The 111541-nt window shown below is 67.7% G+C and carries 107 protein-coding genes (1 of these 107 running past the window's edge); 60 read left to right on the top strand and 47 right to left on the bottom strand.

Features of this window, described 5'->3' with window-relative positions:
- From AC3A5N_RS01145 to AC3A5N_RS01160, 4 genes are all read right to left on the bottom strand, one after another.
- Positions 1-3183, bottom strand: a 3183-nt coding sequence (locus tag AC3A5N_RS01145; RefSeq protein WP_487735473.1) for an Ig-like domain-containing protein, incomplete at its 3' end; no start/stop codon positions are given.
- A gap of 53 nt (positions 3184-3236) precedes the next feature.
- Complete coding sequence (locus tag AC3A5N_RS01150) at positions 3237-4682, bottom strand: HlyD family type I secretion periplasmic adaptor subunit (RefSeq protein WP_487735474.1); 1446 nt, start codon at positions 4680-4682, stop codon at positions 3237-3239.
- On the bottom strand, positions 4679-6814 hold the full coding sequence (locus tag AC3A5N_RS01155) for a type I secretion system permease/ATPase (protein ID WP_487735475.1): 2136 nt from the start codon (positions 6812-6814) through the stop codon (positions 4679-4681). The genes AC3A5N_RS01150 and AC3A5N_RS01155 overlap by 4 nt, the downstream gene beginning before the upstream one ends.
- Before the next feature lie 55 nt (positions 6815-6869).
- Positions 6870-8345: a TolC family outer membrane protein gene (locus AC3A5N_RS01160; RefSeq protein WP_487735476.1), complete on the bottom strand. Its 1476-nt coding sequence runs from the start codon at positions 8343-8345 to the stop codon at positions 6870-6872.
- Between the two features lie 324 nt (positions 8346-8669).
- Here AC3A5N_RS01160 and AC3A5N_RS01165 point away from each other — a divergent pair, with 324 nt between their 5' ends.
- Positions 8670-9155, top strand: coding sequence for a hypothetical protein (locus AC3A5N_RS01165; protein WP_487735477.1), 486 nt, complete (start codon positions 8670-8672; stop codon positions 9153-9155).
- On the opposite strand, the gene AC3A5N_RS01170 is transcribed toward AC3A5N_RS01165, so the two are convergent.
- The 3 genes from AC3A5N_RS01170 to AC3A5N_RS01180 are packed head-to-tail and all read right to left on the bottom strand — an operon-like array spanning position 9127 to position 13436.
- The gene (locus AC3A5N_RS01170) at positions 9127-11421 is read right to left on the bottom strand and encodes a CHASE2 domain-containing protein (RefSeq protein WP_487735478.1); all 2295 of its coding nucleotides are present in this window, start codon (positions 11419-11421) and stop codon (positions 9127-9129) included. The genes AC3A5N_RS01165 and AC3A5N_RS01170 overlap by 29 nt on opposite strands.
- Positions 11418-12737 carry a FecR family protein gene (locus AC3A5N_RS01175; protein WP_487735479.1) on the bottom strand — a complete coding sequence of 440 codons (1320 nt, stop codon included), beginning with the start codon at positions 12735-12737 and terminating at the stop codon, positions 11418-11420. Before AC3A5N_RS01175 ends, AC3A5N_RS01170 begins: the two co-directional genes overlap by 4 nt.
- A gap of 12 nt (positions 12738-12749) precedes the next feature.
- Positions 12750-13436 (bottom strand): response regulator transcription factor, encoded by a 687-nt coding sequence (locus AC3A5N_RS01180; protein ID WP_487735480.1) that lies wholly within the window; start codon positions 13434-13436, stop codon positions 12750-12752.
- 351 nt (positions 13437-13787) lie between these two features.
- On the opposite strand from AC3A5N_RS01180, the gene AC3A5N_RS01185 reads away from it, so the two are divergent.
- From AC3A5N_RS01185 to AC3A5N_RS01200, 4 genes are all read left to right on the top strand, one after another.
- Positions 13788-14363, top strand: a complete 576-nt coding sequence (locus AC3A5N_RS01185; protein WP_487735481.1) for a hypothetical protein — start codon at positions 13788-13790, stop codon at positions 14361-14363.
- Positions 14364-14437: 74 nt separating this feature from the next.
- Positions 14438-15718, top strand: a complete 1281-nt coding sequence (locus tag AC3A5N_RS01190) for an Nramp family divalent metal transporter (protein ID WP_487735482.1) — start codon at positions 14438-14440, stop codon at positions 15716-15718.
- A 64-nt stretch (positions 15719-15782) separates the two neighbouring features.
- Positions 15783-16358 (top strand): uracil-DNA glycosylase family protein, encoded by a 576-nt coding sequence (locus AC3A5N_RS01195; RefSeq protein WP_487735483.1) that lies wholly within the window; start codon positions 15783-15785, stop codon positions 16356-16358.
- 3 nt (positions 16359-16361) lie between these two features.
- On the top strand, positions 16362-16907 hold the full coding sequence (locus tag AC3A5N_RS01200; RefSeq protein ID WP_487735484.1) for a DUF488 domain-containing protein: 546 nt from the start codon (positions 16362-16364) through the stop codon (positions 16905-16907).
- On the opposite strand, the gene AC3A5N_RS01205 is transcribed toward AC3A5N_RS01200, so the two are convergent.
- Genes AC3A5N_RS01205 through AC3A5N_RS01215 form a run of 3 tightly spaced genes read right to left on the bottom strand, consistent with a single transcriptional unit; the run spans position 16908 to position 19926 of the window.
- Positions 16908-18167: an adenosylmethionine--8-amino-7-oxononanoate transaminase gene (locus AC3A5N_RS01205; protein ID WP_487735485.1), complete on the bottom strand. Its 1260-nt coding sequence runs from the start codon at positions 18165-18167 to the stop codon at positions 16908-16910.
- Positions 18164-18790, bottom strand: a complete 627-nt coding sequence (bioD, locus tag AC3A5N_RS01210; protein WP_487735486.1) for a dethiobiotin synthase — start codon at positions 18788-18790, stop codon at positions 18164-18166. The genes AC3A5N_RS01205 and bioD overlap by 4 nt, the downstream gene beginning before the upstream one ends.
- A complete protein-coding gene (locus tag AC3A5N_RS01215; protein WP_487735487.1) occupies positions 18787-19926 on the bottom strand; it encodes an 8-amino-7-oxononanoate synthase in 1140 nt (379 codons plus the stop codon). The genes bioD and AC3A5N_RS01215 overlap by 4 nt, the downstream gene beginning before the upstream one ends.
- 101 nt (positions 19927-20027) lie before the next feature.
- Here AC3A5N_RS01215 and AC3A5N_RS01220 point away from each other — a divergent pair, with 101 nt between their 5' ends.
- The 11 genes from AC3A5N_RS01220 to AC3A5N_RS01270 all read left to right on the top strand — a co-directional run bounded on the left by AC3A5N_RS01220 (position 20028) and on the right by AC3A5N_RS01270 (position 31952).
- The gene (locus AC3A5N_RS01220) at positions 20028-20492 is read left to right on the top strand and encodes an Rrf2 family transcriptional regulator (RefSeq protein ID WP_487735488.1); all 465 of its coding nucleotides are present in this window, start codon (positions 20028-20030) and stop codon (positions 20490-20492) included.
- Positions 20482-21375, top strand: coding sequence for an NAD(P)/FAD-dependent oxidoreductase (locus AC3A5N_RS01225; protein WP_487735489.1), 894 nt, complete (start codon positions 20482-20484; stop codon positions 21373-21375). Before AC3A5N_RS01220 ends, AC3A5N_RS01225 begins: the two co-directional genes overlap by 11 nt.
- A gap of 3 nt (positions 21376-21378) precedes the next feature.
- Positions 21379-22056 carry a class I SAM-dependent methyltransferase gene (locus AC3A5N_RS01230; protein WP_487735490.1) on the top strand — a complete coding sequence of 226 codons (678 nt, stop codon included), beginning with the start codon at positions 21379-21381 and terminating at the stop codon, positions 22054-22056.
- 49 nt (positions 22057-22105) lie between these two features.
- Positions 22106-22702, top strand: coding sequence for a TetR/AcrR family transcriptional regulator (locus AC3A5N_RS01235; RefSeq protein ID WP_487735491.1), 597 nt, complete (start codon positions 22106-22108; stop codon positions 22700-22702).
- Positions 22703-22995: 293 nt separating this feature from the next.
- On the top strand, positions 22996-24261 hold the full coding sequence (locus AC3A5N_RS01240; RefSeq protein WP_487735492.1) for an efflux RND transporter periplasmic adaptor subunit: 1266 nt from the start codon (positions 22996-22998) through the stop codon (positions 24259-24261).
- 47 nt (positions 24262-24308) lie between these two features.
- Positions 24309-27488, top strand: a complete 3180-nt coding sequence (locus AC3A5N_RS01245; protein ID WP_487735493.1) for an efflux RND transporter permease subunit — start codon at positions 24309-24311, stop codon at positions 27486-27488.
- 8 nt (positions 27489-27496) lie between these two features.
- Positions 27497-28906 (top strand): efflux transporter outer membrane subunit, encoded by a 1410-nt coding sequence (locus AC3A5N_RS01250; protein ID WP_487735494.1) that lies wholly within the window; start codon positions 27497-27499, stop codon positions 28904-28906.
- A gap of 247 nt (positions 28907-29153) precedes the next feature.
- The gene (locus AC3A5N_RS01255) at positions 29154-29609 is read left to right on the top strand and encodes a carboxymuconolactone decarboxylase family protein (protein ID WP_487735495.1); all 456 of its coding nucleotides are present in this window, start codon (positions 29154-29156) and stop codon (positions 29607-29609) included.
- Positions 29576-30466, top strand: coding sequence for a sigma-70 family RNA polymerase sigma factor (locus tag AC3A5N_RS01260; RefSeq protein WP_487735496.1), 891 nt, complete (start codon positions 29576-29578; stop codon positions 30464-30466). Before AC3A5N_RS01255 ends, AC3A5N_RS01260 begins: the two co-directional genes overlap by 34 nt.
- A 104-nt stretch (positions 30467-30570) precedes the next feature.
- Entirely contained in the window at positions 30571-31110 is a 540-nt protein-coding gene (locus tag AC3A5N_RS01265; protein WP_487735497.1) for an NADPH-dependent FMN reductase, read from the top strand.
- Positions 31107-31952 carry an arylamine N-acetyltransferase family protein gene (locus AC3A5N_RS01270; protein WP_487735498.1) on the top strand — a complete coding sequence of 282 codons (846 nt, stop codon included), beginning with the start codon at positions 31107-31109 and terminating at the stop codon, positions 31950-31952. Before AC3A5N_RS01265 ends, AC3A5N_RS01270 begins: the two co-directional genes overlap by 4 nt.
- Before the next feature lie 9 nt (positions 31953-31961).
- Here the strand turns inward: AC3A5N_RS01270 and AC3A5N_RS01275 are convergent, their stop codons facing one another.
- Positions 31962-35255 (bottom strand): glycoside hydrolase family 3 N-terminal domain-containing protein, encoded by a 3294-nt coding sequence (locus AC3A5N_RS01275; protein WP_487735499.1) that lies wholly within the window; start codon positions 35253-35255, stop codon positions 31962-31964.
- A gap of 249 nt (positions 35256-35504) precedes the next feature.
- On the opposite strand from AC3A5N_RS01275, the gene AC3A5N_RS01280 reads away from it, so the two are divergent.
- On the top strand, positions 35505-35642 hold the full coding sequence (locus AC3A5N_RS01280) for a hypothetical protein (RefSeq protein WP_487735500.1): 138 nt from the start codon (positions 35505-35507) through the stop codon (positions 35640-35642).
- A gap of 190 nt (positions 35643-35832) precedes the next feature.
- Positions 35833-37092, top strand: coding sequence for an MFS transporter (locus AC3A5N_RS01285; protein WP_487735501.1), 1260 nt, complete (start codon positions 35833-35835; stop codon positions 37090-37092).
- Positions 37093-37110: 18 nt separating this feature from the next.
- Here AC3A5N_RS01285 and AC3A5N_RS01290 read toward each other — a convergent pair whose 3' ends face one another.
- The 4 genes from AC3A5N_RS01290 to egtB all read right to left on the bottom strand — a co-directional run bounded on the left by AC3A5N_RS01290 (position 37111) and on the right by egtB (position 41749).
- Entirely contained in the window at positions 37111-38658 is a 1548-nt protein-coding gene (locus AC3A5N_RS01290) for an MFS transporter (protein WP_487735502.1), read from the bottom strand.
- A gap of 64 nt (positions 38659-38722) precedes the next feature.
- Positions 38723-39427 (bottom strand): retropepsin-like aspartic protease family protein, encoded by a 705-nt coding sequence (locus tag AC3A5N_RS01295; RefSeq protein WP_487735503.1) that lies wholly within the window; start codon positions 39425-39427, stop codon positions 38723-38725.
- Between the two features lie 43 nt (positions 39428-39470).
- A complete protein-coding gene (gene egtD / locus AC3A5N_RS01300) occupies positions 39471-40457 on the bottom strand; it encodes an L-histidine N(alpha)-methyltransferase (protein ID WP_487735504.1) in 987 nt (328 codons plus the stop codon).
- Positions 40457-41749 (bottom strand): ergothioneine biosynthesis protein EgtB, encoded by a 1293-nt coding sequence (egtB, locus tag AC3A5N_RS01305; protein ID WP_487735505.1) that lies wholly within the window; start codon positions 41747-41749, stop codon positions 40457-40459. Before egtB ends, egtD begins: the two co-directional genes overlap by 1 nt.
- A 213-nt stretch (positions 41750-41962) precedes the next feature.
- On the opposite strand from egtB, the gene AC3A5N_RS01310 reads away from it, so the two are divergent.
- Positions 41963-43531 carry a DUF1570 domain-containing protein gene (locus AC3A5N_RS01310; RefSeq protein WP_487735506.1) on the top strand — a complete coding sequence of 523 codons (1569 nt, stop codon included), beginning with the start codon at positions 41963-41965 and terminating at the stop codon, positions 43529-43531.
- Positions 43532-43599: 68 nt separating this feature from the next.
- On the opposite strand, the gene AC3A5N_RS01315 is transcribed toward AC3A5N_RS01310, so the two are convergent.
- Both AC3A5N_RS01315 and AC3A5N_RS01320 read right to left on the bottom strand, forming a co-directional pair.
- Positions 43600-44973, bottom strand: coding sequence for a class II 3-deoxy-7-phosphoheptulonate synthase (locus AC3A5N_RS01315; protein ID WP_487735507.1), 1374 nt, complete (start codon positions 44971-44973; stop codon positions 43600-43602).
- Positions 44974-45077: 104 nt separating this feature from the next.
- A complete protein-coding gene (locus tag AC3A5N_RS01320; protein WP_487735508.1) occupies positions 45078-48023 on the bottom strand; it encodes a M16 family metallopeptidase in 2946 nt (981 codons plus the stop codon).
- A gap of 88 nt (positions 48024-48111) precedes the next feature.
- Here AC3A5N_RS01320 and AC3A5N_RS01325 point away from each other — a divergent pair, with 88 nt between their 5' ends.
- The 8 genes from AC3A5N_RS01325 (at position 48112) to miaB (ending at position 53860) form a co-directional block, all read left to right on the top strand.
- A complete protein-coding gene (locus AC3A5N_RS01325) occupies positions 48112-48690 on the top strand; it encodes a NifU family protein (protein WP_487735509.1) in 579 nt (192 codons plus the stop codon).
- A gap of 24 nt (positions 48691-48714) precedes the next feature.
- Entirely contained in the window at positions 48715-49323 is a 609-nt protein-coding gene (locus AC3A5N_RS01330; protein ID WP_487735510.1) for a malonic semialdehyde reductase, read from the top strand.
- A gap of 114 nt (positions 49324-49437) precedes the next feature.
- Complete coding sequence (gene tsaB, locus AC3A5N_RS01335) at positions 49438-50049, top strand: tRNA (adenosine(37)-N6)-threonylcarbamoyltransferase complex dimerization subunit type 1 TsaB (RefSeq protein WP_487735511.1); 612 nt, start codon at positions 49438-49440, stop codon at positions 50047-50049.
- Positions 50046-50501: a ribosomal protein S18-alanine N-acetyltransferase gene (gene rimI / locus AC3A5N_RS01340; RefSeq protein WP_487735512.1), complete on the top strand. Its 456-nt coding sequence runs from the start codon at positions 50046-50048 to the stop codon at positions 50499-50501. The genes tsaB and rimI overlap by 4 nt, the downstream gene beginning before the upstream one ends.
- Before the next feature lie 150 nt (positions 50502-50651).
- Complete coding sequence (locus tag AC3A5N_RS01345) at positions 50652-51092, top strand: Ros/MucR family transcriptional regulator (RefSeq protein WP_487736302.1); 441 nt, start codon at positions 50652-50654, stop codon at positions 51090-51092.
- 76 nt (positions 51093-51168) lie between these two features.
- Positions 51169-51600, top strand: coding sequence for a Fur family transcriptional regulator (locus AC3A5N_RS01350; protein WP_487735513.1), 432 nt, complete (start codon positions 51169-51171; stop codon positions 51598-51600).
- Positions 51600-52451, top strand: a complete 852-nt coding sequence (locus tag AC3A5N_RS01355) for a lysophospholipid acyltransferase family protein (protein WP_487735514.1) — start codon at positions 51600-51602, stop codon at positions 52449-52451. Before AC3A5N_RS01350 ends, AC3A5N_RS01355 begins: the two co-directional genes overlap by 1 nt.
- Before the next feature lie 50 nt (positions 52452-52501).
- On the top strand, positions 52502-53860 hold the full coding sequence (gene miaB, locus AC3A5N_RS01360; RefSeq protein WP_487735515.1) for a tRNA (N6-isopentenyl adenosine(37)-C2)-methylthiotransferase MiaB: 1359 nt from the start codon (positions 52502-52504) through the stop codon (positions 53858-53860).
- On the opposite strand, the gene AC3A5N_RS01365 is transcribed toward miaB, so the two are convergent.
- A complete protein-coding gene (locus tag AC3A5N_RS01365) occupies positions 53827-54741 on the bottom strand; it encodes a hypothetical protein (RefSeq protein ID WP_487735516.1) in 915 nt (304 codons plus the stop codon). The genes miaB and AC3A5N_RS01365 overlap by 34 nt on opposite strands.
- A gap of 177 nt (positions 54742-54918) precedes the next feature.
- On the opposite strand from AC3A5N_RS01365, the gene AC3A5N_RS01370 reads away from it, so the two are divergent.
- The 4 genes from AC3A5N_RS01370 to AC3A5N_RS01385 all read left to right on the top strand — a co-directional run bounded on the left by AC3A5N_RS01370 (position 54919) and on the right by AC3A5N_RS01385 (position 58415).
- Positions 54919-55947, top strand: coding sequence for a PhoH family protein (locus tag AC3A5N_RS01370; protein WP_487735517.1), 1029 nt, complete (start codon positions 54919-54921; stop codon positions 55945-55947).
- Positions 55948-56101: 154 nt separating this feature from the next.
- Positions 56102-56599: an rRNA maturation RNase YbeY gene (gene ybeY, locus AC3A5N_RS01375; protein WP_487735518.1), complete on the top strand. Its 498-nt coding sequence runs from the start codon at positions 56102-56104 to the stop codon at positions 56597-56599.
- 11 nt (positions 56600-56610) lie between these two features.
- Complete coding sequence (locus AC3A5N_RS01380; protein ID WP_487735519.1) at positions 56611-57525, top strand: hemolysin family protein; 915 nt, start codon at positions 56611-56613, stop codon at positions 57523-57525.
- Complete coding sequence (locus AC3A5N_RS01385) at positions 57525-58415, top strand: LysR substrate-binding domain-containing protein (RefSeq protein WP_487735520.1); 891 nt, start codon at positions 57525-57527, stop codon at positions 58413-58415. The genes AC3A5N_RS01380 and AC3A5N_RS01385 overlap by 1 nt, the downstream gene beginning before the upstream one ends.
- Before the next feature lie 9 nt (positions 58416-58424).
- Here the strand turns inward: AC3A5N_RS01385 and AC3A5N_RS01390 are convergent, their stop codons facing one another.
- Entirely contained in the window at positions 58425-59333 is a 909-nt protein-coding gene (locus AC3A5N_RS01390; protein WP_487735521.1) for an alpha/beta hydrolase family protein, read from the bottom strand.
- 5 nt (positions 59334-59338) lie between these two features.
- Positions 59339-59803 carry a peptidylprolyl isomerase gene (locus tag AC3A5N_RS01395; RefSeq protein WP_487735522.1) on the bottom strand — a complete coding sequence of 155 codons (465 nt, stop codon included), beginning with the start codon at positions 59801-59803 and terminating at the stop codon, positions 59339-59341.
- Positions 59804-59908: 105 nt separating this feature from the next.
- Between AC3A5N_RS01395 and mgtE the strand changes: the two genes are divergently transcribed.
- The 4 genes from mgtE to AC3A5N_RS01415 all read left to right on the top strand — a co-directional run bounded on the left by mgtE (position 59909) and on the right by AC3A5N_RS01415 (position 63966).
- Entirely contained in the window at positions 59909-61369 is a 1461-nt protein-coding gene (gene mgtE, locus AC3A5N_RS01400; RefSeq protein ID WP_487735523.1) for a magnesium transporter, read from the top strand.
- Positions 61370-61405: 36 nt separating this feature from the next.
- Entirely contained in the window at positions 61406-61801 is a 396-nt protein-coding gene (locus tag AC3A5N_RS01405; protein ID WP_487735524.1) for a DUF1489 family protein, read from the top strand.
- 95 nt (positions 61802-61896) lie between these two features.
- Positions 61897-63663 (top strand): methyl-accepting chemotaxis protein, encoded by a 1767-nt coding sequence (locus tag AC3A5N_RS01410; RefSeq protein ID WP_487735525.1) that lies wholly within the window; start codon positions 61897-61899, stop codon positions 63661-63663.
- Positions 63664-63720: 57 nt separating this feature from the next.
- Entirely contained in the window at positions 63721-63966 is a 246-nt protein-coding gene (locus tag AC3A5N_RS01415; protein ID WP_487735526.1) for a hypothetical protein, read from the top strand.
- A 12-nt stretch (positions 63967-63978) separates the two neighbouring features.
- Here the strand turns inward: AC3A5N_RS01415 and AC3A5N_RS01420 are convergent, their stop codons facing one another.
- From AC3A5N_RS01420 to AC3A5N_RS01430, 3 genes are read right to left on the bottom strand one after another with little or no spacing between them, the layout of a single operon-like run.
- On the bottom strand, positions 63979-64653 hold the full coding sequence (locus AC3A5N_RS01420) for a DsbA family oxidoreductase (RefSeq protein ID WP_487735527.1): 675 nt from the start codon (positions 64651-64653) through the stop codon (positions 63979-63981).
- A complete protein-coding gene (nudC, locus tag AC3A5N_RS01425) occupies positions 64650-65525 on the bottom strand; it encodes an NAD(+) diphosphatase (protein ID WP_487735528.1) in 876 nt (291 codons plus the stop codon). The genes AC3A5N_RS01420 and nudC overlap by 4 nt, the downstream gene beginning before the upstream one ends.
- Positions 65522-66838 carry a serine hydrolase domain-containing protein gene (locus tag AC3A5N_RS01430; RefSeq protein WP_487735529.1) on the bottom strand — a complete coding sequence of 439 codons (1317 nt, stop codon included), beginning with the start codon at positions 66836-66838 and terminating at the stop codon, positions 65522-65524. The genes nudC and AC3A5N_RS01430 overlap by 4 nt, the downstream gene beginning before the upstream one ends.
- 100 nt (positions 66839-66938) lie before the next feature.
- Between AC3A5N_RS01430 and AC3A5N_RS01435 the strand changes: the two genes are divergently transcribed.
- Positions 66939-67160 (top strand): hypothetical protein, encoded by a 222-nt coding sequence (locus tag AC3A5N_RS01435; protein ID WP_203110112.1) that lies wholly within the window; start codon positions 66939-66941, stop codon positions 67158-67160.
- Positions 67161-67240: 80 nt separating this feature from the next.
- Here the strand turns inward: AC3A5N_RS01435 and AC3A5N_RS01440 are convergent, their stop codons facing one another.
- A complete protein-coding gene (locus AC3A5N_RS01440; protein WP_487735530.1) occupies positions 67241-68275 on the bottom strand; it encodes an A/G-specific adenine glycosylase in 1035 nt (344 codons plus the stop codon).
- 29 nt (positions 68276-68304) lie between these two features.
- Here AC3A5N_RS01440 and AC3A5N_RS01445 point away from each other — a divergent pair, with 29 nt between their 5' ends.
- The 5 genes from AC3A5N_RS01445 to AC3A5N_RS01465 all read left to right on the top strand — a co-directional run bounded on the left by AC3A5N_RS01445 (position 68305) and on the right by AC3A5N_RS01465 (position 74391).
- Positions 68305-68853, top strand: coding sequence for a DUF721 domain-containing protein (locus AC3A5N_RS01445; RefSeq protein WP_487735531.1), 549 nt, complete (start codon positions 68305-68307; stop codon positions 68851-68853).
- Entirely contained in the window at positions 68850-69527 is a 678-nt protein-coding gene (locus AC3A5N_RS01450) for a thioredoxin domain-containing protein (RefSeq protein WP_487735532.1), read from the top strand. Before AC3A5N_RS01445 ends, AC3A5N_RS01450 begins: the two co-directional genes overlap by 4 nt.
- A gap of 113 nt (positions 69528-69640) precedes the next feature.
- A complete protein-coding gene (locus AC3A5N_RS01455; protein ID WP_487735533.1) occupies positions 69641-70393 on the top strand; it encodes a thioredoxin domain-containing protein in 753 nt (250 codons plus the stop codon).
- Between the two features lie 34 nt (positions 70394-70427).
- The gene (locus AC3A5N_RS01460; RefSeq protein WP_487735534.1) at positions 70428-73847 is read left to right on the top strand and encodes a chromosome segregation SMC family protein; all 3420 of its coding nucleotides are present in this window, start codon (positions 70428-70430) and stop codon (positions 73845-73847) included.
- 1 nt (position 73848) lies between these two features.
- Positions 73849-74391, top strand: a complete 543-nt coding sequence (locus tag AC3A5N_RS01465) for a demethoxyubiquinone hydroxylase family protein (RefSeq protein ID WP_487735535.1) — start codon at positions 73849-73851, stop codon at positions 74389-74391.
- Positions 74392-74443: 52 nt separating this feature from the next.
- Here AC3A5N_RS01465 and AC3A5N_RS01470 read toward each other — a convergent pair whose 3' ends face one another.
- The 5 genes from AC3A5N_RS01470 to rpmF all read right to left on the bottom strand — a co-directional run bounded on the left by AC3A5N_RS01470 (position 74444) and on the right by rpmF (position 77436).
- A complete protein-coding gene (locus AC3A5N_RS01470; protein WP_487736303.1) occupies positions 74444-74815 on the bottom strand; it encodes a MerR family transcriptional regulator in 372 nt (123 codons plus the stop codon).
- Between the two features lie 7 nt (positions 74816-74822).
- A complete protein-coding gene (locus tag AC3A5N_RS01475) occupies positions 74823-75122 on the bottom strand; it encodes an integration host factor subunit alpha (protein WP_487735536.1) in 300 nt (99 codons plus the stop codon).
- A gap of 85 nt (positions 75123-75207) precedes the next feature.
- Positions 75208-76173: a beta-ketoacyl-ACP synthase III gene (locus tag AC3A5N_RS01480; RefSeq protein WP_487735537.1), complete on the bottom strand. Its 966-nt coding sequence runs from the start codon at positions 76171-76173 to the stop codon at positions 75208-75210.
- Positions 76170-77234, bottom strand: coding sequence for a phosphate acyltransferase PlsX (gene plsX, locus AC3A5N_RS01485; RefSeq protein ID WP_487735538.1), 1065 nt, complete (start codon positions 77232-77234; stop codon positions 76170-76172). Before plsX ends, AC3A5N_RS01480 begins: the two co-directional genes overlap by 4 nt.
- 22 nt (positions 77235-77256) lie before the next feature.
- On the bottom strand, positions 77257-77436 hold the full coding sequence (rpmF, locus tag AC3A5N_RS01490) for a 50S ribosomal protein L32 (RefSeq protein ID WP_487735539.1): 180 nt from the start codon (positions 77434-77436) through the stop codon (positions 77257-77259).
- A gap of 191 nt (positions 77437-77627) precedes the next feature.
- On the opposite strand from rpmF, the gene AC3A5N_RS01495 reads away from it, so the two are divergent.
- Entirely contained in the window at positions 77628-78020 is a 393-nt protein-coding gene (locus tag AC3A5N_RS01495; protein ID WP_487735540.1) for an MAPEG family protein, read from the top strand.
- A gap of 7 nt (positions 78021-78027) precedes the next feature.
- On the opposite strand, the gene AC3A5N_RS01500 is transcribed toward AC3A5N_RS01495, so the two are convergent.
- Positions 78028-78693, bottom strand: a complete 666-nt coding sequence (locus AC3A5N_RS01500; protein ID WP_487735541.1) for an MBL fold metallo-hydrolase — start codon at positions 78691-78693, stop codon at positions 78028-78030.
- Positions 78694-78835: 142 nt separating this feature from the next.
- On the opposite strand from AC3A5N_RS01500, the gene AC3A5N_RS01505 reads away from it, so the two are divergent.
- Positions 78836-79315: an SRPBCC family protein gene (locus AC3A5N_RS01505; protein ID WP_487735542.1), complete on the top strand. Its 480-nt coding sequence runs from the start codon at positions 78836-78838 to the stop codon at positions 79313-79315.
- A 6-nt stretch (positions 79316-79321) separates the two neighbouring features.
- Here AC3A5N_RS01505 and AC3A5N_RS01510 read toward each other — a convergent pair whose 3' ends face one another.
- Positions 79322-79951 carry a S24 family peptidase gene (locus AC3A5N_RS01510; RefSeq protein ID WP_487735543.1) on the bottom strand — a complete coding sequence of 210 codons (630 nt, stop codon included), beginning with the start codon at positions 79949-79951 and terminating at the stop codon, positions 79322-79324.
- A gap of 131 nt (positions 79952-80082) precedes the next feature.
- Between AC3A5N_RS01510 and AC3A5N_RS01515 the strand changes: the two genes are divergently transcribed.
- Together AC3A5N_RS01515 and AC3A5N_RS01520 are read left to right on the top strand one after the other, a co-directional pair.
- Entirely contained in the window at positions 80083-80280 is a 198-nt protein-coding gene (locus AC3A5N_RS01515; protein WP_487735544.1) for a hypothetical protein, read from the top strand.
- A complete protein-coding gene (locus AC3A5N_RS01520) occupies positions 80270-80608 on the top strand; it encodes a hypothetical protein (RefSeq protein ID WP_487735545.1) in 339 nt (112 codons plus the stop codon). Before AC3A5N_RS01515 ends, AC3A5N_RS01520 begins: the two co-directional genes overlap by 11 nt.
- A gap of 65 nt (positions 80609-80673) precedes the next feature.
- Here the strand turns inward: AC3A5N_RS01520 and AC3A5N_RS01525 are convergent, their stop codons facing one another.
- From AC3A5N_RS01525 to fsa, 6 genes are all read right to left on the bottom strand, one after another.
- Positions 80674-82119 carry an aldehyde dehydrogenase family protein gene (locus AC3A5N_RS01525; RefSeq protein ID WP_487735546.1) on the bottom strand — a complete coding sequence of 482 codons (1446 nt, stop codon included), beginning with the start codon at positions 82117-82119 and terminating at the stop codon, positions 80674-80676.
- 48 nt (positions 82120-82167) lie between these two features.
- The gene (locus tag AC3A5N_RS01530) at positions 82168-83106 is read right to left on the bottom strand and encodes a D-2-hydroxyacid dehydrogenase (RefSeq protein WP_487735547.1); all 939 of its coding nucleotides are present in this window, start codon (positions 83104-83106) and stop codon (positions 82168-82170) included.
- Complete coding sequence (gene cysS / locus AC3A5N_RS01535) at positions 83103-84575, bottom strand: cysteine--tRNA ligase (protein ID WP_487735548.1); 1473 nt, start codon at positions 84573-84575, stop codon at positions 83103-83105. The genes AC3A5N_RS01530 and cysS overlap by 4 nt, the downstream gene beginning before the upstream one ends.
- A 34-nt stretch (positions 84576-84609) precedes the next feature.
- Positions 84610-85287, bottom strand: a complete 678-nt coding sequence (locus AC3A5N_RS01540; RefSeq protein ID WP_487735549.1) for a nitroreductase — start codon at positions 85285-85287, stop codon at positions 84610-84612.
- 7 nt (positions 85288-85294) lie between these two features.
- Positions 85295-87109 (bottom strand): cobaltochelatase subunit CobT, encoded by a 1815-nt coding sequence (gene cobT / locus AC3A5N_RS01545; protein ID WP_487735550.1) that lies wholly within the window; start codon positions 87107-87109, stop codon positions 85295-85297.
- Positions 87110-87231: 122 nt separating this feature from the next.
- Positions 87232-87885 carry a fructose-6-phosphate aldolase gene (gene fsa / locus AC3A5N_RS01550; protein WP_487735551.1) on the bottom strand — a complete coding sequence of 218 codons (654 nt, stop codon included), beginning with the start codon at positions 87883-87885 and terminating at the stop codon, positions 87232-87234.
- A gap of 154 nt (positions 87886-88039) precedes the next feature.
- On the opposite strand from fsa, the gene AC3A5N_RS01555 reads away from it, so the two are divergent.
- Both AC3A5N_RS01555 and AC3A5N_RS01560 read left to right on the top strand, forming a co-directional pair.
- The gene (locus AC3A5N_RS01555) at positions 88040-90205 is read left to right on the top strand and encodes a primosomal protein N' (protein ID WP_487735552.1); all 2166 of its coding nucleotides are present in this window, start codon (positions 88040-88042) and stop codon (positions 90203-90205) included.
- 11 nt (positions 90206-90216) lie between these two features.
- Positions 90217-90843: a glutathione S-transferase family protein gene (locus tag AC3A5N_RS01560; protein ID WP_487735553.1), complete on the top strand. Its 627-nt coding sequence runs from the start codon at positions 90217-90219 to the stop codon at positions 90841-90843.
- Here AC3A5N_RS01560 and AC3A5N_RS01565 read toward each other — a convergent pair.
- Genes AC3A5N_RS01565 through AC3A5N_RS01575 form a run of 3 tightly spaced genes read right to left on the bottom strand, consistent with a single transcriptional unit; the run spans position 90840 to position 93114 of the window.
- Positions 90840-91601 (bottom strand): isocitrate lyase/PEP mutase family protein, encoded by a 762-nt coding sequence (locus tag AC3A5N_RS01565; protein WP_487735554.1) that lies wholly within the window; start codon positions 91599-91601, stop codon positions 90840-90842. The two genes, AC3A5N_RS01560 and AC3A5N_RS01565, sit on opposite strands and share 4 nt — an antisense overlap.
- A complete protein-coding gene (gene ada / locus AC3A5N_RS01570; RefSeq protein WP_487735555.1) occupies positions 91602-92636 on the bottom strand; it encodes a bifunctional DNA-binding transcriptional regulator/O6-methylguanine-DNA methyltransferase Ada in 1035 nt (344 codons plus the stop codon).
- A gap of 1 nt (position 92637) precedes the next feature.
- A complete protein-coding gene (locus AC3A5N_RS01575; RefSeq protein WP_487735556.1) occupies positions 92638-93114 on the bottom strand; it encodes a DUF1203 domain-containing protein in 477 nt (158 codons plus the stop codon).
- Positions 93115-93219: 105 nt separating this feature from the next.
- Here AC3A5N_RS01575 and AC3A5N_RS01580 point away from each other — a divergent pair, with 105 nt between their 5' ends.
- From AC3A5N_RS01580 to AC3A5N_RS01615, 8 genes are all read left to right on the top strand, one after another.
- A complete protein-coding gene (locus AC3A5N_RS01580) occupies positions 93220-94761 on the top strand; it encodes a trypsin-like peptidase domain-containing protein (protein WP_487735557.1) in 1542 nt (513 codons plus the stop codon).
- A gap of 145 nt (positions 94762-94906) precedes the next feature.
- Positions 94907-95461, top strand: coding sequence for a F0F1 ATP synthase subunit delta (locus tag AC3A5N_RS01585; RefSeq protein ID WP_487735558.1), 555 nt, complete (start codon positions 94907-94909; stop codon positions 95459-95461).
- 29 nt (positions 95462-95490) lie between these two features.
- Positions 95491-97020, top strand: a complete 1530-nt coding sequence (gene atpA, locus AC3A5N_RS01590) for a F0F1 ATP synthase subunit alpha (protein ID WP_487735559.1) — start codon at positions 95491-95493, stop codon at positions 97018-97020.
- Positions 97021-97119: 99 nt separating this feature from the next.
- A complete protein-coding gene (locus AC3A5N_RS01595; RefSeq protein WP_487735560.1) occupies positions 97120-98001 on the top strand; it encodes a F0F1 ATP synthase subunit gamma in 882 nt (293 codons plus the stop codon).
- Between the two features lie 22 nt (positions 98002-98023).
- On the top strand, positions 98024-98359 hold the full coding sequence (locus AC3A5N_RS01600; protein ID WP_487735561.1) for a hypothetical protein: 336 nt from the start codon (positions 98024-98026) through the stop codon (positions 98357-98359).
- Positions 98360-98381: 22 nt separating this feature from the next.
- Entirely contained in the window at positions 98382-99839 is a 1458-nt protein-coding gene (gene atpD, locus AC3A5N_RS01605) for a F0F1 ATP synthase subunit beta (RefSeq protein ID WP_487735562.1), read from the top strand.
- Between the two features lie 139 nt (positions 99840-99978).
- The gene (locus AC3A5N_RS01610; RefSeq protein ID WP_487735563.1) at positions 99979-100236 is read left to right on the top strand and encodes an ATP synthase F1 subunit epsilon; all 258 of its coding nucleotides are present in this window, start codon (positions 99979-99981) and stop codon (positions 100234-100236) included.
- A 175-nt stretch (positions 100237-100411) separates the two neighbouring features.
- A complete protein-coding gene (locus tag AC3A5N_RS01615; RefSeq protein ID WP_487735564.1) occupies positions 100412-100969 on the top strand; it encodes an SAM-dependent methyltransferase in 558 nt (185 codons plus the stop codon).
- 24 nt (positions 100970-100993) lie between these two features.
- Here the strand turns inward: AC3A5N_RS01615 and glmU are convergent, their stop codons facing one another.
- Positions 100994-102352, bottom strand: coding sequence for a bifunctional UDP-N-acetylglucosamine diphosphorylase/glucosamine-1-phosphate N-acetyltransferase GlmU (gene glmU / locus AC3A5N_RS01620; protein ID WP_487735565.1), 1359 nt, complete (start codon positions 102350-102352; stop codon positions 100994-100996).
- Positions 102353-102412: 60 nt separating this feature from the next.
- Here glmU and AC3A5N_RS01625 point away from each other — a divergent pair, with 60 nt between their 5' ends.
- The 3 genes from AC3A5N_RS01625 to AC3A5N_RS01635 all read left to right on the top strand — a co-directional run bounded on the left by AC3A5N_RS01625 (position 102413) and on the right by AC3A5N_RS01635 (position 105362).
- Positions 102413-103081: an HAD-IA family hydrolase gene (locus AC3A5N_RS01625; protein WP_487735566.1), complete on the top strand. Its 669-nt coding sequence runs from the start codon at positions 102413-102415 to the stop codon at positions 103079-103081.
- 201 nt (positions 103082-103282) lie between these two features.
- Entirely contained in the window at positions 103283-104218 is a 936-nt protein-coding gene (locus AC3A5N_RS01630) for an SDR family NAD(P)-dependent oxidoreductase (RefSeq protein WP_487735567.1), read from the top strand.
- A gap of 70 nt (positions 104219-104288) precedes the next feature.
- Positions 104289-105362: a hypothetical protein gene (locus tag AC3A5N_RS01635; protein WP_487735568.1), complete on the top strand. Its 1074-nt coding sequence runs from the start codon at positions 104289-104291 to the stop codon at positions 105360-105362.
- Between the two features lie 18 nt (positions 105363-105380).
- On the opposite strand, the gene AC3A5N_RS01640 is transcribed toward AC3A5N_RS01635, so the two are convergent.
- From AC3A5N_RS01640 to AC3A5N_RS01655, 4 genes are all read right to left on the bottom strand, one after another.
- Positions 105381-105746: a DUF2794 domain-containing protein gene (locus AC3A5N_RS01640; protein ID WP_487735569.1), complete on the bottom strand. Its 366-nt coding sequence runs from the start codon at positions 105744-105746 to the stop codon at positions 105381-105383.
- Complete coding sequence (epsC, locus tag AC3A5N_RS01645) at positions 105746-106450, bottom strand: serine O-acetyltransferase EpsC (RefSeq protein WP_487735570.1); 705 nt, start codon at positions 106448-106450, stop codon at positions 105746-105748. The genes AC3A5N_RS01640 and epsC overlap by 1 nt, the downstream gene beginning before the upstream one ends.
- An 86-nt stretch (positions 106451-106536) precedes the next feature.
- A complete protein-coding gene (locus AC3A5N_RS01650; protein WP_487735571.1) occupies positions 106537-107121 on the bottom strand; it encodes an HdaA/DnaA family protein in 585 nt (194 codons plus the stop codon).
- A 12-nt stretch (positions 107122-107133) separates the two neighbouring features.
- Positions 107134-108402 carry a heavy-metal-associated domain-containing protein gene (locus AC3A5N_RS01655; RefSeq protein WP_487735572.1) on the bottom strand — a complete coding sequence of 423 codons (1269 nt, stop codon included), beginning with the start codon at positions 108400-108402 and terminating at the stop codon, positions 107134-107136.
- Positions 108403-108473: 71 nt separating this feature from the next.
- Between AC3A5N_RS01655 and purM the strand changes: the two genes are divergently transcribed.
- Together purM and purN are read left to right on the top strand one after the other, a co-directional pair.
- Positions 108474-109580 (top strand): phosphoribosylformylglycinamidine cyclo-ligase, encoded by a 1107-nt coding sequence (gene purM / locus AC3A5N_RS01660; protein ID WP_487735573.1) that lies wholly within the window; start codon positions 108474-108476, stop codon positions 109578-109580.
- Between the two features lie 32 nt (positions 109581-109612).
- On the top strand, positions 109613-110563 hold the full coding sequence (gene purN / locus AC3A5N_RS01665; RefSeq protein ID WP_487735574.1) for a phosphoribosylglycinamide formyltransferase: 951 nt from the start codon (positions 109613-109615) through the stop codon (positions 110561-110563).
- A 23-nt stretch (positions 110564-110586) separates the two neighbouring features.
- Here purN and AC3A5N_RS01670 read toward each other — a convergent pair whose 3' ends face one another.
- Both AC3A5N_RS01670 and ndk read right to left on the bottom strand, forming a co-directional pair.
- The gene (locus AC3A5N_RS01670; RefSeq protein WP_487735575.1) at positions 110587-110997 is read right to left on the bottom strand and encodes a nuclear transport factor 2 family protein; all 411 of its coding nucleotides are present in this window, start codon (positions 110995-110997) and stop codon (positions 110587-110589) included.
- Positions 110998-111144: 147 nt separating this feature from the next.
- Positions 111145-111541 carry the 3' portion of a nucleoside-diphosphate kinase gene (gene ndk / locus AC3A5N_RS01675; RefSeq protein WP_487735576.1) on the bottom strand. Its footprint extends 26 nt past the window's final position, so only the last 397 of its 423 coding nucleotides appear in the window; the start codon falls outside the window, past its right edge — the gene reads right to left on this strand; its stop codon occupies positions 111145-111147.

Below are 111541 nucleotides of genomic sequence, written 5' to 3' on the forward strand. Positions count from 1 at the left end.
GCCGTCGCTTACGGTATAGCTGATGCTCGTCGTCCGGGTCTCGCCCACGGCAAGATCATCGAACTCACCGTTCGGATCAAAGCCATAGCTGCCATCAGGGTTGAGCGTGAAGGCACCCCCGCTGCTGCCCGCAATGACTGCGCCGATATTGGCCGCATCGCCATTCACCGCGCCGACCGTCAGCGCGTCGCCATCGGGATCGCTGTCGTTGCCCAGCACACCGCCAGCAGCGTCTACTGCGAGCGTTGTGTCCTCGTCAGTGGTATCGGCATCGTTGACCGCATCCGGCGCCGGGTTGGCAACCGTCCAGTCGAAGCTCTGCGTCACCGAGGCGCCGCTGCCATCGGTGGCGGTTACGACGACGGTGTAGGTGCCCGCCGGATTGCCGGCAGTCCCGGTCTGACTCGCCGAGTTGTCGATCGTCCCGCTGATGACCCCGGTCGCAGGATCCAGCGTCAGACCTGCCGGCAAGCCGGTCGCCGTGTAGCTGAGCGTATCGCCCTCGACGTCCGAGAAGGCGGTGGTCACGTCGACACCCGCGATCGCGTCGGCGTCCGCATCCGCTCGCGGCGGAAGGATGTCGGCCGTGGGCGCATCGTTTACCGGCGTGACTGTGATATCGAGCGTGCTGGTCTCGATTCCCCCGCCATTACCGTCACTTACCGTATAGGTGACGGTCGGGACGGTTCCGTTCCAGTTCGCATCCGGCGTGAAGGCGTATTCGCCGTCCGGGCCAATGACCAGCGCGCCGATCCCCGGGATGGTGGCCGTCTCGCCGGCAGGATAGACCTGGCCGCCGACCTCGAACCCGGTGACCGTCAGCGGATCACCGTCGGGGTCGCTGTCATTCTCGAGCACGTTACCGCTGACCGGCGTGTCCTCCGGCGTCGTCTCCCTCTCAGGAGCAGGGTCGGGCACCGTGTTGGTTACCTCCACCGTCACCGTAGTCGTCTCAGTCTTGCCGCCGCTGGTGACGGTGTAAGTGTAACTGTCAGGACCGACATAACCGTCGACCGGGGTGTACGTGACGGTCCCGTCGGGGTTGATCACGACGGTGCCATGCTCACCCTGGGTGGCGGCGGTAACTTCGGCGTCGCCGTTCTCGAAGGTGTCGTTGCCGAGCACTTCGGTAGCGACCGGCTCGCCCGCGTGGGTAACGATCGCATCCGGCGTAATGTCGCCGACCGGCGTCACGGATATGTCGAGCGTGCTGCTGGCGGTGCCCCCGTCATTGCCGTCGGTCACGGTGTACATGACGGTCGGCACCGTGCCGTTCCAGTCGGCAACCGGCGTGAACGTGTAGCTGCCGTCACCATTCAGCACGAGCGTACCGGCGCCTGCGATCAGCGCCGTTTCGCCCGCCGCGTAGGTCCGGCCGCCAACCTCGTAATGCGTCACCGTCAACGGATCGCCGTCGTCGTCGCGCTCGTTCGCGAGCACGTTGCCGCTGAGCGGCGTGTCTTCGGGCGTCGCCTCGATCTCCGGCGCCGCCACGGGCACTGCGTTGGTGACCTCGACCGTCACGGTCGTGATCTCGGTCTTGCCGCCGCTGGTGACCGTGTAGGTGTAGCTGTCGGAGCCAACATAGCCATCCGCTGGCGTGTAGGTGACCGTCCCATCGGGGTTGATCACCACCGTCCCGTGTTCGCCCTGCGTGACGGAGGTCACCTCGGCGTCGCCGTTCTCGAAGGTGTCGTTGTCGAGAACGTCGGTGGTGATGGGGTCGCCCGCGTGGGTGGTGATCGTGTCCGGCGTGATGTCGCCGACGGGCGTCACGGTGATGTCGAGCGTGCTGCTGACCGTGCCGCCGTCATTGCCGTCGGTGAGGGTATAGGTGACGGTCGGCACCGTGCCGTTCCAGTCGGCCACGGGCGTGAACGCATAGCTCCCATCGGCATTCAGCACGAGCGAGCCGATCCCGGCGAGCACGGCGGTCTCGCCCGTTACGTAGATCCGGCCGCCGACCTCGTACTGCGTCACCGTCAGCGGATCGCCGTCGGCATCGCGCTCGTTCGCAAGCACGTTGCCGCTGAGCGGCGTGTCCTCGGGCGTCGTCTCCACTTCCGGCGTTGCCACGGGCACTGCGTTGGTGACCTCGATGGTCACCGTCGTGGTCTCAGTCCTGCCGCCGCTGGTGACGGTGTAAGTGTAACTGTCGGGGCCGACATAACCCTCGACCGGCGTGTAGGTGACGGTTCCGTCGCGATTGATCACGACCGTGCCGTATTCACCCTGGGTTACGCCGGTAACTTCGGCATCGTCGTTCGCGAAGCTGTCGTTGGCGAGCACATCGGTGGTGATCGGATCGCCCGCGTGGGTCGTGATCTCGTCGGCCTCGACGTCGACCACCGGCTCGACCGTGATGTCGAGCGTGCTGGTGGCGAGGCCGCCCCGACCATCGTCGGCCGTATACGTGACGGTGGGCACGACGCCGTTCCAGTCGGCGATCGGGGTGAAGGTGTAACTGCCGTCAGCCTCGATCAAGATCGTGCCGACGCCGGGGATCGTCACCGTCTCGCCAGCCGCGTGGATCTCGCCGCCGATCTCGAACTGCGTAACGGTGAGCGTGTTGTTCTCGTTATCGAAATCGTTGTCGAGCACGTTACCCGCGGCGATCTCGTCTTCGCCAATGACGCGAACGTCGGGCGCAGGCTCGGGCACCCGGTTGATGGCCTGCGCGTCGTCCCGGCCGCTGCCGTGCGGCCACTCGACCGGCTGCTGCTCCGGATCGCCCCAGTCGATCGTCATCGGCGGAATCCGTTCCTCGACCCGCGCGAGGTTTAGAGGCGTGATGCCGTCGGCTTCGAGATTCTGATCGATGCGGACGAGTTGCACGAAGCGGTGACCGTCGCCGACGCGGTCGGGCTGATCGCCGTCCGTCCCCTCGTTCGCTTCACGCAGGAGTTCCTCGTCGATGATGCGGACGAGTTCCGGTGACGCGACGACGGCTTCGTCCCGGCCGGCAGCAACGACACTGAAGCCTTCGCCTTCGGGGCCCTCGAAGGTCACCACTTCGGCGTTCGGGCCGGTGCCGTAGCTGATGGTGATCGTCGCGCCGGCGGAGAGGATCAGCGTTTCGCCGGCCAGCAGCTCGTCACCAGGCGACAACTCGCGCATGGAACCATCCGCCGCGACCGCCCAGACAGTGCCCGTTACGGCGACGACAGTTCCGTTCTTGCTCACATTTACCCCCAAAAACTCACTTCACCCACACAGCGCTCCCGCAACGAGATCGGTTAGCGCTCGCTCAAGGCGTTCGCCTTGGCTCTCAGGATGGGCTTCAACAGATAGGACAGGACGGTCTTCTCACCGGTCAGGACATCGAGCTGGACGGTCATGCCCGGGATGACCGGCAGCCCTTCCCTGAACTGGTTGCTCGTGGTCTCCGCCTTGACGACGTAGTAAGTGTTGCCCTTGTCATCGGTGATGCTGTCCGGGCTGATATGGACCAGCTTCGCGCGCATGCCGCCGTAGACAGAGAAATCATAGGCCGTGAACTTCACCACGGCCGGCAAGCCGGGCCGCAGGAAAGCGATGTCGCGCGGCGAGACCTTGGCCTCGACGATCAGCCTCCCGCCAGTGGGGACCACTTCCACCACCGCATGGCCTGGCTGCACCACGCCGCCGATCGTGTTGTAGAGCACGCGCTGCACGACCCCGTCGACGGGCGAACGGATTCGGGAGTACTTCACCCGATCGGCGAGACCCGTGACGTTCTGTCCGAGGCTGTTCAACTCGGCCATGGCCGCGGTAAGCTCGGCCCGCCATTCGTTCTTCGTGGTCAACTCGACGTCCCGAATGCGAGTCTGCGCTTCCTGAATGCTGCCGGCGAGCTGCGCCCGCCGCGCCTGCGCCTGCTGGCGGTCGCCCTGCGCGCGCGAGACTTCGCGTTCGAGCCGCAGGACTTCCATCTCGGAAACCGCGCCAGAGTTCAGCAACGGCCGGGTGATGGCCAATTCCTCCTGCGCCATCCGGTAGGAGCGCTCGGCGCTCCGCAGCGCCGCCTCGACCTCTCCCAGTTCGCTGCGCCGCTGCGCGACTTGCTGCCTGGCCATGAGCAGGCGCTCGTTAAGCTGCTGCCTGCTTTGGTAGAAATACTGTCGCTCCTGCGCCAGGATCAGCGCCGTACTCGCCCCTGCTTGCCCATCGCCTGCCGGTTCCTCCGGCTCGTATGCCGCGCCGTTGACCAGGGCATTCAGCCGCTCGATCTTCGCGCGCAGGGCGAAGGCCCTTGCCTTCTCCTCGCCCAGAGTGGCCGCGAAACGCGTCGGGTCGATACGGACAAGCATCTGCCCTTTTTCGACCTTCTGCCCTTCCTGAACGAATATCTCCTCCACCACGCCGCCGTCGACCGACTGAACGATCTGAAGCTGCTGCGAGGGAATCACCTTGCCTTCACCGCGGGTTACCTCGTCCAGGCTCGCGAACGCGGACCATATCAGCAGGACGACGAAAATCCCGACTACGCCGTAAAGAATGGCGCGCGCCCGTACGATCTGCTGCCGGTCAATCGCATATCGTGCGCTCGACTCCCAATCGCGCAAGTCGCGCGATTGCCCCGACCAGAACGGCTTGAACATCGCATCCAGCCAAGTGCCGGCGCGGACCTTGCCGGTCGCGCCGCCCAGCCAGCTGAAAAGCCGCGCCTCAATCGGGCGGCGCGTGTCTTCGGCGCCGGTCATACCGCCGCCCTCTGGATCTGTCCGCCGTTCAGGCTCTCGAGAACCGCGGCCTTGGGGCCGTCGGCGACGATCGTGCCGCCGTCGACTACGATCAGGCGGTCGACGAGCTCGAGCATGCCCGGCTTGTGGGTGATGAGCAGCATGGTACGGTCCCTGGCGTAATCGGCGAGCGCCTTGGTGACATGCGCCTCGAGCCGCCCGTCCATGGCGCTGGTGGGCTCGTCCAGCACCAGGATGTTCGCGTTCATGGCTACGGCGCGGGCGATCGCGATCGCCTGACGCTGGCCTCCGGACAGTCGGTTGCCGCCTTCGCCGACTGGCATTTCGAGGCCTTCGGCGTTCGGGCCGAGCATCTGTGTCAGCCCTGCGACCTCCATGGCGGTTGCCAAGGTCCGCTCGCGGTCGGCCTGTCCGGCGCCGAGCATGATGTTGTCGAGCACGCTGCCGTACAGCAGCACAGGCTCCTGCGGGATGTAGCCGATGCGCCGCCGCAGCTCGTCGGGATCGATCTGCCCGGTGTGGACGCCGTCGACCATGATCATCCCGTCGCCGGGCTGGTAGAGCCCCAGCAGCAGCTTGCCGATCGTGCTCTTGCCGGAACCGACCCGGCCGATGATGCCGACTTTCTCGCCCGCGCGGACGTGGAAGCTCACGCCCTTGAGCGCGTCAGCCTGGGCACCGGCATAGCTGAAAGTGACATTGCGGAATGCAATATCGCCGTTGATGGCCGGACGGCTGATCCAGGTCTTGCCGCGCGGCCGCTCCTGCGGCTGCCCCACGGTCTCGTCGAGCTGCGCGAGCGAGGTCCGCGCCTGGTAGAACGAGGTCATCAGCGATGCGGTCTGCGCAATCGGCGCCATCGCACGCGAGGAAAGCATGTAGGCGGCGATCATCCCGCCCTGGGTGACGTCACCGTTGATGACCAGATAGACCCCGACGATGATCAAGGCGCAGCCAACGGTCTGCTGGATCAGCGCGGTCACGTTGCCGACCGATCCGCCCAGCAGCCGCTGCCGGGCGACTTGCGCGGAAAGGTACTCGGTGGCCTGCTCCCAGGTCTTCTGGATGCGCCCGGTCGCGCCGAATGCCTTGAGCGTCTCGAGCGCGAAGAGCCCTTCGACGAGCGCCGCGTTGCGCTGCGCGCCAGCCGCGCTGACGTCGTCCGAGATAGCGCTCAGCCGCGAGGCGACGGAGAGGGCGTAAAGCAGAGCGATCGCCGTCCCGACGATCAGCGGCAGCACCATCCAGAAGGAGATCACCCCAATTATGAGGGCGAACAGCAGAAAGAAGGGAAGGTCGATCAGCGTCAGCACGGTCATCGAGCCGATGAAGCTGCGCACGGACTCGAACGACTGGACGCTGGTGGCATAGCTCCCCACCGAGGCCGGCCGCTGCTCGAGCCGCATGCCGAGCACGCGCTCCATGATCCGTCCGGAAAGCTGCGTGTCAGCGCGCGCGGCAGCGGCGTCGACGAACCAGCTCCGCATGTGGCGCAGCACGAGATCGCCGATCAGGACGATCAGGATGCCGGCGGCCAGGACCCACAAGGTGTCGGTCGCCTGGTTCGGAACCACGCGATCGTAGACGTTCATCACAAATAGCGGCATCGCCATCGCGAAGAGATTGACGAACAGCGCCGCCAGCAGAACGTCGCGGTAGAGGCGGCGATTGCCGGCGATCACGCTCCAGAACCAGTGGCCTTCCTCCGCCTCCGGCGTCGTGCCGACGCGGTCGTCCGGGCGGTATGTGGCGCGGCAGTAGATCGCCTGGCCGAGATAGCGCCGCTCGAGATCCGCGAGGGAGAGCCGGATGCGTTCGTCGGCCGAGCCGAGCTCGGGCAGCACGACCGATGCGGTCTCAGCTTCGGTGTCGATCGAATAGACGACGCAGGCCTTCTCGCCGCGAAGCAGCACGATCGCGGGCAGAAGCACTGGATTGAGCTCGCGCAGCGGAACCTCGCTCAGGCGGGCACTCAGGCCCACCCGCTCGGCCGCGCGAGGGAACAGTGCGGGCGTCAGAACACGATCGATCGGCAGCCCGGCAACCAGCGCATCGCGCGTGGTGGCGATACCGTTCTGGCCGGCAATCAGCAGCAGACAGGCCGCCAGATCGTCTCTGCCGCGATACTCCATGACTTACCTCAACTCCCCAATCGGAGCCGCAAGGGGCGGACCCGGCGGCGGCGGGTTAACTCGCGATGTAACCGCCGCAGTCGATCGCCGCCGGCGGCTGCGCATCGTCGTCGAACTCGCTGATCGCTGGCATCCCGTCGCGGGACTGACCCAGGACGTCCAGCAGGGTGCCCATCGAATGAAGCGTACGATAATACGCCTTGTTCAGCTCATACTGCGCCTGGACGTGCGACCGCTCCGACTGGAACGCCTCGTTCTTCGCATCGAGTACGTCGAGCAGTGTGCGGCGGCCGATGTAGAACTGCTGTTCGTAGGCCTCCGCGACCTTGGCGGACCCGGTGCGGTGCGCTTCCAAGGCATCGAGACGGGCATTCAGGTTGGCAATGTCGTTCCAGGCGATGGACGCCGTCTGGCGCAGGTCGACGCAGGCCTTGCGGAGCAGTTCCTCGCTCTGGTTCAGGCGCCGCTCGGCAGCATCGGTCCGCGCCTTGTCCGCGCCGCCGCGGAACAGGTTGTAGGTCAGGTTCAGGCCGACGAAGGCCTCCTGCCCGCGGCCATGCGGATCGAACTGCGAATCGAAGCTGCTGGTGTTGCGGTAGGTCCCGCCGCGCGCGCCCACGGTGACGCGCGGGTAATAGGCTGCCTGGCTCTCGTCGACCGCTGCCTCGGCCGCCTGGATCGTGGCGCTCGCGGCGTAGAGGCTCGGATGGTTCTGCACCGCCTCGCCGATCACTGCGGAGAAGTCCGCCGGCACGCTCGCGGAAGCGACAGGGTAATCCTGCAGCGCCGCAGCCGGCGTGCCGCCGACGATGCGCTGGAAGCGGGCTGTCACGTCGTGAAGATTGGCCTGCTCCGTCAGCATGTTGGCCTGCGCCAGCGCCACGCGCCCGGCCGCCTGCTGCAAGTCCGCCTGGTTGCTGACGCCGGAGTCGGCGCGTTCGCTGATGAGGGCGAGGATCTGCTCGTGCGTCGCGAGATTCTCCTGCGCGAGCGCCAGGGTGGCGCGGTACTGGCGCACGTCCTCGTACGCCTCGATCGCCGCGAGCGCCTTGTCCTGCACCTCACCCAGCAGCTCGTAATAGCGGGCGAGGCGGTTCTGGTCCGCCTCTTCGAGCTGGCTGCGCACGAGGAACCCGTCGAACAGCATCTGGGTGATCGACAGCTCCACGTAGTCGCGTGTGAACCAGTCGCGATCGTCGAACTCGCGCGTGGCAGCGCCAAATTCGCCGTTGACGTCGATCGACGGCAGATAGCCGCCCTTCACCGCCCGGCGATCATCGTTGGAAGCAAGGAACGCCTCCCACCTGGCCTGAACCTCGGGCTGGTTGTTGATGGCGCGCTCGACCGCCTCCTCAACCGACCCGACCGGGGCTGCCGGTGCAATCTGCTGCGCCGCGACGGTGCTGATCGCTGCGACGCCAGAGGCGAGCAGCGCCATCGTGCCCACCGCACTTCTGACGAGCGCCCCGCGGCCCCTCTTCCAGCGTGTCCAGACCGTGCTGGGCTGGCCGCCCTTGTACCCGTCAATCACGAGACGTCTTCCCCCTTCGAGATCCAGTCATGCGCCGGAGCGCGCGTGCCCGAAGTCGGGCATGCGTGCCGGCTCTCCGGAAGCCGCGGCTTCCGGAGATCGCAGTCGATTTCACGAGACCGGCCGCTCCGCGATAGTGCGAAGCAGCCCGATCAGCTTGGTCGGAAAAAATGCCCCCGGCCGTTCCTGAACCCCGATGGCACCCAAATGGTTAACAAAAACTTACCAAACTGTGAACTTTGTTTAAATTTCGAGGGTTATCTGACAAAAATTAAGTTACGTCTAGGATGACGCAGGGCAACAAGCCGGCTATCGACCTTGGCCATGCGCACCTTCTCGAAGATCACCGCCCTGGTCGCGATCGCCGGACTGGCAGGCTGCGCGACATACGAACCGATCGTGACCTCGCAGGGTGCCCTTCCGCAAGGAGGGACTTACCGGATCCTCTCGCAGGACGCACCCCCTCACGTGACGGATCTGGTCTCCGCACAACTGACCGCGCTCGGGTTCGAGCACTCCGACAGGCCCGCTTATCTCGTTCAGATCGGCGCCTCGGAACGCCCCGCGACGGTCGGAGCGCTCGTGCCCGATCCCGAAGAGCCGCAATGGCTCCGCAGGCCGTGGCTCGGCAGCCGGCAGATCGTGCATGGGGTGACGGTAAGTCTGACGGAAAGCGAGAGCGGACGCGAGATCTACCGCTCGGCTGCCGCGGTCAGGAGCGGCGAGGCCGACGCACAGGAACGTCTGGAACCGCTCATTGCGACCATGCTGGCGTCTCGCCCTACGCGGGATTCTCCAGCGGTTCGCTAAACAGCGGTAGGCCGAGCACGAAGGTCGAGCCGGCACCCACCCGGCTTTCGCAGCGGACCCAGCCGCCGTGGCGGACCGCGACAGTATGGACCTGAGCGAGACCCAGGCCGACGCCGTTCCCCTGCCCCTTCCCCGGCGCTTGCCGAAACCGCTCGAACAAGACGGCGAGGTGGTCCGGCGCGATGCCCGGCCCTTCGTCGGCGATCGCGCAGGTCGCCATTGGAATGCCCTCCTCCTCGATCACATCGATAGAGCAGCGCAGATGCGCAGCGATGGGGCTGTGGTAGACCGCGTTGTCGATCAGGTTGACGACCGCCCGCGTCAGCAGCGAACGCTCACCCGCCACGAAGAGCGTGGCATCTTCGCCCGCCAGGTCGACTTTCAGATCCTTGGCGGTGATGCGGGGCCATAGCTGGTCGAGTGCATCGATGAGCATGTCGGCCACATTGACCGGCTCCGGTTCGTAGGGGAGCGATTCCGCGCGGGCGAGCTGAACGAAACCTTCCGCCAGCGCGATCGTACGCCGGGCGTGGCTCTCGATCCGCCCCGCGATCTGCGGATCGATCCGCTTTCCGTCCGTGTCCGTGAGCAGCGCGAGGATCGACGTCTGGGGCGAGCGCATGTCGTGGGAAAGGAATTCCAGCATGTCCTCGCGCTGGCGCTGCGCTTCCCACAAGGTGGTGATGTCCGTCGTCCGCACGACCCAGCCGAGCAGCTCGCCCTGTGCGGACCGGCGCGGCGCGACGCGGATCTCGAAAGAGCGGCCGCTGGCGGAGCGCGCGCGATAGCGGCCCGGCTCTTCCGGCACCGGCCAGGGCGGCAGGTCGCTCCCTTCGGGCTCGAGTCGCCCTTCGGCCACGGGGATACGCTGGAAGCGAGCGTAGAGCGCAGGCAGGCTCCGCTCGCCCGGCGCGAGCTGCAACTCCTCCGCAAGCGCTTCGGCTTCGGCATTGGCGAGAACGATCGCGCCGCTGCGATCGGCAATGAACACGCCGTCGGGCAGCTGGCGCAGGCTTTCGGTCACGAAGCGGCGCAGGCTGCGGCTTTGCCCGATGGCGTCGTTCAGCAGCGCCATCTGCCGCGACACGGGATCGGGAGCGGACGGCAGCGGGCCTGCGGGAGCAAGCACGTCCGGCTCCGCGCGAAAGCGCTCGAGTTCCTCGATCATGTAGCTGTTCGCGGCCGCCAAACGCCGCCAACCCCACAATGGATAGATCACCGCGAGAGCGGCCAGCCCGGGCGCTGGCGTCAGCCACAGGCGGAACTCCAGCAGCGCCCCAACCGCCGCCGCGAACATGAAGACGACCAGCCCCGCGATCAGCGCGACGAGCGCCGAGGGCTGCAGCACGCGCAATGCGATCAGCAGAATCCAGAGGGGCACGAGCGCGAAAATGGCCCGCGGCCAGAAGCCTGCCTCCGCGATCATCCTGCCCGACAGGAGGCCATCGAGCAGGTGGGCCTGGACTTCGATCCCCGGCAGAACGCCGCCGGGATTGCCCCCGCCGGTGGCGTAACGATCGCCCAGCCCCTCCGCCGTGGCGCCAACCAGCACGAGCCGGTCGCGCAGCAGCTCGGCCGGCACTTCCCCGCGTAGAACCGACGAGGCGCCGATCGTCGGAAAGTGCCCGGCGGAGCCGGCGAACGGGATCAGGAGCGGCCCCTCGCCCTCGTCGGGCAGGCGCTCCACGGGATCGGCCGCGCGCTGCATCAGCACCATGAGATGGGGCCAGCGCCCTCGCTCGTCCCCCGCGATCAGCCGCGCGCGCCTGACTTTCCCGTCGCTGTCGAGGAGCAGATTGACGTGCCCGATCGCGGCCGCCGCATCGCGCACGGCGGGAACGGGCGGGATGACGTCGAAGGGCGTGCCATTGGTGCCGGGCGCGCGCATCAGCAGCGGAACGAAGACGCTCGTGGGACCCGCCATGGCACGCCCGAGGGCGGCGTCCCCCGCCTTGGGATTGAGGAGCAGAACGTCGTAGGCGACGGCGGCCGGCCCGGCGTCGGTGAGCTTCTCCACGAGTTCCGCCTGCACCGCCCGCGGCCAGGGCCAAGGGCCCGTTTCGCGTGTGCTGTGATCGTCGATCGCCACGATCAGAATGCGCGGATCGGGATCGCTGCCGTCGAGCTGGAGGAGGAGATCGTAGAGCAGCGTGTCCAGCCGCTGCGTGGTGCGGTCATGGACCAGGAACAGCGCAAGCGCCGAGGACAGCAGCGCGACCAGCCACCACTCGGCGGCCAGGCGCCGCAGCCCGGTCCGCCGGGTCATTGGTCGGCGCTGATGGTCAGTCGTTCGAGCGGCGACCAGTTCTCATGCACTTCGCCGCCCACGAACTGCAGCGCCATGACTCGCCAATAGTAGGTCCCCGGCGGGAGGTCGGTCACCACGAAATGCTGCTCGGTCAGCCCCACTTCGTCCACGATCGGATCGGTCCCGTCTTCCTGTCGCGAGAGCTGGAACCGGTATTGCCGTTCCCCCTCGCCCATAACCCTCCAGCGGAAGAGGTACTGGCGGTAGCCGGCGGCCCGAGACTCGGCGACGGTGCCTGAAATATCGTTCAGTCGCCGCTGGAAGCCGTAAGTCTCGTACATCCCCTCGAGGCCCTGACCGTCTATCGCGGCCACGCGCACGAACCAGGTTCCATCCTCGATCGGCGGCAGGCGAACTTCGGTCGCCTGCGACGTGGCTTCGGCCACCACGTCGAGGAACCCCGCGTCTTGCGCCACCTGCACGTGATAGGCTTCCGCTCCCGCAAGCGGCTCCAGCGCGAACGCGAGCTCGCGATCGTCCTGGATCTCGCCGGGCGAGGCGAGGCGCGGTGGAGGCAGCAGCGAGACCGGCGCGCTCAGCTCCGCGCCCGCCGCGACCGCACCGAAGCCGGCGCGAAGGTCGCGGCTCGTCTCTCCAGCGCCAGACATGGTCACTTCACCCGAGAGCGTCTCGGTCGCCGCCCGCTTGCCCGCCGCGTCGTAACGGACCCGGAACTCGGTCCCCCGCACGGCCGAGACGCTGATCGGCGTCGAAATGCGAAACTCGTCTGCCTCGCCGAGCGGCGAGACGATCGCCTTGGCCCGCCCCTGCTCCACCGAGAAGAGCCGCTCGACGGCGCCTGTCAGCGAGATCTTGCGCAGGCGCCGGACGGTGACCCTGCTCTGTGACGGCAGCGCCACCGCGGAACGGTCCGGAAGACCCATGGAAACGAAGGAGTTCGCCCCCGTCGCCAGTTCGTCTCCTTCGCGCACTGCCATCCCCGGCGCGACGCCCACAAGGCGACCATCGCGGCGGAGCTGCACATTCCCGCGAAACGAGATGATGCGCGCGGCAACCGGCTCGTGTCGCAGCAGGTGCTTCGGAATACGCACGGTCCGCCCGATCGCGATCCGCCGGGGATTGCGGATGCGGTTCAGCCGCTGGACCACGGCATAGTCCTCGATCCGCCGGAAGTGCCGCTCGGCAAGGTCGTAGAGGCTGTCACCTTCGCGCATGTGGTAAAGGACGACCTCCGCCTCCTCCGGCTGCTGGGCACCCACCGGAAGAGACTGCAGCGTAGCCACAAGCAGCAGAAGAAGAAGTCGCCAGCGCATGGTGCCCCCAAGCTAACCCGTCGGTTCGAGCCGGTACCCGTAGCCGTATAGCGGGACAACCCGAAACCCATGATCGGCGCGAAGCTTCAGTTTCGCCCGCACCTTCGAAACGTGCGTATCGACCGTGCGCGTCTGCACGTTGGGATTTCCGCCCCATACGGCCTCGAAGATGTACGACCGCGACAGGCTGCGGTTGAGGTTGCGGAAGAGTAGGAGCGCGAGCGAGAACTCCTTCATCGTGACCGGTATGACCTCGCCGGCGACGCTGACCTCCTTCGACTGGATATCGAAGCGATAGAGGCCGAACTGCTCGAACTTGTCCTTCGGCGGCTCGGGATAGGCGCGGCGCACGACGGCATCGATCCGCGCCAGCAGAACGGCCGGCTGCACCGGCTTGGTCACGTAGTCGTCGACGCCCGCACGAAAAGCCGCCAGGATGTCCTCCTCGACCGAACGGACGGTGATCATCACGATCGGCGGCGACGCCTCGAACGTGTCGTTCACCCAGCGCGCGATCTCGATGCCCGAGGCATCCGGAACGTTCCAGTCGAGCAGGAGCATGTCGATGGTCTCGCTGCGAAGGAACTTCATCAACTGCTTCCCGGTCTCGAAGGCGAAGCAATGATGCCCCGCTGCCGACAGCGTCGTGTTCAACTGGGCCGCAACGGTGGGATCGTCTTCAAGGATCGCTATGCGCATCGCTTTTCATCTGCCCCTGGAGGAAACGCCGAAACAAAGCGTCAGGTGGTCGCACGGGAGCGTTCCGCATTCCCTTGCGTCAGTCCGCGTCCTCAGGACATCGTGACGGTCCGTATTCCAAGCGCCAAGGCGTCGATTTTACATTCCTTTACAGTTTGAAGACGCTGCGCCGGCACTCGCATCCCCTTCGCAGATTCGGCGCTGCCATTCCACCTGTTCCCTGAATTTCTTTGGGCTTGTACGATCCCGGTCCCGCTGCTCTGACTTTGCGGTGGAGGGGGACATCCTATGGCAATATGCAACCGCCGGCGCCGGGCAGCCGTACTGGCGCTGACCGCTTTCGCCGCATCGATGGCGCAGGCGCAGGAGCCGCCGTGCGGCTCCGGTGCGCAATCTGCGATATGCTTCGGTGCGATCGAGGTCCCGGACGATCAGCACGCGACCTTCTCGCTCGCGGCACGGCAAACCGTCGATGCCGTCCATTCCCGGGAGTTCGCCGAGGATCTCAGGGACTTCGCAGCGCGCTATGGAGCGGATGGCGATCACGCAGCGGCCTGGGCTGGGGTAGACCCGGTCGCAACGATTGCGGCTCTCCAAGCCGGCGTGCCGGGACAGAAGGTCGCCACCTACGGCGGCCTGCGCGGCTGGTTTCTCAAGACCTTCTTCGGCAATGTGGCCTATGACGGGTCGGCCGACGGTCCCATCCTGCTGAACAGGGCGGCCTTGCCGCGCTCGGCGCCGTCGATCGCCAACACGTTCGCTCATGAAATCGCGCATCGCGCGGGCTTGCGCCACCCGCACAGCAGCCGGAATCTCGCGACGGCGCGATGCGAGCCGCCCTATGTCATCGGCACGCTCGTGGAGAAGCACGCCGCCGGCCCGGACTGGCGGCCGGACAGCGACGATTGCCATCTGCTTCGCAGCTGACGCTGGTGGCCACGCGGGCACAGGGGCTGTAAAGCCTCAAGCAGGAATGCGGGAGCCAGAGCAGGGAGCGACAGTTGCAGCCAGAGGATCGTGCGGCAAGCGAACCGGAAAGCGGACGCACTTCCCCGCCGCGCACGAGCCGCTGGAAGCTGATCGGCCCCGGCCTCGTCGCGGCGGCGACGGGCGTCGGCGCGGGCGATCTCGTGGCGACGCTCATCGCAGGGTCGCGGTTCGGCTATGCGCTGCTGTGGGCGGCTGTCCTCGGCTGCGTAGTCAAGATCGCCCTGTCGGAAGGCGCGGCGCGCTACCACCTCTCCACCGAATCGACGATCTTCGAAGGCTGGCGTTCGCTGGGTGCGTGGACGAGTTGGTACTTCGGCATCTACATCCTCGTCTGGGGCTTCATCTACGGCGCGACGGCGATGAGCGCGACGGCCCTGCCGCTCGCCGTTCTGTTCCCGGTCCTGCCCCTGCCTGCCTGGGCGATCATCGCGGGCGTCGCCAGCTTCCTGTTCGTCGCACTCAACCGGTACGAGACGTTCGAGCGCGTGATGAAAGTGCTCGTTGCGGTCATGTTCGTGGTCATCACCGGGCTTGCCATCCTGGTCGCACCAGGCCTCGGCGACGTGCTCGGCGGCCTGGTGCCCTCGCTGCCGGAAGGATCGGTGTTCTACACGCTCGGGCTGATCGGCGGGGTCGGCGGGACGATCACGACCGCAGCCTACGGGTACTGGGTGAATACCAAGGGATGGCAGGGGCCGGCATGGATCCCGATGATGCGGCTGGACAACTCGGTCGCCTACGCCGTCACCGGAACCTTCGTGGTCGCGATGTTGATCGTGGGCGCCGAGCTGCTGCACAGCGCACAAATCGCTCTCGCGGCCGGCGACAGGGGCCTGCTCAACCTCAGCGACGTGCTCGAGGAACGGTTCGGGCAGCCGGTGGCGATTGCCTTCCTCGTCGGGTTCGCGGCGACGGCGATGTCGTCGCTATTCGGCGTCTGGCACGGCGTGAGCCTGCTCTTCTCCGACTTCGTCGAGCATATGCGCGGGCAGACCGAACGGAGCGAACGTCCCGAGCGCAAATGGCCGTTCCGCGCCTATCTCGCCTGGCTCACCTTCCCGCCGATGCTGCTGCTGTTTTTCGACGAGCCGTTCATGCTCGTCATCATCTACGGCGTGATCGGCGCCTTCTTCATGCCGTTCCTGGCGGTCACCCTTCTGCTGCTGCTCAATTCGAAGCGTGTTCCGGACCAGGACCGCAACGGCTGGCTGTCAAATGGCGTGCTGGCCGCGTCGTCGCTGCTGTTCCTCGTCCTGTGCGTGCAGCAGATCTGGTCCTTCCTCGCGGCATGAGGGGGCGCGGGATAACGCGGATAGTTTCGCCGGGCCGATCGTTCCCTATCGTGTGACGCTTCCTGTGACCGACTTCGACGAACTTGCCGCATCCGCCCGGGCGTGCCGCGCGTGCGCCGCGGTGCTGCCGGTGGAACCGCGGCCGGTGTTTCAGATCTCGCCGACGGCGCGGTTGCTGATCGCGGGCCAGGCACCGGGGAGCAAAGTGCACGCATCGGGCGTCCCCTTCGCCGATGCGTCGGGCGCCCGGCTTCGCGAATGGATGGGCGTAACCGAGACCGAGTTTTACGACGCGCGCCGCATCGCGATCCTCCCGATCGGCTTCTGCTATCCGGGCCGCGCGAAGAGCGGCGACGCGCCCCCGCGTCCGGAATGCGCGCGGCTCTGGCGCAAGGACCTGCTGACCATGATGCCGCAGATCCGCCTGACTCTGCTGGTCGGCACCTACGCTCAGCGGGACGCGCTCGGCCCCGGCAAGATGCGCGAACGCGTGGGCCGCTTTCGTGATTTCCTGCCCGACAACTTTCCCCTGCCCCACCCTTCGTGGCGCTCGCACATCTGGATGCGAGACAATCCCTGGTTCGAAACCGACGTTCTGCCTGAGCTACGCGCGCAAGTGCGGCGCGCGCTGGGACGCTGAGGCATGAGTTCCGAAGCCAACGTGAGGCCGGTCCATACGATCGGCCATTCGACACGCACGCTGGAGGAGTTTGTCGAGATCTTGCGCGCCGGGGACGTCCGCTGCGTGGTCGACGTGCGGAGCATTCCGCGGTCGCGAACCAATCCGCAGTACAACCTCGACACCTTGCCCGAAGCGCTTGGCCAATGGCAGATCCGGCATCGCTACATCGCCGAGCTGGGCGGCCGGCGCTCACGGCAGCGCGAAGTGGGTCCCGAGGTCAACGCCTTCTGGCAGAACCAGAGCTTCCATAACTACGCCGACTATGCCCTGTCCGAGAGCTTCCGCACCGGACTGAGCGAACTCGAGGCGCTTGCCGACCAAACCTCCTGCGCCATCATGTGCTCCGAAGCCGTCTGGTGGCGCTGCCATCGCCGCATCATCTCGGATTACCTGCTGTCGCGCGGGCGGACCGTGTTCCACCTCATGGGACAGGGACGAATCGAGCCCGCGCGAATGACCGATGGTGCGCGGGTCACCGATGAAGGCGTCGTTTACCCGTCCGAGTGATCAACCAGCGAGCTCGTGCAGCGCGCCGGCTATTCCCGCGTATAGCGCGGCGAGGTCCGCCTCCTCGATGCAATAGGGCGGCATGACATAGACGGTGTTGCCGAGCGGGCGAAGCAGCAGCCCGGCGCCGCGGAAACGGGCGAGCATCTGCGGTCCGATTACCGAGAGATAGCCGGTGTCCCGCACCTCGACATCGAGTGCGGCGATCGTGCCAATGCGGCGCGCACGCGCAACGCCGGGGAGCGATGCCACTTCATCCAGCTGCCGCGCCTGCCGGGCCGCAAGATCGTCGATGCGACCGCGAACGGGTTCCTCCCGCCAGATCGCGAGGTTTGCATTGGCGGCCGCGCAGGCAATCGGGTTCGCAGTGTAGCTCGACGAATGGTAGAGCACGCGGGACCGGTCGGTGGAGTAATGGGCATCGAAGATCGCCGGCGTCGCAATCGTCACCGCGAGCGGGATGGCCCCTCCGGTAAGGCCTTTCGACAAGCACAGGATGTCCGGCACGACATCGGCCTGCTCGCATGCCAGCAGGGTGCCGGTCCGGCCCCAGCCGGTCATGACTTCGTCCGCGATGAAGAGCACGCCGTGGCGGGCACAGATCGCACGCATTTCGGCAAGAATCTGCGGGGGATAGATCAGCATGCCGCCGGCGCCGAGGATCAGGGGCTCCACGATCAGCGCCGCGGGCGCTTCCTCGCGGCAGATGGCATCGAGCCGATCGAGGGTCGCCTGCTCGGCGCCCTCGCGCGGAAACGGGATCTCGGTCACGTCGAACAGGAGCGGCGCGTACGCACGGTTGAACACGCCGCGCGCGCCGATCGACATCGCGCCGATCGTGTCGCCGTGGTAGCTGTGCTCCATCACCACGATCCGGTGGCGCGGCTCGCCCCGGTGAAGCCAGTAGCCGAGCGCCATCTTGAGCGCGACCTCGACGCTGGTCGAACCGCTGTCCGAGAAGAACACGTGCGCCAGCGGATCAGGCATGAGGTCGACGAGACTGCGGGCCAGCGTCTCGGCGGGCTCGTGCGTCCACCCAGCGAAGATAACCTGGTCCAGCTTGCCCGCCTGCTCCGCAATCGCCTGCACGATCCGCGGATGGCCGTGGCCATGCGTGGTGACCCACCATGAGGAAATGCCGTCGATGATCCGCTGCCCGTCTTCGGTCCAGAGGATGGCGCCCTCGCCGTGTGTCACGAGCGGGACGGGTTCGCCCAGTCCGTGCTGGGTGAACGGATGCCAGACGGGGCTACGCGTCATCGGAAGTCCTCGAGATCGAAATTGGCGCTGAAGGCGGCACGCAGCGCGGCGCTGTCGAGATCGGACAGGAGCGGAAGTCGGCCGAGGCGCCTCACGCTGCCGATGCGGCAGATGACCGCCTCGCTGTCCTGATGGGGCTCGCCGACGAACGCAATGCCGTGAATGGCGATCCCGCGCGACCGCAGCGCTTCTATCGTCAGCAGGCTGTGATTGATCGTGCCGAGCGCCGTGCGCGCGACGACGATGACCGGGGCACCCCAATCGGCGAAGAGGTCGAGATAGAGGTAATCGGCTCGGAGCGGAACCGCTGCTCCGCCCGCGCCTTCCACGACAAGCGGTCCGGCCACTTCGGGCATACGCAGATGAGCGGGATCGATCTCGACCCCGTCAAGCTCGGCGGCGCGATGCGGGGAGCAAGGCGTGGTAAGCCGGTAGGCGTCCGGCAGAATGCGGTCTGCCGGCAAGCCCGAAAGGCTCGCTATCGTTTCGGTATCGCTACCCTCGCCCAGCCCTGCCTGGACCGGCTTCCAGTAGTAAGCCCCGAGGCTCCCCGCGAGCGCTGCGGAGAACACGGTCTTGCCCACGCCGGTGTCGGTGCCGGTCACGACGAAAGTCCGGCTCATGCCAGCACCTCCCCGAGCGCGGCCGAGAGGCCCGCGATATCGTCGAAGCTCGCGTTCAGCGTGACCGAGATGCGCAGCCGCGCAGTCCCCGCCGGCACCGTCGGCGGCCGGATGCCGCGCACGTCGTAGCCGGCAGCCTGGATCGCCGCGGCGGCCGCCATCGCCCGCGCATCGCCACCCACGATGAGCGGCAGGATCTGCGCCCCCCGGCAGACAGCGCCGAGCGGCGCAAGAAGGCGCTCCGCCTCGTCGATCCGCGCAACGAGCGCCTGGCGGCGTTCGGGCTCGCCGGCGAGAATACGCAGCGCCTCGCGCACGGCGCTTGCCATCAGCGGCGACGGGGCGGTCGAGAAGATGAACCCGCGCCCCCGGTTGACAAGGAAATCGCGCATGAAGGCGGGACCGGTCAGCAGCGCGCCCTCGCAACCAAGCGCTTTGCCGCACGTCCTCAGCACGATCACGTTATCCAGCCCTTCCAGATGCGCCGCGAGCCCGCGGCCCTCCGGTCCGAACACGCCGGTTGCGTGCGCCTCGTCGACGAGCAGAAAGGCCTCGTGCTCGTCTGCGAGGTCGCGGAAGGTATCGAGCGGCGCCCTGTCGCCGTCCATGCTGTAAAGGCTCTCGACCGCTATCCAGACGCGGCCTTTCCCGCCGCCGCTGCGCCAGGCGCGGATCACATTCCCGAACGCCTCCGGGTCGTTATGCGCGGCGGCGACGCACTCGGCGCGGCCCAGACGCATGCCCTCATGTGCGCTGGCATGCACGAGGGCGTCGTGGACCACGAGATCACCGCGCTGCGGCAGCGTCGCGAACAGCGCAGCGTTCGCCGCAAAGCCGCTCGCGAAGAACAGCGCAGCCTCGCTTCCGAAGAAGCTTGCCGCCTCCTCCTCCAGCAGCTCATGCTCCGGGTGGTTGCCCCGCAGAAGCCGCGATCCGCCCGATCCCGTCGGCACCCCGCGGTCGAGCGCCTCGCGAATGGCGCGCGCGATCCGCGGCGATCCGGCGAGCCCGAGATAGTCGTTCGACGAAAAGTCCACGCCGCGGCGTGGTATCAGCCGGCGCAGGCGTTGCCGCTCTCCAAGGTCGGCAAGCATGCGCCGGTGGTCTGCCGCGAAGTCAGTTGCTTCCGAAATCATCCGAGCGCCGTAGCGTCATGGTCCCCGATAGCCAGCCAATTTCTTGGCTCGGGAGCGGTGAGGAATTGACAAAAGGCGACTCACGTATCATTTGAAGTTACATGAAACGCGATAGCCGCCTTTCCGGAGTCCTTCACATCCTGCTGCACATGGCGCGGCAGCCGGGGCCTCAAACGTCCGAGACCCTGGCCCGCGCCATGGAAACGAATCCAGTCGTGGTTCGGCGCCTGATGGCTGGGCTGCGCGAGCAAGGCCTCGTCCGCTCCGAGAAAGGGCACGGCGGCGGCTGGGTCATCGCCCGCGATCCCGACCGGATCACGCTGCGCGACATCTACGAGGCGCTGGGCGAGCCGGAGATCCTCGCCATGGGCAACCGCACCGAGGCGCCAGGGTGCCTGGTCGAGCAGGCAGTCAACGCTGCGCTCGGCAGCGCCTTCGACGAAGCCGAGGCGCTTCTGCTGCGCCGCTTCGGCGAAGTCACCCTGGCGCAGTTGAGCGCCGACGTGGTCGACAGGATGCCCAGTGCGGCCGACACCACTACCCTGGAGAATGCACATGAAGCATGATGCCGTCATCATCGGTGGGGGCTTTGCGGGGCTCGCCGCAGCGACGTATCTGGCGCGCGCCCGGCGCAGCGTCTGCGTGATCGACACGGGCCAGCCGCGCAACCGCTTCGCCGATGCGTCGCACGGCTTTCTGGGGCAGGACGGCACCGATCCGCGCCATATCCTCGGCACAGCGCGCGCGCAGCTTGCCGCTTACCCGAGCGTGGAGATCCTCCACGGCGAGGCGGTTCAGGCGCGTGCCGACAGCGACGGCTTCCGTGTCGCGCTGGCTGGCGGCGCCGAGCTTGCCGCGAGCAAGCTGATCCTCTCCTTCGGTCTCCGCGACGTCCTGCCCGAGATCCCCGGCCTTCAGGAGCGCTGGGGCAAGACCGTGCTGCACTGCCCCTATTGCCACGGGTTCGAGTTCAGCGACCGCGCCCTGGGGGTTCTCTACCGCACGCCCATGTCAGTTCATCAGGCACTTCTGATCGCCGAATGGGGCCCGACGACGCTGTATCTCAACGGCGCCGATCTCGATCCCGCGGATGCCGAAACGCTCGCCCGGCGCGGTATCGCCGTCGAACCGGGCGCCGTGATGCGGCTGGAGGGCGACGGCACATCCCTTTCGTCGATCGCGCTGGAGGGCGACCGCCACCGGCAGGTCGAAGCGCTCTACATCGCCCCGCAATCCTGCCGCTCCAGCCCGCTTGCGGAGCAACTGAGGGTGGCGATCGAGGACAGCCCGTTCGGGCCGCTGATCGGGACCGACGAGAGCAAGATGACCTCGGTGCCAGGCGTCTATGCCGCCGGTGATATCGCGCGCGCGCCGCACAGCGTGAGTTGGGCGGTCGCGGACGGCGTGACGGCGGGCACCTCGGCGCACCGGGCGCTCGTGTTCGGCTGATAGATGGATCTGCTGTCTCCCTTCACCGATCCTGCCATGGTCGCGCACTATGCGGAGAGCACGCCGCGGAGGGTGCCCGGCTTCGCCGACCTCCAGCGCATGGCGATGCTGCTGCTTGCCGAGCACGCACCCGAGGCGGCCGACATTCTCGTGCTCGGGGCGGGCGGCGGGCTGGAGCTGAAGGCCTTCGCAGAGGCGCAGCCGCGCTGGCGGTTCGTGGGCGTCGATCCCGCGGCGGCCATGCTCGATCTCGCCCGCGACGTTCTCGGCGCGCGCGTGGCACAAGTGCAGCTGGTGCAGGGCCTGATCGACGACGCGCCGCCCGGCCCGTACGACGGCGCGGCCTGCCTGCTGACGCTGCACTTCCTGCCCAAGGCTGAGCGGCTGCGGACGTTGCAGGAGTTGCGGCGGCGCATGGCGCCGGGCGCGCCGCTCGTGGTTGCACATCATAGCAGTCCGCAGAACGGCGAGGTCCGGCGCTGGCTGGCACGGTCGATCGTCTTCGCAAACCGCGAGGGGATCGACTTCGTGCAAGCCTCCGCGTCCGCCGCTGCCATGGCGCAGCACCTGCCCATCCTTCCGGCGGAAGAGGACGAAGCGCTGCTGGCCGAAGCGGGCTTTTCCGACATCGCCCTGTTTTATGCCGGCTTCTCCTTCCGCGGATGGGTCGCCGCGGCATGAGGGCCATTCGCTGGACTCTTGTTTGCAGCGGTATTACATACCGTTCGATATGGAACAGGTTGCTCAGAGAGGGCGTCCGCGGGAATTCGATACCGACGAGGCGCTTGCCAGCGCGCTACGCGTGTTCTGGGCGAAGGGGTATGAGGGCGCGTCCCTCACCGACCTGACCGACGCCATGGGCATTACCCGACCCAGCCTCTACGCCGCGTTCGGCAACAAGGAAGCCCTCTTCAAGCGCGCGCTCGACCTCTACCAGGAGGAGAAGCTCGCCTATGTCGAGAGCGCGCTGGCCGCGCCGACCGCACGCGGTGTTGCGGAGCGCATGCTCGCCGGCACGATCGAGAACATCACCAGCGAATGCCCTGGTTGTCTGGGCGTGATCGCGACGGTCAGCTGCAGCAATCAGGACTCGCCCATCCGCGATGACGTCCACGCACGCGTCCAGTCTGCCCGTTGCGCGGTCATCGAGCGGATGCAGCGCGCGATCGATGAGGGTGATTTCACCATCCCGGTCGAGGCGGAAGCGATGACGCGCTACCTTCTCGCCCTGCTGCAAGGAATCTCCGTCCAGGCGGGCTCGGGCGCGAGTCGGGACGAACTGGAGCGCGTTGCGGAGGCGGCTTTGGCCATCTGGCCCGGGCGCTAAACGGCTGAAAATGCTGCGCTGCAGAAAAAACTATCGGTCGGTACAGAACTAGCCCTTGACCTGAACGCCAGATTACATACTTATCAGTATAGAACGTTGCGGAGCGGTTCTGCGGGAGGCTTGTCGTGTCTCCACGCGGCTGTTCCTCAGCATCTTTGCCCGACATCCATGCCCGGACCTCCGGGCCTCTGATTGCTCGAACAGTTTTACTCCTCCGGGTGCCTCGCTCCCCGGAACGGCTGCGTGCGCCCTTCGAAAAGGGGCGGCAGGCGTGCAGAATTGAGGACCGCCAGATGAATGACCTGACGCCCATTGAGATGACGCAACTGGAGGACGCCGAGGACGCGGACCTCGGCTCACAATCGCGGTCGCGCCGGCGGCTGATGTGGATCGTTCCGCTTGTCGTCGCCGTAGCGCTCGCATGGTACCTGCTGCGCGGCGACAGCGCCCCGGCGGCTGTTCCGCCCCCACCAGTCGTGACGGTTGCCACTCCGCTGCAACAGGAAGTGACCGAGTGGGACGACTACATCGGCCGCTTCGAGGCGAGCCGCAGCGTCGAGTTGCGCCCGCGCGTGTCCGGCGAGATCACCGCCGTGCATTTCCGCGACGGTGAGATCGTGCGCAAGGGGCAGCCGCTGTTCACTATAGACCCCCGCCCCTACCGCGCGGCCCTGGCCGAAGCGCAGGCCGGCGTTGCCACCGCACGCAGCGACCTTGCGCTCGCCCGCACCGAGCTGGAGCGCGCCCGGCGTCTGATCGACGACAACGCCGTGGCCCAGAGCGAAATCGACGCGCTGGAAGCGCAGGTGACAGCCTCCCAGGCTGCGCTCGCGGCGGCCCAGGCGCGGGTGCGTTCGCGCAGCCTCGATGTCGAGTTCACCACCGTCCGCGCGCCGATCACAGGGCGCATTTCCGACCGCCGCGTCGATCCCGGCAACCTCGTCGCCGCGGGTGACGGGCCCTCCGCCACCCTGCTGACCACGATCAACGCGACCGATCCGCTCTACTTCACCTTCAACGGATCCGAAGGCCTGTTCCTCGAAGCGCGCCGTGAAGGGCGCGAGCGCGGAGCGCAGATCGATATCCGGCTGCAGGACGAAGCCGACTACGCCTGGCACGGCACGCTCGATTTCACCGACAACGGGCTCGACCCCGACTCCGGTACGATCCGCGCGCGCGCCGTGGTGCGCAATCCCGACAACTTCCTCGCTCCGGGGATGTTCGGCAACATGCGAATGGCAAGCGGCGGCACGGTCAAGGCCCTGCTCGTGCCTGACACCGCGATCCAGACCGACCAGACGCGCAAGTTGGTGCTGGTCGTCGGGAAGGACGGCGCGGTTGCGGCCAAGGAGGTCGAACTCGGCCCGGTAATCAACGGCTTACGTGTGGTTCGCGGCGGTCTGGCGCCGAGCGACCAGGTCGTCATCAAGGGCACACAAATGGCCTTTCCCGGCACCAAGGTGACCGCGAAGCGCGGGCGGATCGACCAGCCCGCGACCGGCAAGCCGGACGCCGCCGTTGCCGGGGCACCTCCCGGCGAGGCGACGATCGCCGGCTGACGGTTCCCGCCTCTCTCTGACCTGATCGATTCCACCAGGAGGCCGTAATGCGCCTGTCCCGCTTCTTCATCGACCGGCCGATCTTCGCCGGGGTGATCGCCGTCATCATCACGCTGATCGGTGCGATCTCGTACTTCTTCCTGCCGGTCTCCCAATATCCCGAGGTCGTGCCGCCCACCGTCACGGTGGCGGCAACCTACCCCGGCGCCTCGGCCGAGACGGTGGCGGAAACCGTCGCCAACCCGATCGAGCAGGAGATCAACGGGGTCGACGGCATGCTCTACCTCTCGAGCCAGTCGACCGGCGACGGGCGGGTGACGATCACCGTCACTTTCGAGCAGGGCACCGACCTCGACGAGGCGCAGGTGCTGGTGCAGAACCGCGTCGCCATCGCGGAACCCCGCCTGCCGGAGGAAGTCCAGCGCCTGGGCATCGTCACTCGCAAGACGACGCCGGACTTCCTGCTGATCGTCAACCTGATCTCGCCCGACGGCTCGCTCAGCCGCGAGTACATGTCCAACTATGCGCAGACGCGGATCAAGGATCGGCTCGCGCGGATCGAAGGCGTGGGCGACGTGCAATTGTTCGGCAGCCGCGAGCTTGCCATGCGGATCTGGATCGATCCCGGTCGCGCGGCGGCGCTCAACCTGACGGCGGGCGACATCGTCTCCGCCCTGCGCGCGCAGAACGTGCAGGTCGCCGCCGGCGTCCTCGGCCAGCAGCCGAGCCCCGACAGCGCCTTCCAGCTCAACGTCGAGACGCAGGGACGCTTCACCGACCCCGCACAGTTCGGGAATGTCGTGATCCGCACCGATGCCGATGGGCGTCAGGTGCGCGTGAGCGATGTCGCCCGGGTGGAGATCGGCGCGCAGGACTACAGCACCTCGGCCTATCTGAACGACAGCGAATCCGTGATCATTCCGGTCCTGCAGGAGCCGGGCTCCAACGCCCTCGCCTCGGCCGAAGTGGTCAAGGAAACGATGGACGAGCTCGCCGCGGAATTCCCTGCCGGCCTCGAGTACCGCATCGTCTACAACCCGACCGAGTTTATCCAGCAGTCGGTAGATGCGGTGGTGACCACGCTGCTCGAAGCGGTCGTGCTGGTCGTGCTGGTGATCGTCGTCTTCCTGCAGAAGTGGCGCGCCTCGCTGATCCCGGTGCTGGCGATCCCCGTCTCGCTGATCGGCACGTTCGCAGTGCTGGCCGCGCTCGGATACTCGCTCAACAATCTCTCGCTCTTCGGGCTGGTCCTGGCGATCGGCATCGTGGTCGACGACGCGATCGTCGTGGTCGAGAACGTCGAGCGCAACCTGGAGACGGGGATGTCCCCGCTGCAGGCCGCGCGCACCTCGATGGATGAAGTCGGGGCGGCGCTGGTCGCGATCGTGCTGGTGCTCTGCGCCGTGTTCGTGCCGACACTGTTCATCGGCGGCCTGTCGGGCGCGTTCTACCAGCAGTTCGCGGTGACGATCTCGGCGGCGACGGTGATCTCGCTGATCGTTTCGCTGACGCTCTCGCCGGCCCTGTCGGCCGTGCTGCTTCGCCCGCACCAGCACGCCCCCGAGGGCGCCCGCTGGCGCCGGGGGATCGAGCGCGCCGGCGATGCCTTCAACCGCGCCTTCGACCGGTTCAGCGAAAGCTACGGCCGGTGGACGGCGAAGGTGGTCGCCATGCCGCGGCGCATGATGGCCGCCTATGCCGGATTGATCGCACTGACAGGCGCCGCACTGTGGATGACGCCGACCGGCTTCGTACCGCAGCAGGACCAGGCCTACTTCCTGACCGTGGTGCAGCTCCCGGCGGGATCGGCGACCTCGCGCACCGACGCGGTGATGAAGCAGGTCGCCGACCGGGTGCTGCCGATCGACGGGATCGACGGCGTGGTCATGCTATCGGGCTTCGACGGCACGTCCGAGACGCAGTCCGCGAGTTCCGCGGCCGCCTACTGGGTGCTCGACGACTTCGACGAACGCGCGGACAAGGGGCAGACGGTCGACGCGCTGATCGCCGAGGCACAGAAGGCGACCGCCGACATCAGCGAGGCGCGCCTGATGATCGTCAAGCCCCCGGTGATCCGCGGCATCGGCTCGGCCGGCGGCTTCCGCATGATGGTGGAGGACAAGAACGGCCAGGGTTACCGCGAGCTTGAGAAGGTTGCCCAGGAGGTGATCGCACAGGCGAACCAGCAGGAGGGGCTGGCCGGCGTCTACACCTTCTTCGAGACCGGCACGCCGCGCGTGCGCGCCGACATCGATCGCGACAAGGCACAGATCCTCGGCGTTTCCCCGTCCGATATCTTCAACACGTTGCAGATATATCTGGGTTCGGCGTTCATCAACGACTTCAACCTGCTGGGCCGCACCTACCGGGTGACGGCGCAGGCCGACGCGCCATTCCGCGACAATCCGGCGGACATCGCCAATCTCCACATGCGATCCGCCAACGGATCGATGGTGCCGCTTGGCTCGGTCGCGACGCTGACCGACACGACCGGGCCTTATCGGGTGACGCGCTACAACCTTGCCCCCGCGGTCGCCATCGACGGCGACACGGCGCCCGGGTTCTCCACCGGCCAGTCGCTCGAGACGATGGAGGCGGTCGCCGCCGAGGCGCTGTCGCGCGGGTACGACTTCGAATGGACGGGCATAGCCTACCAGCAGAAGTTCGCCGGCAACACCGCCGCGCTGGTCTTCGCGCTCGCCGTGCTGCTCGTCTTCCTCGTGCTCGCGGCGCAGTATGAGAGCCTGGTCATGCCGCTTGCGATCATCCTGATCGTGCCGATGTGCCTGCTCGCCGCGATGATCGGGGTGAACTTGCGCGGGATGGACAACAACGTGCTGACGCAGATCGGCCTGGTCGTGCTGATCGCACTGGCGGCGAAGAACGCGATCCTGATCGTGGAATTCGCTCGCCAGGGCGAGGAGCAGCACGGCCTCTCCCCCGCCCAGGCCGCGGTCGAAGCGGCCAAGACCCGCCTGCGCCCGATCCTGATGACAAGCTTCGCGTTCATCCTCGGCTCGGTGCCGCTGGTGATCGCGACCGGGGCCGGTGCCGAGCTGCGGCAGGCGCTGGGAACGGCAGTGTGCTTCGGTATGCTGGGCGTGACCGGCTTCGGCCTGATCTTCACTCCGACCTTCTACGTCGTCTGCCGCGCCCTGGGCGATCGCATCGCCCGCCTGCGCGGCGACCGCAGCAGCGGCGACTTCGCCCTGCAGCCTGCCGAATAGGTGCCCTGATGAAGTTCCGTTCCCTCGCTCTCTCGACCCTTTCCGCGCTCGCCCTTTCGGGGTGCGCGGTGGGGCCGGACTACGCCCCTACTCCCCCCCGCCCCGCGTCGTCCGGCCCCTTCCTTTCCGCCGGCGACCCGGCGTTCACGCCGGCACCGCTGCCCGCCGACTGGTGGCGTCTCTACGACGACCCCGTGCTCGACTCGCTGGTGCAGGATGCGCTTCGGGCGAACACCGACGTCCGCCAGGCCCTCGCCCGCATCGAGCGGGCACGCGCGGGCCTGCGCGGTGCGCGCGGCGACCGCCTGCCGCAGAGCTCGATCGGCGCCGGCGCGACCTACGGCCAGGTGCCGGAGGGCCAGGTGCCCCCCGGTGCTGACCGGGAGGACTGGTCCTATGACGCCGGGATCGACGTTTCCTACGAAGTCGATCTGTTCGGCCGGGTGAGCCGCGAGATCGAAGCCGCGCAGGCGGACCTCGCGGCGAGCGAGGCCAACGCAGACGCAGTTCGGGTCATGGTCGTCGCCGACACCACCCGCGCCTATGCGGACGCGGCTTCGGGCGCCGAGCGGCTGCGCGTCGCGCGCGAGATCGTGGAGCTGATGAACCAGTCGCTCACGCTCACCCGCAAGCGCTACGAGGCGGGGCTCGAGAGCGGCCTCGCCGTCGCGCGCATCGCCACGCTGCGCGACCAGCGCGCAGCCGAGATCCCCTTGCTCGAAGCCGCGCGTGCCTCCGCCCTGTTCCGTCTCGCCACCCTGACCGGGCGAGCGCCGGCGGAACTGCCGCCGATCGCGGGGGAGCGCAGCATCGTGCTGGAGATCGAGCAGCCGCTGCCGGTCGGCGACGGGGCACAGCTCCTCGCGCGGCGGCCCGACGTGCGCGCGGCCGAGCGGCGCCTCGCCGCGTCGACGGCGCGGATCGGCGTCGCGACCGCCGATCTCTATCCGCGGATCACCTTCGGTGGCTCGGTCGGCTCGACCGGGCCCGACATCGGCGACATCTTCACCGGCGGGCCGCTGCGCTGGCTGCTCGGCCCGCTGCTGAGCTGGACTTTCCCCAACCAGGAACCGGTGCGCGCGCGGATCGACGCAGCCGAGGCTGACACCAAGGGTGCACTGGCTGCCTTCGACGGCGCCGTTCTCATCGCGCTGGAAGAAACCGAGACGGCACTGTCCAACTATGCCCGCGCGATCGAACGCCGCCGCGCGCTGCAATCGGCCAGCGAGGCGGCGGAAAGCGCGTTCCGCATCGTCCGCGCGCAGCAGAACGAGGGACAGATCAACTCGCTCGATCGGCTCGATGCCGAACGCACCCTGGCGGAAACGCGGGCGCAACTCGCCGCGCAGGACGCGGAGGTCTCGCGCGCGCAGATCGACGTCTTCCGTGCGCTCGGCGGCGGATGGTCTGCCGGTTGAGGGGCTGACCGGCGTGATGCAGGGAAGACTTCGGCGATCATAATCGCCTGCCGCACCTCACCCACCCCCAACCCCTCCCGCAAGCGGGAGGGGAGCGAGACTTGCTGAGCCGCAGGCGAAGCTAGTCGCAGCGGGGTGGGCGCGATGCGCCTTTGCAAGCGATAACCACCGAACTTTTTTCGGCGCGATGTCACATCCGGCGGGGGCCATCTCGTCATGGTTGCGGAACCCACAAGGAGAACCGACCATGACTGCCAAGCTTGACCCTTTCGCCGCCGCTCCCGCGCTGATGAAGAACTGGATGGATACGTCCAACCGGATCGCGGGCAGCCTCGAGCCGACGCTGATCGAACTTGTGAAGATCCGCGCGTCGCAGATCAACGGCTGCGCCAACTGCATCAACATGCACACCGCCGAGGCGCGCGCCCAGGGCGAGACCGAGCAGCGGATCTATCTGCTCTCGGCCTGGCAGGAAGCGCCGTGCTATTCCGACCGGGAGCGGGCCGCCCTCGCCTGGACCGAGGCATTGACGCGGCTGTCCGAAGGGCACAGGCATCACGATGCCCTTGAGGCCCTGCAGGCGCAGTTCACCGAGGAGGAGCAGGTGAAGCTCACGCTGATGATCAACGTGATCAACGGTTGGAACCGGCTCGCGGTCGGCTTCGGCCTGTGGCACGAGCCCGCGGCACGGGCGGCAGCGTGACCGGCACGGCACGAGCCAACGAGGCCGCAGCGGGTTTCGACCCGCTGCGGCCGATGCTGCTCCGCCTCGGCTATCGCATGCTCGGCTCGGTCGCCGATGCCGAGGACGTTGTGCAGGAAGCCTTCATCCGCTGGATGCGCGCCGACCGCGCAGACGTGCGCGAGCCCGAGGCCTTCCTGCGCCGGACCGTGACCCGGCTCTGCCTCGACCAGCTCAAGTCCGCCCGGCATCGGCGCGAGACTTACGTCGGGCCGTGGCTGCCCGAACCGATCGTCGAGGAGGAGGCCGATGACGACGTCACTCTGCCGCTGATGCTGGCGCTCGAACGGCTCTCGCCTCTGGAGCGGGCGGCGTTCCTGCTGCACGACGTGTTCGGCCTGTCCTTCGACGAAGTGGCGGCGACGGTGGAGCGCGATACGGCGGCGTGCCGGCAGCTTGCCTCGCGGGCCCGCGCGCACGTCCGCGATGCCCGGCCCCGTTACAAGCTGGAGAAGAAGCGCGGGCTGGAACTGGCCGAAGCTTTCTATGCCGCGTCGCGGAGCGGCGACATGAGCGCGCTCGGCACGCTGCTCGCGGCGGATGTCAGCCTGCACGCCGACGGCGGCGGGAAGCGCCCGGCCGCCCTGGAGACGATCTTCGGGTTCGCCAATGTGATGAAGGTTCACAAGGCACTGGCCGCGTTCTTCACCAAGCGCGGATCGGAGCTCGTGCGGACCGGCTTCATCAGCGGCCTGCCCGGTTTCGTCACGCGCGAGGCCGACGGCGAACTGCAGACGACCGCGTTCGACATCGAGGCCGACCGGATCGTTGCGATCTACGTGATGCGCAACCCGGACAAGCTGAAGCACCTCCACTAGGCTGATCTCTGTGAACGGAATTTCCGTTTATCGCTGTGCTTGACCTAAACCTTACTTGAAGTTTCATAAGCATGTCCTCTGCTCATTTCCGAAGGAGGAACACGATGCATCATCCGCTACGGCTTGGCCTGATCTATGGGAGCGCGCGGCCTGGCCGATTCTGCGATACGATTGCGGCCTGGATCGCCGAGCGCGTGAACGCCGACGGCGGCTTCGAACTCGACCCGATCGATCCCCAGGCCGCCAACATTCCGGCGCTGGTGGAGAAGATCGGGCTGGCCGATGCCTTCATCGTCGCCACGCCCGAATACAACCACAGCTTCCCCGCCCCGCTGAAGGAACTGATCGACGCGGCCCGCGCCGAATGGGAGGCGAAGCCGGTGGCATTCGTCTCCTACGGTGGCCTCTCCGGCGGCTTGCGCGCGGTCGAGCATCTGCGCGGCGTCTTCGCGGAGCTGCACGCAGCCGGCATGAGGGACACGGTGAGCTTCGCGAACGCATGGGAGCAGTTCGATGCGGAAGGACGGCTGCGGCATCCGGAGAGAGCCGAAGCATCGATGCGCCTGATGCTCCGCCGGCTGGTCTGGTGGAGCCTGGCGTTGCAGGAAGCCCGTGCCGCGCGGCCCTATGGAGAGGCAGCATGAGCGAGCTTATGCTTTCGGAACGCCGTTCACCGGCCGTGGACCTTCGCGCCTATTGCGCCCGGATCGGCTATGCAGGGCCGCTCACGCCCACCCTGGGAACCCTTGCTGCCCTGCAGGAACTCCACCCTGCGGCGATCCCGTTCGAGGCGATCGACGTGCTGCTGGACCGAGGCGTCGATCTCGCCCCGGCCGCGGTCGATGCCAAGCTGCTCGGCGCACGGCGCGGCGGGTACTGCTACGAGCACAACGGGCTGTTCAAGCGCGTGCTGGAAGCGATCGGTTTCGAGGTCGAGGGCCTGATCGCGCGGGTCAACTGGATGGCGCCGCCCGATGCGCCGCTGCGCCCGCCGTCGCACATGACGCTCCGCGTCACGATCGGCGGCGAGCCGTGGATGGCGGACGTCGGCTTCGGAAGCTGCGTGCCGACGGCGCCTCTGCGCCTCGACAGCTTCGAGCCGCAGCAGACCGGGCACGAGGCCTTCCGTTTCGTGCCCCTTGCGGGCGAATTGCAACTCGAGGCGCTGATCGAGGACGAATGGCGGTCGAGCTACCGGATCACCGGCGGGCCGCAGATGGACGTCGATTACGAGCTTCCCAACTGGTACACGGCGACCCATCCGAGCTCGCATTTCCGCCATCGGCTGATCGTCACCCGCACCACCCAGGAGGCCCGTCACGTTCTCGCCGGGCGGCGGCTGACGGTGCGCGCGCCCGACGGCACGACCGAGCGCCGCATGCTCACCGCCGACGAGATCGAGCGGGAACTGGCGGAGCGCTTTACCCTGCCGGTGGCGCCGGAATGGAGGCCGGTAATCGAGCGCGCGGCGGCGACTGAGGACTAGCTGCGGCCGTCACTCGCCCGCGTGGACGCGGACCCAGTCGACCTCCATCGTGATCTCGCCCGCCTTGATCCGCTCGACGGTGTCCGCGGGAAGGCCGTTGTACGGTTCCTCGATCCCGTTGGTCTTGAACGGGTAGGCCCCGCCGAGCGCGAAGTTGAGGATCACGAACTTGGGGGTGTCGAAGACCCACTGCCCGTAGTGCTCCACCATGGGCCGCGTGACCCGATAGATGGTGCGGCCGTCGACCGTGAACACGATCTCGCTATCGGACCATTCGACGGCGTAGACGTGCCACTGGGTGACGTCCGTACCATCTTCGAAGAAGTACTTGTTCACCAGCGGGGTCTCACCCGAGTAGCCGGGACCGTGCAGCGCAACGCCGATCCAGTCCTTCTCGCCGACGTATTCTAGGATGTCGATCTCGCCCGTCTCCGGCCAGTTGCCGTTGCCGAGCAACCAGAACGCCGGCCACACCCCTTCGGCATCGGGCATGCGGATTCGGGCGGCGGCGCGGCCGTGAGTGAAGTCGAACTTGCCGCGCGTGTTGATGCGCCCGGAGACGAAGTCGGCCACGCGGCCGGTCGGCGTCTTGAAGCCCTCGCTGAAGCGGGGCTGCAGGACCAGTACGCCGTCTTCCGCGCCGGGCACCGCGCCTGCGGGGAGAAAGCGGATCGTCTCCGGCGAGTCGACGTAGGCCTGCTGCTCGTTGTTGACCCAGAAGTCGGGGCCGACGACGTTCCACTTGTTGCGATCGAGCGAGCCTGCGTTGAACTCGTCGGAGAAGATCAGCGCACCCCCAACCTGCGTTTCCGCGCCTGACCAGCGGGTGCAGTCGGCGTCGCCCTGCCCATCTTCCAGTCGTGCTTCGAGCAGCGTCAGCGCAAGCCCGCGGTCACCGTCTATCCGGACGACGTTGCCGACCGCCTCCAGCGCCTCGCCCTCGGCGAATAGGCAGCGCAGCGGCACGCGCAGCGTGGAAACTTCACCGCGCGGCGCGGTCTCGAGCCAGGACGCCAGCGGGACCGATTGGCCGTGCATCATCAGCCGTGCATCGCCGTTGCCCGGATCGTCCACGCGCATATCGATCCGCAGGACGTCGCCCGCCTCGTGCTGCGCCGATAGATTGGCCGGTGGGCCCTCGATCAGGATCTGGCCAGGCCCGGTCCAGGTGAAGGCCTTGCCGTCTTCCTGCGCGGTCACGTCGACCGAGCGAACCGCGACGGCGCCGCCTGGACTGGCTGCAGCGCCCGGGCCGACCGGGCGCTTGCCGCCAGCGTCGGCCACCGCCAGCATCCAGGGATCCTGCGCCCGCCCGTCGGCGAAGAAGGTCTCCAGATTGAGCGCCTCCGCCAGATCGATGCCGAGGTCCTCCGACAACGGCGGAACGGGTTGCGGCGCCGCGTAGGTCAGGCCGTAGCCGCGCTCGAACAGCGGCTCCGTGACCGGAGAACGCGCGTCGGCGGGCCAGGCGAAGGGCAGCGTGCCGCTAAAGTCCTGCACCGGCTCGCCCGAGCGGCGCGCCACGAGAACGTCGGCAATGCCGTTCGCCTGCGTGCCCGGCAGCCAGGCCGCAACGAAGGCGTCCGACGCGTTGATCTCCGGGCTGGTGAACATCGGGCGGCCCGAAAGGAATATCGAGACCACCGGAATGCCCTGCCCCTTCAAGCGCCGGAGCAGCGCGAGGTCTTCGGCCCCGACGGGTTGGTAATCGAGGGTGGGAACGTCGCCCTGCATCTCCGCATAGGGAGCCTCGCCGAACACGACCACGGCAACGTCCGGGCGGCTCTCGAACGATCCGTCTGCGGACAGCGTGGCCGTTCCGCCGGCGTCGTCTATCGCGCTCGACAGCGCCTGCCATATCGTCTGGCCGTTGGGGAAGTCGGCCTTGGTCACATCTGTGCCCTGCCAACTTATGGTCCAGCCCCCGTTCTGCATGGCCATGTCGTCGGCGCCCGGCCCCGCCACCAGCACCTTCGCGCCGGGGCGGATCGGCAGGACCGATCCGTTGTTCTTCAGCAGGACGAGCGACTTGGCGACCGCCTCGCGCGCCAGGGCCAGATGTTCGGCCGAGCCGATCGCCGAATAGTCCGCGCGCTCGCGCAGCGGATCGTCGAGCAGGCCCAGCTTCGCCTTGACCCGCAGGATGCGGCGCACTGCGTCGTCGATGCGCGCCGCCGGGATCGTGCCGTCGCGCGCCTGGGCAAGCGTGCTGGCGTAGAGCGCCTTCCAGCTATCGGGCGCCATGAACATGTCGAGCCCGGCGTTGATCGCGGCGGCGCACGAGGTGACGGTGCAGCCGGCGACCTGCCCGTGACCGTTCCAGTCGCCCACCACGAAGCCCTCGAAGCCCATGCGCTCCTTCAGCACGTCGGTCAGCAAGCTATGGTTCCCGTGATGCTTGACGCCGTTCCAGCTGGAAAAGCTGGCCATCACCGTCAGCGCTCCCGCCTCGATCGCAACCGGATAGCCCGGGGCGTGAATGCGGACGAGTTCCTCTTCCGAAATCGTGGCATCGCCCTGATCGATCCCGTTGTCGGTACCGCCATCGGCCAGGTAGTGCTTCGCGGTGGCGGCAACCTTGCCGGCCGCCAGATGGCGGCCCGAGGTCAGGTCGCCCTGCAACCCCTGCACCATCGCCTCTGCATAGGCCGCGACCAGTGCCGGGTCGGAGGAATAGCCCTCGTAGGTCCGCCCCCAGCGCGGGTCCTGCGGGACCGCGAGCGTCGGGGCGAAGGTCCACTCGATCCCGCTCGCGGAGATCTCGCGCGCGGTCGCAGCGCCGATGCGGCGGATCAGGTCGACATCATGCGCCGCGCCGAGCCCGATATTGTGCGGAAAGACGGTCGCACCGGGAACGTTGTTGTGGCCGTGAACCGCATCGACGCCGAAGATGATCGGGATCGCCACACCGTTTCCGGAATTGGCGAGCGATGCCGCGCGGAACTCGCGCACGAGCCGATTCCAGTCCGCGGCGCTCGCGCGTTCGTTGCCATAGGGCCCGCTGTTGCCGCCCGCGAGGATCGAACCGACCGGGTACTCGGCAAGATCGGCCGGCTGGATCGCGCTGATGTCGGCCTGAATGAGCTGCCCGACTTTCTGCTCCAGCGTCATCCGCCTGAGCAAATCGTCGATCCGCTCCTCGGTCGAAGGATCGGTCAGCGCATCGGGCGACGAAGCGGCCGGCCACAGCCGTGGATCGGCCTGGGCCCGCGCCGTGGAGTCCGATACTGCGTCCTGCGCCATGGCGCCCGCACAGGCCGTAACCAGCAGGCCCAATGCCGCCATTCCAATGCGCCAGTTCATCCCGATCCTCTCCCGATGCGAATGTCTTTTGAAGTTGGCGCGCGTCAGACCGGCGGCGGAGCGGTCGAGCTCCGTTCGATCAGCGCGCCCGATACGGTCACGAAGTCTGCGAAATGCAGGCTGAAGCCGGCCAGCGTAACCTCCCCTATACCTATCGGCGGAGTGGCCCCGCTCGCTTACGAACTGTCCCTACACGCAGTTGTGATCGTTCTCAAGAACAAATGAACGTTCACAGGAATTGAGCGCAACGTGATAGCCGACGCGCTGCCGATGGCCAGGCTGAGCGGAGAAATCGGCGGGATCGAGAAATCGATTCGCTACCTCGCCGGTGTGATGCCCACGCACGGCGATTATCTGAAAAGCTATTGTCCCGTCCCGGACGCATGATGCCGCCTCTCCCACAGCGACGTTGACCGCGGAGGGAAAAGCGTTTCGAACGAGACGTGCGACGTCGCAAACGGAACCCGAATCGCGGGTCCGCGATCTCGCACATGGGAGAACGCCGTCATGATCCGAAATGCCCGCGGTCCGTCGATCGCAATGGAACGGGCCTGACAGGCCGCACGATCGTTCGTCGATGACCTCCGGACATACGAACAGCATGCCCCTGGCGGCGCCATCCCTTCCAGCGAATGATGGGAAGGATGCCGTTCGGCCCACGCTGCAGTCCGCTCGCTTCCTCTACCTCTACGCGCTTGCCGCCGCGGGCGGCGCGGTCGCCTACGTTCCCTTCCTGACGATTCTTCTCCCGGTCAGGGTGTCCTCGCTCGCCGGCGACGATGCGGTTTCCGTGCTCGCCTACGCCGCCTTCGCCGGGGCGACCGCGGCGAGCCTGGCGAACATCGCCTTCGGCTGGCTCAGCGACCGGACCGGCGATCGCCGACCGTGGATCGTCGCGGGGCTCGTCCTGTCCTGCCTGCTGCTGCTGTCGGTGAGGACGGCGACCAGCGTGCCGGTGCTGGTCGCGGTCATCGTAGTCTGGCAGATCTGCCTCAACATGATGCTGGCGCCGCTCGCGGCATGGGCGGGAGACCTGGTGCCCGACAGCCAGAAAGGCTTGCTGGGCGGCCTCCTCTCCTTCGCGCCGGCGCTCGGCGCGTTGTCGGGCGCACTGGTCACTTTGCCGGCGATGGCCTCGCCGGACGAGAGGCTCGGCCTCGTCGCGGCCATGGTCGTAGGCCTGGTCCTGCCCGCGCTTCTGTTCGGCGCCCCCCGCCCCATGCCGCAGCTCATGGCGCGGCGGGAACCCGAGGACGCCGGCGAGAGCAAGGCCGCAGCCGGCGGAACGGCGGTTGCGCGGATGTGGCTGGCGCGCCTGCTCGTCCAGATCGCCGAGGCCATGCTGTTCGCATATCTGCTGCTCTGGTTCCGCAGCATCGAACCCGGCTACAGCGACAACGACACCGCCACGCTGCTTTTCATCGTGCTCGGCGTCGGCGTGCCCCTGGCGCTGCTGACCGGCCGCTGGTCCGATCGGGCCGACCGGCCGATCGCCCCTTTGGCGCTTGGCGCCGGCATTGCGGCTGTCGGACTGCTGATCATGGCGCTTGCACCCTCGCTGACCCTGGCGATCGCCGGCTATGTGATCTTCGGCCTCGCCAGCACGGTGTTCCTCGCGCTCCATTCCAGCCAGACCCTGCGTGTCCTGACCAGGCCCCGGACGCGGGGGCGCGATCTCGGGCTGTTCAACCTGACGAACACCGTACCCTCGCTCATCATGCCGTGGTTTGCGCTGGCGCTGGTGCCGGCCTTCGGCTTTGCCGCGCTCTTCCTGCTGCTCTCCGGACTGGCGCTGCTCGCGTGCATTCTGCTGCTGAGCATATCGCGGCGGACCTGACGCGGCTCCCCGCGGGGTTCAGGCCTCGAGATCGCGCAAGCTGCGGCCGCGCGTCTCGCGCCCCGCCCAGGCGACGAGCCCGCCCGAGGCAGCCATTGGGACCAGCAGCGCCAATGCCGCCCCGCCCAAGGTCGGGATGAGGCCCACCAGCGCGAAGACCTGAACGGCGACGCCGCCGAACTTGCTGCTCCCGGCGATGAGCCCCGTCGCCCGGCCCCGCATGCCGAGCGGGTAGTTCTCGGCGGTATAGGGCAGGAGCACCGCGATCATCCCGTTGGTGCCCATGATCAGCATGGCGATCACCGCGAGCAACAGCGGCTCCCACGAAAGCAGCTCCGGCGGAAGCAACGCCCCGACCAGCCCGATCAGCGTGAGCGCGATCGTCCCCACCAGAGTCCACTTGCTGCTCCAGCGGCTGTAGAGCCAGGCGGCCAGCATCACGGTCGGCAGCGCGACCAGCGCCGAACTCGCGATCGTCCCGCTCGCCAGTTCGGCCGAATAACCGCGCGCCTGCAGGTCGCTCGGCAGCCACAACAGCAGGCCGAAGTTCACGAAGCTCCACGACAGCGCCGCGATCGCGAGCGCGAGCATCAGGCGCCCATGCCGCTGATGCGCGATTGGCGCGTCCGCGGGCGGCGGTGCGCGGTCGCGAGGCACGATTCCGAATTTCCGCTGCATCCGCGCAAGCTCGGCGTGGCGTCCCTGCTCCGCCAGGAACCGGGGGGATTCGGGAATGAGCCGTGCCAGCGCCAGCAGGAGAATGCCGGTCGGGAATCCCTGGAGCCACAGCGCCCGCCAGCCGAACACGGGCTCGAAGACGTGGGCCGCGGCGCTCGCGGCGAGATAGCCGCCCACGAGACCGGTCCCGCCCACCAGGACCAGCACCCAGCTCCTGTGCCGGGGCGGCATGACTTCAGCGAGCAGCGCATAGACCACCGGCAGCATACCGCCGGCGGAGACGCCCATCAGAAAGCACATGACGAGGTTCCACTCGAACGCCGGCATGGCGCCGCAGATCGACGTCGAGACGAACAGGATGGTGGACAGCAGGATCGAGACCCGCCGCCCGTAGACGTCGGCGAGCCAGCCCCAGATGAAGGATCCCACGGTCGTCCCGATCAGCGCGATCAGGGGCAGCAGCGCGGCGGTCGATGCGGTGATTCCGTACTCGCCGATCATCCCCGGCAGCACGAAACCGAGCGTCGCCGGCTTCATCACGTCGATCACGAGCCCGAGGGTGAGGACGAGTAGCACGCCGGCATGCCAGCGGTTGAGCGGCGTCGAATCGGGCGCCTCGTAACTGGTCCCGGCATCGTCGGCGTGCCTCGGCCTCCGCTTCGGCAGCGCGCCGTAACAGGCGAGCGGAGCGCCGATCGCGATCAGCGCCATCCCGAGGTACATCCACGGGTCCATCGCCATGCCGGCCAGATGGTTGCCCATGGCATGGGCATGCCCCAGCATCGGCAGGTGGAGCAGCACCCCCGCACTGATCGCAGCGCATCCGGCCCAGAACCAGGCCCCGCGCTCACCGATGACCGAACCCGGCCGTCCCCCCACCTCGTCCATAACTGCGCGCCTAAGCCGCTTTGAGCCCGGCATCAATGGCGCGCGGAAGGGCGAGAGCGCTACCCTACCAGTCCACCGGCTCCTGCGGGTGGTGGGGGACGAGGATCAGCGTGTTGTCTTCCACGCGCCACGACTGGAGGCGCGAGAGCAGGTTCATGCCGATCACGCTGGTTTCGCCGAGGTTCGGGGCGATTACCGCGTCGAGTCCGCGGGCCGCGACGTTGCCGAAGCGCAGGTCGTCGATCGTGGTAATGTCGGCCGAGATCGTACCGTTGGCGGTGTTGAGCCGCACGGGAATGCCGCCGGTGCGCGGCTCGAGGCCGACGCGGTCGGCGACTTGCGTGGACACCGCCGTCAGCGTCGCACCCGTGTCCACCATGAAGGCGACCGGCTCTCCGTTCACTTCGGCGCGGAGCCAGAAATGGCCGTCGGGCGCGAGGGGAATGCGGGTCTCGCCGCCCTCCACCACCTGTTCGGGCAAGCCGATCTGCGGCACGGCGAGCTCGATCCGCGGATCGAAGCGCGAAAGCTGGAGCACGAGCACGACCAGGATGCCGCCCAGTGCGAGCGTGCTCAGGCGCCGGATGAACAGCCCGAACGGCACGTCGCGCCGCGCCATGATCGAACCGGCCCAGCCGGCGAGGAGCGCGGCAACGGTCGCCAGCAGGAGGCCGGAACGCGGAACTTCCGCGATCACTCCGGCGACAGCATTGAAAAGGGCGTCGAGATCCACGTCGGGGATATAGGGGTTCACCGCCGCCGGTTCCATGCCGAACGTTCGAGGCGATGTGGAAGCAGTCGGCCGGGCAGGATCAGGGCGCGCTGCGCGGAATGGTCGCTTCGGCGAGGATCAGGGAAAAGCGCTCTCCGCCGTCGGTCCAGCGGGATACCGGGGTCCACTGGCCGGCCAGCAGCAGGGCGTTGGCGCTGCGCCGGGAGAACTTGTGGCTGTTCTCCGTATGGATCGTCTCGCCCTTCGCGAGCGAGAACGTCTCGCCGGCGGCCTCGAAGGTCATGTCGCGCTGCGCCTCCAGGTGCATCTCGATCCGCGCGAAATCGTCGTTCCAGCGCGCGACGTGGCGCAAGTCGTCGACCGGGATCGTGCCGCCGAGCTCCCGATTGATCCGCCGTGCGAGGTTGAGGTTGAACTCGGCCGTCACGCCGGCGGCATCGTCGTAGGCGGCTTCGAGCACCGCCGGGTCCTTGATCAGGTCCATGCCGATCAGCAGCTTCGCGCCGGCCCCCAGCGTCGCCCGCATCGTGCGCAGGAGGTCGACTGCCGTGCGCGGAACCATGTTGCCGATCGTCGAGCCGGGGAAGAAGCCGAGCTTGGGCATCGCCTCCACCGCTTCGGGCAGGGCGACCTTCCGCATGAAGTCGGCCTCCACCGGGTACACCGGCAGGCCGGGAAACTTGGCCGCAAGTTCGCCCGCCGCCATGCGCAGGAAGTCGCCCGCAATGTCGAGCGGCACGTATGCGGCAGGCTCGATCGCGCGCAGCAGCAGCGGCGTCTTGACCGAACTGCCGCTGCCGAATTCGACGACCGCGCGGCCGGGGCCGATCTCCCTTGCGAACTCCGCACTGCGCGTGGTCAGTATCTCGGTCTCGGCGCGGGTCGGGTAGTATTCCTCCAGCCGCGTGATGTCCTCGAACAGCTGCGATCCGGCTTGGTCGTAGAGCCAGCGCGCGGGCACCGCCTTCTGCGGCTGCCGCAGCCCGGCGAGAACGTCGGTGCCGAACGCCCGGTCGACCCCGTCTCCGTCGAAATCGACGAGCGTCATCCCCTCCTGTGCGGCCATCAAATATCCCTAGCGAGCCGCAAGCCGGTGAACTGCCAGCGCTGGTGCGGATAGAAGAAGTTTCGGTAGCTGGCGCGCGAATGGCCGCGCACGGTGGCGCAGCTCGCGCCTTTCAGGACGAACTGACCGCTCATGAACTTGCCGTTGTATTCGCCGACCGCGCCCGCCGCCGGTGCGAAGCGCGGATAGGGCAGATAGGCCGAGCGGGTGAACTGCCAGCAGTCGCCGAACAGCTCGGTTCCGCCGATGGGGAGCGGCGGGGCGGCCCACGAAGCGGGATCGTCGAGCTGGTGGCCGCCGGCCGAATCGTGCGCGGGCGCATCGCCTTCGTGCTGGCCGCGAGCGATCGCTTCCCACTCGAACTCGGTCGGCAGGCGCGCGCCGGCCCAGGTGGCGAAGGCATCCGCCTCGTAGTAGGAGATGTGGGTGACCGGCGTCTCCGGGTCGCGCGGCTGCCAGCCGGCATGGGTGAACTGCTCCCCCTCGCGCCAGTAGAGCGGCGCCTCCACCGCGTGCCGGTTGACCCAGGCCCATCCGTCGGAGAGCCACAGCCGCGCCTCGCGGTAGCCGCCGTCGGCGATGAATTCGTCCCATTCGCGGTTGGTGACGAGGCGGCGGGCGAGCGCGAAGGGTTCGAGCAGGACGCGGTGGCGCGGGCCCTCGTTGTCGAAGGCGAAGCCCTCTCCGTCATGGCCGATCAGCGCGACGCCGCCGGGGTGGGTGCGCCAGCCGGAACCGTCGTCCGCGGGCTGCCTGAGATCCTCGCCTGCGCGGGGACTGGGTGAGGTCGGCCACATCGCTGGGCCGAGCGGGTTCTGGAACAGCGCGTGCTTGATGTCCGTCAGCAGCAGTTCCTGATGCTGCTGCTCGTGCGCGATTCCGAGCGCGATCAGCGGGGCGCAATCGGGATCGTCGAGCAGACCCTCCATCGCCGCGTCGACATGCGCACGCCATTCAAGGATCTCGGTGGTCGTCGGGCGCGAAAGCATTCCGCGCCGGCCGCGTGCCACCCGCTCGCCTTCCGCCTCGTAGTAGGAGTTGAACAGGTAAGGCCAATCCTCGCGATAGAGCCGGTAACCCGAACCATGATCGCGCAGAAGGAACGTCTCCCAGAACCAGGTCGTGTGCGCGAGGTGCCACTTGGCCGGCGAGGCATCTTCCATCGACTGGATCGTCGCATCGGCGTCCGACAGGGGCGCGGCAAGCGCTTCGGTCAGCGTGCGCGTACAGCGGAAATCGCCGGCCAGGTTCGACGCGTTCTCCGCTCGAGGGGCCGCTTCGGGCTGGGGCACGGAACTCTCCTGTCGCTACCAGTCCGCAGCGATGATGACGCAAATGGCCGGCGAATGAAAGGGTCGGGATGACAGCCATTGTGGTGAAGTCGGGATAGCGAAACTTCGCCGGCAGACGCGCGAAATCGTCCACCCACGACGGAGGAGTCGGAGAGGTATTCACCCGACGGCCCTTTGCCATTATCGTCGCTTTGGGGAAATTGGGGGGGTTCAATGAAATATCTGATCGCATTCCTATTTGCGTTGGGCGCGAGCGCTCCGGCTCTTGCCCATTGGCACGAGGCGCAATCGGAACACTTCGTCGTCTATGCCGACGACAGCGCCGAGGACGTGAAGAAATTCGCCGAGATGCTCGAGCGTTACCATTCGGCCTTGCGTGTCCTGATCCAGCGCGACACCCCTCCGCCGAGCCCGTCGAACCGGCTCACGATCTTTGCCGTCGGCAGCGAGCGCGATGTGCGCAAGCTCGTCGGAGAGGACGCGCGCAACGTGGCGGGGTTCTATATTCCGCGCGCCGGCGGGTCACGCGCCTTCGTGCCGGACGTGCGCATTTCGCACGGAGACCCGCATTTCTCGTTTATCGTGCTCCTTCACGAGTACGCGCACCATTTTCTGATCGGCAGTTCGCGCTACGCAATGCCGCGCTGGCTGAGCGAAGGCGCGGCGGAATTCTTCGCGTCGAGCCGATTCCCGCGGGACGGTTCGATCCAGATCGGGCGCCCCGCCTACCACCGCGCGGGCGAGTTGTATTATGCTGCGGACGTCACCGTCGAGGAGCTTCTCGATCACGAGCTTTACGAACAGAACCGCGGCAAAGGCTACGACGCATTCTACGGCCGCGCCTGGGCGCTTTACCATTACCTGACTTTCTCGGAGGAACGGAGAGGCCAGTTGACGCAATACTGGCAAAGGATCGCCGACGGCACTGCTGCGAGAGCGGCAGGCGAACAGGTCTTTGGAGATCTCGACGCGCTGGAGCGCGAACTCGACTCCTACTTGCGGCAACGGCGGATCCACACGTTCAACCTGAAGCCGGAGCTGGTTCCTATCGGAACCGTCACGGTACGCCGGCTGAGCGACGGTATGGACAAGGCGATGCCGCTGCGCATTCGCTCGCAGCGCGGGGTGACGCGCGAAAAGGCGCTGGAACTGTTGCCGGACGCGCGCGAGGTGGCCGCGCGCTATCCCGACGACGCCGGCGTCCTCGCCATGCTGGCGGAGGCGGAGCATGACGCGGGCAACGACGCGGAAGCGATCGCCGCCGCCGACCGCGCGATCGCAATCGATCCGGCGATCGAGAACGCCTACGTGCAGAAGGGGCTGTCGCTGTTCCGCATCGCCAGCGAGGCGGACGACCCCGACGCCGCCTATGCGGCCGCGATGGTGCCGTTCAGCGAGCTGAACAAGCTCGAGAACGATCATCCTTTGCCGCTGATCTATTACTATCGCAGCTTTCTTGAGCGCGGCGAGACGCCGACCGAGACCGCGAAGCATGCGCTCGAACGGGCTGCCGAGCTCGCGCCGTTCGATCGCGACTTGGCGCTGAATGCCGCGGTCATGCAGATGGGCGAAGGCAAGATCGAGCTCGCCCGCTACAACCTCAAGCCGGTCGCCTCCGATCCGCACGCCGGCGGCATGGCAGACCAGGCGCGCGCTCTGTTGGAGAAGCTCGACGGCGTGGAAGAGGGGACCGCATTACTGGGCGGCGAGCTGTGGAGCGATCCAGAGACGGCCGCGAGCGATATGCCCGCGGAACCTGCCGAAGAGGCACTGCGAAACTAAGCGCGCAAGGCCGGCGACGGCGCCTCATTCTGCGTCGCCCCGCGGGTGCGGGAATCGTCTGAGGGCAGCTAGGCCGCGTCGGCCTGGCGGCCGCCTGCCTCCAGCCGGATCATGTCGGCGAGGAGGAAGGCGAGTTCCAGCGACTGTGCGGCGTTGAGGCGCGGGTCACAGTGGGTGTGGTAGCGGTCGCCCAGCGCCTCGTCGGTGATCGCAATCGCGCCGCCGGTGCATTCGGTCACGTCCTGCCCGGTCATCTCGATGTGGATGCCGCCCGCGTGGGTGCCCTCGGCGCGGTGGACCGCGAAAAAGCCCTTCACTTCGGTCAGGATGCGGTCGAACGGCCGCGTCTTGAAGCCGCTGTCCGACTTCACGACGTTGCCGTGCATCGGATCGCAGCTCCACACCACCGGATGCCCTTCCCGCGTGATCGCACGGATGAGGCGCGGCAGGCCGGCTTCGACCTTGTCATGCCCGAAGCGGCTGATCAGCGTGATCCGCCCCGGCTCGCGCGCGGGGTTGAGCGTGTCGAGCAGGGTCAGCAGGTCGTCCGGCTCCAGGCTCGGCCCGCACTTGAGGCCGAGCGGGTTGCCGATACCCCGCGCGAATTCGATGTGGGCGCTGCCGGGGAACCGCGTCCGGTCGCCGATCCAGACCATGTGCGCGCTGGTGTCGTACCAGTCGCCGGTCAGCGAGTCCTGCCGCGACATCGCCTGCTCGTAGGGCAGCAGCAGCGCCTCGTGGCTGGTGTAGAAACTCGTGCCCTTGAGCTGCGGCACGGTCGCCGGATCGATCCCGCAGGCCTCCATGAAATCGAGCGCCTCGCCGATCCGGTCGGCGGTCTCGGCGAACTTCTGCGCCCACGGACTGCGACCCATGAAATCGAGTGTCCACTGGTGGACCTGGCGCAGGTTGGCGTAGCCGCCGCCCGCAAAGGCGCGCAGCAGGTTCAGCGTCGCCGCGGCCTGCGAATAGGCACGCACCATGCGCTGCGGATCGTTGCGGCGGCTTTCCGGGTTGAATTCGATGCCGTTGACGTTGTCGCCAAGGTAGCTCGGCAACGTCACCCCATCCTTGGTTTCCGTCGGCGCGCTGCGCGGCTTGGCGAACTGGCCCGCCATCCGGCCGACCTTCACCACCGGCAGCTTGCCGGCGAACGTCAGCACGACCGCCATCTGCAGCAGCACGCGGAACGTGTCGCGAATATTGTTCGGGTGGAACTCGGCGAAGCTCTCGGCACAGTCGCCGCCCTGGATCAGGAAGCCCTCGCCCCGCGCGACCCCGGCAAGCTCGTCCTTGAGCGCGCGCGCCTCACCCGCGAACACGAGCGGCGGGTAGGTGCCGAGCGTAGCTTCCGCATCCGCGAGCGCCTGCGCATCCTCGTAGTGCGGCAGGTGCCGTGCTTCGTGCGCCTTCCAGCTATCGGGATTCCAGTTGCGAGCCACGTGCCGATCTTTCCGTATTTGCAAGGCCGCGCATTGAAAGCCAATGCACGGCGTGCCGCAAGGGCAATTAACTTACAGCCGCTGATGGCTGCGCTATGCGCGGATCAGCGACCGGCGGCCGGCGCTTCCGCGGGAGGCGCAGCGCGGACCAGTTCCTGCCCCTGGGGAATGACCGCGAGGCGGAAACCCGGGCGGGCGGCAAGGTGCCGCTGGGCAAGCTGCTGCATCGCCTGCGGAGTGGTCACCGTATAGTCGTTGAGCAGCGAACGCACCAGTTGCACCCGGCGCGGATCGCGGGTCGATCCTTCGAGCTGGTACATCCAGAACATGTTGCCGGTCGAGGCACGATTGATGAGCTGGCGCAGCGGTTCGGTGACACGGGCAAGCTCGTCCTCGCTCGGCGGATTGGCGGCCAGATCGGCCGCGATCTCGTCCGCCGCGGCGAAGAAAGCCGGCACGTCCTCCGGCCGAAGCTGCGCGATCGCGGTAAGCCGCCCGCCCTCCTGCAAGTCCACCGGCCATGTGTTCATGACCTGCGGCGCGTAGCTGGCGCCCGCCCGCTCGCGCATGGCGTCAATGAGCCGGTTGCTGAACAGATTGGCGAGGATCTCTAGCTGGCGCGATTCGGGCAGCCGCTCGACACCGCCGCCCGTAGGCCAGGCGATGACCGCAGCTGCCTGGTTGGCGTCGCCGCGGTGATGCAGCACCACCGTGTCGGCTGAAGGCGCAGGGAAGTCGGGCGTGCGCGCGGCAACTTCGGTCGGGATCGGCGTGCGGGCGGGCAGCGCGCCGAACGTATTGCGCAGGGCCTCCAGCGCAGCGGCGCGGTCGAACTCGCCGAAGATCGCGACCTCGATCGGACCCTGCTTGAGCAGCGGCTCCCAGACTTCGCGGAAACCTTCGGGCGTCACGCCCTCCAGCATGGCGAGGTCAGGCGTCGCATAGCGCGGGTCGCGATTGCGCAGGTAATATTCAAGGTCGCGGTTGAGCACCGAGCTCGGACTGGTGGAGTAGCTTTCGTAGGCGAGACGTGCGGCCGCCTTGGCGCGCAGCACCGGGTTCTCGTCCCACCGCGGCATCGCGAGCTTCGCGGCGAACAGATAGAGCTGGTCCGCAAGGTCGGCGTTGCGCGTTTGCGCGGCGAAGGTGAAAGTCGAATCCTCCACACCGAAATCGAAGCCGAGCTTGCGCCCGGTGGAGATGCGGTCGAGCTCTTCCTGGCCGAGATCGCCCAGCCCGGACTGGACCAGCGCCGCTTCGCCCAACGCACGGTAGACGGCATCGCTCTCGTCGAACGCCCGGTGCCCGGCGCCGAAGCGCACGCGCACAGCCACGCGCCCTGGCTCGGCATCGTTGGCCCAGAGAATGGCGGTGACGCCGTTGTCGAGCTCGATCCGCTCGATCCCGAGCAGGCCCAGCGGCGCCTCGCTGACGACCTGGCCCGGCTCTCCGATCGCGGGCAGGTCCGCGAACGAGATCGGCTCGCCTTCCAGCCGGGCGCTGGGATCGGGTGCGACTTCCGCTTCCAGCGCTGCCCTGAGCGCGGCGGCGTCGGCTTCGCCGGTGGCGGGGGTGACGTAGACCGAACGCACCACATCGCCGGAGAACAGCTTGCGGGTATGCTCGAGCACGGCTTCGGGCGTGAACTTGTCCTTCATGCCGCGGAACACCGACAGCACGGTTTCCGGCGAAGCGACCGTCTCGCGGATGTCGACGGCGTTGACGATGTCGTCGGCGAGCTTCGATCCGGCCATGACCGCGCGCTGCTCGACCATGCTGGCGAAGACGACATCGAACTCGGCCATCTCGCGCGCGATCTCTTCCTGCGACGGCGGCGTCGCCAGCGCGTCGGCGATCACCGCCCGCACGTCGGTCAGGGCTGCTTCCCAGTCCTCGCCGAGCGGCGCGAGCGTGACGAACGTGGCGTCGGTCGAACGGCTGACGTCATCCTGCTGGACCTGGGCGTAGAGATACGAGCCACCCGCCCGTGCGCGGGCCTCCAACCGGCGGTTGATCAGCGCCTGCGATAGCGAGTCGAGCAGCAGCCCCTCGTTGTACACGATCGTATCATCGACCTTCCGCCACGGACGCATGATCGCGTAGGTCAGGGAGCGCGGCATGTCCGGCTCGACCAGAACGGACGTCTCGCCCACCGGGTTCTCGCCCGTCGCGCCGGGGGGCGGCACGGGGTCGCCGAAGTCGGGCGCTTCGACATGCGGCCCCTTGCCCTGCCAGTCGCCGAACCACTGTTCGACCAACTGCGCGAGCCGCACCGGATCGATATCGCCTGCGGCCACGATCACGGTGTTCTCCGGCCGATACCAGCGATCGTGAAATGCCTGCACGGCCTGCGCGGTGGCGCCCTTCAGCGTCTCCTCGGTGCCGATCGGCATGCGCTCGGCGAGCGGCTGGCCGGCGAACAGCGTCGTGCGCGTGCCTTCGACTACGCGTTCCGCCGCGCCGCCGCGCTCGCGCTTCTCGGCAAGCACGATCGGCACTTCGGCGGCGAGGTTGGTCTCGTTGAGCACAGGCTCGCGGATCATGCCCGAAAGCAGCTTGAAGCTCTCCTCCAGCGCCTGCGGCGTCGCATTGGGCAGGTCGAGCTTGTAGACCGTGTGGGTCGGTGTCGTTTCGGCATTGGTGTCGCTGCCGAAGGTCGCGCCAAGCCGCTGCCAGGTCGGGATCGCCATGGCGGGGCCGAGGTACTTGCTCTCGCGGAAACTCAGGTGCTCCATCAAATGCGCGAAGCCGCGCTCGTCGTCCTGTTCGTGCAGCGACCCGGCGTCGATGCGGATGCGGATCGAGACCTGGCGCGGGGGAACGCCGTTCTTGCGCACGGCGTAGCGCAGGCCATTGTCCATCTCTCCGAACAGCCATTCCTTGTCGCGCGGAACATCGCTTCCGCGATAGATCCACGGCACCTCGTCGCCGGTCTGGAGCGACTCGGGCGCGCCCGCGGGCAGGGCCTGCTGCGCCGTCGCGGAAGGCGTCAGGAGCGCAAGGGGAAGGAGGAGCGCGAGGCGCCGGACGGCGCGCGGGAGAAGAGTCATGCATGCGGTTATAGGGAGCCCCGCGATGAAGGGATAGTGAATGCGTGCGGCCCTTGCCCGGCGTGCCCGCCGACCCTACATCTCTGGCATGTTCATCGAGACCGAAACGACGCCGAACCCCGCGAGCCTGAAGTTCCTGCCCGGGCGGCAGGTGATGCCCTCCGGCACGCGTGAATTCGCCAGCCCCGAAGCGGCCGAGGCGAGCCCGCTGGCGCAGGCGATCTTCGACACCGGCGAAGTCACCAACGTGTTCTTCGGCGCCGACTTCGTGTCGGTCACGGCGGCGCCGGGCGTGGAGTGGTCTTCGCTCAAGCCGCAGGTCGTCTCCATCCTGCTCGACCATTTCATCTCCGAAGCCCCCCTGTTCGCGGGCGGCGATGCGAGCGGTATCGCGGTGCCGGGCGAAAGCGAGATGCTGGTGGAGGAAGACCCGGAAGACGCAGACATCGTGGCGCAGATCAACGATCTGCTCGAAACCCGCGTGCGCCCTGCGGTCGCCGGCGACGGCGGCGACATCCAGTACCGCGGCTTCCGCGACGGCGTCGTCTATCTCCAGCTCCAGGGCGCCTGTTCCGGCTGCCCGAGCTCGACCGCGACGCTCAAGCACGGGATCGAGGGCCTTCTGAAGCACTACGTGCCCGAGGTCGTCGAAGTCCGCGCGGCCTGATTTTCCAACTTCGGTGGAGTTTCGATGACCAAGCAGTTTCACGACAACGTCCTGTCGGCCGACGCGCTCGACCAGCTTTTTCACGAGGCGCGCAGCTATAACGGCTGGCTCGACAAGCCGGTGTCGGACGAACAGATCCATGCGATCTACGAGCTGATGAAGATGGGGCCGACCTCGGCCAACATGCAGCCCGCGCGGATCGTCTGGGCGAAGTCCGCCGAAGCGAAGCAGAAGCTTTCTGCCCTGGCGATGGACGGAAACAAGAAGAAGATAGAAACCGCACCGGTCGTCGCGATCATAGGCTACGATCTCGATTTCCATGAGCATCTGCCGTGGCTCTTCCCCCACACCGACGCGAAGAGCTGGTTCGAAGGCGACGAGGCCGGGCGCAAGGAAGGCGCGTTCCGTAATTCCTCGTTGCAGGGGGCCTATCTGATGTTCGCGGCCCGCGCCCTCGGGCTCGACTGCGGGCCGATGTCGGGGTTCGACAATGCAGCGGTCGACAAGGCATTCTTCGCCGATCAGCCGCGCGTGCGCAGCAACTTCATCTGCGGCATCGGCTATGGCGATGCCTCGACGATCTTCGACCGCAGCCCGCGGCCCGACTTCGACAGGTTCAACGTCATCGCCTGATTTTCGCTCGTCAGCGCCCTCCGCGCTTGACGGCTCCTCCCGTCATTGCGAACCCGCAGCCTGAAGCCGCGCGGACAGGTCGCCCGCGGTGACGGGAAGGATTGAGCGCGAAACATGCGGACGCTGGCGATCGAATGCGCGACCGAGGCTTGCTCGGTCGCGCTGTTCGAGGACGAGAAACCGGTAGCGCACGATCATCGCGTGCTCGGCCGCGGCCATGCCGAGCGGCTGGTGCCGATGATCGCCGCGCTGCCCGACCGCGGGCGCGCCGGCCGCATTCTCGTCTCACTCGGCCCGGGCAGCTTCACCGGCGTACGCATCGGTCTCGCGACCGCCCGCGCGCTCGGCTACGCTTGGCGCGCGCAGGTCACCGGCTATCCGACGCTCGCGCTGATCGCAGCCGTGATGCAGGCCGAGCATGCCGGGGAACCGGTCGGCGTCTGCACCACGGGCGGGCACGGCGAGTGGTTCGTGCAGCCGTTCGGCCGCGACGGGCTGCCCGAAGCCGACGTCCGCTCGCTCCCGCCCGATGAAGCCGTGCGCGCGATCGGCGCATCGTTGGTCGGCGGGACCCAGGCGGAAGCGCTCGTGGCCCGGCGCGGAAACGGCCGCGCGCTTCCGCTCCATCCCGACGCGCGCCTTGCACTGCACGTCCCCGCCTCCCTCCTCTCTGCCGATCCGCGGCCGATCTACGGGCGCCCTCCCGATGCGAGACCTTCCGCATGAAGGACGATCTCGACCGGATCATGGAAGTCATGGATGTCGCATTCGACCCGGCCTGGGCGGAAGCATGGAACCGCCGCCAGGTGTCGGATTCCCTGACACTGCCGCATACGCATTATCTCCTTGCGGGCGCAGATGGCGAACCGCTCGAGGCGGAAAGCGACGCGGCAGGTTTTGCGTTGACCCGCTTCGCCCCCGGGGAAGAGGAACTGCTGCTGATCGGGGTGCGGCCTCACCTGCGAGGAGGCGGCATCGGCCGTGCGCTCCTCACGCGCGCCTTCGCCGAGGCGCGGGGCCGGGGCGCCGAGCGCATGTTTCTGGAAATGCGCGATAATAACCCGGCCGCTTCACTTTATCGCCGGATGGGCTTCGCCCCGATCGGCCTTCGCAAGGCGTATTACCGCTTGCCGTCAGGGCAATTTCTCGATGCGATTACGTTCGCCCGCGATTTATAACGCGGAGGTCTGAAGCGCACACGATTGATATACGTTCGCAATTCACGAGTATTGAAATATTTATCTTCCTCGTCCATGAAACGAGCAGCGAGCAGTGGCTCGCGATTTATAACATTTACATCAATGACAAAACGTCGCCACCGAGGTAATATGGAACAGCAAGAATTTGACATGACGGAAACGTTGATCACGTTGACGTCCGACATTGTCGCGGCTCACGTGAGCAACAACAGCGTGGCCGTCGACGAAGTGTCGACGCTCATCGGCAACGTTTACGGCGCACTCGCAGGCCTCGGTGTCGATGCCGCCCAAGAAGAACCCACGCCGGAACCTGCGGTTTCGCTTCGCTCGTCGGTCAAGAAGGACCACATCGTCTGTCTCGACTGCGGCAAGAAGATGAAGATGCTCAAACGCCACCTGATGACCGAGCACGGCATGTCGGTGGACGAGTATCGCCAGCGCTGGAACCTCGGTGCCGACTATCCGATGGTCGCGCCCGATTACGCTGAGACTCGCCGCGATCTCGCCAAGAAGATCGGCCTCGGCCGCAAGCCCGGTCAGAAGCGCGGGCGCCGCAAGAAGACCGACTGAGCGCGGCACCTCACGCTTGAGCAGAACGCCCTGCACCGTTAAGGGTGCGGGGCGTTTCTACTATTAAGGTGCCCTCTTGTCCCAGCGGATCGATCTCGAGCAACTCTGCGCCGACCGCGGCCTGCGCATCACCGAGCAGCGGCGCGTGATCGCCCGTGTCCTGTCGGAAAGCGAGGATCACCCCGACGTGGAGCAGCTCCATCATCGCGCCTCCGCGATCGATCCCAAGATCTCCATCGCCACGGTCTACCGCACCGTGCGCCTGTTCGAGGAAGCGGGCATCCTCGACCGCCACGACTTCGGCGACGGCCGCGCCCGTTACGAAGCGGCGCCCGAGGCGCATCACGATCACCTGATCGACGTCGAGAGCGGCAACGTGGTCGAATTCGTCGACCCGGAGCTGGAGGCGCTGCAGAAAGTGATTGCCGAGCGCCTGGGCTATCGCCTGGTCGATCACCGGATGGAACTCTACGGCGTCAGGCTCGATCGCGGCGACAAGCCCGGCTGATGGATCCGGCGCTGCGCGAGGCCGTGGCGCGCGGGGAAAGTGCGCCGCTGTCCTTCGCAGGTCATCTTCGGCTGGCCTTTCGTGCCCTTGTGATCCTCCTGCTCCTCGCGGCCTTCCTGCCGCTGCATTTCCTCTATCGCCTCTTCGCTTACGGCTCGCCGTTCCCGATGTGGTTCCTCGGGCTCACCGCGCGCATCGCGGGCGCGCGCGTGGAGAGGATCGGCGTGCCGCTGCGCCGCGACGTTTTCTTCATCGCCAACCATGTCTCCTGGCTCGACATCCTCTCGCTCGCGGGCGCGAGCGGCACGGCGTTCGTCGCCAAGCATGAGCTCAGCGAAGTGCCGGCGGTCGGCTGGCTGTGCCGGCTCAACCGCACGGTTTTCGTCAAGCGCGAGAACCGCCTCGGCGTGGCGGAGCAGATCAACGCCCTGCGCGAGGCGCTGCAGGACAACTGGTCCGTGACTGTCTTTCCCGAGGGGACCACGACCGACGGCCAGTCGCTCCTCCCGTTCAAGACCAGCATGCTGAGCGTGCTCGAACCGCCGCCTCCCGGCGTGCTCGTCCAGCCGGTGCTCGTCGACTATGGCGCCGTGGCCGAGGAGATCGGCTGGATCGGCGAGGAAAGCGGCCTGCACAACGCACGCCGCATCCTCGCGCGCAAGGGTAGCTTCCGCGTGCGCCTGCATTTCCTCGAGCCGTTCAGCCCCGAGGAGTTTCGCGGCCGTAAGGCAATCGGCGCGCGGGCCCGTGCCGCGATCGAGGCGGCGCTGCTGACCGCGCTCGGCAAGCCGCTGCGCGAATTCCGCCACGATGTCGTGCCCGTGCGCTACAACGCGCCGGTCGATAGCTGACCCGACTCATGAGTTCCAAACCGCGCCCGCGTCCGCTATAGGCGCGCGCCATGCGACAGAGTGCCCCTCCGAAGACCTACCGGGTCAAGAGCTTCGGCTGCCAGATGAACGTCTACGATGGCGAGCGCATGGCCGAACTGCTGGCCGACAAGGGCATCGTGCCCGCCCCGGACGGCGAGGACGCGGACCTCGTCGTGCTCAACACCTGCCACATTCGCGAGAAGGCGGCGGAGAAGGTCTATTCGGACATCGGCCGTCTGGTGAAGTCGGGCGAGCAGGCGGGCAAGAAGCCGCTGATCGCGGTCGCCGGCTGTGTCGCGCAGGCGGAAGGCGAGGAGATCATGGCCCGCGCCCCGGCGGTGTCGATGGTCGTCGGTCCCCAGGCCTATCACCGCCTGCCGGAAATGCTCGACAAGGCCGTGCGCGGCGAGCGCGCGACCGATACGGACATGCCCCCGATCGCCAAGTTCGACGCGCTGCCCCAGCGCCGCAAGAGCCCGCCGGCGGCCTTCCTCACCGTCCAGGAAGGGTGCGACAAGTTCTGCACCTACTGCGTCGTGCCCTATACCCGCGGCGCCGAAATCTCCCGCCCTTACAGCGACCTTGTGGCCGAAGCGCAGCGACTGGTCGAGGCTGGCGCGCGCGAGATCACGCTGCTCGGCCAGAACGTTTCGGCCTGGAGCGGCGAAGACCACCGGGGCCGCGCAATCGGACTCGCAGACCTGATCCGCGACCTCGCGGACATCGATGGGCTGGCCCGCATCCGCTACACCACCAGCCACCCGGCCGACATGGACGATGCGCTGATCGCGGCGCACGGCGAGATCGACAAGCTGATGCCGTTCCTGCACCTGCCAGTGCAGTCGGGCAGCGACCGCGTGCTCAAGGCGATGAACCGCAGCCACACGGCGGACAGCTACCTGCGCTTGCTCGAGCGTTTCCGCCAGGCGCGGCCGGACATTGCGCTGTCGGGCGATTTCATCGTCGGCTTCCCGGGCGAGACCGAGGCGGAGTTCGAGGACACCCTCGCCCTTGTCGACGCGGTCGGTTACGCGCAGGCGTTCAGCTTCAAGTATTCCCCCCGCCCCGGCACGCCGGCCGCGGCAATGGACGGCCAGATCCCGCGCGAGATCATGGACGAACGCCTCCAGCGCCTCCAGGCCGCGCTCAGCCGCCACCAGCTCGCGTTCAACCAGGCCTCGGTCGGCCGGACCTGCGAAGTGCTGGTGGAGCGCAAGGGCAAGCACGCCGGTCAGTGGCTCGGCAAGTCGCCCTGGCTGCAATCGGTCTGGTTCGACGGCGATGCGGCGGTCGGCGACCTGGTGCAGGCCGAGCTCGTCGAAGCCGGCCCCAACTCGCTTGCGGGCCGCCTTGTTCAGTCGGTGTCGCTAGAGCCGGCGATTTCATAGCGTCCCTGGCGATACGCCGCCCAGGTCGCATCGTGGATCGCTGCGCCTCGCGCGGTGGCGGGCAACTTGTACAGCGCCCCAAGGTAGGCTCGGTCAAACGCGGTGAGGCCGTCTGGAACATCTCCGCCATCGGCAAAAAGCGAAAGGATGGTCGACATTTCTCCGGGTGAGCTGTTCGAAACATCATCGGTGGGCGCGAAGAGCCGCATCGTTGCGTAGTCGGCGAGTTGTTGTATCGACTTGCCCGGTACATGAGCATTTTCAAAGACGACAATCGACCCTTCGATATCAACCCTGAGCTGTTGAGAAATGTTGCTCGCGAACGCTTGTCTGTTTAGCTGCACGTCACGGCCGTTTATGCCGCCCGTCGCGAATTCTCTCCCGTCAGCTCCCTTCACCTGCGTGGCTTGCCATGCATGCGCGGCACCATTGCCGCGCAAAATGCGATCGTACTCATAATCCAGCAGAGTTTCGAAGAGCCACGGTTCTGCCTTGCGCAGGCGCTCGATTTCGGCACGGCTGTCGTTCGTGAACGCGACCAGCGTGTTCACCTGACATCCTTCTCCCAGGACGTGAATGCCCAGCGTCCGCGCGTTTTCCTCAATGCGCGAGTTCAGGACATGCGCGAAATCCGCCGACAATCCATAGACTCCCACGCAGACGGCGGAGTAGCGTTTGGAAATCGGCTTGTCGGTGCGAGGACTGCGAGTGATTTCGCGCGTCAAGGCTTCGACCTGCCGTTCGGCTTTCTCCAGCTCTGCCTGGACTACGATCTCATCTCCGAAGGGCGGGCTGCTCTGAGCTCTGGCGTCGATTGCAGAACCGCAAGCGATCAGCATCGGAAGCACCGCCATCTGTTTCCAAGCCGAGGCGATCATCACAATCCCTTCTTTCCCACACTTGTTCGACTATAGGCCACATGGCGTTGGCAAACCACAACCTACTGATTTCGTCGCCCGTTCATACAGTTCGATAACAATCCACCGCTGCGTTCAGGCACCAAGCTTGCCTCCCGCGCGTTGCGTTCTAGATTCGGCCCCGCACCACGAAAGGATTGCATGGGACGCAGACCGAACAGCGCCGATCCGGCCATCTCGCCGCCGCCAAGCCCGCAGCGCGAGACCAGGCGCGCCAGGGCCGAGCTGAGTTTCGACGACCAGTCGCTACTCGTGCCACTGTTCGGCCAGTTCGACGCGAATCTCGTGCAGGTGGAGAACCGCCTCGGCGTGTTCATCTCGGCGCGCGGTGACAAGGTGCTCCTCGAAGGGCCGGAGGATTCGGTCGCCCGCGCGCGCGACGTGCTTCAAGCGATGTACGGCCGGCTGGCGCGCGGGGAAGAACTCGATTCGGGCGCGATCGAATCGCTGATCGCCATGTCGAACGAACCGACCCTGGAAGGAATCATCTCGGGCGAGAGCGACGGCCCGCCGGTCATGATCCGCACCCGGCGCAAGACGATCGTGCCCCGCAGCGCCGGGCAGATACCCTATATGCGCCAGCTCGCCCGCGACGAGCTCATCTTCGCGCTCGGCCCTGCAGGCACGGGCAAGACCTACCTCGCCGTTGCGCAGGCGGTGAGCCAGCTCATCACCGGCAGCGTCCAGCGCCTGATCCTCAGCCGCCCCGCGGTCGAGGCGGGGGAGAAGATCGGCTTCCTGCCCGGCGACATGAAGGAGAAGGTCGATCCCTACCTGCGCCCGCTCTACGACGCGCTCTACGACTGCATGCCGCCCGAACAGGTCGAGCGGCACCTGATCTCGGGCGTGATCGAGGTCGCCCCGATCGCCTTCATGCGCGGGCGGACGCTGGCCGACGCGTTCGTCATCCTCGACGAAGCGCAGAACACCACGCGCGAGCAGATGAAGATGTTTCTGACCCGCTTCGGGCAGAACAGCCGCATGGTCGTGTGCGGGGATCCGAAGCAGGTCGACATCCCCGGCGGCGGCACGATGAGCGGCCTTGCCGATGCCGTCGGACGGCTCGAAGGACTCGAGGGGATCGCCGTCAGCCGTTTCACCTCCGCCGACGTCGTGCGCCATCCGATTGTGGGGCGGATCGTCGAGGCTTACGAGGGGAAAGACGCATGAACGCGCAAAATCCTCTCCTCTTCAGAGGAGGGGCAGCGAGACTTGGCGAGCCACCGGCGAGCCTAGTCGCAGCGGGGCGCTGCCAGAGGCACGCGCACCGCTCTGCGGCGGGCCACCACTTCCCGTCACTCTCCTCTGAAGAGGAACGGGCGTGATGGAGCTCGATATCGAAATCGACGGCTGGCCGAGCTCCTACGACTGGGCCGATCTCGCCTATCGCGCGACCGAGGCGGCAGAGAAAGTTGCACCCGAGCTTGCCAACGGCCGGCTGACGGCCAGCGTGCTGTTCACCGTCGACGAGGAAGTCCGCACGCTCAACCGCGAATGGCGCACGAAGGACAAGCCGACCAACGTGCTCTCATTCCCCATGCTGACGCGCGAGGAACTGCTCGGCCTCGCGCCGGATGGCGGGCCGGAGATGCTCGGCGATCTCGCGCTCGCGTGGGAAACATGCATGCGGGAAGCGGCGGAAAAAGGCATCCCGCTAGAGAACCACGCGCTTCACCTGCTGGTCCATGGCCTGCTCCATCTCGCCGGATACGATCACGAGATTTCGGAGCAGGATGCCGAGGCAATGGAGGCCATGGAGATAAAGGCGCTTGCGCTTCTCGGCCTGCCGGACCCATATGGCGATCGAGACAACCAGGAGTGACATCCAGGGCCATGCCCGATTCCGATAACTCTGCCGGAGACGCGGACAGTAGACGCGGGCTTTGGCTCGCCATTCGCAGATTCTTCGACGGCGAAAGCGACCGGTCGCTGCGCGAGCAGCTCGAAGAAGCGATCGACGAGCACGAGGATGAACAGTCCGCCAACGGAAAGGAGGCCGGGCCCGGCGACGATCTTTCGTCCGTCGAACGGCAGATGCTCCGCAACATCCTCCATTTCCGGGAGCACGATGCGGACGACATCGCGGTTCCCCGCGGCGAGATCATCGCGATCGATGCGTCGCGGAGCTGGGACGAGCTCGTCTCCAGTTTCTCGGAGAACGGCCATTCTCGCATGCCGGTCTATCGCGACACGCTCGACGACGTGATCGGCATGATCCACATCAAGGACGTGTTCCCCTTCCTCGCGCAAGGCAAGCCGCCGCCGGACGACTGGACCGTGCTGATGCGCCAGCCGCTCTATGTGCCGCAGGCGCGCGGCGCGCTCGACGTGCTCGCCGACATGCGCGCGCAGCGCACGCACCTCGCGGTCGTGCTCGACGAGTTCTCGGGCACCGACGGGATCATCACGATCGAGGATCTGGTGGAAGAGATCGTCGGCGAGATCGAGGACGAGCATGACGAGATGCCCGAGCAATGGATCGTCCCGATCGGCGAAGGCATGTGGGACTGCGATGCGCGCGCCGAGCTCGACGATGTGGCCAAGCAGGTCGACCCGCGCCTTGCCGAAGTCGAGGAGTCGGTCGATACGCTGGGCGGCCTGACGTTCATCCTGGCCGAGCAAGTGCCGCCGGTCGGCACTGTGGTCAGGCACCCGAGCGGCTGGTGCATCGAGGTGACCGCCGGCGATGCGAGGCACGTCACACGGCTGCGCCTCCACCCGCCCGAGGAAGCGCCGGCAGTCGACTAATGGCAAAACCGACCCGTCGCCTTCCGCCCCTGCGCGCGCTGGAAGCGTTCATGCGCACCGTCCGCCTCGGCTCCGCCCGCGCGGCGGCCGACGAGATCGGCCTCAGCCCCTCCGCGCTCTCGCGCCGCATCGGCAATCTCGAGGAATTCGTCGGCAAGAAGCTGTTCACCCGCGCACGGCAGGCGATGCAGCTCACTGACGAGGGGCACCACTTTTACGAGGCGGTGAGCCCCCATTTCGAAGCGCTGGCGCGCGCGGTGGAGGGGCAGTCGGAAAATCTCTCGCTGCTGCGCCTTCACCTGGGCGTGCTGCCGCTGTTCGGCAGTCAGCGCCTGTTCCCTCGGTTGGCGGAGCTGCGCGAGCTGCACCCGCGGCTGCACATCGACATCGACACCGGGCCGCACCTGGAGTCGCGCGTCGGCGACACGCTCGACGCCGCGATCATCCTTTCGCGCGGACCGGACCGCTCGCTTCATGCGGTGCGGCTCGACTACAACAAGGTCCACGCGATCTGCCGCGTGGAGGTCGCCGAGGCGCTGGGCGAAACGCCCGATGCGGATCTGCTCTCGAAACAGACCTTCCTGATCCACACCGAACTGCCCGCCAGCTTTGAGGCGTGGAAGCGCGCGCACGGGCTCGACGATCTCGAACCGGCCGCGATCGATCATTTCGATTCGGGCCAGTTGATCCTGGAAGCCGCCGCGCAGGGCCTCGGTATCGCGATCATGCACGACGACCACTTCCGCCGCGCGTCCGACCGCCGCCTGACCAACCTCTACGACGTCGAGGTCGAAAGCCCCTACAGCTACTGGTTCGTGTGCAAGCCCACTGCGCTGGAGGAACGCCCGGTACGGCTGTTCCACGACTGGCTGGTGAAGGCGAAGCTCTAGGGCGGCAAGTCAGTCCTCTTCGATGCGCGTGTTGTGGCGGCAGAGGCCTTCCGGCGGGGTCGCGCCGGGATGCCGCTTGTCGGGCGGGCCGCATTCGACCGCGGGCTTGGGAATGGCGTTTTCGCGGATCGAATCGAGCGCCTCGGGATTGCCGTAGGCGGCGATCCAGGTGAGGCATTCGGCGAGCTTGCGGACCGAGTGATCCTTCCACGGCGCGCCGTTCGGGCGGCAGTTGATGACCAGGCGGTCCTGCAGGAACACGCTGTCGCCGGTCGGCAGACCCCGCAGCGCCTCGCCGCGTTCCGAAACGGTGACGCGCCGGCTGCGGGTCGGTTGCTCCGGCGTCGAGAAGCGCGGCGACTGGTTGAAGGCGTAGGACGTGGCGCGCGGCTCGCGCAGAGCCACATAAGCCGCAATCGCACCGCCGAGCGAGTGGCCGGTCAGCCTTAGCGGCACCGCGTCGAGCCCCTGCTCGTCCAGCATCTTGCGGTGGGTCGCGTAAGTATCCCACCCGCGGTCGTTGTGAAGCTCGCCGATATTGCCGAGCACCCAGTCGGCAACGCTGTCCATCTCGGTGCCGCGGAAGGCGATCACGCGTTCGGCCAGCTTCGGCTCTCCGGTCTCGCCGCCCGGCTCGTAACGGTCGTAGATGACGTAGGCGTAGCCCGATTCGAGCTCGTGCGGCTCGCCCGCCTGGACGAAGTCGCCCGGCGGGTGAGCGAACTCTTCATTGTCCTTGTAGCTGTTGTTGGAGAGCTGCGCGTATTGCCAGCTCTCCTCCGCCAGCTCGCGCGTGAAGCCGCACCAGCCGCCCGGCTCGTAGAGGCAGGGGCTGCGCGCCTGGGTCAGATCAGTGGCGCAGGCGGAGAGCAGCAGCGCTGCCCCCGCCCCGACGCAGGCCCGCAATGCACGGGCCATGGCAATCAGGCGACGGTCGCCTTGACGATCTTGCCCGGCTCGCGCGGCGGCTCGCCCTTGGGCAGCGCGTCGACATGCTCCATGCCGCTCTCGACCTGGCCCCAGACGGTGTATTGGCCGTCGAGGAAATGGGCGTCGTCGAAGCAGATGAAGAACTGGCTGTTGGCGCTGTCGGGCACCTGGGTGCGCGCCATCGAGCACGTGCCGCGCACGTGCGGCTCGGCATTGAACTCGGCCTTGAGGTCGGGCTTGTCGCTGCCGCTCATGCCGGTGCCCGTCGGGTCGCCGCCCTGCGCCATGAAGCCGGGGATCACGCGGTGGAACACGACGCCATCGTAGAAGCCCTCCTTGGCGAGTTCCGTGATCCGCTCGACATGGCCGGGCGCGAGATCGGGCCGCAGCTTGATCACGACGTCGCCACCCTCCCCATTACCGGTCTCGAGTGTGAGGGTGAGCGTCTGGTCGGCCATGGAATCGTGTCTCCTAATTCGTGTTCGCGCCGGTATAGGCACTCACGACGCAAAGTCACCCCGGCGCGCGCTTGCTTTTGCGCGCTCGGGCCGTAGAGCGGGCGCATGGCGGACGAGACGCGCGAGGACGAGATCAGGCCGACCGATCCGCCGCTTGCTGGCGGCTCGGGGGAAGACGGCGCGCGCCCCGACGACCGCCTCGATGACGAACGCCACGACGAGGAAAACCGGCTGAAGCCGGACTATATCCGCTCGGTGCGCGACGCGCTGGAGGACGGCGACAAGGGCGCGGTCTACGACCTCGTCGAACCGCTTCACCCCGCCGACATCGCCGACCTTCTCGAGCTGCTGGAGCGCGACGAACGGCGCGAGCTTACCGCCGCGATCACCGACCTGATGAGCTCGGAAGTCATCGCCGAGCTCAACGACTACGTCCGCGACGACATGCTGGAGGCGTTGCCCGCGGGCGCGGTCGCCGCCATCGCCGAACAGCTCGAGACCGACGACGCGGTCCAGCTCATCGAGGATCTGGGGCCGGAGGAGCAGCGCGCCGTCCTCGCCGCGATGGATGCGGAGGACCGCGCCGCAATCGAAAGCGCGCTCTCCTATCCGGAGGAGACCGCCGGGCGCCTGATGAGCCGCGATTTCGTGGCGGTGCCCGAGCACATGACCGTCGGCGACCTGATCGACTTCCTGCGCGAGGAAGGCGACCTGACGAACGATTTCTGGGAAGTCTACGTGGTCGACCACGCGCACCATCCGGTCGGCACCTGCGCACTGAGCTGGATCCTGCGCACACCGCGCAGCGTGGCGCTGACCGACGTGATGAAGCGCGACCAGACGCTGATCCCGGTCACGATGGACCAGGAAGAAGTCGCGCTGATGTTCCAGAAGTACGCGCTGATCTCGGCCGCGGTGGTCGACGAGAACGGGCGGCTGGTCGGCCAGATGACGGTCGACGACGTGGTCCACATCATCTCCGAAGAAGCGGGCGAGGACGTGCTGCTGCTCTCCGGCGCGGGCGACGGCGACATCAACGAGCCGATCCGCGACGCCTATACCGCGCGCGTGCGCTGGCTGATCGCCAATCTCGGCACCGCGCTGATCGCGAGCCTGATCATCGCCATGTTCGGCGCCGCGATCGAGCAGCTCGTCGCGCTGGCCGTGCTCATGCCGATCGTCGCCAGCATCGGCGGCAATGCGGGCACGCAGACGATGGCGGTGGCCGTGCGCGCGATCGCGATGAACCAGCTCACCCAAGCCAACACCGGCCGCATCCTGTGGCGCGAAATGCGCGTCGCCGTGCTCAACGGGGTGACGATCGCGGTGTTGATCGGGATCGCCACCGGGATCATCTTCATGCCCATGCTCGGCGTGGTGATCGCCGCGGCGATGGTGATCAACATCGTCGTGGCAGGGCTCGCGGGGGTGCTGGTGCCGGTGATCTTCGACCGGCTGAAGCAGGACCCGGCGGTGGCGAGTTCCGTCTTCGTCACGATGATCACCGATTCGATGGGTTTCTTCGCCTTCCTCGGTCTTGCGGTGTGGAGCGGACTGGTCGGCTGAGTTGCGCGGGCGGCAATTGCGCCTATCTCCATTGCCATGCCGCTCCACATGACCAAGATCGCCTACCGCTCGAAGAGCCTCGACAGCTTGCGCGAGTGGGTCGAGCACGGTGCGGAGGCGCACATGACCACGCGTTATCTGCCCAAGCGGCACGAGGAGATGGTCGGCGGCTCGCTCTTCTGGATCATGGACCACGCGCTGGTCGCGCGCAGCGAGATCCTCGGCTTCGAGAAGCGCAAGGACGACGGGCGCTGGACGATCCGACTCGCGCCGAAGCTGATCCGGGTCGACCCGCGCCCCAAACGCGCCCATCAGGGCTGGCGCTATCTCGCCGATGCCGATGCGCCGCGGGACCTCCCCGAAGGCGAGGATGCGGGCGACGTGCTGCCGGGCAAGATGATGAACCGGCTGATCCGGCTCGGGCTGGTCTGACCGATTAGTTAACGCCGGCGTCACACTGCGGAAAAGATCGCCGTCCATCCGCCCCGCTCCGGCCGCATCGGCTGGTCGCACAGGGGGACGTCAGTTTGCTCGAAACCACCGGTCGCTGGACTGCGGACGCAGGCCGCAGGCGCCTGCCCGCCTTCGACGGCCCACGCGCATTATGGGCCCGCGCTACCGGCACGATCGCGGGGCGCATCCGCCTGTTCGCGCTGTTCTTCGTCGCCCTGTTGCTGGCGCTCGGCGTGGTGCTCGGCGCGGCCTTCTACCAGTTGACGGTCCGCAACGACGAGGCCTCCGTCTTCGCCGGCGGGTCGCTGGCCGCATCGGAGCTCACCACGGCGATCGCGGAAAGCCGCTACTACTCGTCGCGCTATGCCGTCACCGGCGATCCGAGCGAGATCGCCCGCGCACGCGAGACTCTGGCCGGCGCGCGCCACCGCCTCGTCGAAACGCGCGACGGCGCGGCCAACATCGATCCCGAGAGCATGGAAGCGATCGCCTGGCTCGACGTGCAGGTCGACGGCTTCGAGGCCGAGCTCGACGCGCTGGAGAGCTCGATCGCCGCTTACGGCCCTTCGCCCAGCGCGGTCGCGCTCGCCGACGCGATCGACGTGAGCGGCGAGCTGCTGGCGGGGCAGGCGCGCGAGGTCGAGGCGACGCTCGCCGCCCGGACGCGCGATGCGCGTGCGGATCTGGCCGACCTCAACCGCACCCTCTCGGCCGTGATCGTCGGCCTGATCGCCGGCTGCGTCGTGCTCGCACTGATCGGCGCGGGCTTCATGGTGCGGCAGGTCGCGGCCGCGATCCGTGAGATCACCGCCTCGATGACCGCGCTCGCCGCCGGCGACCAGTCCGTTACCATCCCCGGCACCGCGCGGAGCGACGAGATCGGCGAAATGGCGCGCGCGCTCACGGTGTTCCGGCAGAGCGCCCGTGAACTCGCCAAGCTGCAGGAGGATGCCGCGCGCCGCTCGGAAGAGAAGCTCGCCGCCCGCGACCGCCAGGCGGCCCTGCTGCGCGACCTTGCAACACGTTTTGAGCAGACCGTCGGCGAAGTCGTCGGCGGGATCGGCGCCGCGTCCAAGCAGCTCCAGACGACCGCCGGCGAAATGGCGCAGTCCGCCGAACAGGCAGCGGCGCACGTGGACCAGGTCGCCGGCTCGATGGACGAGACCAACCGCGGCGTCGCCATGGCTGCCGCGACCGGCGACCAGTTCGCATCCTCGGTCCGCGAGATCGGCGATCAGGCCGCGAGCTCCGCCGAACGGGCGCGCCACTCGCTTGCCTCGGTCGAGGCGGTCGACGCGACCACGGACGAACTCGCCGGCGCCGCGACGCAGATCGGCGAGATCGTGAGCCTGATCCACGCGATCGCGGAGCAGACCAACATTCTCGCGCTCAATGCCACGATCGAGGCGAGCCGCGCCGGCCCGGTCGGCGCCGGCTTCGCGGTCGTCGCCAACGAGATCAAGGAACTCGCCAAGCGGACCCGCGAATCGACCGAGGAGATCGAAGGCCAGATCGCGGCCGTCCAGCGCGCCAGCCATGCCAACATCCTCGCCCTGCGCGGGATCGGCGAGCACGTGCGCAACGTGGAAAACAACGCCCGAACGATCGCGGAAGCGGTCGACGAGCAGGGCGTCGCCAGCCGCGAGCTGGCGCAGAGCCTCGATCTCGCGGCGAATGGCACGAACCGCGTGCGGGTCAGTATCGACCGGGTGCGCGGCATGGTGCGGACCACCGACCAGTCGGCCGAGCAGGTCCTGAGCTCGGCGGACGAGCTGCACCGGCAGGCGGAAACCCTGCGTGGGCAGGTGGAGGACTTCCTCGCCTACGTGCGGCAGACGTAGGACGGTCTGCGGAACGCGGGCGCCGTCTCCTCCGTTGATCGGGCGAGGAGAACTTCGATGACAGAACGCCAATCGCGCCACCCGGACAACGATCTGATCGACGAGCTGACGGAGGAGCCGACCCCGCCGCAGTCGAATTCATCGGGGGGCGAAGTCAACCGCAACGTCGGCAAGCGCGCCGAGCTCAATCGCGCGACCGATCCCGCGGATCGCGAGCGCGCGGTCGGCTCCGACAATCCGGAGCAGGACGAGGCCAAGGGCCGCAAGACCATGGATGCGATCAAGAAAGGGCAGCAGGACTAAGCCTGCCCGCGGTCAGCGCTGCGATCGCTCCGCCACCCGGCGAAGGGCCGTGACGTAGGTCTCCGGCTGCTGCGCTCCGGGGATCAGGAAGCGTCCCTCGACCACCATCGCCGGCACGCCGGTGATGTTCATGTCCAGCGCCTGCCGCTCCTCGGCCCGGACCCTCGCGGCGAGTACCTCGTCGTCGAGCGCGGCCGCGATGGCTGCGCGGTCCAGCCCGCATTCTTCCGCGATGTCGAGCAGCACCGGGCGCTCGCCGATCCGCCGCCGCGCGTTGAAGTGCGCGCGGAACAGCGCGAGCTTGAGCTCGGTCTGCTTCGCGGGCCCTTCGCTGTCGAGCGTCCAGGCCAGGAGCCTGTGCGCCTCGAACGTGTTCCACATCATCGCCGGCGGCGCTTCGCCCTCCCCCGCGTAGTCGAGCGAGACGCCCGCGTCGCGCGCGATGTCCCGCATGCGCTCGCGCGTGTCGCGCATCTCGGCTTCGCTGCGCCCGTACTTGCGGCGGAGGTGCGCCTGCTGGTCCTCGCCTTCGGGTGGCATGTCGGGATTGAGTTCGAACGGGCGCCAGCGCACCTCGGCCTCGATCTCCCCCTCCAACTCGGCCAGGGCATGCGAGAGCTGGCCCCAGCCGATCAGGCACCAGGGGCACATGACATCGGACCAGACGTCGATCGACAGGCGAGTCATTGCTCGAGCCACCACTGGATCAGGTGATGCGCGATCGCATGCGGCGGAGGTGCGGTGAAAGAGGCTTCGTCGGAGCCGGCCAGTGCGGCGGCCACGTCCTCGCGAGTGAACCAGCGGACCTCGGCCATTTCGGTGGCGTCGATCGTCAGCTTGTCGTCATCCGCGTGGGAGTGACAGCCGATCATGAGCTGGCTCGGGAACGGCCAGGGCTGGCTGGCGACGTAAGTCACGTCGCGCACACGCACGCCGGATTCCTCGAACACTTCGCGCGCCACCGCCTCCTCGATGCTCTCGCCCGGCTCGACGAACCCGGCGAGCGCGGAGAAGCGCCCTTCCGGCCAGCCGAGCCCGCGGCCGAGCATCAACCGGCCCTCGTGCTCCACCAGCATGATCGTGACCGGATCGGTGCGCGGGAAGTGCTGCGCGCCGCAGCTTTCGCAGTTGCGCTGCCAGCCGCCCTTGGCGAGCTTCGTCTGCCCGCCGCAAGTGGCGCAGAAGCGGTGCCGGGCGTGCCAGTCGATCAGGCTGCGTGCGCCGCCGTAAAGCGCCAGTTCCTCCGGCGCGAGCGTCGCCATCAGCGACCAGAGCTGAGGGTTCGCCATCCGCGGCGCGGCGTCGCCTTGCGCCGGGACAGCCGCAAAGCAGCCGCGCCCTTCGTGCAGGCCGAGGAACACGAGCTCCGCATCCTCCGCGGCATCGGCGAGCGTGCGCCATGCGAGCCGCCCTTCGTCGTCCACCGCCGGCATCATGCCTTCGAGCGCGAGCAGCCGCGCGCGCCAGGTCATGTGCCCGGCCAGCGCCTCCGGATCGGCGCGGACGTGATCCGCCCGCTCGACGCGGCAACCGGTAAAGGCCAGCGGTCGCGCGGTCATCCGGCCGATGCCATCGCCTTGAGGTCGGCGGCGACGGCCAGCGGGAACTCGCTCTGGATCGGCAGCGCGTCGGCCGGCATGTACTGCGTGAACAGACCGGCGCGAAGGCCGCGCTTCAGGTCGGCAAACGCGATCGTGCCCGCCGCACCGCCCCAGCCATACGTGCCGGCCTGCTCGCCCAGTCCGACACGGCCGCCCGCGCCGAAACCGGCCCCGGCCGCCAGCGTGCCGGCGGTGCTCACGCCTTCGGGCAGGAGGTTGGAGGTTCCGAGGCGCACCGCCGCTTCGCTCATCACACGCTCGCCGCCGAGTTCGCCGTACCCGACCAGCATTCGCAGGAAGCGGTCGTAATCGCGCGGGCTGCTGACGAGCCCGGCCCCGCCGAACGGGAACGCGGGCGGACCGAGGTAGACCGAGGCGCGCGCCGGATCGAGCGGCAGCGGCCGCCCGTTCATCAGACCGTAGTTCGTCGTCAGCCGCCCGACCTCGCTCGCCGGCACCTGGAACCAGGTGCTCGTCATCCCGAGCGGGTCGAACAGCCGCTCCTTCAGGAAAGCGTCGAAGGGCCGGCCCGAGACGACTTCGATCACGCGGCCGAGCAGGTCGAGCGCGACCGAATAGCTCCAGCGCGTCCCCGGCTGCGCGACGAGCGGCAGCTTCGCGAGGTTGTCGGCAAAGACCGTCAGGCTCGGCGCGGGCGTGCCGCGGCCGAACATCTCGCCCAGCGGCAGCCGCGTCACCTGCCCCGGCACCACGCCGGCGCGCTCGTAGGCAACCCTGATCGGCCCCTTCTGGATGATCGAGTAGCCGAGCCCGGCGGTGTGCGTGAGCAGGTGGCGGATCGTGATCGGCCGCTCCGCCGGCTCGAGATCGCTGATCGATCCGTCGTAGGTCTTCTGCACCTGCATGTCCGCGAACGCGGGCAGGATCTCGGCGAGCGGCTGGTCGAGTTCGAGCTTGTCGTCCTCGATCAGCAGCATGGTCGCCATGCCGGTGATCGGCTTGGTCATCGAATAGATGCGGTAGAGGCTGTCGATCCCGGCGGGCACGGCCTGCCCGATGGCGAGCGTGCCGTGGGCGATCACGTCCGGCGCGCGCTGCCCCCAGCCGAGCGCCGCGACCATGTTGGCGACCTTGCGCTCGCTCACGTAGCGCTCGGCGAAGGCGGCCACCGACGGCCAGTATCCCGCCTGCGCCAGCGCCGCGCGACCCAGCGGCAAGGTTCCGAGCGCCGCGCCTGCCCCGAGAAACGCCCCGCCCCGCAACAGCGCACGGCGCGACATGGCCGCTCCCTCCATCGTCCTCGATCCCATGCGAACGGTCCTCTTTTGCAATGCGTTGCGGGTTTGGGGCATCGGCGATGAACGGTCAATTGCCCTTGCACGGCCGCGCTGTGTTGCCCATATAGAACACATGCTCAACCTGCTTTCCATCCTCGCCGGGATCGTCGCGCTGGTGATCGTGATCCCTTCGACCATCCCCTTCCTCGGCTGGGGCAACTGGTTCGCTCTGCCCGTGGCGGTGATCGGCATCGGCCTCGGCGCGCTGTCGTCCTCGAACGGCGGGCGCAACTTCTGCCTGATCGTGTTCGCGATCGCGGTCGTGCGGCTGATGCTCGGCGGCGGATTTATCTGACGCCCGAGTCCCCGCGAAGGCGGGGACCTCAGGCCAGTAGCGAAGCGCCAACGGCACGAGGTCCCCGCCTTCGCGGGGACTCACGCGGCTGCCAGCGCCCTGCGCGCCGCCTTCGCGAACAAGGTCGGCAGGCCGGCGGCTTCCAGCTCCGCCACCGGCCACCATTCGCCCTCGCCCGGCGGCTCCCTGGCGCCACCAAGCACCATCACCCGCAGGTCGAGATTGAAGTGCGTGAAGCCATGCCGCACCGCGCCCACCTCGCGCCACTCGCCCGCAAGCGGCGGCTCTCCATTCCCATCAGCTTTGGCCGACCAGCCATCGTCGGGCAGCGCGCGCATGCCCCCGAGCATGCCGCTGCCGGGCCGGCGGACGAGCCACACGCGCCCCTCCCGCGCGATCCACCAGACGGCGCCGGTGCGCTGCGGCTTGGCCTTCTTCGGCGCCTTGACCGGAAAGCGCGCGGGCTCCCCGCTCCTGCGCGCTTCGCATGAGGCGGAGACGGGGCACAGCAGGCAGCGCGGATCGCGCGCGGTGCAGATCGTGGCGCCGAGGTCCATCATGGCCTGCGCGAAATCGCCGGCGCGCTGCTCGGGCGTGACCGCATCCGCCCGCGCGCGGATGAGCTTGCGCGCGCCGGGCAGCGGCTCGGCGATCGCGAACAGCCGCGCCACCACGCGCTCGACATTGGCATCGACCACTACGGCGCGCCGCCCGAAGGCAATCGCGGCGACCGCGGCGGCGGTGTAGTCGCCCAGCCCCGGCAGCTCGCGCAGCTCCCCCTCGGTCGCGGGAAACCCGCTACGCCCGGCGACGGCCCGCGCGCACTTCACCAGATTGCGCGCCCGCGAATAGTATCCGAGGCCCGCCCAGGCGGCCATGACCTCCTCCTCCGGCGCGGCGGCGAGCGCCTCGACCGTCGGCCAGCGGCGCGTGAACGCGGCGAAGTAGGGCTTCACCGCCGCGACCGTGGTCTGCTGCAGCATGACTTCCGACAGCCAGACGCGGTACGGATCGGGCGCCGGATCGCCGGGCCGCGCGCGCCACGGCAGGTCGCGCGCATGGGCATCGTACCAGGCGAGCAGCAGGCTCGCGACATTCTCCCCGCTGGCGGTCACGTGCGGCCTATGGCATGGCCTCTCGGGCAATGGAACGGGACACACCGCCGAAACCGAAACGCGCCGCCAAGCGCACCGCCGGCCGCGCCTACGAGCGCCCGCGCGGCGGCCCCGCACGCCAGATCGCGGACCTGATGCCGCAGATCGGCCGCACGGCCTTCCGCCGCTTCGGCTTCGTCCAGTCGAGCGTCGTCACGCGCTGGCCCGAGATCGTCGGCGACCACCACGCGCGGGTCTGCGCGCCGGAGGCGATCCGCTTCCCCCCGGGCGAGAAGAGCGACGGCATCCTGCAGCTCGTCGTCGTCCCTGCGCATGCGCCGCTCATCCAGCACGTCATCCCCGAGATCATGGACCGGGTGAACCGCTTCTTCGGCTACAAGGCAGTCGCGCGCGTGAAGCTGCGGCAAGGCGAGGTTAAGCCGCCCGCTGCTGAAACGCGGGCCAAGGCGCCGCCGTCGCTGAAGCCGATCCCGATGGAACTGGGCGACAGCTTGCGCGATATCGGCGATCCGGAACTGCGCACGGTGCTCGAATCGCTCGCGCGCAGCCTAGGAACGAAGGAGGGACAGGGGCAATGACACTCGCGCGTTTCGCGAAAGCCGGGGCACTCGCCATCGCGGCGGCCTTCACGCTCGGCAATTCCGGCAACTGGAACACCACCGTGGTCGAGGCCGACGGCGCGCATCGCATCGGCAATCCCGACGCGAAAGTCGAGCTGATCGCCTTCGTCAGCTACACCTGCCCGCACTGCGCGCATTTCACCACCGAGGGCGAGGCTCCGCTGCAACTCGCCTATGTCGGCCCGGGGCGGATCGAGCTGCAGATCCAGCCGATGATCCGCAATTCGGCCGATCTCGTCGCGACGATGCTGACGAGCTGCGGCGCGCCAGCGAAATTCCTGCGCAACCACACGCTGTTCATGAGCGAGCAGGACAAGTGGCTCGGCCGCTATGCCGACGCCACCGCCGCGCAGCGCGCACGGTGGGAAAGCGGCAGCCAGGCCGCGCGCCGCCGCGCGATCGCCTCCGACCTCGGCTTCTACCGCCTGATGGAAAGCCGCGGATACAGCCGGGTCGAGATCGACCGCTGCCTCGCCAGCGATGCGGAGGCCCGCGCGCTGATCGTCAGCAGCCAGGCCGCGAGCGAGAAATACCAGATCACCGGCACGCCCAGCTTCGTGCTCGACGGGGTCACGCTGGCCGGCACGCACGACTGGTCGATGCTCTCCCCGCAGCTCGCCGCGCGTTTTTAGGGGGTTTGCGGGGGTTTTCTCGGCCGACAAGCTGTGGAAAGCCCCCTCCCGTGCTTCACCACCCGGCTGGCTTCGACTAGCCTCGACCAATTCCGCAAAGGACAGGACCTGCCATGATGTCGCTTCGCCAGATCGCCCTTGCCACCCTCGCCGCGCCGCTCGCGCTCGGCCTCGCCGCATGCGGTTCGGAACCCGCCGCCGAAGGTGAGGCACCCGCCGGCGACCCGGTCGATCCGGTCGAGGCGCCTGCGGGAACCCAGTGGCTCGACATGGTGCAGGTGACGGAGGCCGACGGTTATCTTCTCGGCAATCCCGACGCACCGATCAAGCTGATGGAATACGCCTCGCTCACCTGCCCCGCCTGCGCGGCGTTCGCACAGGAAGGGATCGAGCCGCTGAAGGAGAAGTACATCAGCACCGGCGTGGTCAGCTACGAGCTGCGCAACCAGATCCACGGGCCGCACGATCTCGTGCTGGCGCGGCTCGTGCGCTGCGGCGCGAACGAAGCCTACCACCCGCTGTCGGAACAGGTCTGGGCCAACCTCCAGACCGTGCTCCAGCCGGTGTTCGACAATCAGGCCGCGGTGCAGCAGGCCATGTCGCTGCCGCCCGAGCAGCGCTTCGCCGCCTTCGCCGACGTCGCCGGCTTCTACGACTTCTTCGCCGCACGCGGGCTCAGCCGCGATCAGGCGCGCCAGTGCCTCGCCGATCCGAAGGCGATGGAGACGATCGCCACCAATTCGGAGACCCAGTCGACCGAACTGAACGTCACCGGCACGCCGACTTTCTTCATCAACGGCCGCAACGTCGGCACGCAGAGCTGGTCGACGCTGGAGCCGATGCTCCAGGCCGCCGGCGCCAGATAGGGCGCCGAGCGGGAGGGGGGCTCGGCAAACGGCGATGCAGATCAGGCGGCTCAAGCTCAGCGGTTTCAAGAGCTTCGTCGAGCCTGCGACGCTGAACATCGAGCCCGGGCTGACCGGGGTGGTCGGCCCCAACGGCTGCGGCAAGTCCAACCTGCTCGAAGCGATCCGCTGGGTCATGGGCGAGAATTCGCCCAAGTCCATGCGCTCGGGCGGGATGGAGGACGTGATCTTCGCCGGCACCGCCAGCCGGCCGCCGCGCGACTTCGCCGAGGTCGTGCTCCAGGCCCAGGCTGACGACGGGAGCGAGCTGGAAGTCCTGCGCAGGATCGAGCGCGGCGCGGGGAGCGCCTACCGCCTCAACGGTCGCGACGTGCGCGCGAAGGACGTCTCGCTCACTTTCGCGGATGCCGCGACCGGCGCGCACAGCCCGGCGCTGGTCAGCCAGGGCAAGATCGCGCAAGTGATCGCCGCCAAGCCGACCGAGCGGCGCCAGATGCTGGAGGAAGCGGCGGGTATTGCCGGCCTCCACGTCCGCCGGCGCGACGCCGAGAGCAAGCTGCGGCAGACCGAAGCCAATCTCGCGCGGCTGGAAGACCTGATGGCGGGTCTCGACTCGCAGATCGCCTCGCTCCGGCGGCAGGCCAAGCAGGCCGAGCGCTATACCAAGCTGTCCGACGAGATCCGCGTGGCCGAGGCGCGGCTGCTGTTCGCGCGCTGGCGCGATGCGGCGGCGGCGGCCGAGGCGGCACGCGCAGAGGCCAAGGCGGCCGAGGAGCGGGTCGCGGCGTCCAAGGAAGCGGCAGATGCGGCGCAGAAGGCGCAGCACGCGGCCGCCAAGGCGCTTGCCGAAGCGCGCGACGAACTTGCCGACCGGCGCGACGATGCCAGCGCGCACGGCCACCGGATGGCGGCACTGACCAGCCAGCTCGAAGCGGCCGAGCAACGGCTTGCCGATCTCGACCGCCAGAAGGCCCGGCTGGAGGAGGACCGCAGCGAGGCCGACCGGCTGACGCGCGATGCCGCCGAGGCGCTCGCGCGGCTGGAGAAGGAGCTGGAGGCCAACGAGAAGGCGCTGGCCGATGACGAGGCGCACCGCCCCGCCCTCGTCTCGCGGCTGGAGAACAGCGAGCGCGCCGGCCGCGCGGCCGAGCTGGCGCTGGCCAAGGCGACCGCCGATCACGCCGGGGTCGAAGCCGAATGGCGCGTGGCCGAAGCCGCGATCGAGCAGGCGGAGGCGCGGCTTGCCCGGCTCGATGCCGAGGCGCGCCGGCAGGAGGACACCCGCCGCGCGCTGTCGGAGGCCGGCGATCCTGATCTCGCTGTCGCCGAAGCCAAGGCGGCAGCGGAGGGCGCGGCGCGCGAACTGGCGCGGTTGCGCGAGGAATTGGAAAGCGAACGCGCCCGCAAGGATGCGCTCCAGACCGCGCGGGACGAGGCGGCGAGCGCGCTCGCCTCCGCGCGCGCCGAGATCGCGGGCGTCGAACGCGAATGGAGCGCGCTCAAGCGCGACCGGGAGGCGCGCGAGCGGCAGATGGCCGGACGCAAGGGCCGGCCCGCGGCGCTCGACAAGGTGCGCGCGGCGAAAGGCTACGAACGCGCGCTGGCGGCGGTTCTCGGGCGCGATGCCAAGGCGCCGCTGGGCGCTGCCGACGGCGACGGGCGGTTCTGGACCGGCGGCGCGGCGCCGGCGCCGGTGCCGGACAGTCTCGCCGCGCACGTGCCCGATTGCCCGCCCGAACTCGCCGCGCGGCTCGCGCTGGTGCACGTCGTGGGAGCCGACGACGGGCGCGCGCTCGGCCCCGGCGAATGGCTGGTGACCGCCGGCGGTCACTTGCGGCGGTGGGACGGTTTCGTCGCGCGCGGCGAAGGCGCGGCGGAAGCGGCGCGGCTGGAAGCGGAGAACCGCTTCGCCGATCTCGAAAGCGAGCTGCCCGCGCTGCGCGCTGCGGTCCAGAACGCCGAGGCCGCGCAAGCCGCAGCGCAGGAGGAACTGGCGGAGCTCCAGCGCGCGCTCGTCGCCGCCGAACGCGGAATCGCCGCGGCGAGCGAGACCGAGCGGCAGGCGCTGCGCGCGCTCGACCAGGCCGAAGCGGCGCGCGAACGGCTGGCGGCACGGCTTGCCGAGCTCGACCGGGCCGCAGGCGAGCTGGCCGAGCAGCGCTCCCAGGCGGAGGCGGAGCTGAACGCGGCCAGGGAGCGCAAGGCCGCCCTCCCCGATCCCGCCACCGGGCGCGCCACGCTCGAAGCGGCCCGGGCCAAGAACGAGGCGGCGAAATCGGCGCAGCAGGCCGCCGCGGCCGAGCTCGCCGCGCACGACCAGGGGCTCGCCGTGGCGCGCGAGCGGGCAGCGGCGCAGCGCAGCGACATGGCCAACTGGCAGGCCCGTTCTGGCGAGGCGGCGCAGCGGCTTTCCGGCATGGAGCGGCGGTTCGAGGAGATTGCGGAGGAACGCGCGGTCGTCGCGGCCAAGCCCGAAGGGCTGATGCGCGAGATCGAGCAGGGCGATGCGGTCCGCGAGCGGCTCGGCAAGGCTCTGGCGGAAGCGGAGGCGGCGGTCGCCGGGGCGCAGAGCGCCTCCGACGCCGCCGACCGCGCCTTCGCCGAATCCAACGAGGCGCTTGCCACCGCACGCGAGACCCGTGCCGGTCTTGCCGCACGCGCGGAGAACGAGGAAGCCCGGCGCGGCGAGATGGCCCGCATATCGGGTGAACGTTTCCAGTGCCCTCCCCCGCTGCTCGCCGGTCGGTTCGCCTTCGACGAGGACGCGGTCGGCAATTCCGCGGCGGAATCCGAGGAAATGGACCGTCTCGTCGCCAGCCGCGAGCGGATCGGGCCGGTCAACCTCGTCGCCGCCGACGAGCTTGCCCGGATCGAGGAGGAGCACGGCAGCAGCGCCGCCGAGCAGGCCGAGCTCGCCGAAGCCGTCAACCGCCTGCGCGGCTCGATCGGCAATCTCAACCGCGAGGGCCGCGAACGGCTGCGCGCCGCGTTCGAGCAGGTCGATACCCACTTCCGCCGTCTGTTCACGCGGCTGTTCGAAGGCGGGCAGGCGCATCTCGCGCTGGTCGACAGCGACGATCCTCTGGAGGCGGGCCTCGAGATCTACGCCCAGCCGCCGGGCAAGCGGCTGCAGTCGCTCACCCTGCTTTCCGGCGGCGAGCAGGCGCTGACCGCGATCGCGCTGATCTTCGCGCTGTTCCTCACCAACCCCGCCCCGATCTGCGTGCTCGACGAAGTCGACGCGCCGCTGGACGACGCCAATATCGACCGCTTCTGCGACCTGCTCGACGCGATGGTGAAGGAAACCGCCACCCGCTACCTCATCGTCACCCACAACGCCGTGACCATGAGCCGCATGCACCGCCTGTTCGGTGTGACCATGATCGAAAAAGGCATCAGCCGCCTCGTCAGCGTCGACCTCGGCAGCGCGGAAGAACTGCTGGCGGCGGAGTAGAGTGGCGCTCTCCGCACGCCTGAGACCCGGCGAGACCATTGGCGACCGCGTTGTAAAGGTCGATCATGCCGGGGAGCACGGGGCTGTTTCGATCTACACGGCCCAACGCTGGGTTGCACGCTGGCGAGCGCCGGATCTGGTTGAAGAGCTTGACCATTTCCTTGCACACGAACGCAGGCACAGAAGTATTTTTGACGCCGAGCTCAAGTCCCGCGGCAAATCGCGATGCAGGAGCTTCCATCTTTGTGGGCTCGGTGGGTTCGTCCTGGGCATTCTCACGGGCCTGATTGGACGACAGGCAATTGTGGCAACGACGGTGGCCGTCGAACGGGTGGTTCTGCGCCACCTCCAAGAGCAGGTTTCGGAACTGGAGGTGACGGACATTCCAGCGGTCCGCGCCATCCGTGAAATCATCGCGGATGAGGAACAGCATCATGATCTGGCGCGCAATCGGGTGCACGAGCACTCACTCGCCGCGCGTCTTATCGATCCGGTTGTTACGGTTTCGACAGAGGCGGTGATCTGGCTCGGGATGAAGCTCTAAATTGTCGTCCCGGTGGCTCGCGCGCGCCAATAGGCAGCCCGCCCCAGCCGTTTCAGGCCGCGAGCGCCTGCGCCAGTTTTTCGCGGATGGTTTTGAGGCGCGGGAGGACGTCCGCGGGGACATCGGGTGTGCGGGCGTTCTGCGGCGAAATCTCGGGCTTCGGTGACGCCTCGGTTCCCTTGAGTGCCGCTAGGGCGCCCTTCAAAGTGTAGCCCTCGCGGTTGACGAGGCGGTCGATGCGTTCGACCAGCGCGATGTCGCCCGCGCGGTAATAACGGCGGCCGCCGCTGCGCTTGAGCGGCTGGAGCATGGGAAACTGCTGCTCCCAGTATCGCAGCACGTGGGGCTTGATGCCGAGCGCCTGACTGACCTCGCCGATGGTTCTCAGGGCACCCTGGTCCTTGCCATCGTCGAATTCGGTCATCATCGCCTCAGCCTCTCGCGATCCGGTCCTTGAGCAACTGGCTGGCGCGGAAGGTGATCACGCGGCGCGGCGTGATCGGCACTTCGACGCCGGTCTTGGGATTGCGGCCGACGCGTTCCTTCTTGTCGCGCAGAACAAAGCTGCCGAACCCGGAGATCTTCACATTCTGGCCGTCGGTCATCGCCCCGCACATATGCGCGAGAATGGCCTCGACCATATCGAGCGACTCCGCCCGCGACAGTCCCATCTTGCGATTGATCGTCTCCGCAAGATCCGCGCGAGTCAGCGTGCCCACAGAACGCATCATGCGCCTTCCTCCTCAATCGCGACCCGACCCAGGATAAGGTACGGAACCTTAACGATTGTCGTCCTGCTCCGCAACGTCTGCGCAGTCACAGCCGCACGAGGCTTGCGCCCCAGGTGAAGCCGCCGCCCATCGCCTCGAACATTACCAGGTCACCCGGCTTGATCCGCCCGTCGCGCACGCCGGCGTCGAACGCCAGCGGCACCGAGGCGGCGGAGGTGTTCGCGTGCCGGTCCACGGTAACGATCACTTTTTCCGCCGGCAGCCCGAGCTTGCGCGCGGTCGCGTCGAGAATGCGGGCATTGGCCTGGTGCGGCACGACCCAGTCGATGTCGTCGGACGTGAACCCGGCTTCGGCCAGCGTCTCCTCCAGCACGGCGGCGAGATTGACCACCGCGTGGCGGAAGACCTCGCGCCCCTTCATACGCAGCTTGCCGACCGTCTGCGTGGTCGAGGGACCACCGTCGACGTAAAGCAACTGGTTGTGCGCGCCATCGGCGTGGAGCTTGCTGGCGAGCACGCCCGGTCCATCTTCGGCGACGTCCTGCGCCTCCAGCACGATCGCCCCGGCGCCATCGCCGAACAGGACGCAGGTGGTGCGATCCTCCCAGTCGAGAATGCGGCTGAAGGTCTCCGAGCCGATCACCAGCGCGCGCTTGGCCATGCCGGTGCGCAGCATCGAATCGGCGCTCGCCATCGCGTAGAGGAAACCCGAGCACACCGCGCCCACGTCGAACGCAATGCCGCCGTTGCAGCCGAGCGCGTCCTGGACGATCGTGGCGGTGGCGGGAAAGGTCTGATCGGGCGTGGCGGTTGCCAGCACGATCAGGTCGATGTCCTTCGCCTCGATCCCGGCGGCCTCGAGCGCCTTGCGCGAAGCCTCGATGGCGAGCGAGGAGGTCGTCTCATCGTCCTCGGCGATATAGCGCTGTCGGATGCCGGTACGCTCGACAATCCACTCGTCGCTGGTATCGACGCGCTCCGCGAGTTCGGCGTTGCTGACCACGGTGCGCGGAAGCGCCGAGCCGCTGCCGCGGACGACCGAGCGGATCATTTCCCGCCTCCGTTGCCGTTTCCGTTGCTGGCGCGCAGCCGCGCCTCGCCCAGTTCGGCCAGGTCGGCGCTGATCCGGTGCGTCAGGTCTTCCTCCAGCAGGCGTGCGGCGACGGTGACCGCGTTGGCGACGCCGGCCGCGCTGGCGCTGCCATGGCTCTTCACCACGACGCCGTTGAGGCCCAGGAAGACCGCGCCATTATGGTTGTTGGGGTCGAGATGGTGGCGCAGCAGTTCGGTCGCCGGGCGCGAGACGAGAAACCCGATCTTGGAGCGCAGCGAGCTGGTGAAGGCGTTGCGCAGCAGGTCGGTGACGAAGCGCGCAGCGCCCTCGATCGCCTTGAGCGCGATATTGCCGGAGAAGCCGTCGGTGACGACCACGTCGACTTCGCCGCGGTTGATCTTGTCGCTTTCGACGAAGCCGTCGAACGAGAGCGCGAGGCCGGTGGCGGCCTGGAGCTGGGCCGCCGCGACGCGCAGCGCGTCAGTGCCCTTGGTCTCCTCGGTGCCGATGTTGAGCAGTCGCACGCGCGGTTGGGCCAGACCCGTCACGATGCGCGAATAGGCGGCGCCCATGATCGCGAACTGGACGAGGTTGCGCGCGTCCGCCTCGGTGTTGGCGCCGAGGTCGAGCATGATGACGTCGTTGTCGCCGAGGGTGGGCATGAGCGCGGCGAGCGCCGGGCGGTCGATGCCGGGCAGAGTGCGCAAGGCGAGCTTGCTCATCGCCATCAGCGCGCCGGTGTTGCCCGCGCTGACCGCGGCGCCGGCTTCGCCCTGCTTCACCGCGCCCACCGTGAGGCCCATCGATGTGGTCTTGGCGCGGCGGAGGGCCTGGGTCGGCTTTTCGTCGCCGCCGACGACATCCTCGCAATGGAGGATCTCGGAAGCGCCGCGCATGCCCGGATGCGTATCGAGCGCGGCGGCGATCCGCTTCTCGTCACCGACGAGCAAGAACTTGAACTGGTCGTGGCGCCGGCGCGCAAGCGCGGCACCTTCGACCATCACGCGCACGCCTTCATCGCCGCCCATCGCGTCGACGGCGATACGCGGCAAACTCATAGCGCTCTCCGAACTTCGGCCGTCAGAGGCCGACGGCGATGACTTCGCGGCCGTTGTAGTGCCCGCACTGCGTGCAGAGGTTGTGCGGACGCTTCAACTCGCCGCAGTTCGAGCATTCGTGGAATGCCTCGACCTTCAGCGAATCATGCGAGCGACGATTGCCGCGGCGATGAGGCGATACTTTTCTTTTGGGGACAGCCATTGCGGCACCTGTTCCAGTAAAATCCGAGTGTTGCGCGCCGCTCTAGGCCAAGGTCCGGCAACGCACAAGTGCGTGCCTGGCAGTGGACCCGACCATGGCGGGAAGGCGCGCCCTATAGCGCAAATTTCCGCCGTTGCAAGCCGCGCGACCTGTCCCTAGCACATGGCGTCCTCGGGGAAAGGGAAACCTGCATGATACTTGCCGTCACACTGACCGCCGCCGCGGCTGCGGCCATCGTCAACCTCTGGCTCTCGCTGCGGGTCGGCGCCCTGCGCCGCGCGCACGGGATCAGCGTGGGCGACGGAGGGAACGAGGCGCTACAGCGGCGGATGCGCGCGCAGCTCAACTTCGCGGAGAACGTGCCGATCGTGCTGGTGCTGATCGCGGCGATCGAGATCGCCGGAATTGGTGAGACCTGGCTGGCCTATGTCGCCGGCGCCTTCATCCTCGGCCGGGTGGCACATGGGTTCGGAATGGACGGCGGCAAGGCGCAGATCGGCCGTGCGGTCGGCGTGCTGACGACGCTCGCCACCCAGCTCTTCCTGGCCGGCGTAGCTGTGGGCGCGGTGCTGCGGCTGATCTGAAGATCGCCTACGACAGCGCCTGGTCGCTGACGAAGGCGTTGGTCTTGCGTTCGTGGCCGAAGGTGCTGGTCGGGCCGTGGCCGGGGATGAAGGTCACGTCCTCGCCCAGCGGCCAGAGCTTCTGGGTGATCGCGTCGATCAGGTCCTGATGGTTGCCGCGGGGAAAGTCGGTGCGGCCGATCGAGCCCTGGAACAGCACGTCGCCGACGATCGCGAACTTGCTCGGCGCGTGATGGAACACGACGTGGCCGGGGGTGTGACCGGGACAGTGGATCACGTCGAGGGTCAGGTCGCCGACCGTAACCGTGTCGCCGTCGTTCAGCCAGCGGTCGGGCTCGAAGCTGCGCGCGGCCATGCCCCACTCGCGCCCGTCGTCGTCGAGGCGGGCGATCCAGAACCGGTCCTCCTCGTGCGGGCCCTCGATCGGCAGCCCGAGTTCCTCGGCCAGGACGCCCGCCTGTCCGCAATGGTCGAGGTGGCCGTGGGTGATGAGGATTTTCTCCAGCGTCACGCCGGATTTGGCGACCGCCGCCTTGAGCTTGTCGAGATCGCCGCCGGGGTCGACCAACGCGCCCTTCATCGTCTTCGTGCACCAGATCAGCGAACAGTTCTGCTGCAGCGGAGTCACCGGCAGGATCGCCGCGCGCATCGGAGGCTGGGGAGTGTCGGTCATGGCGGGGAGATGGCCGGGCTCGGATCGGATTGCAAGCCGCGCTCCCCCGCGGCCCAGGCGGCGGCGCAAGGCGGCCTGTGACACGATTGCGCCGGTGGAGCGTTGACAGTCTGCCTGACCCATCGCTGTGGAGACTCGTAAAATGACCGCCGAATGGCCGGCAGGGCACGAACTGCGCTTCGAGCAGCTTCTAGATGCACCGCGCGCGAGCGTGTGGCGCTGCTGGACGGAGCCCGAACTGCTCGAGCAGTGGTTCCACCCCGACTCCTGGACAACCGAGGTCAAGACGCTGGACCTGCGCCCCGGCGGCGCCTCGCACATCGTCATGCAAGGGCCGAACGGCGAGACATCGGATGGCGCCGGCGTGATCCTTGAAGCGGTTCCCGAGCGGATACTTGCGTTCACCAACGCCTACTCCGAGGGCTGGATTCCCGCCGAACCGCCCGCAACGCCATTCAGGACCATGATCGTCGAACTTTCCGACGAGAACGGCAGGACGCGGTATGTCGTCCGCGCGCTTCACTGGACCGAAAAGGCCCGCAGGGAGCATGAAGAGATGGGGTTTCAGGAAGGCTGGACGCAGACGGCCGGCCGGCTGGAAGCGCTCGCCCGAACGCTCTAAAACACATCAAACGCGCCCGCCCTTCCAGACCACGCGGCCGATCACCTCGACTTCGTCGCGGGCGAGGTCGATCGCGGCGTAAGCCTTGTTCAGGCTGATGAGGGCGATGCGGCCGGGGGTGCTGGCCTGGAGCTGCTTGACGTGGAGCGCGTCGCCGATGCGGACCACGTGGATGCCCTCGTGGCCGCGCTTGTTGCGGTCGACGAAGATCTCGTCGCCGCTGCGCAGGAGCGGTTCCATCGAATCGCCCTCGACCCGGATGGCGGTGAGGTCGGCGCCGTCGAGCCCCATTTCGCGCAGCCAGCGGGGCGAGAAGCGGAAGGCGTCGAAGGGGATCTCCTGCGCGCCGAGCGCGCCCGGCCCGGCGGAGGCGTCGAGCGAGAGGCGCGGCACCTCGACCCAGTCAGCGGCCGGATTCGCATAGGATTTTTCCGCCGGCGCGCCGAGTTCCGATTCAGCCACGCCGAAGAACTCGGCGAGCGTGCGCCGATCCTCCTCCTCCAGCTTGCGCGGGCTGCCCTTGCGGACGAACTGCTGGAGATACGTAGGGTTACGGCCGATGAGCTGCGACAGGCCGGCCAGGCTCGCCCCGTGATCACGGGCAAGCTCGAGCAGGCGCTGGCGCGTGTCGGTCATGACGAGATCCATGGTCGCAACATTTTTCCCGTATAGACGATGTATTTTTCCTAGACAAGTAGGATTTCAAATGGAACGAATCAGGAACGCACAGTTTCCGAGTCGCCCATCACCACCTGTCGGGGAGAGCCATGCTGATCCGATCCGTCGAAAAATTCCTCCGCGCGCACGACATCGCGGCGACCAAGTTCGGCCGCCTCACGATGCAGGACCCGCGCTTCGTATTCGATCTGAGAAACGGCCGCGAACCGCGCGCCGAAACCGAGGCGCGCATCCGCGCCTTCATGGCCGCCTACCAGGCCGCGCCGGAGACTGCTCATGCCGCGTGATCCCCTCCCGCCCCGCCGCACCACTGCCGACCGGCTGCGCGCGGCCCTGCTCGATCTCGCCCGGAACACGGCCACGGTGGTGACGCACCGCGAGACGGCCTGGGCGAGCGTGACCTTCGAAGGCTCCCGCCACACCGTGACGCTGCGCTTCGATGGACGCGAGGCGGTCGCGGCCGGCGAGCATGTCATCGCCGCCATGCCCGAACACGAGTTCACGATCCTCGGCCAACTCGTCGCCGATGCCACCGTCACCCGGGTCGATCACATCCTGTTGCCTCAGCCGCAAATGACGGTCGAGTGCGAGCTCCTGCTGCTGGTGGACGCATGATCATTCACTATCCCCCACCGCCCAGGCCGGGCTGGATTCCCGCCCGCGTGGTCCATGCCGGAGGGCTAACCCGCGCTCTCGCGCCGGATCACGAGGTTGCGGATCTCGCTCATGTCCTCCATCGAGAAGCGGATGCCCTCGCGCCCGAGGCCGGAATCCTTGACCCCGCCGTAGGGCATGTTGTCGACGCGGTAGCTGGGGACGTCGTTGACGATCACGCCGCCGACCACGAGCCGGTCCCATGCGTCGAGGACCTTGTGGATGTCGCGCGCGAACACACCGGCCTGGAGGCCGAAGCGCGTATCGTTCACCCGTTCGAGCGCCTCGCCAAAATCGGTGAAGCTGGAGAGATTGGCGAGCGGGCCGAACGCCTCCTGCCGGTTGGCATCGCAGCCTTCCGGGACGTTCTCCAGCAGCGTGGCCTCGAGCATGTTGCCCTCGCACCCACCGCCGCACAGCAGGGTGGCGCCGGCCTCTATGGCGGCATCGATCCAGCCCTTGAGGCGGCTTGCCTCCTTCTCCGAGATCATCGGGCCAATGAAGGTCTTCGGGTCTTTCGGATCGCCCGCGACGAGACTCTTGGTCTTCTCGACCAGCCGGGCCTTGAACGCGTCGTAGATGTCCTCGTGAACGATGATCCGCTGCACGCCGATGCAGCTCTGCCCGGACTGGTAGAAGGCGCCGAAGACAATCCGCTCGAGCGCATGGTCGAGGTCGGCATCGCGGTCGACGATCACCGCCGCGTTCCCGCCGAGCTCGAGCACGACCTTCTTCTTGCCCGCCCTCGCCTTGAGCGCCCAGCCGACCTCGTCCGAGCCGGTGAAGCTCAGCAGCTTCAGCCGTTCGTCGGTGGTGAACAGGTCCGCTCCGTCGCGCCGCGCGGGCAGGATCGAGAAGGCGCCTTCGGGCAGGATGCTGCACTCGGCAAGCACGTCGCCGATGATCAGCGCGCCGAGCGGGGTGAGGCTGGCCGGCTTCATCACGAAGGGGCAGCCCACTGCGATCGCCGGCGCGATCTTGTGCGCGGCGAGGTTGAGCGGGAAGTTGAACGGCGAGATGAAGCTGCACGGCCCGATCGGCACGCGCTTCCACATGCCCATATAGCCCTTCGCGCGCGCCGAGATGTCGAGCGGCTGGATCTCGCCGTAGTTCCTGACCGCTTCTTCCGCCGCGATGCGGAAGGTATCGATCAGCCGCGTGACCTCGCCCTCCGCATCGTTGATCGGCTTGCCCGCCTCGACGCACAGGGCATAGGCGAGCTCGTCGAACCGCTCGCGGAAGCGGTCGACACAGTGCTGGAGCACGGCCTGCTTCTCGTAACTCGCGAGTCGCGCCATCGGCTCGGCCGCGCGGACCGCGCCGGCGATCGCCTCCTCGATCACCTCGGGCGTGGCGAGCGCGGTGCGGAAGGCGAGCTTTCCGGTGTACTTGTCGGTCACCTCGAGATCGGTGTTCGGCTGCGCCGCCTTGTTGTTGAGGTAGAGCGGGTACGTGTCCTTGAGCTTCGGCATTCGATCCTCCTGCCCGATCAATCCCTGCCGCGGCCGATGGGTCCGCGCTCAGTATCCGCGCGCGGGGTCGAAGATCGGTTCGAGCGGTTCGCCGGCGACGTAGCGGCGGCAGTTGGCAAGGAAGCGCTCGGCCGAGCGCGCGAACATCCGGCTCTGCGCCCGGCCCGAGAGGTGCATGGTGACATGCGCGTTGCCGAGCGACCACAGCTTGTGGTCGGCCGGCAGCGGCTCGGGCGTCGTGACGTCGAGGAAGGCGCCGCCGATGCGCTTGTCCTCCAGCGCGGCGACGAGCGCGTCCTGATCGACCACCGCGCCGCGGGCGATGTTCACCAGCACCGCGTCTTCCTTCATCGCCGCCAGTTCCTCGGCGCCGATCATCGCGTCCGTCTCCGGCGTGGCGGGGACGGCGAGGATCACCCAATCGAACTCGCCAAGCCGCGCGCGCCACTCGTCCGGCCTGAGCACGCCTTCTCCGCCCGAACGGCGCACGACCGAGACCTCGACCTCGAACGCCTCCAGCCGCGGCTTGATGAGCTTGCCGATGGCGCCATAGCCGAGCAGCAGCGCCTTGCTGCCGGCGAGCTCGCGCTTGCCCGGCGAGTCCATCAGCCACTCATGCCGCTCCTGCGCGCGGACGACTTCGCGGTAGCCCTTGGCCATCGTCAGCATGCCCATGACGACGTATTCCGCGATGGTGATGGCGTTGATGCCGGCGCCGTTGGTGATCGTGACCCCGCGCTGCTGCAGCAGATCGAGCGGCAGGAAATCGAGCCCGGCGTAGATCGAGTTGAGCCACCGCAGCTTCTCCGCCCGCCGCACCGCCTCGGCCATCGGGTCCTTCGCGTCGAGGTCGAACCACCCGATCTCCGCCTCGGGCGCGAGCGCGTGCAGTTCCTCGATCGATGTGTACCAGCGCGGCTCGATCCCGGCCGGCAACTGCGCCTCCACCAGCGGGCGGATCAGGCCGGAAAGAACGGCGATGGTCATAGTTTCCACTCCCAGCCTAGCGGATCGCCGTCCATCACCTCGACGCCCTTGGCCGCCAGCTCCTCGCGGATCGCATCCGAGCGGGAGAAGTCCTTCGCCGCGCGGGCGTCGCGGCGGCGTTCGAGGGCGTCTTCCACATCGTCCTCGTCCAGTTCAGCGTCCTTGGGGCGCAGCCGCAGGTCGGTGCGGGTGAGGTCGAGCAGGCCGAGGCCGAGCACCGAATCCATCTCCGCGATCGCCGCGCGCCGGGCCGCGGGGTCGATCTTCTTCGCCGCTATCGCTTCCTCGAACGCGGTCAGCGCGAGAGGTGTGTTGAGATCGTCGGACATGGCGGCATCGAACCGGTCGAGGAACGGCGCGAGGCGCGGGTGGCGCGGATCGCCGCCTTCCTCCGCATCGCCGAAGCGTTCGGCGGCGAGCACCATACGCTTGAGGCGCGTCAGTGCGGCACCGAGGCCCTCCCACGAGAACTCCAGCTCGCTGCGGTAGTGCGCCTGGAGGCACATCAGGCGGTAGGCGAGCGGGTGGTAACCCTTCTCCACCAATAGCGGCAGGCGCAGGAATTCGCCGGCCGACTTGGACATCTTGCCCGACCGCTCGACCAGGAAGTTGTTATGCATCCAGATACGCGCGCCGCTGGCGAGCGGATCGTCGAGGCCATTGGTGCAGCAGCGCGCCTGGTTCTGGGCGATCTCGTTCGGGTGGTGGATCTCGCGGTGGTCGATGCCGCCGGTGTGGATGTCGAACGGGAAGCCGAGCAGCGCCTCGCCCATCACCGAGCATTCGAGGTGCCAGCCCGGAGCGCCGCGGCCCCAGGGGCTGTCCCATTCCATCTGGCGCGTCTCGCCTGGCGGCGTCTTGCGCCAGATGGCGAAGTCGGCCGCGTTGCGCTTGCCTTCGACCGCCTCGATCCGGCTTTCGCCCTCCTCCGTCTTCGCGCGGGCCAGCCGGCCGTAGTCGGCGACCGTCGAGACGTCGAAGTAGAGGCCGCTGTCGAGCTCGTAGCAATGCTTGTCCGCGATGGATTCGGCGAACGCGATCATCTGCGGAACGTAGTCGGTGGCGATCGACCAGTGCGCGGCCTCGGGCTTGCCCGCTTTCATCGGCCCCCGGATGTTCAGCGCCTTCACGTCGGCCCAGTAGGCCTCGGTGTAGTGCTTCGCGATGTCCCAGATCGACCGGGCGTTCTCGGCCGCGGCCTTCTCCAGCTTGTCCTCGCCCGCGTCGGCGTCGTCGGTCAGGTGACCAACGTCGGTGATATTGATGACGTGGGTGAGCGTATAGCCCTTCCAGCTCAGCGTGCGGACGAGCACGTCGGCGAAGACGTAGGCACGCATGTTGCCGATGTGCGGGTAGTTGTAGACGGTCGGTCCGCAGGAATAGACCCGTGCTTCGCCGGGGTGGACGGGCTCGAAGGTCTCGAGCTGACGGGTCAGCGAGTTGAAGAGCTGAAGAGGCGCGCCGGTCATCGCCGCAAGCCTTGGCCCGCGCGCGGGCTTGCGGTCAAGCGCCGAAACCCTGCCAGCGGATCGCCTCTTCCAGCGGAGCGCGGGCGACGGAGAAGCTGTTCACCGGCGCCTCCGGGTCGCGCCAGCCGATGGCGAGGCCGCAGAAGAAGGTGTGATCCTCCGGTATCTCGACCACTTCGCGGATTTGAGGGGAATAGACCGCCCAGGCCTCCTGCGGGCAGGAGTCCAGCCCCTCCTCGCGCAGGAGGAGCATGATCGTCTGCAGCCACATGCCCACGTCGGACCACTGCGGCGGACCCATATATTTCGGCGTGTGGACCAGCATCAGCACAGGCGCCCCGAACGCGCGGAAATTGTTGGCGAACCATTGCAGGCGCTGCGCCTTGTCCTCGCGCGCGACGCCGAGCGCGCCGTACATATCCTCGCCCACGCCGAACCGGCGGGCTTCGTAAGCGCCATCGAGTTCGGGCGGGTAGATATGATACTCGGGCGCGTGCGCGGCGCGGCCCTTGGGAAACTCCTCAGCGATGCGCGCGAACAGCCGTTGCAGCGGTTCGCCGGTAAGCACGAGCCCGTGCCACGGCTGCGTATTCCCGCCCGACGGCGCACGCTGCGCCTTCTCCAGCACGCGCTCCAGAACGGCGCGATCGACCGGCTTGTCGAGAAAGGCGCGGACGGAGCGGCGGCTGGCGACAGCTTCGGAGACGTTCACGACCTGATCACTCCGCCTCGAACAGCCCGGCGAGCTGCTCGATGATCGTGCCGCCCAGTTGCTCGACGTCCATGATCGTCACCGCGCGCTTGTAGTAGCGGGTGACGTCGTGGCCGATGCCGATGGCGACGAGCTGGACCGGCGACTGCTTTTCGATCCAGTCGATCACGCGCCTGAGGTGACTTTCGAGGTAGCCGGCGTTGTTCACGCTTAGCGTCGAATCGTCGACCGGCGCGCCGTCCGAAATGACCATCAGGACCCGGCGATCCTCCGACCGGCCAAGCAGGCGCTGGTGCGCCCAGAGCAGCGCCTCGCCGTCGATGTTCTCTTTCAGCAGCCCTTCGCGCATCATCAGGCCGAGGTTGCGGCGCGCGCGGCGCCAGGGCTCGTCGGCCTTCTTGTAGACGATGTGGCGCAGGTCGTTGAGGCGGCCGGGCTGCGCCGGCTTGCCGTCCGCGAGCCAGGCCTCGCGGCTCTGCCCGCCCTTCCACGCGCGGGTGGTGAAGCCGAGGATCTCCGTCTTGACGCCGCACCGCTCGAGCGTGCGCGCGAGGATGTCGGCGCTGATCGCCGCGATCGAGATCGGCCGCCCACGCATCGAACCCGAATTGTCGATCAGCAGGGTGACGATCGTGTCCTTGAATTCCTGGTCGCGCTCGATCTTATAGCTCAGGGAATGGCCGGGGCTGACGACCACGCGCGCCAGCCGCGCCGCATCGAGCAGCCCTTCTTCCTGATCGAAATCCCAACTGCGGTTCTGCTGCGCCATGAGCCGCCGCTGGAGCCGGTTGGCGAGCCGGGTGACGACCGACTGGAGGCCGGTCAGCTGGCTGTCGAGATAGGCACGCAGCCGGTCGAGCTCTTCGGCGTCGCACAGCTCGTTTGCCTCGATCACTTCGTCGAACTTGTCGGTGAAGTACTTGTATTCGAAATCGCCCGGAATGTCGGTCCACGGCCGGTTGGGGCGTACGGGCAACATGCCCTCCTCGCCCTCCTCGGAGGAGTCGCCGTCGGCCATCTCATCGCTTGCCTCGGCGTCGCCTTCGGTTTCGCCTTCGCCCTCGCTCGGCTCGCCGGCGATCTCGGTGGACTGCGGCTCGGCTTCGCCGCTGTCGTCGCCCTCGTCCTCATCCTCGTCCTGATCGAGACCGTCTTCCTCGTCACCCTCCTCGTTGTCGCCGTTCTCGTTGTCCTCGGCGCGCGTGAGTTCGAGGTGGCGCAACATATCGAGCGCAAGAGACTGGAACGCCTTCTGATCGTCGAGCGAAAGCGCGAGCGCCTCCAGATCCGGCTCGGCCCGCGCCTCGATGAATTCGCGAACCATTTCGACGCCGGCCTTTGCCCGTTCGGGAATCGGCGCGCCGGTCAGCCGCTCGCGCAGGATCAGGCCGAGCGCGGTCTGGAGCGGAACGTCGGTTTCGCTCTGCGCGCGCGTGATCGGGTCGCTAGCGGTGCGCAGTTCCACCGCGGCATCAAGGTTCTCGCGTACGCCGCTGAAATTGTTCGCGCCGAGTGCCTCATAGCGGATCTGCTCCGCCACGTCGTAGCAGGCGCGCGCAACCGGCTCCGACGGTGCGCCGCGCGCGTGCAGCGCGCCATTATGGTGGCGCAGCTTGAGCGCGAAACTATCGGCGAAACCGCGCGCCTCGCGCGCCTGCTCGGGCGGCAGGGTGCGGCCGGGGAGCGGCACGCGGAAGTTCTTGCCGTTGGCCGCGGGTGCATCCGCGCTCCACGCAACCTCGACCTCCGGCTCGCGCGCGAGCGCCCGCGCCGTTCCGGTTAGCGCCTGCTTGAAGCAGTCGAGGGGCGTCTGATCGGCCATTGTCTTCTATGCACGAGCCCCTGCGAAAACATGATCCCCCGCGAAGGCGGGGGTCTCAGGCCATATGCCGAGCGCCGGTGGCACGAGGTCCCCGCCTTCGCGGGGACTCGGGCAGAAAGTCATCATATGATTTTCTGCCCGGTCTTCGCCCAGTCGGCGAGGAACCCTTCGATGCCCTTGTCGGTCAGCACATGCTTGAACAGCCCGCGGATTACGCTTGGCGGCATGGTCGCCACGTCGGCGCCGATCCGGGCGCTTTCGAGCACGTGGACCGGGTGCCGCACCGAGGCGACGAGGATTTCCGTGTCGAACTGATAGTTATTGTAGATCAGGCGGATATCGCTGATAAGCTCCATCCCGTCGAACCCGTTGTCGTCATGGCGGCCGACGAAGGGCGAGATGAAGCTCGCCCCGGCCTTCGCCGCGAGCAGCGCCTGGTTGGCCGAGAAGCACAGTGTCACGTTGACCATCGTGCCATCGCCGGTCAGCGCCTTGCAGGTCTTGAGCCCGTCGATCGTCAGCGGCACCTTGATGCACACGTTGTCGGCGATCTTGCGGAGGACTTCGGCCTCCTTCATCATCGTCTCGTGGTCGAGCGCGACGACTTCGGCGCTGACCGGGCCGTCGACCAGGCCGCAGATCTCCTTGGTCACTTCCATGAAGTCGCGGCCGGACTTGGCGATCAGCGAAGGATTGGTGGTGACGCCGTCGAGCAGGCCGGTCGCGGCCAGGTCCTCGATTTCGGCAGTGTCGGCGGTGTCGACGAAAAACTTCATGGTGGGCTCCGATTGGCGATTCCCGCCCGCATTAGCCAAGCGGCGCAGCGGGGGCTAGGCCTTCCCGGTTCACACGGGCAGGCAACAAACCGGACATTTCGCCGTTCGCCGCCTTGCCGCCTCCGCCCCCTCGCTCTCATATGGGCGCGATCGTATGAACCGCGTCCGCCTCCTCGTCTTCAACGCCGCGCTCGGCGCGCTCGATTACTCGGTGCCGCCGGGCATGACGGTCGCGCCGGGATCGGTCGTGGTCGCTCCGCTCGGCCCGCGCCAGATCGTCGGCGTCGTGTGGGATGAAGAGCGGCTGCCCGCGAACTCCGTTCCCGAGAGCAAGCTGCGCCCGCTGATCGAGGTGCTACCGGTCCCGCCGCTCGGGCCGGCGCTGCGGCGCCTGATCGAGTGGACGGCGGATTACTACTGCGCCCCGCTTTCCTCCGTGGCACGCATGGTCATTTCCAGCGGCGGCGCGCTGCGTGGGCCGGCGACGATGACCGAATATCGCCTGACCGGCGGCATGCCCGAGCGGATGACGCCGCAGCGCGAGCGCGCGATGGAGCTGCTCGAAGGCGAGCAGGCGACGATCCGCGAACTGGCCGAACTCGCAGGCGTTTCCGACGCAGTGTTGCGCGGTCTCGTCAACCAGGGCGTGCTCGAGCCGGTCATGGTCGATTGCGACCGGCCCTATCCGCGCGGCGATCCCGACCATGCCCAGCCCGAGCTGTCGCCCGAGCAGGACGCGGTTGCAACGCGGTTCGTCGAAGCGGTCGAGGCACGCGCGTTCGCGCCTTTCCTGCTCGACGGCGTAACCGGTTCGGGCAAGACCGAGACCTATTTCGAGCCCGTCGCCGCCGCGCTGCGCGCCCGCCGACAGGTGCTTGTCCTCCTGCCCGAGATCGCGCTGACCGAAGCATTCCTGCGCCGGTTCGAAGGCCGCTTCGGCGTTCCGCCGGTCGTCTGGCACTCCTCGCTGAAATCGACCGAGCGGCGGCGCGCGTGGCGCGCAATCGCCAGCGGGGAAGCGCAAGTGGTCGTCGGCGCGCGATCCGCGCTGTTCCTTCCTTATGCGAACCTGGGCCTGATCGTGATCGACGAAGCGCACGAGGTCAGCTTCAAGCAGGACGAAGGGGTGCGCTACAACGCGCGCGACGTCGCCGTCATGCGCGCCCGGTTCGAAAGCATCCCGGTGATCCTCGCCAGCGCGACGCCCGCGCTCGAGAGCCTCCAGATGGCGGAGAGCGGCATTTACGAACGGCTCGAACTGCCGAGTCGCTTCGGGGCCGCCGAACTGCCCGCGATCGAAACCCTCGACCTGACCGAGGAACCGCCCGAGCGCGGCCGCTGGCTCGCGCCGCGGCTGGCGGAGGAGCTGGCCGTGCGGCTGGAGCGCGGCGAGCAGTCGCTGCTGTTCCTCAACCGCCGCGGCTATGCCCCGCTGACGCTGTGCCGCAACTGCGGCTTCCGCTTCCAGTGCCCCAACTGCACCGCCTGGCTGGTCGAGCACCGCTTCAGCCGCCGGCTCGCCTGCCACCACTGCGGACACGAGACACCCCCGCCCGCGAACTGCCCCGAGTGCGGCGAGCCCGACTGCCTCGTCGCCTGCGGCCCCGGTGTCGAGCGGATCGCGGACGAAGTCGCCGAAATCCTCCCCGAAGCGCGCGTCGCGGTGGCGACCAGCGACACGCTCAACTCGCCCGAGAAAGCCGCGGAGTTCGTCTCGCAGGTCGAAGGGGGCGCGATCGACGTGATCGTCGGCACCCAGCTCGTGACCAAGGGATTCCACTTTCCCGAGCTGACGCTGGTGGGCGTGGTCGACGCCGACCTTGGCCTCGAAGGCGGCGATTTGCGCGCTGCCGAGCGAACCTATCAGCAGATCGCCCAGGTCGCGGGGCGCGCCGGGCGCGGCGACAAGCCCGGGCAGGTGCTGATCCAGACGCGCCACCCCGAGGCAGCCGTGATCGCTGCGCTCGCAGCGGGGGACCGCGACGCCTTCTACGCCGCCGAAACCGAAGGCCGCCGCCACGCGGGCGCGCCGCCTTTCGGCCGCTGGGCCGCCATCATCGTCTCGAGCGAGGACGAGGCCGAAGCCAAGGAAGCCGCCCGCGCCATCGGCGGCACGCGCCCCGACCTGCCCGATATCGCCATCCTCGGCCCCGCCCCCGCCCCGCTCTCGCTCCTGCGCGGCCGCTACCGCTACCGCCTGCTCCTCAACGCCCGCCGCAGCGCGCAGCTGCAGGACGTGATCCGCCAATGGCTCGGCGCCCTGAATTTCCCGCGAGGCGTGCGCGTGAGCGTGGATGTCGACCCGTACAGTTTCGTCTAGGAGATTCGATCATGCTGACCGTCCATCATCTGCGCATTTCGCAGTCCGAGCGTATCGTCTGGCTGTGCGAGGAGCTGGGGATCGAATACGCGCTCAAGCTCTATATGCGGCGGGAGGACAACAATCTCGCGCCCGACGAGTACAAGGCGCTGCACCCGATGGGGATCGCCCCGGTCATCACCGATGGCGATCTGACGCTCGGCGAAAGCGGGGCGATCTGCGAATATATCGACCGTAAGTACGGCGGCACGAAGCTGTCGCCCGGGGTCGATCACCGGGATTTCGTGGGCCACCTGTTCTGGTTCCACTTCGCCAACGCGACCTTCATGACCAACGGCATGATGACGCTGATCGCCGGCCGGATGGGCGAGGTGCCCGAATTCGTCACCGACCGCGTCAAGCGGGCCTGGGCGCTGGCCGAGGCCCGCTTGAGCAAGGCGGAATTCTTCGGCGGCTCGCAGCTCACCACCGCCGACATCATGATGGGTTTCAACCTCACCACCTCGCGCCTGTTCGGCGGCGCGAGCCTCGATCCCTATCCCAATATCGCCGCCTATCTCCAGCGGATCGGGCGGCGCGAAGCCTATCGCCGGGCAATGGAGAAGTGCGAGCCCGGCGTGACGCCCAAGCTGGACTAATCGGCGTAGCTGGGCGTTCCGCCCGCAAGCACGCGTTCGGCCTCGTGCCCGAGCATCGCCATCGCCGCCGCCCAAGGCTGGTGCCCGTGGCTGATCCGCGCGACGCCGAGCGCCGCCAGCGCCGCGCGATCGCCGCAGGGAGGGGACCAGAGCACGTTGACCGGCAGCGGCGAACCCTCGCAGATCGCGGCGATGCATTGCGCGTCGGAGAGGAAGGGAACGAACAGCCCGCCCGCGCCGGCATCGGCATAGGCGCGCGCGCGTTCGAGTGTTTCGGCAACCAGCGCCTCCCCCTCGGCGGCGACATCGCGCCCGCGGAACACGTCGCAGCGGGCGTTGACGAACAGCCCGGTCGAGGCGGCGCCGGCCACGCGTTCGGCCTGCTCTGCAAGCGGGACCAGCGCGTCTTCGCCCGGCAGCCGGTCCTCCATATTGATGCCCGCCGCGCCCGCATCGCGCGCACGGGCGACCGAGGCGGCGACCTCGTCCGGTGTATCGCCGTAGCCCGACTCCATATCGATCGAGACCGGCAGGTCGGTGACCGACACGATCCGCTCGAGGTTCGCCAGCACGAGGTCGAGCGGCACGGTCTCTCCGTCGGTGAGCCCAAGCGACTCGGCCACTCCGTAGCTGCCGGTGGCGATCGCATCGGCGCCCGCTTCCGCGACGACGCGGGCCGAGCCGGCATCCCAGATGTTGAACAGCACCAGCGGGTTGCCCGGTGCGTGCAGGACCCGGAATTGTTCGATCTTGCTCATCTATTTCGTTCCTTCGCGCTTCAGCAGTTCACGTTTGATATCGAGTCCGTAGGCATAGCCGCCGAGATCGCCATCGCTTCGGATGACGCGGTGACAGGGGATGAGCACGGCGACGTTGTTGCGCGCGTTGGCGCTGCCGGCGGCGCGGACCGCCCTGGGATTGCCCGCCGCCGCCGCGATGTCGGCGTAGCTGCGCGTCTCGCCCGGCGGGATTTCGCGCAGCGCCTTCCAGCACGCTTCCTGAAATGCCGTGCCCTTCACGTCGAGCGGGATGTGCGCGAAATCGCCGGGCGATTCGACCGAGGCGATGACCTCGGCCAGCAGCTTCTCGAATTCGGCGCCGCCCTGGACGAGATCGGCATTCGGGAAGCGGCGGTGCAGTTCGGCCTCGTCCTCGTCGAACGAAAGGCGGCACACACCATTATCCGTGGCGGCGACGAGCATCGGCCCGATCGTCGTCGGGACGACCGCCCAATGGATCGTGACTCCCCTGCCCCCGTCGGCCCATGCGCTCGGCGCCATGCCCAGCCTCCCTTTCGCATCGTCGTAGAACCGCGACGGGCCCGAATAGCCCGCCTCGTAGATCGCCTCGGTCACGCTCGTTCCGCCGCTCAGCGCGTCGCGGACGCGCTCGGCGCGCAAGGCGCGGGCGTAGGCGGCGGGCGAGAGGCCCGTCGCACGCTTGAACACGCGCTGGAAGTGGCTCGGCGAATAGCCGGTGAGCTGGGCGAGCTCGTCGAGCGAGGGTGTGCCGTCCGTTCCGTCGACCCCTTGCTTGATCTCGTCTATCGCGGCCAGCACCGCAGCCTCGTCGCGCGCGACGTTGTCGGGCAGGCACCGCTTGCACGGGCGCAGCCCGGCCGCTCGCGCCTCTGCTCCGCTGGCGAAGAAGCGCACGTTCTCGCGGCTCGGATGACGCGCCGCGCACGAGGGGCGGCAATAGATGCCGGTGGTGAGCACGCCGGTCACGAAACGGCCGTCGAAGCTGCGGTCGCGCCGCTGGACCGCGGCCCAGGCAAGATCGTCGGTAAGCATGTCAGTGCTCCTCATAACGCTCGATCCGCGCGGCGAAACAGCCATGCTTCGCGTTGTGCGCATCGATATAGGCAATGTCCCCGTCTTTCAGGAGGTCGCGAATTGCGGCGTCGGCGTCGTCCTCCAGCGCAAGCGAGGCGCGGTGCAGCAGGCCTGCCGCGTTGTAGCCGCGCAGTGCGATCGGCCGCGCGCGCAGGACTGGCGGCAGGCGGTCGACGAACTCGGCGGCGCGGTCCGCCTTCCGCCGGACATAAATGGCAAAGGTATTGCGGTAAGGCGTGTCGACCGCGTGGTTGGTGAAGTTCGTGAGGAGGATCTCCTCTCCCGGCGCGGCGTCCTCGAGGCTGACGCGGCAGGGGTAGTATCCGCCCGCCCCCGCCGTCAGGCGCTGCGAGAGCGAGAGGGCCAGCGCGCCTCCCTCCATGGCGAAGCGGTCTGCAAACTGCGCGGGATCGAGCCCGCGAATGCGATAAGTCATGACAAGCGATCCTTTCGTGTGTCGGCCACTCAGATGCGCGCACTTGAGGACCGCTGCATCCCGGACCTTGCGGTCAAAACAGGGAGTCCCCTAGAAGCCGTGCAGATGATGCGCCTGCTCACCCTGGCCGCCGCGCTGCTTGCGCTGTTCCTTCCCGCCGCGGCCCAGGCCGATCCGGCCGATATCGACGCGGCTGCACGCGGCGTGGTGCGGGTGGTGATCATCGGCACCGACGGGCAGGAGGTCTTTCCGGTAAGCCACGGGACCGGCTTTGCCGTCTCGCCCGCGAAGATCGTGACCAACGCGCATGTCGTGCGCGAGGCGTTGCAGGACGATACGCTGCGCATCGGCATCGTCCCGAGCGAAGGCGGCGAAGCGGCGGCCTATGCCCGGCCAATCGCCGTTTCCCCCAGCAACGATCTCGCGCTCGTCGAGATCACGGGCGAGCTGCGCCTGCCACCGCTGACCGTCGCGGCCGGGCCGGTGCGCGACGGCGAGGTGTCGGCGGTCGGTTATCCGATGAACGTCGACCGGGCACAGGGGCTCGGGATGGAGGACATCTTCCATTCACAGCCGCCGGTGAAGAGCCGCGGGTTCATCTCGGGCCAGCGGCCGAGCCGTCTGTTCGACACCATCCTTCACACCGCGCCGATCGCACGCGGCAACTCGGGCGGGCCGCTGCTCGACGGGTGCGGACGGGTGATTGGTGTCAACAGCTTCGGCACCGACTCGGACGGGTCGGACGGGGAATTCTACTTCGCGGTCTCGACCCGCGAGCTGCTGCCCTTCCTTCAGGCGAACGACGTCGAGCCGCGCGTGACCGAACTGCCCTGCCGCAGCCTCGAGGACCTGAACGAGGCCGAGCGGACCCGGGTCGAGCGCGAGCAGGCGGAGGCGCGCCAGCAGCTCGCCGCCCGCACCGCCGAGACGCGCGAGGAACGGCAGCGCATCGAGGACGAGGCGCGCGAATCGGTCCAGACCGACCGTGAGAACGCGATGGCCCTCGCCTTCCTTCTTACCTTGGTCGCCGCCGGCGCGGCCTTCGCCGCATGGCAGGCGCGGCAGGAAGGCGAGAGTGGCGAGCGCAAGCTGATGATCGCCGGCACGATCTGCGCGATCGCAGCGATCGCGGCGCTGGCGCTCTGGTTCACCCGCCCCGGCCTCGACGAAGTCAGCCGGCGTGTCGCCGCTGCGATGAACGGGAGCGGCGACACGCCGGACGCGCCGGGCGCCGATGCGACCGGCGACGGCATGCTGGTCTGCACGCTCGACCTCTCGCGCAGCCGCATCGTCGGCGCGCCGGACCGCGAGCTCGAATTCTCGTGGCGAGAGGACGGCTGCGTCAACGGCCGCACACAGTACGGCTTCTCCGGTGGGACCTGGTCGCGCGTGTTCGTGCCGGACGAGGAGGATACCGTCTCGGTCAACCAGTTCGATCCGGCGACCGGCACGTTTCGCAATGATCGCTATCTCCTCGGCCGCGGCGCGATGACGGAGGCCCGCGCCGCGCGCGATGCCTATACGCCGCCCCAGTGCGGCGCGCCCGAGGCCGCGAGCAACGTCGCCGATCTGCAGTCTGGCGTGACCAGCCTGCTCCCCGCGGCGCCGAACGAGCGACTGGTCTATTCCTGCGAGGCAAAGCGATAAGGTACTACGGCCGGGGGCCGAGTCGGGTTGCATCGCAGCAAGGCCGGTGCTAGGCGCGCGCCAGCTTTGCCGGGTGCGGTCCGTCCGCTCATACCGGCATGGCGATGCACCGCTATTTTCCGGACCTTCAAAGGACGAGAGACGCGTGGAGATTTCCGCCGGTATTCAGGCTAGCCTGTCAGGGCGTTATGCCTCGGCATTATTCGACCTTGCCGCCGAGCAAGGCACGGTCACGGCCGTCGAATCGGACCTTGCCAAGCTGTCCGAGGCACTCGCCGAATCGAGCGATCTGCGCGCCGCGACCACCAACCCCGAGCTCAGCCGCAAGGCGCAGGGCGCGGCCATGGCCGGCCTCGTGAAGCTGCTCGGCCTCAGCGAGTTGACCGGCAACTTCCTCGGCGTGCTCGCCGCCAACCGCCGGCTGGGTAAGCTGCCCGCGATCATCCGCGCCTTCCGCGCGATCGCCGCCGCGCAGCGCGGGGAGGTTACGGCCGAAGTCACCAGCGCCCACGCGCTGACCGACGCGCAGCTTGCCGCGCTCAAGGACAAGTTGACCGCGCGCGAAGGGCGCACGGTCCTGCTCGACACCAGCGTCGATCCCGACCTCCTCGGCGGGCTGGTCGTCACCATCGGTTCGAAGCGGATCGACGGCTCGATCCGCACCCGCCTCAATTCTCTTGCCCAAGCCATGAAGGGCTGACGCCAAAAGGCTCGAAGGAAGACACGAACATGGAAATCCGCGCCGCAGAAATCTCCAAGGTCATCAAGGACCAGATCGCCAACTTCGGCACCGAAGCCGAAGTCAGCGAAGTCGGCTCCGTCCTTTCGGTCGGTGACGGCATCGCCCGCATCCACGGCCTCGACAAGGTTCAGGCCGGCGAGATGGTCGAATTCGCCAACGGCGTTCAGGGCATGGCGCTCAACCTCGAGGCCGACAACGTCGGCGTCGTGATCTTCGGCTCCGACGCCGAGATCAAGGAAGGCGACACGGTCAAGCGCACGGGAACGATCGTGGACGTGCCGGTCGGCCGGGGCCTGCTCGGCCGCGTGGTCGACGCGCTGGGGAATCCGATCGACGGCAAGGGCCTGATCGAAAGCACGGAGCGCCGCCGCGTCGAGGTCAAGGCGCCCGGCATCATCCCACGCGAGTCGGTTTCCGAACCGGTCCAGACCGGCCTCAAGGCGATCGACGCACTCGTGCCCGTCGGCCGCGGCCAGCGCGAGTTGATCATCGGCGACCGCCAGACCGGCAAGACCGCGGTCGCGATCGACACCTTCATCAACCAGAAGGAAGCCAACCAGGGCGACGACGAAGGCAAGAAGCTCTACTGTATCTATGTCGCCGTCGGCCAGAAGCGCTCGACCGTCGCGCAGATCGTCCGCCAGCTCGAGGAAAACGGGGCGATGGAATATTCCATCGTCGTCGCCGCGACCGCTTCCGAGCCCGCGCCGCTGCAGTACCTTGCGCCCTACACCGGCTGCGCGATGGGCGAGTTCTTCCGCGACAACGGCATGCACGCTGTGATCGTGTACGACGACCTTTCCAAGCAGGCCGTCGCCTATCGCCAGATGTCGCTGCTGCTGCGCCGCCCGCCGGGCCGCGAAGCCTATCCGGGCGACGTGTTCTACCTTCACAGCCGCCTGCTCGAGCGCGCGGCCAAGATGAACAAGGCCGAAGGCGGCGGTTCGCTGACCGCGCTGCCGATCATCGAAACGCAGGCGGGCGACGTGTCGGCCTACATCCCGACCAACGTGATCTCGATCACCGACGGCCAGATCTTCCTCGAGACCGGCCTGTTCTATCAGGGCGTTCGCCCGGCCATCAACGTCGGCCTCTCGGTCAGCCGCGTCGGCGGCGCCGCGCAGACCAAGGCGATGAAGAAGGTCTCCGGCTCGATCAAGCTTGAGCTCGCGCAGTACCGCGAGATGGCCGCCTTCGCGCAGTTCGGCTCGGACCTCGACGCCGCGACGCAGAAGCTGCTCAACCGCGGGGCGCGCCTGACCGAGCTGCTCAAGCAGCCGCAGTTCAGCCCGATGCCGTTCGAGGAGCAGACCGTCTCGATCTTCGCCGGCACCACCGGCTATCTCGACGCGATTCCGACGAACCGGGTGACCGAGTATGAGGCCGCGATGCTGAGCTACATGCGCAGCGAACACGCCGACGTGCTCAAGGACATCCGCGAGAGCGGCAAGTTCGAGGACGATGTGAAGAACCGCACGGTGAAGGCGCTCGACACCTTCGCCAAGCAGTTCGCTTAAGGGCCGTCGCCCCGGCGAAAGCCGGGGTCTCGTGCCGCTAGGTACGATCTGGATGATAGCTACCCCGGCTCCCTGGGGTGACGAGAAAGAGAAACGAGAGTGGCTTCACTCAAGGAACTCAAGGGCCGGATCAACTCGGTCAAATCGACCCAGAAGATCACCAAGGCCAAGCAGATGGTCGCGGCGGCGAAACTGCGCAAGGCGCAGGCCGCGGCGGAAGCCGCGCGCCCTTATGCCGAGCGGCTTTCGGCGGTCATGGCCTCGCTCGCGGGCAAGGTCGGCGATAGCGATAGCGCGCCCAGGCTGCTGGCTGGTACCGGGTCGGACAAGCGCCACCTGCTGGTGGTAGTCAACACCGACAAGGGCCTGTGCGGCGGTCTCAACGCCAACGTGGTCAAGGCGGCCAAGATCAAGGCGCGCGCGCTGATTGCCGAGGGCAAGGACGTCACGTTCTACCTCGTCGGCAAGAAGGGCCGCGCACCGATCAAGCGCGACTATGCCGACCGAATCGAGCAGAACTTCGACACCAGCACGGTGCGCGATCCGGGCTTCGGTGAAGCCGAAGCGATCGCCGACGAATTGATCGCGATGTACGAGGCGGCCAAGTTCGACGTCGCCCACCTCGTCTATCCGGTGTTCAAGTCCGCGCTGGCACAGGACCCGACGGTGCAGCAGTTGATCCCCGTCCCCGCCCCACGCGCGGAAACGGAATCCAGCGCTTCTGAGGCGGTGGTCGAATACGAGCCCGACGAGGAAGCGATCCTCGAGGAATTGCTGCCACGCTACGTCAAGACGCAGGTGTTTGGCGCACTGCTGGAAATCGCCGCTTCCGAACAGGGCGCGTCGATGACCGCGATGGACAACGCAACGCGCAACGCGGGCGAACTGATCAACAAGCTCACCATCCAGTACAACCGCAGCCGCCAGGCCGCGATCACCACCGAACTCATCGAAATCATCGCCGGCGCCGAAGCGCTCTAAGGCCAGCTACCGGAACACTATCGTGAAAAAGATCGCTCTCCTCCTCCCCGTCCTCGTCCTCGCCGCCTGCGGCCAGGAACCGGCGCCCGAACCGGCGCCGACGCAGACCCCCACTGCGCCCGCAACGCCGTCGCTGCCAGCGCCGGATCAGGAGCTCCTCACCGGCATTCTCGCCGAGGCATGCCCCGAGCTCAAGCCGGTCAACACCGCCGTCTGCAAGCGCGCCGGGTTCGGTTCGACCGACGTGATCTGCGAATACGGCCTCGGCGAAGACGAATATCTCCGCAACAAGGCGACGCTTACGTCCGGCGAAGGCGAGTGGGTACTCGCCGATCCCGAAACCGTTTGCGCCCAATAACCCGCTAGGCAGGACAGACATCATGGCCACCGCACCTGTACTCAACCAGACCACGAATGGCACCATCAGCCAGGTCATCGGCGCCGTCGTCGACGTGACCTTCGAAGGTGAGCTGCCGGCGATCCTCTCCGCGCTCGAAACGAAGAATGGCGACAACACGCTGGTGCTCGAGGTTGCGCAGCACTTGGGCGAGAACACCGTCCGCACGATCGCGATGGATGGCACCGACGGTCTCGTCCGCGGCCAGGAAGTGGTCAGCACCGGTTCGCAGATTACGGTTCCCGTCGGCCCGAAGACGCTGGGCCGCATCATGAACGTGATCGGTGAGCCGATCGACGAGCGCGGCCCGATCGGGGCCGAGCAGCGCGCGCCGATTCACGCCGAAGCCCCGCTGTTCGTCGACCAGTCGACCGAAGCGGCGATCCTCGTCACCGGCATCAAGGTTATCGACCTGCTCGCGCCCTATGCGCGCGGCGGCAAGATCGGCCTGTTCGGCGGCGCCGGCGTGGGCAAGACCGTGCTCATCCAGGAGCTGATCAACAACATCGCCAAGGGCCACGGTGGCGTTTCGGTGTTCGCCGGCGTGGGTGAGCGTACCCGCGAGGGCAACGACCTCTATCACGAGTTCCTCGACGCCGGCGTCATCGCCAAGGACGCCGAGGGCAACGCGACCAGCGAAGGTTCCAAGGTGGCCCTCGTGTTCGGCCAGATGAACGAGCCCCCGGGCGCCCGCGCCCGCGTCGCGCTCTCGGGCCTGACCATGGCGGAATACTTCCGCGACGAGGAAGGGCAGGACGTGCTGTTCTTCGTCGACAACATCTTCCGCTTCACCCAGGCGGGTTCGGAAGTGTCGGCGCTGCTCGGCCGTATTCCTTCGGCGGTGGGCTACCAGCCGACCCTGTCGACCGACATGGGCAACCTGCAGGAACGCATCACCTCGACCAACAAGGGCTCGATCACCTCGGTCCAGGCGATCTACGTGCCCGCGGACGATCTTACCGACCCGGCGCCGGCGACCTCGTTCGCCCACCTCGACGCGACCACCACGCTGAACCGCGCGATCTCCGAGCTGGGCATCTACCCGGCCGTCGACCCGCTCGACTCGACCAGCCGCGTGCTCGAGCCGCGCGTCGTGGGCCAGGAGCACTACGATACCGCGCGCAGGGTTCAGGAGACGCTGCAGAAATACAAGAGCCTGCAGGACATCATCGCCATTCTGGGCATGGATGAGCTGTCGGAAGAGGATAAGATCACCGTCGCCCGTGCGCGCAAGATCCAGCGCTTCCTCAGCCAGCCGTTCCACGTGGCCGAGGTGTTCACCAACATCCCCGGCGAATTCGTGCAGCTTGAGGACACGATCAAATCGTTCAAGGCGGTCGTCGAAGGCGAGTACGACCACCTGCCGGAAGCCGCCTTCTACATGGTCGGCGGCATCGACCAGGTCATCGCCAAGGCCAAGAAGCTGGCCGACGAGGCGTAAGCAAATAGCCCTCTCCCCTCGAGGGGAGAGGGTTGGGAGAGGGGGACTCGCGCTGCACCCCCTCTCAACTCCGACTAGCCGCTGACGCGGCAAGTCTGCGTATCTCTCCCCTGAAGGGGAGAGAGATATGAGGTAGACGATGGCACTGCATTTCGAACTCGTGACCCCGGCAAAGCTCGTCCGCAGCGAGGACGTCCACATGGTTGTCGTCCCCGGCGCGGAAGGCGAGTTCGGCGTGCTGGAAGGCCACGCACCGTTCATGTCGACGATCCGCGACGGCGCCGTGCAGGTCTACAAGACCGAAGGCGCCGCGCCGGAAGAGATCCAGGTCCGCGGCGGCTTCGCCGAAGTGGGCGAGAACGGCCTCACCGTCTTGGCGGAGCGCGTGGAAGGCTGACGGCCTTCGACGGATCGGAACCGAAGAGGGGCGGCTGCGAAGCCGCCCTTTTTGTGCCACCCTTCGCCATCCTACTCCCGCCGGACCCTCGTGACGGCCCCCGCCCAGCGCACGCGACGAACGCTCCGCACCATCGTTAATGCCGGCGTCACAATTTCGCGCTCATGCGGAAGGCGTGATTTCCGCCCTTCCCTTCCGGCTGGCTCTGCTCGCCGCGGTCCTCCTCGCGCTCGTGTCCTGCGGACCGCGGGTGGACATCCACTATATCCCCACGCCCGAGCCCGTGGTCGAGGCCATGCTGGAAATGGCCGAGATCGGCGAAGGGGACGTGCTCTACGATCTCGGCTCCGGCGACGGCCGCATTCCGATCACGGCCGCGAAGCGGTTCGGCGTCCGCGCGGTCGGGATCGAGATCGATCCGCAGCTCATCAAGGTCGCGCGGCGGAACGCCGAGGAAGCAGGCGTCTCCCATCTGGTGGAATTCCGCGAGTCCGACCTGTTCGCGACCGACTTCTCCGATGCCGACGTGGTGACACTCTATCTAGGCGACATGCTCAATCTGCGCCTGCGGCCGCAACTGCTCGAACAGCTCGAACCCGGCGCGCGCGTGGTGAGCCACGACTTCAACATGGGCGACTGGACGCCCGAGGAACGCCGCGTGGTCGCGAACCGCCCGGTCTTCAAATGGACCGTGCCTGAAACCTTCATCCCCGGCTTCGGCGGCGTGGACTAGCGCTTCCCGCGCGTCCGGGAGACATCAGGCCTTCCCCTTCTCCGCTTTCTTCTTCTTCATCGTGTCGTGGAATCGGTCGGCCCAGCCGGGCTTCACCAGTTGTTCGCCGCGGACCATGCGCAGCTCGCCGTCCGCAACGTCGCGGCTGACGGCGCTGCCGGCCGCCACGATCGCATCGGCCCCGATCTTCACCGGCGCGATCAGCGCGCTGTTCGAGCCGATGAAAGCGCGCGGGCCGATCACCGTCTTATATTTGAAGTAGCCGTCGTAGTTGCAGGTGATCGTGCCCGCGCCAATGTTGGCGCCCGCCCCCACCTCGGCATCCCCGAGGTAGGTCAGGTGGTTGGCCTTGGCGCCCTCGCCCAGCACCGCCTTCTTCATCTCCACGAAGTTGCCGACCTTGCTGCCCTTGTCCATCACCGCGCCCGGGCGTAGCCGCGCGAAGGGGCCAACTTCGCAGCCAGGTCCGATCGAGGCGCCCTCGATATGGCTGAACGCGCGGATCGTCGCGCCATCGGCAACCTTGGCACCGGGGCCGAACACCACGCTGGGCTCGATCGTCACGTCCCGTCCGATCTCCGTATCCCAACTGAAGAACACCGTCTCGGGCGCCCGCAGCGAGGCGCCGTTCGCCATCGCCTCCTCGCGCTTCAGCGCCTGCCACTGGGCCTCGGCGCGGGCGAGCTCGGCGCGGCTGTTAATGCCCGCAACCTCGTCCGGATCGTCGGTCACGACCACCGCGCTGTGCCGCCCGTCGGCGTTCGCGACGTTGACCACATCGACGAGGTAGTACTCGCCCTGGCTGTTGTCGTTGCCCACCCGTGCCAGCAGGTCGAACATATCCGCCGCCCGCGCCGCCATCAGCCCTGAATTACAGAGCTGGCAGGCGCGCTCCTTCTCGTCCGCATCCTTGTGCTCGACCATCTTCGTGATCCGCCCGTCCGCATCGGCGATCACGCGGCCGTACTGCAGTGCATCGGCAGGTTCGAACCCGAGCACGACCACCGCGGGCTTGTCCTCTGCATGAAGCCGGTCGAGCATCATCCGCATGGTCTGCGCGCGCACAAAAGGCACGTCGCCGTAGAGGATCAGCACGTCGCCCTCGAACCCTTGGAGGCTCGCCTGCGCCTGCTGCACCGCATGGCCGGTGCCGAGCTGCGGCTCCTGCAGGCAGGCCTCCGCACGGTCGCCGAGCGCCGCTTCGAGCTGCTCGCGCCCGCTGCCGACGACGACGACCGTCTTCGCGGGAGCGAGCTCCGCAGCCGAGGCCATCAGGTGATCGAGCATCGGACGGCCGGCGATCGGGTGGAGGACCTTGTGCAGATCCGATTTCATGCGGGTACCCTTGCCCGCGGCGAGGATGATCGTGGCAAACTCTCTCATGCGCGCGGCCATGCCAGCAAACGCTTGCGGTTTGAAGAACCATCCGTCAGGTCGTGCCGCATGGCGGATTTCCCCTTCGACATCGTCGGCTTCGATCTGGACGGCACACTGCTGGAGACGCACCGCGATCTCGGCGCCGCGGTCAACCATGCGCTCGCGCTCGGCGGCTTCGCCAGCGTGCCGGCGGACAGCGCCAAGGACCTGATCGGCGGCGGTGCCAAGATCATGCTCAAGCGCGCGATCGACGATCAGGGCGGTCTGCCCGAGGACGAGTTCCACACGCTCTACAAGCAGATGCTCGCCTTCTACGGCGACAATCACGCGGTCCACACGCGGCCCTACCCCGGCGCGGTCGAGATGCTCGACGAGCTGGTCGCGCGCGGCGTGCGGGTAGGCGTGGTGACCAACAAGTTCGAACAGTTCGCGCGCGCCATTCTCGGCACGCTGGAGCTGGTCGACCGGTTCGACTGCGTCATCGGCGGCGACACCATGGGCAAGGGGCGCGCCAAGCCGGCGCCGGACCCGATCCTGCACGCGCGCGAATGCTGCGGCGGCGGGCGCATGGTCTATATCGGCGACAGCTCCTACGACGTGCGCGCCGCCCGCGCGGCGGAAGTTCCGGTGATCGCCGCCTGCTACGGCTACTGCGACAAGCCGCGCGACGAGCTCGGCGCCGATGCCTCGATCGATTCCCTTAGCGAACTGATCCCGGTGCTGGAGAGGCTCTGAGGCCCCGCGCCGCCTATAACGTCATGCAATCAGGCGAATCGCCAGTGGCCTGAGACCCCCGGCCTGCGCTGGGCTCCCGCCCCCGTTGCCCCTACGGCATCGCGCCCCATCGCACATGCAGTTGCATCGCCGGGCGGAACCTGCCACCCCGCGCGCGGATTGACGCACACGTAAGGCCGCGCGGCCACAGGAGGACATGCCATGACCATCTCGTTCAAGGACAAGGTTGCCATCGTCACCGGAGCCGGCGGCGGTCTGGGCAAGGAATATGCGCTCGAGCTCGCCCGGCGCGGGGCGAAAGTCGTGGTCAACGACCTCGGCGGCTCACGCGACGGCACCGGCTCGTCAGACGCGGCGGCGCAAGTGGTCGAGGAAATCGAACGCGCCGGCGGCGAAGCGATCGCCAACGGCGGCTCGGTCACCGAATACGAACAGATGGAAAAGCTGGTCGCCGACGCCAAGCAGAAGTGGGGCGGCATCCACATTCTGGTCAACAACGCCGGCGTGCTGCGCGACAAGACCTTCGCCAAGATGGAACCGGCCGACTTCGAATTCGTGGTCAAGGTCCACCTGACCGGCTCCGCATTCGCCACCAAGGCCTGCTGGGAAACCTTCCGCGAGCAGGCCTACGGCCGCGTGCTGATGACCGCGAGCTCGACCGGCCTGTTCGGCAACTTCGGCCAGGCGAACTACGGCGCGGCCAAGCTCGGCCTCGCCGGCCTGACCAAGACGCTCCAGCTCGAAGGCGCGAAGTACAACATCAAGGTCAACACGCTCAGCCCGGTCGCCGGCACGCGCATGACCGAGGACCTGTTCCCCGAGGAAGCGTTCAAGCTGTTCGACCCGGTGAACGTGGTCCCCGCCGCGCTCTTCCTGGTGAGCGAGGATGCCCCGACGAACGCCATCGTCGGAGCCGGCGCAGGCGGCTTCCACTCCGCCTGGGTGATGATGAACGACGCCGTCTGGCTGAAGGAAGAGGACCGCACCGTCGAAGGCTTCGCCGCCAATTGGGACAAGATCGGCGCGATGAGCAACCTCCACGCCCCGCAGTCGGGCGCCGAGCAGTCCGCCGCGATCCTGAAAGCAATGCAGGGCGTCCTCGGCAGCGGCGCCGCGCCGTCGTCAGCGCGGGACTGATTCCACGCTGTATTGACACAGTAATACACTAGGCATAGCTTCTTCCCTTCACAGGGGAGGAGTTATGCCGATGTACACCGAAGACGACCTGCGCGGCGCGGTCGCCAGCGGCGCGCTAGCCGCCGAAGCGGCCGAGGCGCTGCGCAATCACGTGCACGGCAGGCGCGCTGCTCCTCAAGCCGACGAGGAGCATTTCCGCCTCATCAACAGCTTCAACGACATTTTCGTGACCATAGCGGCGGTTTTGCTGCTGGTGGCGATGGCGGGGATCGGGCAGGCGTTCACTCCAACGCTCGACGGCCCGCCGCCCTTCTCCGGTGTCCTGATGGCCAGCGCCGCGTGGGCTATGGCCGAGTTCTTCACCCGCAAGCGGCGCATGGCGCTGCCCAGCATCGTGCTGCTGCTCGCTTTCGTGGGCGGAGTGTTCGAGGCGATGGTCGGCTTCGTGGTCCTGGCTTTCCAGGCGAACGACGCGAATGAATCGCTGATCGCCGTCCTGATCGCCGGCTGTGCGCTGGTCACCGCGGGCGCGGCCTGGGTGCACTGGCGCCGGTTCATGGTCCCGATCACGGTCGCTGCGGGCGCGGGCGCAGTCGCCGGCACCGTGATCGCTCTCATCGTCGCGATCGTCGGCCCCGGCAACGTCGAGCCCGAAACAGCCCTGATGCCGCTGGTCTTCGCTGCCGGCCTCGCCATCTTCCTCTTCGCCATGCGGTGGGACGCCAGCGACCGTGAGCGGCAGACCCGCCGCAGCGACGTTGCCTTCTGGCTCCACCTGCTCGCCGCGCCGATGATCGCGCATCCGCTGTTCTACTGGATCGGCGTTACCGAGGGGGTGAACATCGGCGCAGGCGCAGCGATTGCGGTGCTCGTCGTCTATGTCGCGATGGGCCTCGTGGCGCTCGCAGTCGACAGGCGCGCCCTGCTCGTGTCCGCCCTTGCCTACGTGCTGGTGACATTGACCTGGCTGTTCGACCGCTTCGGCGCGGTCGAGCTCAACGTCGCCCTGACGGCCCTCGTGATCGGCTCGGCCCTGCTCACCCTCTCGGCGTTCTGGACGCCGATCCGCAATACTGTCGTCGACTGGCTCCCGGGCGCGCTCCAGGCACGCTTGCCGGTCGCGGGGACGATCGCGCACGCCTGACCAGATGGCGGTGGCGGCCTAGCCGTCCACCGCCTTCACCAGCTTGCGCTCCATCGGTGCCAACACGCCGGGGAGTTCGTGACCGCGCTTCAGGATCTGGCCGTGCTCGCCGAACAGGGTCCACATGCCTTGGCGGTTGCGGAGCGCGGGGCGCTTCTCGATCCGTGCCTGCGGACGCTCGGCGGTGCGGCGGAAAGCGGCGAAAGTGGCGGTATCGCGGGTGAAGTCCATCGCGTAGTCGCGCCATTCGCCCGCCGCGACCATGCGGCCGTACAGGTCGAGGATCCGCTGCAGCTCGTCGCGCGCGAATCCGATCTGGCCGGGCACGCGGCCGGGAAAGGGAACGATGGTCGGAGAGTCGCCCAGCCCGGTGCCGGCACCCATCAGCTATCGGTCCCGTTGCGCCTGACGGGTGGCTGCGAGGCGGCCTTTAGCTCGGCCAGTTCCGCGCGCATCGCGGCAAGCTGCACCTCGAGCTCCTCGATCCGGCGCGTGCCGTTGCTCGCGATGTCCTCGCATGGCTCGTCGCAGGGCGTGCCGTAGGGGATGAATTCCTTGAGCCACTCCTCGGCCGGAACGAGCGTGGAGCGCGCCTTGAGGCCGATCATCGTCGCGCCGTCCGGCACGTCGTCGGTGACGACCGCATTGGCGCCGATGCGCGCGCGCTCGCCGAGCACGATCGGGCCGATGACCTGCGCGCCCGAGCCGATGATCACCCCGTCGCGCACGGTCGGGTGGCGTTTGCCGCCCTGTCCGTTGGTCGGGTTCGTGCCGCCGAGGGTGACGCACTGGTAGATCGTCACGTCGTCGCCGATCTCGGCTGTCTCGCCGATCACGGTGAAGCCGTGATCGATGAACAGGTTCCTGCCGATCCTGGCGCCCGGATGGATGTCGATCGCAGTCAGCCAGCGCGACAGGTGATTGACGAAGCGGGCGAGGAAATAGAGCCGCGCCTGGAACAGCCAGTGCGCGAAGCGGTGGAGGCCCACCGCCCAGACTCCGGGATAGAGCAGGATTTCCCAGCGCGAACGCGGCGCGGGATCGCGGGCGCGGATCGAGTCTAGATAGGCGACGAGATTGTCCAGCATCCGTACGTTTGTCCCACTTGTCGCCCGGCCAGGCAAGCCGGGCGCTATTTTGCGGGGTCCAAGCCGAGCTTTCCCTGCTCCGGCCCCTACACCGCCGCCAGCGCATCGCGCCAGACCGACAGCGTCGCCGCCGCCTTGCGCTCCAGGCTCAGCCGGTCGATCGCCGCGACCAGCCGCTCGACGCCCGCGAAGCTGCGCTCGGCACGCGGCACGAGGTAGGTAAGCGCGCCTTCGCCCAGTGCAAGGCCGCGCCGCGCCGCATGGCTTTCGATCAGTGCGGCGACCATCTCGTCGTCCGGCGCGCCGATCTCGACATGCAGCGCCGCGCCCAGCCGGCTGCGCAAGTCGGGAAGCGCGATCTCCCACCCCTGCGCCTTACCGACGAGCAGCAGAGGACGGCCGCTTTCCTGCGCGCGGTTCCAGCGGTGGAACAGCTCCGTCTCGTCGAGCCTGTCGGCATCGTCGAGCGCCTCGCCCTTCCCCGTACCTGCGAACCAGCGCGCCAGCAGCGACTTGCCCGAGCGCGGCGGACCGGTGAGGACGGCGGTGCGGAACGGCCAGCGCTCCGGCTCCTGCAGTGCTTCGGCGACGTGACGGTTCCCCGCGCCGAGCACGATCCGCGCGGGATCGTCCTTGCTCCGCGGAGCCAGCGGAAGGGCGATCTGCGACACCGTGCCGGTCGCTCAGCGGCTGATGGAGATGACGTTGCCCGATTGGCGCACGGTGAACCCGCGTGCGCGCAGGGCCTCGGCAAGCTGCTCGATGCTGCCCGAGAAGCCGACCGACATCACCGAATGGCCGCCGATGGCGGTGCTCGTCACCGCCGCGCTGCGCACTCCGGGCGCCGCGCGAACGGCCGAGATCGACGCGTCGAACGCGCCGGCATCGGGCGTCGCGAACTGGACGAGGTAGCTCGCGATCTGTGCGGCGGCCGGCGGCGGGGTGGTGCCGTCGGTGGGAACGAGCCCGTCCGTCAGTGCCGCCTCGCGTGCCGCCGCTTCGGCCCGGTCGCGCACCTGCGCGGCGCGGCCGAGCTCGATCAGCCGCTGGAGCGCCGGGTCGGCTTCCACGGTGCCAAGATCGAGCGTCGGGTCGGGCCGCAGCTTGCCTTCCGCAAGCGCACGCTCGAAGATCGTGTTTATCCGCAGCACCGCCTGGTCGAGCATCGGCTGCAACTGCTCCGAATTCTCGGCGGTCATCGTGAAGCTGCCAAGATAGGTATTGTCGGGGCCGTAGCGCGCGGTGAAGCGCCCTTCGATCGGGCCGCCCGGCCACTTGTAGTCGAGATGGGCGACCGGCACGAGCACGTCGGATGCGCTGAACTGATCCAGCACGTTGCGCCACCAGATGCGGCTGCGCCGATTCGTCTGACCGTAGGTGATGAGCAGCGAATCGCCGCCCGCGCCCGAGGGGCGAACGTAGTTTATCCGGCTCGGCCCGGTCTGGTATTCGGCCCATGCACGCTGCCAGGGATTGCGCGCCTCGTAGACCATATAGGTGCCGGCCGAGCGGGTCACCGGAACCAGCAGCATCGGCGCCGAAGTCGGGCCCCGGCCGCTGGCACCCAGCAGCGCACCGGCGCGGCCGCGGTCGAACGTGACGCCCAGGCGCGCGACATAGCGGCGGGGGCCGATGCTCTCGTTTTCAATCACCACCGCAGCGACGAGGCTCTGGAGCTGGCCGTCCGGAATGCTCGGCCCGCCGAGCTTCTCCCACGCCTTGCGCTGCGCCTCGCGCCAGCCCTTCTCGCGCGCATCTTCGGCGTTGTCGCCCCGCACGTCCACCTCGATGCCGCCGACGTCGATGTCGCCGCTGCTGGCGATCGGCGCGATGCCGCGGTCACCCTCCACCTGCGCCCACAGCGCCGCCCCGGCTGCGAGCAGCGCGAGCGCCGTCACGGTTGCGACGGCGGCCTTGCGAGGAAGGCGGGGGAGCGAAAGGGGCTGGGCCATCGGGGAAAACTCGCGGCCTTTTGCCGAAACGGGCATGGAATTCCAAGCGTGAATGACTAAGGACCGAAACCATGTCCGCAAACAACCCGCCACCGGGGCGCTACACCTACGAACAGGCCGGAGTCTCGATCGACGCCGGCAACGCATTGGTCAAGGCCATCGGGCCGCTTGTCAAGGCGACCGCGCGCGCCGGGGCCGACGGCGAGATCGGCGGGTTCGGCGGGTTCTTCGATCCCAAGGCCGCCGGCTATTCCGATCCGCTGCTGGTTGCGGCGAACGACGGGGTGGGGACCAAGCTCAAGCTCGCGATCGACCACGACCGGCACGACACCGTCGGCATCGATCTCGTCGCGATGTGCGTCAACGACCTGATCGTTCAGGGCGCCGAGCCGCTGTTCTTCCTCGACTATTTCGCGACCGGCAAGCTGGAGACGGGCGTCGCCGAGCGCGTGATCGCGGGCATTGCCGAAGGGTGCAAGCAGGCCGGCTGCGCATTGATCGGCGGCGAGACGGCCGAGATGCCGGGCATGTACGCGGCGGGCGACTACGACCTCGCAGGCTTCTGCGTCGGCGCCGTGGAGCGCGGCGAGCAGCTTACCGGCGAGCGGGTGCGGCCCGGCCAGGTCCTGCTCGGCCTCGCGAGTTCGGGCGTGCACTCGAACGGCTATTCGCTCGTCCGCCGGCTGGCCGAGGACATGGGCTGGCGGCTGGACCGTCCCGCCCTGTTCGATCAGGACCGGCTGCTGATCGAGGCCCTGATCGAGCCGACGCGCATCTACGTGAAGAGCCTGCTGCCCGAGATTCGCGCCGGACGCATCGCCGCCCTCGCCCATATCACCGGGGGCGGCCTGCTCGAGAATATCCCCCGCGTCCTGCCCGAGGATGCGCACGCGGTGGTCGATGCCGATGCGTGGGAGCAGCCGCGGCTGATGGCCTTCCTCCAGGCACAGGGCAATATCGAGCCGGGCGAGATGGCGCGCACCTTCAATTGCGGCGTCGGCATGGTCCTGGCAGTCGACGAAGGCGAAGCCGATTCGCTGGTCCGCGATCTGACGGCGGCTGGCGAGACCGTGCTGCGCGTCGGCCGGATCGAACCCGGCCCGCGCGGCTGCACCGTCCGCGGCTCGGCCGGAACCTGGTCCGCGCGGGAGGACTGGGAGGCCCGCCATGTCTCCTGACCTTCTCCCCTCCCCCAAGCGGTAGAGACGACATGAAGCGCGCCAAGGTCGCGGTGCTCATCTCGGGCAAGGGCACCAATATGGCCGCCCTGCTCTACGCCAGCCGTCAGGCAGGTGCGGCCTACGAGATCATCCTCGTCGCCAGCAACGATCCCGAAGCGGAGGGGCTGAGGCTCGCCGAGGCGGAAGGCGTGGCAACCTTCGCGCTGAGCCATCGCGGCATCTCGCGCGCGGATCACGATGCCGCGATGGGCCGCGCGGTGCGCGAGGCGGGCGCCGAATATATCGTGCTGGCCGGCTACATGCGCATCCTCGGCACGGATTTCGTGTCCCGCTGGGAGGGCAGGATGCTCAACATCCACCCCTCGCTCCTGCCGAAATACCCTGGACTCGACACTCATGCCCGCGCCATCGAGGCCGGCGACTCTCATGGCGGCGCGTCGGTCCATCTCGTCACCGACGACCTGGACATGGGCGAAGTGCTCGGCCGGGCGGAAGTCGCGATCCTGCCCGGCGATACGCCGGAAGCGCTCGCCGAGCGGGTGAAGCTGGCGGAGCACCAGCTCTACCCGCGCGTCCTTTCCGAATATGCCGGCCGCCCATTCGACCCGGACTGGCTCGTCGCCCGCGTGCGCGAACGCGCTATGGCGCTGCCCGAGGCGGAGGAGACGCTCAGCCACGGCATGCCATGCTTCGGCATCGTCAAGGGCAAGAAGTTCGCCTGGGTCAGCGTGGACCATCACGGAGACGGGGTGACCGCGCTGCTCGCCAAAATCAGCGGCGCGGACGAGCAGGCGCATCTGATCGAGAGCGACCCCGCGCGCTATTACCGACCGCCCTATTTCGGCGACGGATGGATTGGCATCAGGCTGGATCTCGGCGACACCGACTGGGCATCGGTCGAAGAGTGGCTGTCGCGCAGCTGGCGTGCGGTCGCGCCGAAAAGGTTGACGACGCTAATGGACGCCGCGGACCAGTTCTGACGCTGCCGCACGGAGTGCGCAGGTCAGTTCAGCTCGCCGCCACGCACTGCTTCGGGCATGAGTATCCGGGCGAGCGCCGGAGAATCCTCGCCGTAGCTCTGCCAGTGGACGAGCTTGCCCCGGCGGGTTCGTGCGCGCCACAGCGTGTCGTGCGCGAGCCGTTCCTCCCGAGCGGATGCGCGCCCTTTGAGCAGCACATCCCCTTCGTGCATGACGATCTTCATGTCGTGCAGTTTGTAGTCCGGCTCGAGATCGAAGAACCTGCGGGTCGCAGTGGCGACGTTCTCGCGCCCTTCGATCCACTCGCCGCGGCTGTCGACGAAGCGGATGCGTTCATCGAGCAGCGCCTCGACCTGCTCCGCATCGCGCGCGTTCATTGCCGCGAGGTATTGCCTCACGATCTTGATCGGTTCGGGCGTAGGCCAGTCGAACATCGTTACGCTTTCTGCGCCGCCCGTTCTCGGACCGGATCCCCTAAGCGCATGATTGCGCACGGTCCTGCAGCGGCACGGAGGCGAGCATATCACCCGCCCCCGATTCGCGCACAATGTTAATTTTCGTGAACTTCGTTACCGGAGCGATCAGCCGACGATCTCGTCTTCGCCGAAGAAGAAATCGATCTCGATCCTGGCGTTCTCTTCGCTGTCCGAACCGTGGACCGTGTTGGCCTCTATGCTTTCGGCGTGCGTCTTGCGGATCGTGCCCTCGGCCGCGTCGGCCGGGTTGGTCGCGCCCATCACGTCGCGGTTGCGCTTCACGGCGTCGACGCCTTCGAGCACCTGCACGACCACCGGGCCGCTGGTCATGAACTCGACCAGCTCGCCGAAGAAGGGGCGTTCCTTGTGAACCGCGTAGAAGCCCTCGGCCTGCTCGCGGCTCATGCGGATGCGCTTGGAGGCGACGACGCGCAGGCCGGCTTCCTCGAGCATCTTGGTGACCGCGCCGGTCAGGTTGCGGCGGGTGGCGTCGGGCTTGATG

The sequence above is a fragment of the Pelagerythrobacter sp. Soil_C_18 genome, from assembly GCF_057657235.1.

Excerpts from the sequence above, each read along its gene's own strand:
- AC3A5N_RS01150 (WP_487735474.1), bottom strand. The coding sequence starts at position 4,682 with ATGACCGGCGCCGAAGACACGCGCCGCCCGATTGAGGCGCGGCTTTTC.
- AC3A5N_RS01155 (WP_487735475.1), bottom strand. The coding sequence starts at position 6,814 with ATGGAGTATCGCGGCAGAGACGATCTGGCGGCCTGTCTGCTGCTGATT.
- AC3A5N_RS01165 (WP_487735477.1), top strand. The coding sequence starts at position 8,670 with ATGCGCACCTTCTCGAAGATCACCGCCCTGGTCGCGATCGCCGGACTG.
- AC3A5N_RS01170 (WP_487735478.1), bottom strand. The coding sequence starts at position 11,421 with ATGACCCGGCGGACCGGGCTGCGGCGCCTGGCCGCCGAGTGGTGGCTG.
- AC3A5N_RS01175 (WP_487735479.1), bottom strand. The coding sequence starts at position 12,737 with ATGCGCTGGCGACTTCTTCTTCTGCTGCTTGTGGCTACGCTGCAGTCT.
- AC3A5N_RS01180 (WP_487735480.1), bottom strand. The coding sequence starts at position 13,436 with ATGCGCATAGCGATCCTTGAAGACGATCCCACCGTTGCGGCCCAGTTG.
- AC3A5N_RS01185 (WP_487735481.1), top strand. The coding sequence starts at position 13,788 with ATGGCGCAGGCGCAGGAGCCGCCGTGCGGCTCCGGTGCGCAATCTGCG.
- AC3A5N_RS01200 (WP_487735484.1), top strand. The coding sequence starts at position 16,362 with ATGAGTTCCGAAGCCAACGTGAGGCCGGTCCATACGATCGGCCATTCG.
- AC3A5N_RS01205 (WP_487735485.1), bottom strand. The coding sequence starts at position 18,167 with ATGACGCGTAGCCCCGTCTGGCATCCGTTCACCCAGCACGGACTGGGC.
- bioD (WP_487735486.1), bottom strand. The coding sequence starts at position 18,790 with ATGAGCCGGACTTTCGTCGTGACCGGCACCGACACCGGCGTGGGCAAG.
- AC3A5N_RS01215 (WP_487735487.1), bottom strand. The coding sequence starts at position 19,926 with ATGATTTCGGAAGCAACTGACTTCGCGGCAGACCACCGGCGCATGCTT.
- AC3A5N_RS01220 (WP_487735488.1), top strand. The coding sequence starts at position 20,028 with ATGAAACGCGATAGCCGCCTTTCCGGAGTCCTTCACATCCTGCTGCAC.
- AC3A5N_RS01225 (WP_487735489.1), top strand. The coding sequence starts at position 20,482 with ATGAAGCATGATGCCGTCATCATCGGTGGGGGCTTTGCGGGGCTCGCC.
- AC3A5N_RS01230 (WP_487735490.1), top strand. The coding sequence starts at position 21,379 with ATGGATCTGCTGTCTCCCTTCACCGATCCTGCCATGGTCGCGCACTAT.
- AC3A5N_RS01235 (WP_487735491.1), top strand. The coding sequence starts at position 22,106 with ATGGAACAGGTTGCTCAGAGAGGGCGTCCGCGGGAATTCGATACCGAC.
- AC3A5N_RS01240 (WP_487735492.1), top strand. The coding sequence starts at position 22,996 with ATGAATGACCTGACGCCCATTGAGATGACGCAACTGGAGGACGCCGAG.
- AC3A5N_RS01245 (WP_487735493.1), top strand. The coding sequence starts at position 24,309 with ATGCGCCTGTCCCGCTTCTTCATCGACCGGCCGATCTTCGCCGGGGTG.
- AC3A5N_RS01250 (WP_487735494.1), top strand. The coding sequence starts at position 27,497 with ATGAAGTTCCGTTCCCTCGCTCTCTCGACCCTTTCCGCGCTCGCCCTT.
- AC3A5N_RS01255 (WP_487735495.1), top strand. The coding sequence starts at position 29,154 with ATGACTGCCAAGCTTGACCCTTTCGCCGCCGCTCCCGCGCTGATGAAG.
- AC3A5N_RS01265 (WP_487735497.1), top strand. The coding sequence starts at position 30,571 with ATGCATCATCCGCTACGGCTTGGCCTGATCTATGGGAGCGCGCGGCCT.
- AC3A5N_RS01270 (WP_487735498.1), top strand. The coding sequence starts at position 31,107 with ATGAGCGAGCTTATGCTTTCGGAACGCCGTTCACCGGCCGTGGACCTT.
- AC3A5N_RS01275 (WP_487735499.1), bottom strand. The coding sequence starts at position 35,255 with ATGAACTGGCGCATTGGAATGGCGGCATTGGGCCTGCTGGTTACGGCC.
- AC3A5N_RS01285 (WP_487735501.1), top strand. The coding sequence starts at position 35,833 with ATGACCTCCGGACATACGAACAGCATGCCCCTGGCGGCGCCATCCCTT.
- AC3A5N_RS01290 (WP_487735502.1), bottom strand. The coding sequence starts at position 38,658 with ATGGACGAGGTGGGGGGACGGCCGGGTTCGGTCATCGGTGAGCGCGGG.
- AC3A5N_RS01295 (WP_487735503.1), bottom strand. The coding sequence starts at position 39,427 with ATGGAACCGGCGGCGGTGAACCCCTATATCCCCGACGTGGATCTCGAC.
- egtD (WP_487735504.1), bottom strand. The coding sequence starts at position 40,457 with ATGGCCGCACAGGAGGGGATGACGCTCGTCGATTTCGACGGAGACGGG.
- AC3A5N_RS01310 (WP_487735506.1), top strand. The coding sequence starts at position 41,963 with ATGAAATATCTGATCGCATTCCTATTTGCGTTGGGCGCGAGCGCTCCG.
- AC3A5N_RS01320 (WP_487735508.1), bottom strand. The coding sequence starts at position 48,023 with ATGACTCTTCTCCCGCGCGCCGTCCGGCGCCTCGCGCTCCTCCTTCCC.
- AC3A5N_RS01325 (WP_487735509.1), top strand. The coding sequence starts at position 48,112 with ATGTTCATCGAGACCGAAACGACGCCGAACCCCGCGAGCCTGAAGTTC.
- AC3A5N_RS01330 (WP_487735510.1), top strand. The coding sequence starts at position 48,715 with ATGACCAAGCAGTTTCACGACAACGTCCTGTCGGCCGACGCGCTCGAC.
- tsaB (WP_487735511.1), top strand. The coding sequence starts at position 49,438 with ATGCGGACGCTGGCGATCGAATGCGCGACCGAGGCTTGCTCGGTCGCG.
- rimI (WP_487735512.1), top strand. The coding sequence starts at position 50,046 with ATGAAGGACGATCTCGACCGGATCATGGAAGTCATGGATGTCGCATTC.
- AC3A5N_RS01345 (WP_487736302.1), top strand. The coding sequence starts at position 50,652 with ATGGAACAGCAAGAATTTGACATGACGGAAACGTTGATCACGTTGACG.
- AC3A5N_RS01355 (WP_487735514.1), top strand. The coding sequence starts at position 51,600 with ATGGATCCGGCGCTGCGCGAGGCCGTGGCGCGCGGGGAAAGTGCGCCG.
- miaB (WP_487735515.1), top strand. The coding sequence starts at position 52,502 with ATGCGACAGAGTGCCCCTCCGAAGACCTACCGGGTCAAGAGCTTCGGC.
- AC3A5N_RS01370 (WP_487735517.1), top strand. The coding sequence starts at position 54,919 with ATGGGACGCAGACCGAACAGCGCCGATCCGGCCATCTCGCCGCCGCCA.
- ybeY (WP_487735518.1), top strand. The coding sequence starts at position 56,102 with ATGGAGCTCGATATCGAAATCGACGGCTGGCCGAGCTCCTACGACTGG.
- AC3A5N_RS01380 (WP_487735519.1), top strand. The coding sequence starts at position 56,611 with ATGCCCGATTCCGATAACTCTGCCGGAGACGCGGACAGTAGACGCGGG.
- AC3A5N_RS01385 (WP_487735520.1), top strand. The coding sequence starts at position 57,525 with ATGGCAAAACCGACCCGTCGCCTTCCGCCCCTGCGCGCGCTGGAAGCG.
- AC3A5N_RS01390 (WP_487735521.1), bottom strand. The coding sequence starts at position 59,333 with ATGGCCCGTGCATTGCGGGCCTGCGTCGGGGCGGGGGCAGCGCTGCTG.
- AC3A5N_RS01395 (WP_487735522.1), bottom strand. The coding sequence starts at position 59,803 with ATGGCCGACCAGACGCTCACCCTCACACTCGAGACCGGTAATGGGGAG.
- mgtE (WP_487735523.1), top strand. The coding sequence starts at position 59,909 with ATGGCGGACGAGACGCGCGAGGACGAGATCAGGCCGACCGATCCGCCG.
- AC3A5N_RS01405 (WP_487735524.1), top strand. The coding sequence starts at position 61,406 with ATGCCGCTCCACATGACCAAGATCGCCTACCGCTCGAAGAGCCTCGAC.
- AC3A5N_RS01415 (WP_487735526.1), top strand. The coding sequence starts at position 63,721 with ATGACAGAACGCCAATCGCGCCACCCGGACAACGATCTGATCGACGAG.
- AC3A5N_RS01420 (WP_487735527.1), bottom strand. The coding sequence starts at position 64,653 with ATGACTCGCCTGTCGATCGACGTCTGGTCCGATGTCATGTGCCCCTGG.
- nudC (WP_487735528.1), bottom strand. The coding sequence starts at position 65,525 with ATGACCGCGCGACCGCTGGCCTTTACCGGTTGCCGCGTCGAGCGGGCG.
- AC3A5N_RS01430 (WP_487735529.1), bottom strand. The coding sequence starts at position 66,838 with ATGGGATCGAGGACGATGGAGGGAGCGGCCATGTCGCGCCGTGCGCTG.
- AC3A5N_RS01435 (WP_203110112.1), top strand. The coding sequence starts at position 66,939 with ATGCTCAACCTGCTTTCCATCCTCGCCGGGATCGTCGCGCTGGTGATC.
- AC3A5N_RS01445 (WP_487735531.1), top strand. The coding sequence starts at position 68,305 with ATGGAACGGGACACACCGCCGAAACCGAAACGCGCCGCCAAGCGCACC.
- AC3A5N_RS01450 (WP_487735532.1), top strand. The coding sequence starts at position 68,850 with ATGACACTCGCGCGTTTCGCGAAAGCCGGGGCACTCGCCATCGCGGCG.
- AC3A5N_RS01455 (WP_487735533.1), top strand. The coding sequence starts at position 69,641 with ATGATGTCGCTTCGCCAGATCGCCCTTGCCACCCTCGCCGCGCCGCTC.
- AC3A5N_RS01460 (WP_487735534.1), top strand. The coding sequence starts at position 70,428 with ATGCAGATCAGGCGGCTCAAGCTCAGCGGTTTCAAGAGCTTCGTCGAG.
- AC3A5N_RS01470 (WP_487736303.1), bottom strand. The coding sequence starts at position 74,815 with ATGACCGAATTCGACGATGGCAAGGACCAGGGTGCCCTGAGAACCATC.
- AC3A5N_RS01475 (WP_487735536.1), bottom strand. The coding sequence starts at position 75,122 with ATGATGCGTTCTGTGGGCACGCTGACTCGCGCGGATCTTGCGGAGACG.
- AC3A5N_RS01480 (WP_487735537.1), bottom strand. The coding sequence starts at position 76,173 with ATGATCCGCTCGGTCGTCCGCGGCAGCGGCTCGGCGCTTCCGCGCACC.
- plsX (WP_487735538.1), bottom strand. The coding sequence starts at position 77,234 with ATGAGTTTGCCGCGTATCGCCGTCGACGCGATGGGCGGCGATGAAGGC.
- rpmF (WP_487735539.1), bottom strand. The coding sequence starts at position 77,436 with ATGGCTGTCCCCAAAAGAAAAGTATCGCCTCATCGCCGCGGCAATCGT.
- AC3A5N_RS01495 (WP_487735540.1), top strand. The coding sequence starts at position 77,628 with ATGATACTTGCCGTCACACTGACCGCCGCCGCGGCTGCGGCCATCGTC.
- AC3A5N_RS01500 (WP_487735541.1), bottom strand. The coding sequence starts at position 78,693 with ATGACCGACACTCCCCAGCCTCCGATGCGCGCGGCGATCCTGCCGGTG.
- AC3A5N_RS01505 (WP_487735542.1), top strand. The coding sequence starts at position 78,836 with ATGACCGCCGAATGGCCGGCAGGGCACGAACTGCGCTTCGAGCAGCTT.
- AC3A5N_RS01510 (WP_487735543.1), bottom strand. The coding sequence starts at position 79,951 with ATGACCGACACGCGCCAGCGCCTGCTCGAGCTTGCCCGTGATCACGGG.
- AC3A5N_RS01515 (WP_487735544.1), top strand. The coding sequence starts at position 80,083 with ATGCTGATCCGATCCGTCGAAAAATTCCTCCGCGCGCACGACATCGCG.
- AC3A5N_RS01520 (WP_487735545.1), top strand. The coding sequence starts at position 80,270 with ATGCCGCGTGATCCCCTCCCGCCCCGCCGCACCACTGCCGACCGGCTG.
- AC3A5N_RS01525 (WP_487735546.1), bottom strand. The coding sequence starts at position 82,119 with ATGCCGAAGCTCAAGGACACGTACCCGCTCTACCTCAACAACAAGGCG.
- AC3A5N_RS01530 (WP_487735547.1), bottom strand. The coding sequence starts at position 83,106 with ATGACCATCGCCGTTCTTTCCGGCCTGATCCGCCCGCTGGTGGAGGCG.
- cysS (WP_487735548.1), bottom strand. The coding sequence starts at position 84,575 with ATGACCGGCGCGCCTCTTCAGCTCTTCAACTCGCTGACCCGTCAGCTC.
- cobT (WP_487735550.1), bottom strand. The coding sequence starts at position 87,109 with ATGGCCGATCAGACGCCCCTCGACTGCTTCAAGCAGGCGCTAACCGGA.
- fsa (WP_487735551.1), bottom strand. The coding sequence starts at position 87,885 with ATGAAGTTTTTCGTCGACACCGCCGACACTGCCGAAATCGAGGACCTG.
- AC3A5N_RS01555 (WP_487735552.1), top strand. The coding sequence starts at position 88,040 with ATGAACCGCGTCCGCCTCCTCGTCTTCAACGCCGCGCTCGGCGCGCTC.
- AC3A5N_RS01560 (WP_487735553.1), top strand. The coding sequence starts at position 90,217 with ATGCTGACCGTCCATCATCTGCGCATTTCGCAGTCCGAGCGTATCGTC.
- AC3A5N_RS01565 (WP_487735554.1), bottom strand. The coding sequence starts at position 91,601 with ATGAGCAAGATCGAACAATTCCGGGTCCTGCACGCACCGGGCAACCCG.
- ada (WP_487735555.1), bottom strand. The coding sequence starts at position 92,636 with ATGCTTACCGACGATCTTGCCTGGGCCGCGGTCCAGCGGCGCGACCGC.
- AC3A5N_RS01575 (WP_487735556.1), bottom strand. The coding sequence starts at position 93,114 with ATGACTTATCGCATTCGCGGGCTCGATCCCGCGCAGTTTGCAGACCGC.
- AC3A5N_RS01580 (WP_487735557.1), top strand. The coding sequence starts at position 93,220 with ATGATGCGCCTGCTCACCCTGGCCGCCGCGCTGCTTGCGCTGTTCCTT.
- atpA (WP_487735559.1), top strand. The coding sequence starts at position 95,491 with ATGGAAATCCGCGCCGCAGAAATCTCCAAGGTCATCAAGGACCAGATC.
- atpD (WP_487735562.1), top strand. The coding sequence starts at position 98,382 with ATGGCCACCGCACCTGTACTCAACCAGACCACGAATGGCACCATCAGC.
- AC3A5N_RS01610 (WP_487735563.1), top strand. The coding sequence starts at position 99,979 with ATGGCACTGCATTTCGAACTCGTGACCCCGGCAAAGCTCGTCCGCAGC.
- glmU (WP_487735565.1), bottom strand. The coding sequence starts at position 102,352 with ATGAGAGAGTTTGCCACGATCATCCTCGCCGCGGGCAAGGGTACCCGC.
- AC3A5N_RS01625 (WP_487735566.1), top strand. The coding sequence starts at position 102,413 with ATGGCGGATTTCCCCTTCGACATCGTCGGCTTCGATCTGGACGGCACA.
- AC3A5N_RS01630 (WP_487735567.1), top strand. The coding sequence starts at position 103,283 with ATGACCATCTCGTTCAAGGACAAGGTTGCCATCGTCACCGGAGCCGGC.
- AC3A5N_RS01635 (WP_487735568.1), top strand. The coding sequence starts at position 104,289 with ATGTACACCGAAGACGACCTGCGCGGCGCGGTCGCCAGCGGCGCGCTA.
- AC3A5N_RS01640 (WP_487735569.1), bottom strand. The coding sequence starts at position 105,746 with ATGGGTGCCGGCACCGGGCTGGGCGACTCTCCGACCATCGTTCCCTTT.
- epsC (WP_487735570.1), bottom strand. The coding sequence starts at position 106,450 with ATGCTGGACAATCTCGTCGCCTATCTAGACTCGATCCGCGCCCGCGAT.
- AC3A5N_RS01655 (WP_487735572.1), bottom strand. The coding sequence starts at position 108,402 with ATGGCCCAGCCCCTTTCGCTCCCCCGCCTTCCTCGCAAGGCCGCCGTC.
- purM (WP_487735573.1), top strand. The coding sequence starts at position 108,474 with ATGTCCGCAAACAACCCGCCACCGGGGCGCTACACCTACGAACAGGCC.
- purN (WP_487735574.1), top strand. The coding sequence starts at position 109,613 with ATGAAGCGCGCCAAGGTCGCGGTGCTCATCTCGGGCAAGGGCACCAAT.
- AC3A5N_RS01670 (WP_487735575.1), bottom strand. The coding sequence starts at position 110,997 with ATGTTCGACTGGCCTACGCCCGAACCGATCAAGATCGTGAGGCAATAC.